Source organism: Methylophaga sp. UBA2012 (assembly GCF_002335235.1).
In the GTDB taxonomy this organism is placed as follows: Bacteria; Pseudomonadota; Gammaproteobacteria; order Nitrosococcales; family Methylophagaceae; genus Methylophaga; species Methylophaga thalassica.
This window is the reverse complement of sequence record NZ_DDCG01000009.1, coordinates 49111-164453: the sequence shown is the minus strand read 5'-3', so window position 1 is coordinate 164453 and position 115343 is coordinate 49111. Positions and strand designations below refer to the sequence as shown.

General features: G+C 42.6%; 103 protein-coding genes and 1 riboswitch. Of the genes, 39 read left to right on the top strand and 64 right to left on the bottom strand.

All coding sequences use genetic code 11. From position 1 onward, the window contains the following. The first annotated feature begins 3 nt into the window (after positions 1-3). The 4 genes from B2248_RS07690 to B2248_RS07675 are packed head-to-tail and all read left to right on the top strand — an operon-like array spanning position 4 to position 3950. On the top strand, positions 4-537 hold the full coding sequence (locus B2248_RS07690) for a hypothetical protein (RefSeq protein WP_237701193.1): 534 nt from the start codon (positions 4-6) through the stop codon (positions 535-537). An 18-nt stretch (positions 538-555) separates the two neighbouring features. Continuing rightward, the gene (locus tag B2248_RS07685) at positions 556-1131 is read left to right on the top strand and encodes a LemA family protein (RefSeq protein WP_273180459.1); all 576 of its coding nucleotides are present in this window, start codon (positions 556-558) and stop codon (positions 1129-1131) included. Then, positions 1132-2043: a hypothetical protein gene (locus B2248_RS07680; protein ID WP_007145044.1), complete on the top strand. Its 912-nt coding sequence runs from the start codon at positions 1132-1134 to the stop codon at positions 2041-2043. It abuts the gene before it with no gap. After that, entirely contained in the window at positions 2040-3950 is a 1911-nt protein-coding gene (locus B2248_RS07675) for an ATP-dependent DNA helicase (protein ID WP_273180456.1), read from the top strand. The genes B2248_RS07680 and B2248_RS07675 overlap by 4 nt, the downstream gene beginning before the upstream one ends. A gap of 6 nt (positions 3951-3956) precedes the next feature. On the opposite strand, the gene B2248_RS07670 is transcribed toward B2248_RS07675, so the two are convergent. Then, entirely contained in the window at positions 3957-4328 is a 372-nt protein-coding gene (locus B2248_RS07670; RefSeq protein WP_272941592.1) for a DUF2237 family protein, read from the bottom strand. A 17-nt stretch (positions 4329-4345) separates the two neighbouring features. Beyond that, positions 4346-4729 carry a 4a-hydroxytetrahydrobiopterin dehydratase gene (locus B2248_RS07665; protein WP_007145047.1) on the bottom strand — a complete coding sequence of 128 codons (384 nt, stop codon included), beginning with the start codon at positions 4727-4729 and terminating at the stop codon, positions 4346-4348. A 135-nt stretch (positions 4730-4864) separates the two neighbouring features. On the opposite strand from B2248_RS07665, the gene B2248_RS07660 reads away from it, so the two are divergent. After that, a complete protein-coding gene (locus B2248_RS07660; RefSeq protein ID WP_273180455.1) occupies positions 4865-5683 on the top strand; it encodes a DUF5677 domain-containing protein in 819 nt (272 codons plus the stop codon). Between the two features lie 111 nt (positions 5684-5794). Here B2248_RS07660 and B2248_RS07655 read toward each other — a convergent pair whose 3' ends face one another. The 8 genes from B2248_RS07655 to B2248_RS07620 all read right to left on the bottom strand — a co-directional run bounded on the left by B2248_RS07655 (position 5795) and on the right by B2248_RS07620 (position 18060). After that, entirely contained in the window at positions 5795-6112 is a 318-nt protein-coding gene (locus tag B2248_RS07655; protein WP_273180453.1) for a hypothetical protein, read from the bottom strand. Between the two features lie 499 nt (positions 6113-6611). Then, positions 6612-7679 (bottom strand): calcium/sodium antiporter, encoded by a 1068-nt coding sequence (locus B2248_RS07650; RefSeq protein WP_273180452.1) that lies wholly within the window; start codon positions 7677-7679, stop codon positions 6612-6614. 11 nt (positions 7680-7690) lie between these two features. Next, positions 7691-10207, bottom strand: a complete 2517-nt coding sequence (secD, locus tag B2248_RS07645; RefSeq protein WP_273180450.1) for a protein translocase subunit SecD — start codon at positions 10205-10207, stop codon at positions 7691-7693. A 64-nt stretch (positions 10208-10271) separates the two neighbouring features. After that, a complete protein-coding gene (locus B2248_RS07640) occupies positions 10272-10592 on the bottom strand; it encodes a hypothetical protein (RefSeq protein ID WP_273180448.1) in 321 nt (106 codons plus the stop codon). 445 nt (positions 10593-11037) lie between these two features. Then, the gene (locus B2248_RS07635; protein ID WP_273180447.1) at positions 11038-11886 is read right to left on the bottom strand and encodes a hypothetical protein; all 849 of its coding nucleotides are present in this window, start codon (positions 11884-11886) and stop codon (positions 11038-11040) included. Between the two features lies 1 nt (position 11887). Further along, positions 11888-15337 carry a DEAD/DEAH box helicase family protein gene (locus B2248_RS07630; protein ID WP_273180445.1) on the bottom strand — a complete coding sequence of 1150 codons (3450 nt, stop codon included), beginning with the start codon at positions 15335-15337 and terminating at the stop codon, positions 11888-11890. A 30-nt stretch (positions 15338-15367) separates the two neighbouring features. Then, the gene (locus B2248_RS07625) at positions 15368-16573 is read right to left on the bottom strand and encodes a restriction endonuclease subunit S (protein ID WP_273180443.1); all 1206 of its coding nucleotides are present in this window, start codon (positions 16571-16573) and stop codon (positions 15368-15370) included. 5 nt (positions 16574-16578) lie between these two features. After that, positions 16579-18060: a type I restriction-modification system subunit M gene (locus tag B2248_RS07620; protein ID WP_273180441.1), complete on the bottom strand. Its 1482-nt coding sequence runs from the start codon at positions 18058-18060 to the stop codon at positions 16579-16581. A gap of 206 nt (positions 18061-18266) precedes the next feature. Between B2248_RS07620 and hflK the strand changes: the two genes are divergently transcribed. Together hflK and hflC are read left to right on the top strand one after the other, a co-directional pair. Beyond that, on the top strand, positions 18267-19319 hold the full coding sequence (gene hflK, locus B2248_RS07615; protein WP_273180438.1) for an FtsH protease activity modulator HflK: 1053 nt from the start codon (positions 18267-18269) through the stop codon (positions 19317-19319). Further along, on the top strand, positions 19316-20257 hold the full coding sequence (gene hflC / locus B2248_RS07610) for a protease modulator HflC (RefSeq protein ID WP_273180436.1): 942 nt from the start codon (positions 19316-19318) through the stop codon (positions 20255-20257). The genes hflK and hflC overlap by 4 nt, the downstream gene beginning before the upstream one ends. A gap of 73 nt (positions 20258-20330) precedes the next feature. Here hflC and B2248_RS07605 read toward each other — a convergent pair whose 3' ends face one another. Continuing rightward, a complete protein-coding gene (locus B2248_RS07605; RefSeq protein WP_273180435.1) occupies positions 20331-21812 on the bottom strand; it encodes a phospholipase D family protein in 1482 nt (493 codons plus the stop codon). 291 nt (positions 21813-22103) lie between these two features. Here B2248_RS07605 and B2248_RS07600 point away from each other — a divergent pair, with 291 nt between their 5' ends. The 6 genes from B2248_RS07600 to B2248_RS07575 are packed head-to-tail and all read left to right on the top strand — an operon-like array spanning position 22104 to position 25321. Then, on the top strand, positions 22104-22580 hold the full coding sequence (locus B2248_RS07600; protein WP_273180433.1) for a YHS domain-containing (seleno)protein: 477 nt from the start codon (positions 22104-22106) through the stop codon (positions 22578-22580). Positions 22581-22639: 59 nt separating this feature from the next. Then, positions 22640-22957, top strand: coding sequence for a thioredoxin family protein (locus tag B2248_RS07595; protein ID WP_007145062.1), 318 nt, complete (start codon positions 22640-22642; stop codon positions 22955-22957). Positions 22958-22979: 22 nt separating this feature from the next. Then, a complete protein-coding gene (locus B2248_RS07590) occupies positions 22980-23255 on the top strand; it encodes a DUF2282 domain-containing protein (RefSeq protein ID WP_273180431.1) in 276 nt (91 codons plus the stop codon). Between the two features lie 29 nt (positions 23256-23284). After that, positions 23285-24127 (top strand): DUF692 domain-containing protein, encoded by an 843-nt coding sequence (locus B2248_RS07585; RefSeq protein ID WP_273180429.1) that lies wholly within the window; start codon positions 23285-23287, stop codon positions 24125-24127. Next, positions 24120-24869, top strand: a complete 750-nt coding sequence (locus tag B2248_RS07580) for a DNA-binding domain-containing protein (RefSeq protein ID WP_273180428.1) — start codon at positions 24120-24122, stop codon at positions 24867-24869. The genes B2248_RS07585 and B2248_RS07580 overlap by 8 nt, the downstream gene beginning before the upstream one ends. Further along, entirely contained in the window at positions 24866-25321 is a 456-nt protein-coding gene (locus B2248_RS07575; RefSeq protein WP_273180427.1) for a DoxX family protein, read from the top strand. Before B2248_RS07580 ends, B2248_RS07575 begins: the two co-directional genes overlap by 4 nt. Positions 25322-25371: 50 nt before the next feature. Here the strand turns inward: B2248_RS07575 and B2248_RS07570 are convergent, their stop codons facing one another. Next, positions 25372-26271: a LysR family transcriptional regulator gene (locus tag B2248_RS07570; RefSeq protein ID WP_273180426.1), complete on the bottom strand. Its 900-nt coding sequence runs from the start codon at positions 26269-26271 to the stop codon at positions 25372-25374. A 124-nt stretch (positions 26272-26395) separates the two neighbouring features. Between B2248_RS07570 and B2248_RS07565 the strand changes: the two genes are divergently transcribed. Genes B2248_RS07565 through B2248_RS07550 form a run of 4 tightly spaced genes read left to right on the top strand, consistent with a single transcriptional unit; the run spans position 26396 to position 28706 of the window. Further along, positions 26396-26941 carry a carboxymuconolactone decarboxylase family protein gene (locus tag B2248_RS07565; protein ID WP_273180424.1) on the top strand — a complete coding sequence of 182 codons (546 nt, stop codon included), beginning with the start codon at positions 26396-26398 and terminating at the stop codon, positions 26939-26941. A 51-nt stretch (positions 26942-26992) separates the two neighbouring features. After that, positions 26993-27553 carry a pyridoxamine 5'-phosphate oxidase family protein gene (locus B2248_RS07560; protein ID WP_273180422.1) on the top strand — a complete coding sequence of 187 codons (561 nt, stop codon included), beginning with the start codon at positions 26993-26995 and terminating at the stop codon, positions 27551-27553. A gap of 55 nt (positions 27554-27608) precedes the next feature. Further along, entirely contained in the window at positions 27609-28214 is a 606-nt protein-coding gene (locus B2248_RS07555) for a glutathione S-transferase family protein (RefSeq protein ID WP_273180420.1), read from the top strand. Positions 28215-28232: 18 nt separating this feature from the next. Further along, positions 28233-28706: a nuclear transport factor 2 family protein gene (locus tag B2248_RS07550; protein WP_273180419.1), complete on the top strand. Its 474-nt coding sequence runs from the start codon at positions 28233-28235 to the stop codon at positions 28704-28706. A 36-nt stretch (positions 28707-28742) separates the two neighbouring features. On the opposite strand, the gene B2248_RS07545 is transcribed toward B2248_RS07550, so the two are convergent. Beyond that, positions 28743-29210, bottom strand: coding sequence for a protein tyrosine phosphatase family protein (locus B2248_RS07545; protein ID WP_273180417.1), 468 nt, complete (start codon positions 29208-29210; stop codon positions 28743-28745). 154 nt (positions 29211-29364) lie between these two features. On the opposite strand from B2248_RS07545, the gene B2248_RS07540 reads away from it, so the two are divergent. Further along, on the top strand, positions 29365-30366 hold the full coding sequence (locus B2248_RS07540) for an amidohydrolase family protein (RefSeq protein ID WP_273180415.1): 1002 nt from the start codon (positions 29365-29367) through the stop codon (positions 30364-30366). Here the strand turns inward: B2248_RS07540 and B2248_RS07535 are convergent. From B2248_RS07535 to B2248_RS07525, 3 genes are read right to left on the bottom strand one after another with little or no spacing between them, the layout of a single operon-like run. After that, complete coding sequence (locus B2248_RS07535; protein WP_273180412.1) at positions 30363-30905, bottom strand: DUF3750 domain-containing protein; 543 nt, start codon at positions 30903-30905, stop codon at positions 30363-30365. The two genes, B2248_RS07540 and B2248_RS07535, sit on opposite strands and share 4 nt — an antisense overlap. 9 nt (positions 30906-30914) lie before the next feature. Next, positions 30915-32288 carry an ATP-binding protein gene (locus B2248_RS07530; protein ID WP_273180410.1) on the bottom strand — a complete coding sequence of 458 codons (1374 nt, stop codon included), beginning with the start codon at positions 32286-32288 and terminating at the stop codon, positions 30915-30917. Continuing rightward, positions 32288-32950, bottom strand: coding sequence for a response regulator (locus B2248_RS07525; protein ID WP_007145076.1), 663 nt, complete (start codon positions 32948-32950; stop codon positions 32288-32290). Before B2248_RS07525 ends, B2248_RS07530 begins: the two co-directional genes overlap by 1 nt. A gap of 187 nt (positions 32951-33137) precedes the next feature. Here B2248_RS07525 and B2248_RS07520 point away from each other — a divergent pair, with 187 nt between their 5' ends. The 3 genes from B2248_RS07520 to B2248_RS07510 are packed head-to-tail and all read left to right on the top strand — an operon-like array spanning position 33138 to position 38890. Next, a complete protein-coding gene (locus tag B2248_RS07520) occupies positions 33138-34304 on the top strand; it encodes an efflux RND transporter periplasmic adaptor subunit (protein WP_273180408.1) in 1167 nt (388 codons plus the stop codon). Positions 34305-34310: 6 nt separating this feature from the next. After that, positions 34311-37481 carry an efflux RND transporter permease subunit gene (locus tag B2248_RS07515; RefSeq protein ID WP_273180406.1) on the top strand — a complete coding sequence of 1057 codons (3171 nt, stop codon included), beginning with the start codon at positions 34311-34313 and terminating at the stop codon, positions 37479-37481. Further along, a complete protein-coding gene (locus B2248_RS07510; RefSeq protein ID WP_273180403.1) occupies positions 37478-38890 on the top strand; it encodes an efflux transporter outer membrane subunit in 1413 nt (470 codons plus the stop codon). Before B2248_RS07515 ends, B2248_RS07510 begins: the two co-directional genes overlap by 4 nt. A gap of 46 nt (positions 38891-38936) precedes the next feature. Here B2248_RS07510 and B2248_RS07505 read toward each other — a convergent pair whose 3' ends face one another. From B2248_RS07505 to B2248_RS07495, 3 genes are read right to left on the bottom strand one after another with little or no spacing between them, the layout of a single operon-like run. Next, positions 38937-39182 carry a cysteine-rich CWC family protein gene (locus B2248_RS07505; RefSeq protein ID WP_273180402.1) on the bottom strand — a complete coding sequence of 82 codons (246 nt, stop codon included), beginning with the start codon at positions 39180-39182 and terminating at the stop codon, positions 38937-38939. After that, positions 39172-41259: an EAL domain-containing protein gene (locus B2248_RS07500; RefSeq protein ID WP_273180401.1), complete on the bottom strand. Its 2088-nt coding sequence runs from the start codon at positions 41257-41259 to the stop codon at positions 39172-39174. Before B2248_RS07500 ends, B2248_RS07505 begins: the two co-directional genes overlap by 11 nt. Positions 41260-41301: 42 nt before the next feature. Then, the gene (locus B2248_RS07495) at positions 41302-42222 is read right to left on the bottom strand and encodes a GGDEF domain-containing response regulator (RefSeq protein ID WP_273180400.1); all 921 of its coding nucleotides are present in this window, start codon (positions 42220-42222) and stop codon (positions 41302-41304) included. Between the two features lie 191 nt (positions 42223-42413). Here B2248_RS07495 and B2248_RS07490 point away from each other — a divergent pair, with 191 nt between their 5' ends. Both B2248_RS07490 and B2248_RS07485 read left to right on the top strand, forming a co-directional pair. Then, positions 42414-43718, top strand: a complete 1305-nt coding sequence (locus B2248_RS07490; protein WP_273180399.1) for an ABC transporter substrate-binding protein — start codon at positions 42414-42416, stop codon at positions 43716-43718. Continuing rightward, positions 43715-46450: an ATP-binding protein gene (locus tag B2248_RS07485; protein WP_273180397.1), complete on the top strand. Its 2736-nt coding sequence runs from the start codon at positions 43715-43717 to the stop codon at positions 46448-46450. Before B2248_RS07490 ends, B2248_RS07485 begins: the two co-directional genes overlap by 4 nt. Here the strand turns inward: B2248_RS07485 and B2248_RS07480 are convergent. The 13 genes from B2248_RS07480 to B2248_RS07420 all read right to left on the bottom strand — a co-directional run bounded on the left by B2248_RS07480 (position 46447) and on the right by B2248_RS07420 (position 65442). After that, positions 46447-48216 (bottom strand): ATP-binding response regulator, encoded by a 1770-nt coding sequence (locus B2248_RS07480; protein WP_273180395.1) that lies wholly within the window; start codon positions 48214-48216, stop codon positions 46447-46449. The two genes, B2248_RS07485 and B2248_RS07480, sit on opposite strands and share 4 nt — an antisense overlap. Further along, the gene (locus tag B2248_RS07475; RefSeq protein WP_273180394.1) at positions 48216-48833 is read right to left on the bottom strand and encodes a response regulator transcription factor; all 618 of its coding nucleotides are present in this window, start codon (positions 48831-48833) and stop codon (positions 48216-48218) included. The genes B2248_RS07480 and B2248_RS07475 overlap by 1 nt, the downstream gene beginning before the upstream one ends. Positions 48834-48954: 121 nt before the next feature. Continuing rightward, entirely contained in the window at positions 48955-52293 is a 3339-nt protein-coding gene (locus tag B2248_RS07470; protein WP_273180392.1) for a beta strand repeat-containing protein, read from the bottom strand. An 18-nt stretch (positions 52294-52311) separates the two neighbouring features. Then, positions 52312-52393: riboswitch (cyclic di-GMP riboswitch) on the bottom strand. 129 nt (positions 52394-52522) lie between these two features. Next, positions 52523-52819 carry a hypothetical protein gene (locus B2248_RS07465; protein ID WP_273180390.1) on the bottom strand — a complete coding sequence of 99 codons (297 nt, stop codon included), beginning with the start codon at positions 52817-52819 and terminating at the stop codon, positions 52523-52525. Between the two features lie 77 nt (positions 52820-52896). Further along, entirely contained in the window at positions 52897-54051 is a 1155-nt protein-coding gene (locus B2248_RS07460) for a cysteine desulfurase family protein (protein WP_273180388.1), read from the bottom strand. A gap of 238 nt (positions 54052-54289) precedes the next feature. Then, positions 54290-55711, bottom strand: a complete 1422-nt coding sequence (locus tag B2248_RS07455) for an efflux transporter outer membrane subunit (RefSeq protein ID WP_273180387.1) — start codon at positions 55709-55711, stop codon at positions 54290-54292. 12 nt (positions 55712-55723) lie between these two features. Further along, positions 55724-58909, bottom strand: a complete 3186-nt coding sequence (locus B2248_RS07450; RefSeq protein WP_273180385.1) for an efflux RND transporter permease subunit — start codon at positions 58907-58909, stop codon at positions 55724-55726. A gap of 28 nt (positions 58910-58937) precedes the next feature. Continuing rightward, positions 58938-60095, bottom strand: a complete 1158-nt coding sequence (locus B2248_RS07445; RefSeq protein WP_273180384.1) for an efflux RND transporter periplasmic adaptor subunit — start codon at positions 60093-60095, stop codon at positions 58938-58940. 180 nt (positions 60096-60275) lie between these two features. Next, the gene (locus tag B2248_RS07440; protein ID WP_273180382.1) at positions 60276-60887 is read right to left on the bottom strand and encodes a TetR/AcrR family transcriptional regulator; all 612 of its coding nucleotides are present in this window, start codon (positions 60885-60887) and stop codon (positions 60276-60278) included. Between the two features lie 76 nt (positions 60888-60963). Continuing rightward, a complete protein-coding gene (locus B2248_RS07435; protein ID WP_273180381.1) occupies positions 60964-62994 on the bottom strand; it encodes a molybdopterin-containing oxidoreductase family protein in 2031 nt (676 codons plus the stop codon). 163 nt (positions 62995-63157) lie between these two features. After that, positions 63158-63352 carry a hypothetical protein gene (locus B2248_RS07430; protein ID WP_273180380.1) on the bottom strand — a complete coding sequence of 65 codons (195 nt, stop codon included), beginning with the start codon at positions 63350-63352 and terminating at the stop codon, positions 63158-63160. Positions 63353-63492: 140 nt separating this feature from the next. After that, entirely contained in the window at positions 63493-64524 is a 1032-nt protein-coding gene (locus B2248_RS07425) for an AraC family transcriptional regulator (protein WP_273180379.1), read from the bottom strand. 3 nt (positions 64525-64527) lie between these two features. Beyond that, positions 64528-65442 carry a GGDEF domain-containing protein gene (locus B2248_RS07420; RefSeq protein ID WP_273180378.1) on the bottom strand — a complete coding sequence of 305 codons (915 nt, stop codon included), beginning with the start codon at positions 65440-65442 and terminating at the stop codon, positions 64528-64530. A 371-nt stretch (positions 65443-65813) separates the two neighbouring features. Between B2248_RS07420 and B2248_RS07415 the strand changes: the two genes are divergently transcribed. The 8 genes from B2248_RS07415 (at position 65814) to B2248_RS07380 (ending at position 76439) form a co-directional block, all read left to right on the top strand. Next, positions 65814-68312 (top strand): TonB-dependent receptor, encoded by a 2499-nt coding sequence (locus B2248_RS07415; protein WP_273180377.1) that lies wholly within the window; start codon positions 65814-65816, stop codon positions 68310-68312. Between the two features lie 27 nt (positions 68313-68339). Beyond that, the gene (locus B2248_RS07410) at positions 68340-70262 is read left to right on the top strand and encodes a phytase (RefSeq protein WP_273180376.1); all 1923 of its coding nucleotides are present in this window, start codon (positions 68340-68342) and stop codon (positions 70260-70262) included. A 10-nt stretch (positions 70263-70272) separates the two neighbouring features. Then, a complete protein-coding gene (gene tolQ, locus B2248_RS07405) occupies positions 70273-70974 on the top strand; it encodes a protein TolQ (protein ID WP_273180375.1) in 702 nt (233 codons plus the stop codon). Positions 70975-70981: 7 nt separating this feature from the next. Continuing rightward, a complete protein-coding gene (tolR, locus tag B2248_RS07400; protein ID WP_273180374.1) occupies positions 70982-71431 on the top strand; it encodes a protein TolR in 450 nt (149 codons plus the stop codon). Next, complete coding sequence (locus B2248_RS07395; protein WP_273180373.1) at positions 71424-72251, top strand: energy transducer TonB; 828 nt, start codon at positions 71424-71426, stop codon at positions 72249-72251. Before tolR ends, B2248_RS07395 begins: the two co-directional genes overlap by 8 nt. 16 nt (positions 72252-72267) lie before the next feature. Next, positions 72268-74244 carry a PhoX family protein gene (locus tag B2248_RS07390; protein WP_273180371.1) on the top strand — a complete coding sequence of 659 codons (1977 nt, stop codon included), beginning with the start codon at positions 72268-72270 and terminating at the stop codon, positions 74242-74244. Positions 74245-74453: 209 nt separating this feature from the next. Further along, positions 74454-75500 (top strand): NAD(P)-dependent alcohol dehydrogenase, encoded by a 1047-nt coding sequence (locus B2248_RS07385; protein ID WP_273180370.1) that lies wholly within the window; start codon positions 74454-74456, stop codon positions 75498-75500. Between the two features lie 54 nt (positions 75501-75554). Next, entirely contained in the window at positions 75555-76439 is an 885-nt protein-coding gene (locus B2248_RS07380; protein ID WP_273180369.1) for an AraC family transcriptional regulator, read from the top strand. Between the two features lie 300 nt (positions 76440-76739). Here the strand turns inward: B2248_RS07380 and B2248_RS07375 are convergent, their stop codons facing one another. From B2248_RS07375 to B2248_RS07365, 3 genes are all read right to left on the bottom strand, one after another. After that, entirely contained in the window at positions 76740-77927 is a 1188-nt protein-coding gene (locus B2248_RS07375; protein WP_273180367.1) for a YbfB/YjiJ family MFS transporter, read from the bottom strand. Positions 77928-78063: 136 nt separating this feature from the next. Then, the gene (locus B2248_RS07370) at positions 78064-78570 is read right to left on the bottom strand and encodes an SRPBCC family protein (RefSeq protein WP_273180365.1); all 507 of its coding nucleotides are present in this window, start codon (positions 78568-78570) and stop codon (positions 78064-78066) included. A gap of 90 nt (positions 78571-78660) precedes the next feature. Further along, the gene (locus B2248_RS07365) at positions 78661-80844 is read right to left on the bottom strand and encodes a CHASE domain-containing protein (RefSeq protein ID WP_273180363.1); all 2184 of its coding nucleotides are present in this window, start codon (positions 80842-80844) and stop codon (positions 78661-78663) included. Between the two features lie 90 nt (positions 80845-80934). On the opposite strand from B2248_RS07365, the gene B2248_RS07360 reads away from it, so the two are divergent. Further along, positions 80935-81540: a response regulator transcription factor gene (locus tag B2248_RS07360; protein WP_273180361.1), complete on the top strand. Its 606-nt coding sequence runs from the start codon at positions 80935-80937 to the stop codon at positions 81538-81540. A 31-nt stretch (positions 81541-81571) separates the two neighbouring features. Here the strand turns inward: B2248_RS07360 and B2248_RS07355 are convergent, their stop codons facing one another. The 11 genes from B2248_RS07355 to B2248_RS07305 form a co-directional block, all read right to left on the bottom strand. Continuing rightward, entirely contained in the window at positions 81572-81760 is a 189-nt protein-coding gene (locus B2248_RS07355; RefSeq protein ID WP_273180360.1) for a hypothetical protein, read from the bottom strand. A 17-nt stretch (positions 81761-81777) separates the two neighbouring features. Further along, entirely contained in the window at positions 81778-83193 is a 1416-nt protein-coding gene (gene ccoN, locus B2248_RS07350; RefSeq protein WP_273180359.1) for a cytochrome-c oxidase, cbb3-type subunit I, read from the bottom strand. A gap of 27 nt (positions 83194-83220) precedes the next feature. Beyond that, positions 83221-83742: a DUF934 domain-containing protein gene (locus B2248_RS07345; RefSeq protein WP_273180358.1), complete on the bottom strand. Its 522-nt coding sequence runs from the start codon at positions 83740-83742 to the stop codon at positions 83221-83223. Further along, positions 83742-85406, bottom strand: coding sequence for a nitrite/sulfite reductase (locus tag B2248_RS07340; RefSeq protein WP_273180357.1), 1665 nt, complete (start codon positions 85404-85406; stop codon positions 83742-83744). Before B2248_RS07340 ends, B2248_RS07345 begins: the two co-directional genes overlap by 1 nt. Before the next feature lie 29 nt (positions 85407-85435). Further along, on the bottom strand, positions 85436-86854 hold the full coding sequence (ccoG, locus tag B2248_RS07335) for a cytochrome c oxidase accessory protein CcoG (RefSeq protein WP_273180355.1): 1419 nt from the start codon (positions 86852-86854) through the stop codon (positions 85436-85438). A gap of 50 nt (positions 86855-86904) precedes the next feature. Beyond that, on the bottom strand, positions 86905-88296 hold the full coding sequence (locus B2248_RS07330; protein WP_286722618.1) for a PLP-dependent aminotransferase family protein: 1392 nt from the start codon (positions 88294-88296) through the stop codon (positions 86905-86907). 194 nt (positions 88297-88490) lie between these two features. Beyond that, positions 88491-88793 (bottom strand): DUF1840 domain-containing protein, encoded by a 303-nt coding sequence (locus B2248_RS07325; protein ID WP_273180352.1) that lies wholly within the window; start codon positions 88791-88793, stop codon positions 88491-88493. A gap of 104 nt (positions 88794-88897) precedes the next feature. After that, positions 88898-91126, bottom strand: coding sequence for an EAL domain-containing protein (locus B2248_RS07320; protein ID WP_273180351.1), 2229 nt, complete (start codon positions 91124-91126; stop codon positions 88898-88900). Further along, positions 91123-91461 carry a hypothetical protein gene (locus B2248_RS07315; RefSeq protein WP_273180350.1) on the bottom strand — a complete coding sequence of 113 codons (339 nt, stop codon included), beginning with the start codon at positions 91459-91461 and terminating at the stop codon, positions 91123-91125. The genes B2248_RS07320 and B2248_RS07315 overlap by 4 nt, the downstream gene beginning before the upstream one ends. Before the next feature lie 401 nt (positions 91462-91862). Continuing rightward, the gene (trkA, locus tag B2248_RS07310; protein WP_273180349.1) at positions 91863-93239 is read right to left on the bottom strand and encodes a Trk system potassium transporter TrkA; all 1377 of its coding nucleotides are present in this window, start codon (positions 93237-93239) and stop codon (positions 91863-91865) included. A gap of 16 nt (positions 93240-93255) precedes the next feature. Further along, complete coding sequence (locus B2248_RS07305) at positions 93256-94701, bottom strand: TrkH family potassium uptake protein (RefSeq protein ID WP_273180348.1); 1446 nt, start codon at positions 94699-94701, stop codon at positions 93256-93258. A gap of 157 nt (positions 94702-94858) precedes the next feature. Between B2248_RS07305 and B2248_RS07300 the strand changes: the two genes are divergently transcribed. The 5 genes from B2248_RS07300 to B2248_RS07280 all read left to right on the top strand — a co-directional run bounded on the left by B2248_RS07300 (position 94859) and on the right by B2248_RS07280 (position 100765). Beyond that, positions 94859-96334 (top strand): sensor histidine kinase, encoded by a 1476-nt coding sequence (locus tag B2248_RS07300; RefSeq protein WP_273180347.1) that lies wholly within the window; start codon positions 94859-94861, stop codon positions 96332-96334. Continuing rightward, positions 96334-97023 carry a response regulator gene (locus tag B2248_RS07295; RefSeq protein WP_273180346.1) on the top strand — a complete coding sequence of 230 codons (690 nt, stop codon included), beginning with the start codon at positions 96334-96336 and terminating at the stop codon, positions 97021-97023. The genes B2248_RS07300 and B2248_RS07295 overlap by 1 nt, the downstream gene beginning before the upstream one ends. Positions 97024-97102: 79 nt before the next feature. Then, positions 97103-98509, top strand: coding sequence for a D-alanyl-D-alanine carboxypeptidase/D-alanyl-D-alanine endopeptidase (gene dacB, locus B2248_RS07290; RefSeq protein ID WP_273180345.1), 1407 nt, complete (start codon positions 97103-97105; stop codon positions 98507-98509). Positions 98510-98590: 81 nt separating this feature from the next. Then, the gene (ettA, locus tag B2248_RS07285; protein ID WP_273180343.1) at positions 98591-100249 is read left to right on the top strand and encodes an energy-dependent translational throttle protein EttA; all 1659 of its coding nucleotides are present in this window, start codon (positions 98591-98593) and stop codon (positions 100247-100249) included. A 135-nt stretch (positions 100250-100384) separates the two neighbouring features. Further along, positions 100385-100765: a hypothetical protein gene (locus B2248_RS07280; protein WP_273180341.1), complete on the top strand. Its 381-nt coding sequence runs from the start codon at positions 100385-100387 to the stop codon at positions 100763-100765. Here B2248_RS07280 and B2248_RS07275 read toward each other — a convergent pair. After that, positions 100762-101067, bottom strand: a complete 306-nt coding sequence (locus B2248_RS07275; protein ID WP_273180339.1) for a hypothetical protein — start codon at positions 101065-101067, stop codon at positions 100762-100764. The two genes, B2248_RS07280 and B2248_RS07275, sit on opposite strands and share 4 nt — an antisense overlap. A 120-nt stretch (positions 101068-101187) precedes the next feature. On the opposite strand from B2248_RS07275, the gene B2248_RS07270 reads away from it, so the two are divergent. Further along, a complete protein-coding gene (locus tag B2248_RS07270; protein WP_007145131.1) occupies positions 101188-101562 on the top strand; it encodes a sirohydrochlorin chelatase in 375 nt (124 codons plus the stop codon). 166 nt (positions 101563-101728) lie between these two features. Continuing rightward, on the top strand, positions 101729-102103 hold the full coding sequence (locus tag B2248_RS07265; RefSeq protein ID WP_007145132.1) for an Hpt domain-containing protein: 375 nt from the start codon (positions 101729-101731) through the stop codon (positions 102101-102103). Here B2248_RS07265 and B2248_RS07260 read toward each other — a convergent pair. The 17 genes from B2248_RS07260 to B2248_RS07180 form a co-directional block, all read right to left on the bottom strand. Then, the gene (locus tag B2248_RS07260) at positions 102100-102879 is read right to left on the bottom strand and encodes a TatD family hydrolase (protein WP_273180337.1); all 780 of its coding nucleotides are present in this window, start codon (positions 102877-102879) and stop codon (positions 102100-102102) included. The two genes, B2248_RS07265 and B2248_RS07260, sit on opposite strands and share 4 nt — an antisense overlap. Positions 102880-102925: 46 nt before the next feature. After that, on the bottom strand, positions 102926-103279 hold the full coding sequence (locus B2248_RS07255) for a PilZ domain-containing protein (protein ID WP_007145134.1): 354 nt from the start codon (positions 103277-103279) through the stop codon (positions 102926-102928). A 12-nt stretch (positions 103280-103291) separates the two neighbouring features. Next, positions 103292-104254: a DNA replication protein gene (locus B2248_RS07250; protein WP_273180336.1), complete on the bottom strand. Its 963-nt coding sequence runs from the start codon at positions 104252-104254 to the stop codon at positions 103292-103294. A gap of 2 nt (positions 104255-104256) precedes the next feature. Beyond that, positions 104257-104886 carry a dTMP kinase gene (tmk, locus tag B2248_RS07245; protein WP_273180334.1) on the bottom strand — a complete coding sequence of 210 codons (630 nt, stop codon included), beginning with the start codon at positions 104884-104886 and terminating at the stop codon, positions 104257-104259. After that, entirely contained in the window at positions 104883-105893 is a 1011-nt protein-coding gene (mltG, locus tag B2248_RS07240) for an endolytic transglycosylase MltG (RefSeq protein ID WP_273180332.1), read from the bottom strand. The genes tmk and mltG overlap by 4 nt, the downstream gene beginning before the upstream one ends. 1 nt (position 105894) lies before the next feature. Next, a complete protein-coding gene (gene pabC, locus B2248_RS07235) occupies positions 105895-106713 on the bottom strand; it encodes an aminodeoxychorismate lyase (RefSeq protein ID WP_273180330.1) in 819 nt (272 codons plus the stop codon). Between the two features lie 13 nt (positions 106714-106726). After that, entirely contained in the window at positions 106727-107968 is a 1242-nt protein-coding gene (fabF, locus tag B2248_RS07230) for a beta-ketoacyl-ACP synthase II (protein WP_273180328.1), read from the bottom strand. A 93-nt stretch (positions 107969-108061) separates the two neighbouring features. Continuing rightward, complete coding sequence (acpP, locus tag B2248_RS07225) at positions 108062-108298, bottom strand: acyl carrier protein (protein WP_007145140.1); 237 nt, start codon at positions 108296-108298, stop codon at positions 108062-108064. Between the two features lie 141 nt (positions 108299-108439). Then, positions 108440-109183 carry a 3-oxoacyl-ACP reductase FabG gene (gene fabG, locus B2248_RS07220; protein ID WP_273180327.1) on the bottom strand — a complete coding sequence of 248 codons (744 nt, stop codon included), beginning with the start codon at positions 109181-109183 and terminating at the stop codon, positions 108440-108442. 1 nt (position 109184) lies between these two features. Beyond that, positions 109185-110120 carry an ACP S-malonyltransferase gene (fabD, locus tag B2248_RS07215; protein ID WP_273180325.1) on the bottom strand — a complete coding sequence of 312 codons (936 nt, stop codon included), beginning with the start codon at positions 110118-110120 and terminating at the stop codon, positions 109185-109187. A gap of 18 nt (positions 110121-110138) precedes the next feature. Next, complete coding sequence (locus B2248_RS07210; protein ID WP_414673468.1) at positions 110139-111095, bottom strand: beta-ketoacyl-ACP synthase III; 957 nt, start codon at positions 111093-111095, stop codon at positions 110139-110141. After that, a complete protein-coding gene (gene plsX / locus B2248_RS07205; protein ID WP_007145144.1) occupies positions 111095-112114 on the bottom strand; it encodes a phosphate acyltransferase PlsX in 1020 nt (339 codons plus the stop codon). The genes B2248_RS07210 and plsX overlap by 1 nt, the downstream gene beginning before the upstream one ends. A 13-nt stretch (positions 112115-112127) precedes the next feature. Beyond that, positions 112128-112307: a 50S ribosomal protein L32 gene (gene rpmF, locus B2248_RS07200; RefSeq protein ID WP_007145145.1), complete on the bottom strand. Its 180-nt coding sequence runs from the start codon at positions 112305-112307 to the stop codon at positions 112128-112130. A gap of 35 nt (positions 112308-112342) precedes the next feature. After that, a complete protein-coding gene (locus B2248_RS07195) occupies positions 112343-112906 on the bottom strand; it encodes a YceD family protein (RefSeq protein ID WP_273180321.1) in 564 nt (187 codons plus the stop codon). A gap of 27 nt (positions 112907-112933) precedes the next feature. Beyond that, positions 112934-114439: an amidophosphoribosyltransferase gene (gene purF, locus B2248_RS07190; protein WP_273180320.1), complete on the bottom strand. Its 1506-nt coding sequence runs from the start codon at positions 114437-114439 to the stop codon at positions 112934-112936. A gap of 19 nt (positions 114440-114458) precedes the next feature. Continuing rightward, positions 114459-114950, bottom strand: coding sequence for a CvpA family protein (locus B2248_RS07185; RefSeq protein WP_007145148.1), 492 nt, complete (start codon positions 114948-114950; stop codon positions 114459-114461). 108 nt (positions 114951-115058) lie between these two features. Continuing rightward, positions 115059-115343 (bottom strand): SPOR domain-containing protein (locus tag B2248_RS07180; RefSeq protein ID WP_286722593.1); only part of this gene is annotated, 285 nt, incomplete at its 5' end.

Below are 115343 nucleotides of genomic sequence, written 5' to 3'. Positions count from 1 at the left end.
TCGGTGGCAAATGAAAAAACATTCAAGGTAGATATGGACCTCTATTCCATTGATAAATTAATGCATGAAACCCGACAGCTCGCGGCCAAATACCGTGAGGCGACCGGAAGTACCTTACCTATTACGGGCGAGATTGCCCGTTTTGATGCTGCTCGAGCACTCAACCTTTCTCTGATTAATGATCCTAACAGTCCGATTGATGCGACGGGTAAAGAGGGTAGTCGTCAGGATAAACGCATTATTATCAAAGGGCGTGCGATTTTTGATAGCAGTAAAGCCAGCCCAAGAATTGGACAATTAAATCCAGAGCAGGATTGGGACCTCGCTGTGTTAGTGCTGTTTGATGAGCACTATGAAGTCGATGAAATCTATGAAGCAAGCCGCGAAGCTATCGCAGAAGCCTTAGATAATAAAAAAGACAGTAACCGAAAAAAACGCGGTGCCATGTCGATTGCACAGTTCAAAATTATCGGTGAACGGGTATGGACACGTGAAAATGGGTCGGAAACCGAAGTATGGGACAACCAGGACGACTAATTATTTGAGGGAAAATGGATGACTATTACCGGATTTATATTTTGGGCAGTTATTGTTGTTCTAATCGTCTATCTCATCATCATTTACAACAATCTAGTCACGTTGAAACACAATGTCAGTAAAGCCTGGTCAAACATTGATGTATTACTAAAACAACGTCACGATGAACTCCCCAAACTGGTTGAAACCTGCCGTCAATATATGCAGTACGAGCAGGACACTTTGGAAAAAGTCATGCAGGCACGTGCTTCAGTCGCCACTGCCCAACAAAATGGTGATATTTTAGCGTTAGGTTCTGCCGAAGGCGCCTTGAGAATGGGGCTTGGTAGTTTATTTGCTGTGGCAGAAGCCTATCCCGAACTGAAGGCAGATCAATCATTCCAGCATTTACAGGCACGGATTACAGGCTTGGAAAACAGCATTGCTGATCGCCGTGAATTTTATAATGAAAGCGTCAATATCAATAATGTCCGTATCGAGCAGTTTCCTGATGTTATCCTGGCGCGCTTTTTTGGTTTTAAATCGTTTACCTTGCTCGAATTTACATCTGAAGAACTTGTCGACCTGGACATCAAGAGCTTGTTTGAACGCTAAATGCAGGATTGGCTGGCCTCACTTTCTATTGAGATAAACAAGCTCACGGTTACTGAGTTTTATATTGCGGCGGCGGTCTTATCAGCGATAGTGATCGTATTGTTTTATCAGATGGTAAAACACTATCAATATGCCAGACTGATCGAAAACGTGCCAACGGCTAAAATCCGCTCAGCACCGCAAGGTTATGTTGAATTAATTGGTACGACTGGTTTGATGGAAGGGCCACCGATTATTTCGCCGATATCTGGGACAAGATGTGTCTGGTTTCGCTATACCATCGAAGAACAAGTCACTGAATATGAAGGAAAAGGGCGTATCAAGTCACGCTGGAAAGTTATCAAAACACACACGAGTGATGATATTTTCCTGTTAGATGACAGCTCGGATCAGTGCGTGATTGATCCGGATGATGCCAATGTCATCACCAAGCGAAAAAAACGCTGGTATAAACGAGATAGCTTTCCTGCTCGTCGCTATACCGAGTGGAGCATTCTGGAAGGGGAATATCTTTATGCGCTGGGCGAGTTTCAAACCGTAGCCAGCATTGAAGATTCGAGTTTAAAAAATATGATGACTTCCACATTAAAAGACTGGAAAAAAGATCCCAATGATCTTTTGCATCGATATGATACAAATCGAGATGGCCAACTTAGCCAGCAAGAATGGGAGCAAGCCAGAAAAGATGCCTATCAGCAGGCCAAAGCAAAAGTTGGTGCAATGGCACATGAAAAACCACTGAGCATACTTAAAGCTTCCACACATAAAGACCAGCCATATATTTTATCCACTGAGCCTGAAGCAAACTTGATAAACCAGCATAAAAGAGTCGCTTATGCCTGTGGACTTAGTTTTTTTGTCGTGGGTATCTGTCTGGTGTGGATGATAAATCAACGAATAGGGATAGCATGATCGAACGCATTGATGAACTATTTGCAGATAATGGTTTGTTATCAAAACACATTTCAGGATACACCAGCAGAACCCAACAGTTGGAGATGGCACGGCAAGTCGGTGATGCGCTAACGCATGGCGATATTCTCATCGCTGAAGCCGGCACCGGCACAGGTAAGACCTTTGCCTACCTTGCACCAGCGATGCTTTCAGGACAGAAAGTGTTTATCTCAACGGGCACAAAAAACTTACAAGACCAATTATTTAACAAAGACTTACCGAAACTTCGTGAAGTACTTTCTGTTCCGTTAAAAACTGCTTTATTAAAAGGTCGAAGTAACTATCTATGCCATCACCGTCTTGGTCTGGCTGAGTCTGAACCCGGTCAGCAATACCATCAACATACCCTGCAAACCTTACGAGAATGGAGCGGTAAAACGACTACTGGGGATTTAAGTGAAACCGATTTATTAGACGAAAACTCCCCGCTATGGCCGAAAGTCACCTCAACTGTTGATAACTGTCTTGGTCAGCAATGCCCACAATACGACGAATGTTTTATTGTTGAAGCCAGACGCAAAGCCCAGGAAGCGGATATAGTAGTCGTTAACCACCACTTACTGATGTCGGATATGGCACTGAAATCGTCGGGGCAGGGCGAGGTCTTACCTGATGCCGATGCATATATTATTGATGAAGCCCATCAACTTCCGGCAATTGCCAGTCAATTCCTCGGACATCGAGTCAGCAGTCATCAAATTCAAGAGTTAAGTCGCGACAGCATTCGTGAAATGGAAGCTGAAGCTACCGATATGAACGATATTCGCATTGCGGCAGAACAACTGGATAATCGCTTACACCAATTTAATCTGTCCCTGGGCGAGCATGAGCAACGTGTTCCCTGGCAGCCTGTGTTAGAGAAGTCTCAAGATATTATAGAAAAGCTTAATATCTTATTGGAATCATTAGAAAAACTGGAAATTCAACTTGATTCTGCAGCCGAGCGGGGCAGAGGCCTGGAACAGTGTCACCAACGTTGTCAGGATTTGATCGAACGTTTGTCTTTATTTCAGCAAAACGAACAAACAGAACTGGTATTGTGGCTTGATAACCGTAGCTCGAGTTTTATTTTGCATGCTACACCACAAGAAGTTAGTCAGTATTTTCAAAGCTGGATAAAAGATAAACCGCAGGCCTGGATATTCACTTCAGCCACACTCACTGTGGCAGGCAAGTTTAATAACTTCACACATCAGTTAGGTTTGGAAGATCCGATAACTGCCAGCTGGCAAAGTCCCTTTGATTATGGCAAACAAAGCTTACTTTATATGCCCACCATTCCGGTTGAGCCTTCACACCCGAACTACAATAGTCATGTTGCTGAAGTGGCGAAATCGGTGATTGAACACAGCCAGGGACGCATCTTTTTATTATTCACCAGCTACAAAGCCATGCATGAAGTTGCTGAGGCCTTGAAAGAATCTGATTATCCGGTGCTGGTACAAGGCTCAGGCGCCAAAACCCAGTTACTAGAAGAATTTCGCAGTCATGGCAATGCTATTTTGCTTGGCACCAATAGCTTCTGGGAAGGCGTGGACGTGCGGGGTGAAGCGCTGTCCTGTGTGTTAATTGATAAAATTCCCTTTGCTTCACCTGGTGATCCCGTGTTGGAAGCCCGTATTAATGACTTAAAAGAGCGGGGCGGTAACCCTTTTCGAACGATCCAAATCCCGGCTGCCGTTATTCAGTTGAAACAAGGGATTGGCCGCCTGATTCGTGATACCCATGATTCCGGGGTATTGGTACTCTGCGATCCCCGCTTTTTAAGTAAACCTTACGGTAAAGTGTTTATGCGTAGTTTACCGCCCATGCCAATAAGCCAGAATATTGAAGATGTAGAAAGGTTTTTTGCCAGCCATACGTAATACGGACTAATTTAGATCTGCCGCATATTCTTTTAATACTTCGAGCGGAATCACTTCAGTCGCGCGTTGGTGCGTGGCAGCCAGATAGATTTTTGGTGCCATATCGTGCTCATAGGCTTCCAACCAGCGTTGTGCACATAAACACCAGCGATCGCCTGGTTTCAAACCAGGAAAACCAAATTCTTTCACCGGCGTGGTTAAATCATTACCACGGAAACGTGAATATTCCAGAAATGCCTGACTAACTTGCACACAAACCGTGTGCTGACCGTAGTCAGCATCACTGGTATTACAACAACCATCACGGTAAAAGCCCGTGAGAGGTTCTTCACTACAACTTTCTAACTTTTCACCAAAGACATTCAAAGACTCATCAATATCCATCTAGCTATCCACTAATCGTATTTAATATATTTAAAGCGAGCATCATCCGGTGTGCCAACTAATGCTCCATCATCCAGGCCAGGCTGCCACATCACCACTTCTTCAAATTTCTTGGCGAGCTCAAAATCTTTATCCGTAATGCCTTTGGCTGCATGGTTGGTTAGTTTGACGATAACAAACGCGTAAGACACCGTTAAATCCGGATGATGAAATGCCGCCTCTGCTAAATGACCGATGGTATTGACCACCATCAAGGTACTTTTCCAGCCACTGGTTTTATATTTGCGACGTATCCAGCCGTTCTCTAAATACCAATGTGGAAGCTCTTGTTTTAAACGTGCTTCAACCTCTTCATCTGTATAGGTTTTTTCTGTACCATCTTCACGCCATCCCATATTATTCTCCTTATCTATGTATCTGTTCACACCAGTTATACAGAAATGAAATCATGAGTCAAAAACAGATCAGGCTTTGTAAGCCAAGCAGGTAAGCGTAAGATAGATAATCACTAAGTAATAAAAGAGGTTTTTATGTCAGAGCAAACAAGTTTTAAGGATACAGGCTTTCTATCAGAGCAATCACGAACAGGAACGCTCAGTGTTGAAATGCACCAGACTCCACAATACCTTGTTTGTGAAGATTTAAGCCAGTTGGGGCAATCGATTTTAAATCACTGCCACATTCACCCTGATGATAAAAATGAAGTCTATCTAAGCCTTTATTTCCAACGTATGCTCTCTCACTTTCAATCTATTCTGCTGATGGCCGAACGGGGCATGATTCATGAAACAGAAATCATGTCGCGTTGTTTACTAGAGGCCTTATTCAATCTCGCGGCATTTTATCGTCATGAAGACTTTCTCGAAGCCATGACTGATGGTGATACTGATCAAAGAAGGGAAGTGCTGACACGCTTTTATCTGAAACAGCTCGAGATTCATGCTTTAACCGAACTTGAGATGAATGATTTGGAACGCATGATAAACAGCGCGGATGAAATTAACCGTGGCGATGTCAGTACTGCTATCAAAGCTGAAATGGCCGGTTTGATGAGTGAATATCGCACAGAATATGCTTTTTTAAGCGAAACCGTTCATTCTCGAATTCACTCTGTCGAACAAGATCTTGAAATGGATGATCATCAGATTATTGTCGGTATTGCCACCCGAGCCGAAGACACCAATCGTTTAGCCAGTTTATTAATGAACGCGGCTGATTATCTGATAGACGGCATTAACATAATGCTTGAACTTCATAAACAGCCAGATCAATCAGCACATTTTGAACAAATCAAAAGACAAGTTCACAAAGTCTGGCAAAACACGACCGTCAAAGTAGCACACCGCTAAAATCGACATATTCAGATTTTAAAATCTGCAGGGTAATTACCCGAAATTACCCGAAACCAACGTCAGATTTTAAATTTTGAACATACAAAGAAGAGGGGGCGATTATGCAAATTAATCGCTCTTTTTTTGGCGACTATGATTTTGTTTTCTTAGCCTCACATTCTCTTCATAAAGTTCATCCGCCAATTTTCTAGTAATACGCGATGCGAGAATTTCTCCACTGGTAAATTTCTCTCCAGAGGGTGACCACAGATAACCATTGCCAAAAGACCAACCCTCAAAACAATTCCGACGGCCGATACTTGGCATCTTGCCACCAAGCAATAAAAGACACTCAATAATTACTTTGGGGGCATGGTTTGTTTTCTCATAATGAGCCACAGTGCCTGGTGATATTTCCAGGTACTCAGCCACTTGTTTCTTTGTCATTCTGGCTGCATATCGAGCCTGTCTGAACGTTATCTTCATCACAAATATCTGTGCTTTTAACCACCAAAAGAGGTTGGTCTTAAGAAGTCTATGTAAATACTCACATCTACTTTAGAAAGCATTATCATCTATTATATTTAACATAATATATATTATACGAACTTAAATAGACGCGAAAACGAGAGCCGAATGACTCGATTTTTAAGTTGTTCAAATCCGCTTCTGGTCTATTCTTATAATATGCGTTATGACAAATCGATCGTTGTCATTGAGGATGTTTCTTGTGGCGTTTTGCAGGTATTCAAAATTTAAAATCTGACTTTTATTTTGGGTAATCACCCTGCAGATTTTTAAATTCAAAAGTGCTTATTCAGCATTTTTTTGGATGCGTGTTTTATTTATTAGATCTCAAATTCTGGTTAATCAGAGATCCAAACCAATCTTTATGGACGATTTTGTATTCTGTAATTTTGTCTCAAACCGGACTTACTAGCGTTGATTATTTTTTCTCCCGCTGCATCAAATCTCTTACTAAAGTAAAACTGACATAAATAAATACAGCTGGAATTAAGCCATAGATTAAAGCCTGTTCTAATGTGGTTGCGAAGTTAGCCTGAGTAACCACTAAAATCATGTACGAAACATAAGATGTATATAAAAGCAGGAATAAAAATCCCTCAAACCGGGTTAATGTGGCACCCACAAAAAATAAAGGTAGACATAAAACTGAAACAGCCAACATGACAGGTATATCTAATGTTGCCAATTGTGGGCCAGCAATTAATGGCTCTGGTGAGATGAGTCCTGCCAGACCAAGCACACAGAGGATATTGAAAATATTACTACCGACAACATTACCAATTGCAATGTCTCGCTCCCCTCGTATTGTTGCCATAACTGAGGTCATAACTTCAGGTAATGATGTGCCCACAGCAACAATGGTTAGTCCGATAACAGCTTCACTAACACCTAATCCTGTAGCAATGCTAATCGCACTTTGTACTAACCAGCGAGCACCTAACACCAGTAATATGAGGCCGATAACGAAATACAATACGCTTTTCCATGTCGGTGTATTCCCGGACAGCAATTCATCGATTTCAGCTATTCCCTCTTCATCGTTTTGCTTTTTGCCTTGGATAAACAGAAAACCGGTGTAAGCAAGTAAAGCTAAAAACAAAATGGCTGATTCCCATCTCTCAAGTAATCCATTCCATACCATGACCGTCGCTATGGCAGACACAGCAATCATAATAGGCACATCCTGTCTTATAAGCTGCTTGGAAACGAGTAATGGGGATATGAGTGCAGCCAGACCAAGAATGAATAGAATGTTAAAAATATTACTTCCAATCACATTCGCAATAGCCAGCTCTGCCTGGCCCGACCAGGCAGATTTAACGCTGACAGCGAGTTCAGGAGCACTCGTTCCAAATGCGACGACGGTTAAGCCAATGACTAATGGTGGCACACCAAAACTACCGGCAAGCTTGGCAGCCCCTTTTACCAGCATATCCGCTCCAAAAATGAGCAGTACTAAACCACTTAACAGCAATAACCAAACCATACTTATCCTCTCTAAGGAATTTGAGCCAACTTCTCACGCATTTCTTCTGTCGTTGGTCTCAGCAGTGCCAGACCTTTTTGGCTTCTGCGTTGACTCAAGAAATACAAAATAGGGGCCGCAATAAATACTGATGAACTTGTACCAATCACTATGCCAAAAAGCATAGGTAAGGCAAAACTTGAAACGGCTGACCCTCCTGCTATTCCCATCGGTAAAAGTGCCAAAAATGTGGTAACAGACGTAAATACGGTCCTGGTTAATGTCGATGAAATACTCTCATTCATCATCTGAATAATCGGTTTATCCGGTGTGGCCCGTATGCTTTCTCGAATACGATCAAACACCACCACTTTATCATTGATGGAATAACCGATAAGGGCTAACAATGCCGCCACTGCTGTCAGATTAAATTCAACACCTGTTAACGCAAAAAAACCAATGGTTTTAGTTAAATCCAACGCAATCGTTAATGTTGCAGCGATAGCAAAATGAGATTCAAACCGCACTGTCAGGTAGATTAACATCCCTACCCCAGCTAACAAGATAGCCAGGATCGTGTTATCGGAGAAATTACCACTGACTTTAGGGCCCACCATATCGACTTTAGGAAAGTCAGCATCAGGCTGAATAGTCAGTACGGCTTCTTTTAAATCATTAACTTGCTGTGATGTGGCACCAGGGTCAGTTGATGTCACAGGCAGCCTGACCAGAAAGTCCCCCGCCTTCCCTGTTTCCTGAATAAGGGCATCTGATAAATGGTGAATTCCCAGCGTATTTCTGATTTGTTCAACAGATAAATCCGTGGCGTGAACCTCAACTAATGTCCCCCCAGTAAAATCAACGCCATATTTCAGACCTGGCTGAAAGAACAACACCACAGCAGCAATAGACAAAATGGCTGACGTTGTCAGGCCTGCATAACGCCCACGCAGAAAATTAATGCCCTTGCCGCTTAATTTATCTAAGAAATTGAAACCGTTGATCTTTAAAGGCTGTTTTTCTTTACCCCGAATAGACCATTCCATCAGTAATCGTGTCACGGCAACGGCAGTAAACATTGAAGTCACCAGGCCGATTCCTATCGTCACAGCAAAGCCCTGAACAGGTCCTGTACCAAACATAAATAACAAACTTACCGCGATAAGCGTCGTTAAATTTGAGTCCAGAATGGTGGTATACGCTCTGTCAAAGCCCTCACGAAGCGCTTTCCAAGCTGCTTTACCTCGCTTTGATTCTTCCCGGATGCGTTCATTAATAAGAATATTGGCATCCACCGCCATGCCAATGGTCAGGATAATACCGGCAATGCCAGGCAGCGTGAGTGTTGCGCCAAGTAAACCGAGTGCACCAAAAATCAGCCCTACGTTAATAGCAAGACCTGTACACGCGATAAGTCCCCATCTGCCATAGATTCCCAGCATGAAAATCACGACCATTGCTGCGCCTAACAGGCCGGTTGTTAGCCCCATTTGTATGGCATCACTGCCAAGATCAGGACCAACGGTTCGCTCTTCAATCACATGTAATGGAACAGGCAAAGCCCCTGCTCTCAATAATAACGCTAAATTATTCGCTTCAGAGGTAGTGAAATTGCCACTAATCTCACCGCTTCCACCCGGTATTTCACTGCGAATAACAGGGGCTGTAATGACTTTCCCATCAAGCACGATAGCGAGTGCCCGACCTATATTGTTATGGGTCATATTGCCAAATAATTTGGCGCCTTCACTATCAAGCTTGAAATTAACTACGGGTTCACCGGTTTTCTGATTAAACCCTACCTGAGCATCGCGTATATGTTTACCTTCCATGGCCACCTGAGTTTCGAGACGGTAGCGGCTATCCGTATCGATATCGGGGTAAGTCACCGTATTTTTTGTTGTATCAGTGGCTGCCCAATGAAACGTCATTTTTGCCGTGGTGCCAAGCAGTTCACGAATCTTAGTAGGATCTGCCACACCCGGCATTTGAACCAGAATATCTTGCTTGCCTTGACGGGTAATACTCGGATCAACCAGTCCCGTCTCATCAAGGCGTTTTCTGACTACCTCAAGACTTTGGTTAACAACATCCGTGACGAGTGATTCAACCCATCGTTGATCTAAGCTTATTTGAATCCCGTCAATTTCTTTTTTGATGTCAAAACGTTTTTTGCCATCTGTTGAATTACGCGCTAACTGACTAGCAAGTTCAATGGATTTATCGATGTCCGCGCTTTTACGAATGGGTATATATAAACCTGACTCAGAAATGACAGGACTCGTGTAGTAAATCCCTTGCTTTTGCAACTCGCTGGTCAGCTCAGACTGCAGCAAGTCATATTGTTTGTTTAATAACTCTTTTGTGTCCGCTTCCAAAAGCAGGTGTGAACCACCCTGTAAATCCAACCCCATAGAAATGGTCGTGTCGGTATACCAGGTGGGAAGTTTTTGAGACAAAGAATAAGGAAGAATGTTAGGTAAACTGCACAGCAGCGCGAACACAATCAACAAACCATAAACAATGGTCCGTGAAGACAATGATTTCATGAAAAACCTCTAACGTTTTCGAAATAAAAAGCCCTAGCCAAAGGGCCGATTTGTATGGACGAAACTAAGCTAGAGGGGGCGCTCTCAAAGGCGGATAGAGGTAATAACGAGAAAAAGGCGTTGCTTCTGTAATGTCTTTAAATACAAAACAGACTGAACCCCAGTTTTTCGGATGTTGATTTTGTGAGTGACAAATAGCCCACAAAGGTAAGTCAATATCAGGAAAAAATGCTTCATCAGACTGATTTTTAATTTCAGCTATTCGAAGAAAGTATCCCTGCGTATTAAATGAATCAAGATGACTGATAAGCCCGTGATTAATCTCATTGCTTGAGTCGCTTTTAGCATAGGAAGCTATTGGCAGAGTCAGCAACAACAACGACAAGAAGCAGATCCCCAAAAGGGATAAGACATAGCGTTGAGAGAGAGATTGTTCGGATTTATACATGACTGGATTAGAGGTACAGGGATATACCGTTAACTGGATGGCGAAATCGTATCACGTTTTTATTCAAGTCTGTTTAATTATTAATAGACACGATTAGTAAGCATCACATCGTGTTATTCAGAATGTTTTTGTGGCGATTTTAGAGAGGTTAAAAATTTAAAAACTGACATTCATTGTGGGTAATGGATCTGCTAATTCACTGTTCACTATTATTCAATATCGACATTTTGGCCGGATTGCTGGTCGCCTAAAAACTAAAGCAAGCTATTGATAATGTATGAATTTTAAATTAAAAGAGGTGTTAATAATAAATATTTTGGCCGCTTTATTGGCCGGATGCTCAAAATAGCCCCAAAATGAATGACTGATTTTTCAATGCTTATTAACTAAGAAATTCCGTGCTTCTTAATGTTTTGAGTTTTGTATAAAAACCAATTTCTTTTAAATATTCTTGCATCCGTTTCGCGTCTATGGGGTCTTTTTCCTGAGCACTTTGGCCATTACAAAATATATAGTCATCTGGATGCCATTCCCAATGGCTGGAGTTGGTAAGGCTTGAAGCAAATTCGTTATCAAAATATTCATAATCTAAATGCTTAGAAAAAAGTCCTTTCTGATGAATTGATTTTTGAGCTTGAAACAACAGCAATGAGATAGATTTAAGCATCATTCTCGTCTTATAGTAATGCGAATAACCCATATAGAGAGGTAAATAACGGCTATATTTCACACCTAATTTTTCACCTTCACCATGAATTATTTCAAGTATTACAGCGACGTGCTCATCTGAACCATGATCGTATGCTGGCACAAATTTGATGCCTTTTTGAGCAACGAAATACGCAATCATAGAAGTATCATTACTGTCCTGATAGTTAACAATGAAGTCATATATCGCTTCAAAGTCATAGCCAGTTTCAAAGACCTGCTGAATTGGTCCCTTGCCGGTTTCTAACCAATCATAATTAATGAAAAAATGTTTTGAGATAGTTTCAAGAAGCTCAGTGTTTAGTTTTTTTACTAAACTATCCAGACTATCAAAGTCACTGAAGTGTAAATTAAATTGGGGAAATATCTGCGGTATCCTGGTGACAGGAATATTATGCTTATCAAAGACTTGAAGCACCCTTCTCGCCGTTGACCTTAGACCGGCTCGTTTTGCAAAGCGTTTATCTTCAATCCATTCTCTAAGTTGATCTAATTGAATGATTTTAAATAAATAATCGAGCATATTAACTGGCAGCGACTAAGGCGTTGTCATTAACACGATCAATTAACTTAATCACTTTACTTGCCGTAGCATCATCAAACACACCAAATAATCCTTGGTCGTGCAGATAGGTAAATGGCGGTTCAAATAATAACGATTTATCAATCACCCCATTTTTATTGAGGTAACTGATGATGTTGTTGATGAACGTGATTTGATCAGCACGTAAATTCCCTGCCTGTATAAAGTCAGCAAAATGGGCTTGTGCAGCGGCCATATCCAAGCCAACGATATTACGAATGAACACGCCTAGTGGTTTATCTCCGTAAGTATCTATGTAGTCTTGTTTTGTACCGAGAGATTCATCTTCAAACAAGATGCTTTCTAAGAGGTGTATTTCCGTTTCGGTAATCGGCTTATTAGTTTTGAGTTTTTGAATCACCAAATGATCACTGTGATTTCTTACATAAGATTCAACACGATCTTTGTAACTTTGTAACGTGACGTAGGTTCCAATGGGCTCATGTATAACAATAGCGCTGTGATCAAGCGTGTCTTCAAATGTAGTCATCACGATTTTCTGTTGGTCTTTATCGAGATACTTCATCAAGTCACGTAAAGCTAAACGAATATGATCTAGGCGATTAACATTGATGTTTTGCCAAAATATATCTGTCTGCAAATCCGTTAATAAGGCTTTTTGTTGAGCTACGGCGGGTATGTTTTGCTTTTTCAATAATGCATTTGCACTGCCAGTAATACGATTAATAAAGCGATCCAGACTATGTGAGCCGGTCAATAATGCTATCTGGAAGTTGAGTAGCAGGATATCGAATCGACGGGCAAATTCATCATCATTTTTTTCAGCCAAGACTAAGTTGGCAAGCTCGGTATTGATATCTAATAAATCGCTTTTAGATAAGTTTTGCCAACGCTTTTCATCACTAAACTCGACCACATAACGGAGTTTCGCTTTAACGACAAAACGGTTTCTGTCTAAGCTTGAAATAGCTTGATGTAATTCTTTGATATAGCTTTCAGCTAATGCCCCCTGCTCTTCAGTACGTGAAATATCATCACGAATAAGCATGGCAACTTCTAATTTCGCTTCAAACACTTGTTGAATCAAACTTTTAACAATCTTGCCCTGCAAACCATCAGGCGTGATGTCAAAATACTCATAGTTTTGGCAATAATCGAAAATATAAAACTCAGTTTTATCTAATCCTGGACCTAATAAATCGGGACATAATCGCGTCCCTCGTCCAATCATTTGCCAAAATTTGGTGGCTGATTTTACGGTTTTAAAAAACACCAGATTAACGACTCGAGGAGCATCAACACCCGTGTCCATCATATCTACGGAAACAGCAATCTGTGGATCGTGCTCTTCATACTCATCAGCGAACGTTTCCAGCAGGCTTTGAGCTTTACTTTCATAGTTATCAATAACACGTAAAAATTTACCCGAATATTCAGGGTAGTTTTTATTAAAACGTTCTTCTATAAATAGTGCATGAGCATGACTTTTTGCAAAAATAATGCTCTTACCTAATGTCTGGTCGCCCTGCACTTTTATGCCTGCGTCCATTACATGGTGTAACACCTTATCCACGGTGTCTGTGTTAAATAACCATTTATTTAATGCTGCACTTTCAATCTCGTCGGGAGCTTCACCTTGGGTCGGGTCACCAAACTTCTCTTCATATTCTGCTTTTTCAGCGGCTGATAATTGATTGTAGTGAACACCTTCACGCATAAATTTTAATGGCACCGACATGGTTTTGGGTGGCACTAAAAACTTATCAGCAACAGCCTGATTCAGTTCATAAGCAAAGGTGGGGTTATTATCTTCAATGCCAAATAAACCATAGGTGTTATGGTCAACTTCGGCTTTTGGTGTCGCGGTTAAACCAATCAATAAGGCATCAAAGTAAGCAAAAATAGACTTGTATTTCTGATACACCGAACGATGAGCTTCATCGACAATAATCAGGTCAAAATGTCCCACACCGTAAAAACGGTTATCCGTATCTCGTAGTCCATCAATTCGATTCATGATGGTGGGATAAGTCGAAAAAACTAAGCGCGTACCGTTATCTTCTTTTTCTTTGGTGAGATCAATAGCGGTTAAATGTGGCAGATGGATATTAAAGGCTTTCTTAGCCTGTGTAACCAGTGCATTGCGATCGGCCAAAAACAAAACCCGTTTGGCCCAGTTACACTTAGTCAACATATCGACGATGGCCGCTGCTGTTCGGGTTTTGCCACTACCTGTTGCCATGACTAACAAGCTTTGTCTTGCCCTGCCCTTGAGTTCACCCTGACTATTCTCTTTTACCGTATTCTCAGCAACACGGGTAATCGCTTCAAGTTGGTAAGGTCGGCCAACAATAGCTTCATTAGGTTTGAATAAACGTAAGTCTTTTCGGGTTTGCCGACGCTCAATTAATAATTGCAGTTCGTCTTTCGTATAAAAGCCTTGAACTTCACGTTCAGGGTAAAAGGTGTCATCCCAAAGATAAGTCTCAAAGCCATTACTATAAAAAATAATGGGGCGTTGCCCTTTCATCTTTTCTAAACAATTCGCATATAACTCAGCTTGATGTTTGCCTTTTCGGGCATCATGCATCGTCTTTTTGGCTTCAACGACAGCCAGCGGTAAACCATCGTCACCCCAAAGCACATAATCTATATAACCCATGCCTGATTTATTGGTGCTGGCAGGCATGCCGGTGACTTCAAATTCCAGATGATAACCATTTTGCAGATTATCCCACCCGGCTTCTTTCAGTGATAAATCAATGTATCGACGACGAGTTTCTGCTTCAGATACCAACAATGGTAAGGCTGTGCTGATATCAACGGATTGTTCGCGTGAGGCTTTGCGTTCAGCTAGTTGCTGTTGTTCTTGCTCAATGGCTTGTTTTATAGCTGGATTATGTTGTGCTTTGTCACGTATTTGTTGTTCATTTTCACGCTTTGACTGATTCTTTGTGTCAACTTCAGCCAGGGTAGTCTCAATGCTGGGTGGTTGAACAGTATCAGCATCCGCTCGGGGAATTAATGCTTCATTAAATATCTGAGTATCAGGGACAGATTTACCATAATAAATAGCTAGATGACGCATAAAGCGAAACAGGTATTTCAGTGAGGCTAAAGCATCCTGTTGACTGACAGACTTGCCGTGTGCAGCGAGATTACCTGTTTTGCGAATCAGATTAAGTTCATTAAATAAGGTATTGTTAAATAAAGATTTAAAACCATGCTCATGCATTAAGGTGCTTAAGTCAGCACGCCAGGGACGGCTTAAAGTGCGTTCATGGTCATACAGCCAATTAATGGCATTTTCTAAGCTGGAACGACAAAAAATAGCTGAGGCTTTGGGGGATGAAAAAGTGAATTGTTCAGCTTCAACCGCATCGGCATATAAAGCCGGAAAATCGCGTTGTAAAAACTGAAAATTACTCACTCACCTAGTCCCTGTTCATGATATCTAAGCCTATGCTGCCTTATTTGCCGTTAATTCGCCAGTAAAAGCACGTTGTAACAAACTGTTAAAGAGTATTTCAGATTTTTCTAAATTTTTCTGCGCTTGTTTTTGTTGTTGTTCAATAGTCTTGATTGCGACAATATATTTATTCTGTGCATGTAAAGTTGGCTTAATCATTTTCAAACCATATATATCTCTATTACTTATGTTTGCTTGTCTGACTCCTCTACTTAATTTTGTAAGTTCCTGTTTTGTCCGAGCGTTAGAAAACATTCCGAATAGAAACTCAGGGTGATAACTGTTATTTATTGAACTAATCTTGGCTACACGTTGATTTAAGAAATACTTCTCATAAGTATCAGAAGCCATTGCAACATTACCATAATCATCCTTGCCCACTGTACCTGTTAATGACATTAATATATCGTTTTTTTTAATAATCCATTTTTCATATTTACTGGTAAAGCTTTCTGGTAAAAAGGAAAAATTAGTGTCATCAAAATAGCCTCTATTGACTGTGCTAATTTTTATGAGTGGAATACCCTCTTCCTTTATGTAGTCTTCACTTTTAAATGCATAGCCGCCTAATATAAAAATATGGTCAGCAAGTGGGTATGTATCACCATCAAAGGGATCACCAAACATATCCAAAAACAGCGATTGGCTAAGTGAAGTGTAATGCTCAACCAGTTGCTGGTCTTTTTGTCTGAGCTTATCCGCCGCATCCAAAATAGCGGCAATCTGCTTTTGTTCTGCCAGAGGAGGCATTGGGATTTGAACTTTACTGAGCGTAGATTTTGAGATCTCTTTGAATGTTGCACCATTCCCTAAATCTTTGAGTTGGGGAATGATGTTTTTTATTGCGTAGTACAAATATTCAACATCTAGGTTTTTATTTGGTATTAATGATTTAAACCCTTGGTTAGTGCACGCTTCAATTGTGGTGATGGCTATGTGGCCAATCGGTGCTCTTGAACTGAGTAATAATGAATTTTTTGGTAACGGCGTTGTTGAGCAACTTTTAAGGCCTAAGGCAGTTATTTTTTCAGGTGCTTCTGAAATATATTTTGATTTTATTCGGCTTAGATCTTTTGGTGTAAACCAATTTATTTCACCATCCCAGTACTCGACTTTATTTCTTGATGGTGTGGAGCCACTGATAATTTCACAACAATCACCTATAGCAACTTTTTTGTATTGATTTGTTGTCAGCACCGAGTTCACCCTAACAACTCCTTCAAGATCTGCAATGCTTGCCCACGCTCGTTATCTAGTTGTTCTATCTCAGCAATAATTTTTGCCGGTGGATCATATTCGACTTGTTCATACACCACTTCTTTATAGCGGTTAATGCTTAAATCCCAATCGTTTTGTTTGATTTCATCAAAGGGCACCATAAAACTCTGGTCGGTGCGTTGACGATTAATTTCTTTATCGCGCTGTTTAAAGCGCTGGACGATATCGTCAATATCGTTATTTTTAATTGGGCTACGTTTGTCATCCAGCGAATAACCATCGGCATGCATGTCATAAAACCAGACATTGTCTGTGCCTCCATTATTGGTTTTGGTAAAGATCACCACCGCAGTACTCACGCCTGCATATGGTTTGAATACGCCACTGGGCATTGAAATGATGGCTTCAAGGCGTTGCTTTTCCACCAGTGTTTGGCGTAATTGTTTGTGGGCATTAGATGAACCAAATAACACACCATCGGGAATAATCACAGCACAGCGACCACCGATTTTGAGCATGCGTAACATCAAGGCAATAAACAGTAGTTCTGTCTTTTTAGTTTTCACGGTTTTGAGTAATGAGCTTTCCACGCCGTCGTAATCTAATGATCCTTTAAAGGGCGGATTCGCCAAAATCAAACTGTATTGATCTCGGCTGGCCGCATTGGCTTCACCTAAAGCATCCTGACCAATAAGATTGGGGCGTTCAACCGCATGGAGCTGCAAGTTCATTGCGGCTATGCGTAGCATGGTGCTATCAAACTCAATACCGGTAAACATGTCGCTATTGAAATGTTCACGGAAAGTTTGGTCATGTAACCAATCAGGATGATGCTGATAGATATATTCGCCTGATGCCACTAAAAAGCCTGCCGTGCCACAGGCGGGATCACAAATCGTGTCTTCACGATTAGGTTCCATCATTTCCACCATCATTTTGATGATATGCCGTGGCGTGCGAAATTGACCATTGGTGCCTGCCGTGGCGATTTTCGATAATAAGTATTCATAGAGATCGCCTTTAGTATCTCGATCGGCCATTTGAATACCATTAATCATTTGTACAACTTGATCCAACACCTTTGGTGTGGGGATCATAAACGTCGCCCCTTTCATATATTGAGCAAATACGCCTGCTTGATCGCCGAGTTGTTTCATATGCTCAAATACCGTTAAACCATCCGCTTCTAGCTGTGGTTGGGTAAATAAGTTGAACATAGTTTGAGGTTCTAGCTCACGAAAGCTATGCCAGCGGAAGCATTGTTGATTCGGACCGTAAAAGGCTTTTTGGCTTCGTTTACCAGCCACGCTGGCTTTCTTTTCTTCCAGTTGTTCAATTTCATCCAGGCGACGAATAAATAAGAGGTAGGTGAATTGCTCGATAACCGTGAGTGGGTTACTTATCCCACCTGTCCAGAATGTTTCCCATATTTTATCGACTTGGCTTTTAATTTCACCGGTGAGCATGTAGCAACTTCTTAGAATGATTTATGAAGGAGAATGATTTTCCATTATTAAACCAGGACTGACAAGAATATCTGGCTTTATTATCAAATCTGCTTGGCCGAATTTTCCCACCACATTTTCCAAACTAGAAATACTTGATTTGAGTAGTTTCCGTACATACCCGCCCCTAAAGAGTAGACTGGCCTTTCAAATAAAGGAGAGAGAAGATGATTCAATCTGTAAAAGACGATGGTCGAGGGCCTTCTGGCCCACCCGACCTGTTTGAATTAATAAAAAAGTTGACTGGTGGTGGCCGCGGCCCTTCGCGTGGCAAGTTAGGTGGCGGGTTTATTGGCGTCCTACTACTTATTCTGCTGGTGTGGGGTGCAATGACTTCTTTCTATACGGTGCAACCAGAACAGCGCGCTGTGGTGAAACGCTTCGGTTCCGTCAAAGGGATTACTGATCCGGGGCTGCATTTCAAAATTCCGTTTGGCATTGATCAAATACAACTGGTCGCCACAGAACGTGTATTAAAACAGGAGTTTGGCTTTCGCACTCGGGGAACCCGTCAGGGAGAAAGCTCCACCTACAGTGCTGCCGAATTTGAAGATGAGTCATTAATGCTCACCGGCGATTTGAATATGATCGATGTTGAATGGGTGGTGCAATACCGTATTGAAGACCCCATCAAGTTTCTCTATCAGATGCGTGAACCTACTCGTACTCTGCGTGATATTTCCGAGTCTGTGATGCGTCGCATCGTCGGTAATATGCTGGGCTCAGAGGTACTGACTATCGGCCGGGTGGAGATTCAACAGAAAGCCGGTGATGAGATTCAGGAGATACTCAACCAATACGATGCTGGCATTCGCATCAGCACCGTTGAAATGCAGGATGTGGTGCCGCCCCCTGCTGTTCAACCCGCTTTCAATGAAGTGAATGAAGCCCGTCAGGAGCGCGAACGTATGATTAATGAGGCACAAAAACGAGTGAATCAGGAGATTCCAAACGCTGAGGGTGCTGCGCTTCGTACCGTCGCTGAGGCTGAAGGTTATGCCACGGAACGGGTGAACCGGGCTGATGGTGAAAGTACACGTTTTAGTGCCGTTCTGCGTGAATACCAACAAGCCCCTACGGTGACGCGTTCACGTCTCTATCTGGAAACGTTGAATGAGATCCTGCCAAATATCGGACAAATTTTGGTGGTACAGGATGGTCAAGTCGGGCCGTTGCCATTGCTCGATGTGAGTCGTAAAACTATTGGAGGTGACAAATGAAAACCTCACTACTTGCCTTCATCGTTGTGTTAGCCGTTATCGTCGGAAACCTTACTCTCTATACTGTAGATGAATCTCAACAAGCCATTGTGGTCCAGTTCGGTGAACCAATTGGCGATGTCATTAATGAGTCGGGGCTGAAGTTCAAACTCCCCTGGCAGAATGTCCGTTATTTCGATAAACGTCTGTTGGTTTGGGATGGTGATGTGACACAGATTCCGACGCTAGGTCGAGAGTTTATTCTTGTGGATACCACAGCACGCTGGAGAATCACTGATCCCCTACTCTTTTTAACCAGTGTTCGCGATGAAGCTGGTGCACGTACTCGACTCGATGACATTATTGATTCAGTGGTGAGAGATATGGTGTCTTCTACCGAACTGGAAGAGATTGTTCGCTCGAAAGACTGGCAAGTGAATGTCGCGGAGTTAGATGATCCCGCCCTGGCTGAACGCAGTGACGTTAATCTGGAGAAACAGCCGAAACTGGGTCGTGAATTACTGGAAGCAGGTATTCTCAAACGGGCTCGGGATTCTATGCCAGCACTGGGGATTGAGCTTGATGATGTGCGTATTAAACGCGTCAATTACATTCAATCAGTTCGTCGTCAGGTAGAAAGCCGAATGATTGCTGAACGTCAGTCTATTGCTGAGCGTTTCCGTTCTGAAGGTCGGGGCCGTAGCCAGGAAATCCTGGGTAATATGGAACGCGATCTACGTCGTATTCGTTCTGAAGCAGCACGTGATGCTGAGAAAATACGCGGTGAGGCAGATGCTGAAGCGACGCGTATTTATGGTGAAGCTTTCGGCGCCGACGCTGAGTTCTATTCCTTCTTCCGTACGCTGGAAAGCTATCGGGCCTTAGGAGCAAATAGTACGCTCATGCTCAATGCTGACTCAGACTTCTTCCGTTATCTGGAAGAGCCACAAGCTCAGTAAAGCTTTGCCTGTCAGAATCGTCACGCCCATCTGGGCGTGACACTCTTTTTGGGTTATCCCATTTTTAGTGTAACTAAAACGTACTGAGTCCTGTGGCTTCCATGGTGCGATATAACAGTTGGGGCCAACGTCTTTCATCCGCATAGTTTTCATAGTCCACGCTGTAATGACGGCCATACAGATTATGCCAGCGTTCATCAAACCAGCTACGACCACGCCGAAAAGGTGCTGCGTTGGCTGGTCCTTTTACAATCACACTGGTTTCAAGATTAAGATTGTGTAAATTGCGTCGGGTGAAATTGGTTGAGCCAAGTAACATGGTTGTTTCACCAGTACCAAGATGCATCAGCCATTTAGCATGACATTGTTCGCCATGGGTATCACACCAACGAACGGTAATACCGGCTTGCGTTAATTCATGGGCCACAGGACGATTAGGAATACCATTTTTTTGTCGCCCGAAGGCATCTTTATTGGGATCCAGCAACACTCTTAACACGATACCTCGCGTTTGTGCAGATTTCAGCGCTTCGACTATATCCCGATCAGATAAGTAGAACATCGCCATATCCAGCTTATCACCCGATTTAGCTTTGTTAATCATGGCTAATGCGGCTTGTTCTACGGCATTCTCGGTGACGACTTGCACACTAAGATTATTGTCTGTGTTTTCAGCCTTTTGTTGAAGTGCCACTTTGGCTAGTGCTTTACCTGACAACGCCAGCACAGCTTTTTCACTCTCCAGTAAATCCCATGCTGCCGGCCCATTAAAACGTAAGGCCACATTGCCGTGGGCGCTGCTGCCATCATGTGGATTGGCCGAGGTCACTAATGCGGTTAATTCTGAGCCATTATCAGCGATAAGCAGCTTGCGATGATTCGCTTTGAAATTCAGTAAGTTGAGATAGCTTCTTACAGAGACTTGTCCTTCACCAAACGGATTGGGTAACCACCCGCCTTCACTATTACCAAACGGCTGAATCAATAAACGCCAAAGACCTGAATAAGCAGGGTTGCTATCACGTAATTGAGTCAAGTCAGTTTGCGTGACGGGTATGCCAGCCGCTTTAAGCTCAGCAAAATGTTTGGAAGGAAGCCCGCCATACAGGCTATTAATGGGATCAGAAATAACGTGTATTTGCAGATCCGGATAACGCTTTTTCTGAGCAATCAACGCGTTGCTGAGTTCATCTGAAAGTGGTCTATGCTGTTCCGAACCCTTGCCCAGATAGTCATTAAATAAAAACATATCAACCAGTACGATATGGCGCGCGTTGGCAATCATCTCAAATACGGTATCGAAAATCTGTTGCTGCGTTTGGCGCTCGCCATCAACGGTGAAGGTCCTGTCAGCCAGAAACTGCACATTCGTGGCTGTGCGTTGGGGGCCGGTGAAATTAACGCCTGCGGGCAAAGGCTTGTTAACGTGATAAATCGCGACACAAACCGTTGTTAGCAAGAGTAAAAAGAATATCCAACGCCGTTTTCCCTTATTCCTTCTCTGCTGTTTCGTACCGAATAAGGCTCTGTGTTGCTGTTTTTTTCTGAATGGCATATTGGATGATCTAAGTAATAATCAATCTCATAAAGTAGCACTATTTATGGATAGTGATAAACCACGTTATCTCGTCTCTCCCCTTTCAAGCTGGCTGACTACTGATTTTTATGCAAAACATTGCAGCTTAATTATTTCAGTTTGCGTAATAGTTTTTTAATCATTCGTCCTATTATTTTATAAATCTGAATGAGAAATAATGTCTCCGCTGATTCGAAAATCATCAGTCACTTAATGTGTAACGAATCGAAACTGTAATTAATACAAACACCTATAACGGAGATGTAAACCATGATAAAGCAATTTTTAATGACGACTACTGCAGCGGTTGCGATCACGCTTTCAGCAGCAACATTGGCAGCAGATATTGATATGAATGCCAATACTAATGACCTGGCTATTCAGGGTTATGACCCAGTGGCGTATTTCACCAAAGCGGCACCCACTAAAGGCTCAAGTGAATATACCGCGACCTATAAAAATGCGATTTATCACTTTAGCAGTGAAAAAAATCGCGATTTATTCCGTGCTGAGCCAGCCAAATATGCCCCACAGTTCGGTGGCTTTTGTGCTTATGGCGTCACCAAAGGCAGAAAGTTTGATACAGACCCAACTGCTTGGCGTGTGGTGGATGGCAAGCTCTATCTGAACCTGAATAAAGATGTGCAAAAACTCTGGGTTGAAGATATTCCTGGCTATATCACCAATGCCAATGACACCTGGCCAACCATCAAAACTTTCAGTGATAAAACACTTGAAACATTTTAGTGCTTTGCCCTGGCTTTACTTGCTCGAGTAAGTCAGGGCTTTCATTAAGGAGTTTAACAATGCGAAGAATTACTACTCATGACGAGCTAGAAGCTGAGGCACAGCGTCATGCCTATTTATTACTGAAAATCTCAGCTTCCTGGTGCAACCCTTGCCAAATTTATAGCCCGATTATTGAGTCAGTTTCAAAGACTCGTAGCGATATTAGTGTGGCTGAAGTGGATGTCGATGATATGCCCGCCATTCGTGAGACCTTTCATGTTCGCTCTGTACCGACACTCATCATGTTTAAAAATGGCAGTGCAGTTGATTCGCTGATTGGCTCACAGGCAGTTGAAAACGTGCATGCCTGGATTGACCACACTATCCAAGCTTAATACTTATATAAGGAATGAAGTGATGAAAAACAACGCAATTATTGCTGCTGCAATTGCAGCGACTGTATCACTGGGCGTAACTGCCCCAATCAATGCCTATGCGGCTAGTAAAGAAAAATGCTACGGCGTGACGAAAGCAGGTCAAAACGACTGTGCCAACTTGGCGGGTACGCACTCATGTGCCGCTCAATCTAAAACGGACAACGATCCAGGTGAATGGAAACTGGTGCCAGCCGGTACTTGTACCGATCTGGGTGGCTTATCCAAAGATGAAGCGAAGAAGCTTCTTACAAACTAATTACCCGTGACGAACCTATGGAGGCTGAGATGATACAAGTCGGTGTAGGATTACGATCCAAACATTATGAAGCCGCCTTAGAACCGGCCTCCATAGACTTCGTTGAAGTGCATGCAGAGAATTTTTTTGCCGATGGTGGTGTATCTCATGCCATATTGGAGCGTATTTCTGAGCGGTATAAGCTGAGTTTTCATGGTACTTCACTGGGGTTGGGTTCATTCACTCCCCCGCCCTTGGCCCATATCCTGAAAATGCGACGGTTGATTGAACGCTATTCACCCCTATTAGTATCGGATCATGCCTGCTTTAGTTGGTCGAGTGACGGTGACAATATCATGCATGCTGGTGACTTATTGCCACTTCGCTTTGATAAGGAAACACTGAGGGCGATGTGTCGTAATATCCGACGCGTGCAGGATGTTTTTGGTCAGCAACTACTTGTTGAAAATATTTCGTCGTATTTACCCATAACGGCCTCTGTCATACCTGAAGCAGAATTTTTTAATTTACTTTGTCAGTCTACAGGCTGTGCTGTGTTGCTGGATGTTCACAATCTTCACGTCAATGCGGTCAATCAACAGTCACAATCACCTTTAGATGATGTTTTACAGTTTATTTCAGAGCTGGACACAGACTTTGTCGGTGAAATTCATTTAGCCGGCATCGCCGAGCCTTCAGCTGAAATGTGGATTGATGATCATAGCGGCCCAGTCAGTGATGATTGCTGGATGGCTTATTCAGCGGCCATTCAACGTTTTGGTCATGTACCTACCTTAGTTGAATGGGATAGCAGATTACCCGAATGGTCCGAACTTATTGGCGAGGCTATGCGGGCTAAGAACTATGCAAATAAGGTGTCTGGCCATGGCTAATTATCAGTCAGATTTATTTCAGGCACTTTGGCTGCAGACAACTTCCCCGTACAGCACAGAGGCAGTTTCTATCTACAGAAATAATCTGTTGATGAATGCCAATAGAGCCTTAGCCATCACTTATCCAACCGTCGTTCAACTGCTGGGTGAGGACGTGTTTAGCTTGTTGATAAGGGACTTTATCCAGCATGAACTATTGACCGAAGGTGACTGGGGCATGTGGGGGGAAACCCTACCAGACTGGTTAGAACAACATCAGGATCTGGACGATTATCCATTCATTAAAGATTGTGCCAGGCTCGACTGGCTTTGCCATAAAGCCGAGCGAGCGTGTGATGTGGTTAATATGAGCGGGTTTGATCTTGCACCAGAAGCTAACTTAGCAAGCCTGAAACTTCAATATTGTGCTCGCGTGGCGCTGCTTGAATCGAATTACCCCGTGGTTGATATCTGGCAGGCACATCAGGCCTCAGATAAACATCAACGCCAATCTTTTTTTCAACAGGCAAAAAACAAACTCTCAGATGGCAGTGGTCAACACGTCCTTGTTTGGCGGCCTCAATGGAAGGCCAATGTCCGTGAGGTGGATGAGGCTGAGATCGATTGGCTCAGACTCACTGTTTCCGGCTGCGGTATTTCTGATGCACTGGACCAGATTAATCCTCAATTTAATTTTGAAACATGGCTACAACAATCCATCAGTGAGGGGCTTATCACTGGCTTTTATCAGGAGAAAACATGATGACTTATCTTAATTTACGCGTCCCGTATAGCGGGCAACTTATAAAGGCGCGATTGGTACTTGAATCACTGACTTTACTCAGTGTCAGGTTTTACCTGTTCTCTGTCTTTTTCTTTGCTGGCTTTAATAAATTAAAAGACTGGGAATCCACCCTGTTTTTATTTGAGTATGAATATAGCGTGCCGTTTTTAAGACATGATATTGCAGCTTATCTTGGCACAGCAGCCGAGATTGCTTTACCAGTGTTGCTGCTAATTGGGTTATTAACTCCGGTAGCCGCTATCGGTTTGTTTATATTTAATTTTGTGGCTGTTATCAGTTTGGCAGAAATGCCTGCGGCGGCTTTTTTATTACATGTTATCTGGGGTGGATTGCTATTTTCTCTATTGCTTTGGGGACCAGGCAAAATAGCGTTGGATAGGTTCGTATTTAATAGTAGAGATACACACTGATCATATCGGCTATCCAGAGCATATCGACTCTGGATAGCTAGTTGTTCCGTTTAATTCAACGACGTTTGTGAACGTAAGTGTTCCACCATCCAGTCAATCAGGCTCCGTGTTCTGGCAGAAGAATAACGGCCTTCTCTGTGCACCACATGCACGGGGACGGGTGGATGTTCGTATTCGCTTAGAATGATTTTTAATGCCCCACTCTCCAGGCTCTCTGCTACCTGATAAGACAGGAAACGTGATATCCCCATATCCGCTAATACAGCTTTTTCTGCCGAGAAGTTATCGCTGACAGCTAAAAATGGGTCAACCCTGACGCTGCTTGCTTTGCCTTTATCCATAAACTTAAGCTCATTACTGGGGCTGAGTCCTCTGGCCAGAATGATTTTGTGATTAGATAAATCTTCTGGTTTTTTCGGGTAGCCATATTCTTTCAAATATGACGTTGACGCACATAAAACCCGACGAATAGCCCCGACTTTAATGGCTTTATACGATGAGTCCTGTAGTTCACCAATTCGTATCGCGACATCGACACCCTCTTCCAGCATATTGACCACACGATCAACGAATAAGGCATCCACCTGCATGTCCGGGTAGTTTTTTAAATAACTAATAAGCCCATCCATCACATAAAGCCGCCCGAATAATACGGAAGCAGTAATTTTGACCAGCCCTTTGGGGATGGCATTTCTGCCTCTGACAGCGTCATCGGCTTCTTCGGATAAGGCGACTATTTGTTTGGCATCTTTGTAATAACGTTGCCCGGCATCAGTGATTTGCAGATGTCGGGTAGTTCGGTGTAACAGCTTTACGCCCAGTCGGGTTTCCAGTTCTGATACGGCCCGGCTGACGGCGGGAGGACTTAGTCTGAGTTTACGGGCGGCACTGGCAAAACCTTCGTTTTCCACCACGGCCACGAACACCGTCATTAAGTGTAATCGGTCCATTTATTATTCCACTTTATGCAATAGTTAATTAATCATTTGTCTGATTATTATATTTCTGATAATAGCCAATAATGTTCTCGCTGGAAACACAACAGCATTAATTACTGACAACAGGAGAACAAACATGAGCAGAATCACTACCGTCACAGACGATATTGCTAATAACGAACAAGCAGAATTATTTGCAGCCATTAAAACAAAATTAGGCATCGTGCCCAATTTCCTTCGGGTGTTTGCCAATTCACCGGATGCACTGAAAGCCTTTCTGGGTTTTCACCATATTGCTGGCAATGGCTCTTTGGATGCCGCCACACGTGAGCGAATTGCATTAACGCTGGCCCAGAAAAATGAATGTAGCTATTGCTTATCAGCGCATACGGCTATCGGACGTAAAACCGGACTCAACAGCGATGAGATAACCGCCAACCGTCAGGGTGACAGCCATGATGCGAAAGCCGCAGTGGCTGTGAAGTTTGCACGCAAACTAGCTGAGCACACAGGTGAGGTGACGACCGCTGAACTACAGGAAATGCGTGATGCAGGGTTTACTGATGCCGACATTGTTGAAGTGATTACCCATACAGGCATTAACTTATTAACGAATATTCTGAGTAAAGCCAGTCGTGTCGAAATTGACTTTCCTAAAGTCGATTTGAATCAGGCGGCGTAGAGCAGAGAGTGTCCGGCCTTCTGGCCGGGCAGTTATTCTGAGGAGCGTAATATGGCCAGAGCATTTACCAAAATCGTTTTCACCGATCCTGTGAAACAGGTGCAGTCTGATATGGGCAGTCGCGCGCTTTATCAGACACTGGAACATGGTGTAACGGATGAAGTATTTATTGATGCCCGAGTAAAACTATTTATCGAACAACAGGATAGCTTCTATATAGCAACCACGAATGAGGATGGTTGGCCGTATATTCAGCACCGCGGCGGGCCAAAAGGTTTTCTGAAAGTGTTGAATGAGACACAAATTGGCTTTGCTGACTTTGCTGGCAACCGGCAATATCTCACGGTGGGTAATATTCTTGGCAATAATAAGGTGTGTTTATTTTTGATGAACTATGCCGAAAAACGCCGGCTGAAACTATGGGGCCGTGCTGAATTGGTTCAGGAACAGGATAATGCCAGTCTGGTTGAACAACTTGAGGTGGCTGAGTTTCGGGCCCCTGTTGAGCGAGGCATTGTTATCACGCTGCAAGCGATGGACTGGAATTGCCCAAAGTATATTACGCCGCGTTATACGCAGGATGAAATAGCGCAGTTTTTAGTTGATGATTAGCGTGTAATTAATTGATAAGGCTATTTTATTTAGCCTTTAAAAGAGCGTCTTGATTATGATTTTATATAACATTCCATTATCGGGTAACTGCCATAAAGTCAGGCTAATGCTTTGCTTTTTAGGCTTGGACTATCAAATATACGATTTAGATTTGGGGACGACTGAACAGTTAAGTGAAGATTTTTTGAAATTAAATCCATTTGGGCAGGCACCTGTGATTAATGATCAAGGTGTGGTGGTTCGTGATAGTCAGGCGATTTTAGTTTATCTGGCTAAAAAGTATGGCGGTGAACAATGGTGGTCTGAGGATCCTATTCTATTAGCCGAGATCACAAGCTGGTTATCTACAGCCGCGAATGAGCTACAAAATGGTCCGGCCAGATTACGTCTGCACCATAAAATGGGCCGACCTATCGACGTTAAACACGCCACTGATACTACAACGAAGTTGTTGAACATCATTGACTGTCATTTAGCCAATAGACAGTGGCTAGTCGCTGACAAGTTAAGCATTGCTGATATTGCTATTTACCCTTATCTGGCCTTGGCTCATGAAGGCCAGGTCAATCTCAGTCACTATCAGAATATCAGTGCTTGGCTGGCACGGTTTGAGTCTTTACCAGACTATGTGTCCATGCCAGGCATCAACCTACAAATCTAATATTGGAGAACAAACACTATGACAACTGACATTAAGCCCCCTCTTCCGCCATTTGATGAAGCCTCGGCGACACAGAAAGTCCGCATGGCTGAAGATGCCTGGAATAGTCGCGACCCAGATCGTGTTGCACAGGTTTACACCGAAGATACGATTTGGCGTAACCGTGCTGAATTTCCACGTGGTCGTGACCAAGTCAGAGACTTTTTGCAGAAAAAATGGGCAAGAGAGCTCGACTATCGTTTAATAAAAGAACTGTGGGCCTTTGAACAAAACCGTATTGCTGTGCGCTTTGCTTATGAATGGCATGATGACAGCGGTAACTGGTTTCGCTCATATGGTAATGAAAACTGGGAATTTAATGAGCAAGGCTTAATGCAGCGTCGCTTTGCCTGCATTAATGATTTGCCCATTACAGAATCCAATCGCTTATTTCATTGGGCATTAGGAAGAAGACCGGATGATCACCCGAGTTTGAGTGATTTAAACCTGTAAACCATGACGGCTCCGGGTCGATGTATCAGCCCGGGGCTATTTTACTGCTTCTAACAGCTTCGCTTCAGATTGCGTGATAAACGCAGACCAGGTTTCATTGGGTTGCCATGATGGCAGCATTGCTTGCTTAGCTTCATGCTCAGGCAGTTGTTCAATGACACGCAGATAAAGATACAAAAATGCGGATGCCCGGTAGTTCAACGCACAGTGAACCCAGATTTTTCTATCCGAAAGTCCGGCCATGACATTAAAGAATTGGATTAAATGGCTCTGCTTAGGGGCATCAAAGGGTACGGGGATATGAACATAGGTCATGCCTAAGCTGGTGACAATATGGCCTTCATCTGCAATAGCTGAACTGGAATCGGGCAGCGCCAGATTGATAATGACTTGATAGCCTTGCTCTGCAATTTGTTCAAACTCATTGACTGCAGGCTGGCCTGAACTGGCAATAGTCGTTGTTACCGCTAAGTAGTTTTTAATATTGGTCTGCACAGCAGTCATACTCCATGTTTTATCGTCAGGGTAAGCCTATCATGGCTTATTATCAGGAAACACTTATCAGTATATCTATGGCATTATGCCTGCCTGAATAGCCATGTGAACTCTCGGCTGAAATGACACTCTGAATACCTTTAATAATAAAAAACACTTAACAATGACGTTAAAAACAGGACTCGCTTTTTCTTTACTGCTGGCCAGTCAGCTTGTGTCAGCTCGTGATTACATCGACGCACATTTACACTACGTCGACTTTTTCCAGGAAACAGATGGCATGCCGGCCTTACTGAAGGCCATGGATGAAAGTGATATTACGCAAGCGGTGATTATGGGGATTCCGGTTGCGAAAACATGGCATGAAAATGAACCCAAAAAACCCCGTTATTATGCCGGTGATGACGCAGCTATTTATTGGTACAGCGCTACCGACTTTGAATTACACGCTGCCATAGAATCACTCAACCCCGAACAACAAAAACGCTTTATTCCCTTTTTGTCTGGTTTTAATCCCGACGATAAAAACTCGGTGAATCATATACGTCGTGCTTTAGAATTAAATCCCGGCTTTTGGCAAGGCATTGGCGAAGTCTTTACCCGCCATGATGATTTAACGGCATTGATTCACGGCAGTGCACCCCGTGCCAATAGTGAAGCGATGATGAAAGTCTATAAGTTGGCTGCTGAGTATGATTTACCGGTGTTATTGCACAGTAATATCACCTCAAAACGTGAGCGTAACCCTTTGTATTTAGAAGAGTTAGAGGAGGCTTTAAAAAAGAATCCTGAAGTGAAGTTTATCTGGGCTCATGCTGGCACCAGTAAAGAGTTACACCGTCATCAGGAGGAGCTGGACTTTATACGCCCCCTTCTGCAAGAGCTATTAGACAAATACGATAATCTGACCATTGATTTGTCATGGACGATGATTGAACCCTATTTATTAAATGAAAAAGGTCAGCCTCGTGCTAAATGGCTGGCGTTGTTGGAACAATACCCAAGCCGCTTTGTGATTGGTAGTGATGTGGTCGGTAGCTTTGATAACCTGGGTAAAATTATGCATGGCTTTGATCCGGTATTGGATGCCTTACCCGCCGATGTGGCTAAAGCCATTGCTCATGATAACTTTTTAGCCTTATTACCTAAAAAGACGGCTGATTAATCTGCGTAACCACTACCGATAGCCCGAAATGGCATTTTTAAGTCCAGCTCTTTGACTTGTAACCCCACCCAGGCTGGGAAGGTATTGCTGTTAGGGCCGGGAAATAAGGTGTAGTCATTAGCCCAAGGATAATGCGATACCGCCGTTTTGATTTTGGGGATCAGCTCGGCGGCTTTCTGCCCATGCAGAGATAAGATTTTTTCCGGTCTGGCGCCATACCAATAGGTGTCAGGTGTGGTGGTTTGATATTCCCGTAATGCTGGTAAACCTCGCTTTACACGCCAGCCAACCACTTCATAGACCGTATAACTTGCTGCATTTTCTGGTTTTATGGCAATCCAGGTATGCACGGCAAACCAGCCGCGCCAGCTAAAGGCATCCGCGGCATAGACTTCAATAATGGCTTGTTTCTGTGTCGCCGGATCGGCTGCAATACCGGCTGATTCACGGCTGGCTGTTCGCCAATCTTTTGTTGTACAGGCGCTTAGTGAAAACACCGAAACCAACAAAATACACATTGCTTTTAAGCTGTTATTCATCATAAATAGCTAGTTGAGTGTTTGCTCTGAGTTGAGCTCATGGCTGGAATATGGCAATGAAATATCGACACGTAATCCTGCTTTTGTATTACTGATGGTCAATTTACCATTCAGGATATCAATGACGGCTTTCGTAATACTTAATCCCAAACCGAAATTACCTTTTTTCTTGTCATGTACAAAGCGGTTGGTCACATTGGGTAATAAGTCGGGATTGATGCCCCCTGCTTCATCGGTGATCTGCCAGGTGACAAAGTCTGGTTGCTCAGTCACCAGAATAGACACCGATTGTTCCGCTGAAGAAAATTGAATGGCATTTTTGATCACGTTTCTAATCGCCACCGCTACTAACTCCTGTGGTAGCAACAAGTCCTGTTCACTATGAATAATTTTGTGAATCTGGATCTGATTTTCTTGAATCATACCCTGCAGTGGCATTAGCGCTTTTGCGGTAATCTCACTCGCCGAACTGCTGACAGTAATGGACGCCATTTGCTCGGCATCCAGTCTTGCCAGCATTAATAACTGATCCAGCAATTCCGTTAGCTGTTTGACGGCCAGGTTCGCTTGCTTGAGATTGTTATCAACGGTTTCACCTTGTTTGAGCATGGCCACTTGAAGCTGTGTAGTAATACCCGCCAGTGGTGTTCTCAGCTCATGAGCTGCATCTGCGGTAAAACGGCGCTCGCTCTCCAGCACCGCTTTGACTCTGGCGAGTAAGGCGTTAAAGCCGGCAATCACACCTTTAACTTCACTCGGCACATCCTCAATTTCTATTGGCGTTAAACTGTTACCCGTGTGTTTATCAAAATGATCCTGTAGCTGTGTCATCGGTTTAAAGACACGCTGGATAATAAAATACAGGGAGATAATTAAGGTCAGAACAGCCAGAATCCAGGGAATAAGTACTCCAATTAATACAATATTGAAGAGCTGACGGCGTTTATCCAGCTTCTCAGCAGTGGTCACTGAAATACCATGTTCGGTCAGTTTGAATACACGCCAGATGGTGCCATTGTCACGAATAAAGCTGTAACCATCTTTCACAGAAGTCAGCACGTCCTGATTACCGTCTTCTGTGCTAATAATTAATTCACCATCGATGCGAGTGACATTACATACAATAACCTCAGTATTATCTTTATTTTGTTCAATCTGTTGTATGAGTTCATTAGTCAGTGACGATGACGGTTTTTCATTTTTCACATCGTATTGGTGCACTATGTGAGACAGCATTTTTGCTGAAGCAGCTAGGCGGTCATCCAAAATCTCTTTCACATCACTTTTGATGGTGTGATACATAAACGGACCTATGGCCAGACATAAAATACCCGTGACCAGTAGTACTGAGATTAATAACTTATTTCTTAAGCTGCCTTTCATTATTTATCAACGGCCAAAAAGTAGCCTAAGCGACGTTCAGTACATATCAGATCGGTACCGAGTTTCTTACGCAGATTGTGTATATGCACGGCGACGGCATTACTTGCCACACCTTCAGCCCAGCCATAAAGTCTGTCCTGAAGTTGGTCTGTATTAACAACTTTACCTGGTTGGTGCATTAAGGCTTCCAGCACAATCAATTCACTTTTGGATAATTTCACCGGCAGACCGTTAGCTTTAACTTCACCCTTAGTGGGGTTATAGCTGATATGGGCAAAGGTGATAACGTTGTCTGCCCGACCAGCGATGCGACGGGTGATGGATTGCAGCCGAGCCACCAACTCATCAAAGTCAAAAGGTTTAGTGAGGTAGTCATCCGCCCCGGCTGATAATCCAGTCACTCTGTCTGGAATGGCGTCACGTGCCGTGAGGATAAGGACTGGAATCAATATCTTATTCTGACGCCAGTTAGTGAGTAATGTCATACCATCGTAATCTGGCAGTGATAGATCAAGAATCACCACATCGTAATCGACATGTTGAATGGCCTGATTGGCGGTATTAGCGTCTGTCACCCAGTCAGTACTGTGACCGAGCGTTTCCAGACCTTGTTTAATACCATCACCGACGATGTCATTGTCTTCAACCAGTAAAATATACATAGATGATTCCCAAGAATTACACACTTATTATGGTTAATAACATTAAGTGAACATTAAGATCAGCCTAATGTAGGGCTAACAATAGCCACTTAGACTTGATGAAAATTACACATCAAGGTGTATATATTCGCCTTTTGTTGCTGAAGCAAACAACCTGATTGAATTTATTTATATAGAGATGTTTATCATGCGAGCCATTCCTTTAACACTGCTTTCTGCTTTTTCCCTGATGCTGGTTGCCTGTTCTGAGCCAGAGAGTCAGGCACCACAACAGCAAGCCAAGCCTGCTGAAGTCGATGTTGCCATTCCGCTTCAACACAAACTGACCGATTGGGATGAGTTTACAGGTCGCTTTGAAGCCATTAGCAACGTCAATTTACGGGCCCGTGTCACTGGCTACCTTATCGAGAAAAAGTTTAAAGATGGTCAGCAAGTTAAAAAAGGTGATGTGTTGTACGTGATTGACCCACGTCCTTTTCGTTATGAGTTAAGGCAAATTCAGGCTCAATATGAGCTCGCTAAAAAGGAATTGGATCGTGCCCATCTATTACGTGAGTCCAATGCAATTTCGCAAGAAGAAGTCGATAGACGTTTCCAGGAGCTTCAGATTACCGAAGCCTCATTAAACAATGCCAAGCTCCAGTTAGGCTTTACTGAAGTGACCTCTCCTATCGACGGTAAAATTAGTGATAGCTATGTTGATGTTGGCAATATGGTCGAAGAAAACCAGACCATTTTGACCCGTATCGTTAGCACCAATCCTATCCACTTCCGTTTCGAAGGTTCACAAGGCGATTTATTGAAATACATCCGTCTTGATCGTGCAGGCCAACGCCCAAGTAGTGATTCCAGCCCTAATCCTATCTATATCAAATTGATGGACGAAGATAAGTTCTACCACGAAGGCACTATGCACTTCGTCGACAATGTGGTCGATAGTGCCACAGGCACTATCCAGGCGACTGCGACGGTAAATAATGATGAAGGGATTATTTATCCCGGACTGTTTGGCCGTGCTCGCTTGCTGGGCCGTGCCAATTACGACGCCGTATTGGTACCTGAAAATGCTATCAATACGGATCAGGATAAAAAGTTTGTTTATCTCATTGATGAGAATAATGCCATCAAACGTCAGTATGTCACTGTCGGTAATTTACTTGAAAATGATCTGATTGTGGTCAGCACAGGTTTAACCGGTAATGAAAAAGTGGTGGTGAATGGCATTCAACGTATACAAGCCAGTGGGCAGGAAGTGACACCGAATGTGGTCGAGCTTGAGTGGAAACCTATCAATGTTTTAGGCAAGCAAGCTTCTGATGAAACAACGAACACGACAAACACTGATAAGGAATAAGCGACTGTGAATTTCCCAAAATTCTTTATTGATAGGCCTATTTTTGCTTCGGTACTCTCCATCATCGTTGTCATTATTGGCTACATGGCTTACCTGAGTTTGCCGATTGAGCAGTACCCACAAGTAGCACCACCGACCATACAAGTCTCCGCCACTTACCCTGGCGCAACAGCCGAAACCGTGGCGGAAACGGTAGCCACGCCGATTGAGCAAGAAGTGAATGGGGTTGAGGGCATGCTTTATATGTACTCTCAATCATCTGCCGATGGCTCGATGACCCTGACAGTTACCTTTGAGCTGGGAACCGATCTGGATACCGCGCAAGTCTTAGTACAAAACCGGGTGGCGATTGCTGAAGCAAAATTACCACAGAGTGTCCGTGCTCTAGGGGTCACCACCAAGAAGAACTCGCCAGATCTGATGATCGTTATCAACCTCTCCTCTCCCGACGGTACCTACGATCAAAACTACCTCGCTAATTATGGTGTATTGAATATTCGTGACCGTATTCGTCGTATTGATGGCGTCGGTGAAGTACCGGTTTATGGCGCCTCAGATTACGCGATGCGTATCTGGTTAAAACCTGACTTACTTCAGTCGTATGATATTGCAGCGGGTGATGTGATATCGGCTATCCGCAGCCAAAACGTTCAGGTTGCCAGCGGTACCTTAAACCGTGCTCCACAACCCGATCAGAACTATTATGAATATATTATTCAGACGCAAGGACGATTAACCACCCCTGAAGAGTTTGGTGAAGTTATTGTCAAAGCCAGTGATGATGGCCGTATCGTTCGGCTGCGTGATGTAGCTCGCATCGAATTAGCGGCACAGGAATACATCACAAAAGGTTATTTAGGTGGTAAACAAGCCGTTGCCTTGCCTATATTCCAACGTCCGGGCACCAATGCGATTGAAACAGCCAATCAGATCAAAGCTGAAATGGAAGATATCGCGGCCGATTTCCCGCCAGGTATGACCTATGAGTTTGCTTATAACCCGACTGACTTTATCGAACAATCGGTAGATGCGGTGAAAATGACGGTGTATGAAGCCGTATTTCTGGTGGTGATTGTTATTCTGGTTTTCTTGCAAACCTGGCGTGCAGCGATTATCCCTATTGTAGCTATCCCGGTATCGCTTATTGGTACCTTTGCAGTGATGTCAGCCATTGGTTTCTCGTTAAACAACCTGACGTTATTCGGCCTGGTCTTAGCCATCGGTATCGTGGTGGATGATGCGATTGTTATTGTTGAAAACATGGAGCGGAATCTTAGAAATGGTCTGTCTCCCCGTGAGTCAGCACGTAAAACCATGGATGAGGTAGGCTCGGCATTAATTGCCATGGGGCTGGTATTAGTTGCGGTGTTCCTGCCTACCCTGTTCCTCGAAGGGATTTCAGGCGAATTTTATCAAGCCTTTGGTATCACCATCGCTGTGGCGACAATGATTTCTGTGGCGGTATCGTTAACCTTATCACCGGCTTTAGCCGCGATTTTGATGAAGTCTCATGACAAGAATAAGCCAGAAAAACCGGTTAAATGGTATCGCTCACCGGTTAAAGCGTTCTTTAATGGTTTCAACCGGGGGATGGAAGGTTTATCTGCTCGCTATGGTTGGTTTGTTGGTAAAACCATCCGTATGGGACTCATTATGTTAGTGATTTATGCGGGCTTGATGACCTTAACCGCATTTCAGTTTAACCGCGTACCTACTGGCTTTATTCCAACGCAGGATCAAGGCTCTTTGATTGTGGCCATTACACTGCCTGATGGCGCTTCCTTTAATGCCACGGATAAAGTGGTTCAGGCTGTTACTGATCAAATGTTGTCAGTGCCAGGTGTCAAAAACGCGGTTGGCTTTACGGGTTTTTCTGGTGCGACCAGAACCATACAATCGAATGCAGCCGTCATATTTACACCTTTAGAGCCGTTTGAAGATCGCATTGCTAAAGGGATTAAATATCAAACCATCCTCAGTGATATGCGGGCTGTTGCTGCTGGCTTCAAAGAAGCCAAAGTAGCGGTATTTGAGCGTCCTCCTGTACCCGGTATTGGTAGTGCGGGTGGTTTCAAAATGATGCTGCAAGACCGTGGTGGTCGTGGCTTAAAAGTTTTAGAGCAGGCCGCTACCGATATGGCAGCCGCTGCGAATAGTCCTGATAGTCCTGCCACCACAGCGGTGTATTCGTTCTTTAATACCAATAATCCTCAAATCTACCTGGATATTGATCGTAATAAAGCCGAACGTCTTAACGTGCCCGTCGCTGACGTATTTGAGGCTTTAGAAGTGTTTATTGGCTCTGTCTATGTTAATGATTTCAATTATTTAGGTAGAACATTTAGAGTAACAGCTCAGGCTGAAGCAGAAGATCGTTTATCGGTAGATGATGCGCTGAGAATCCGGGTCAGAAGCACCAATGGTGATATGGTGCCGTTAGGATCTTTTGCCACAGTACGGGATACGTCTGGCCCTTCGCGTGTGCCACGCTATAACTTATATCCAGCAGCGGGTGTCATGGGCAGTAGTGCTGATGGCTTTAGTAGTGGTCAAACACTTGATGCGATGGAAGACTTAGCCGCCAAAATCCTGCCTGATGGCATTGGTTATGAGTGGACTGAAATAGCTTATCAGGAGAAAGCGACCGGTGACACAGCCGCCCTGGCTTTTCTGCTGGCCGTGGTGTTTGTCTTCTTATTACTGGCAGCACAGTACGAAAGTTGGGCATTACCGTTTTCTATCATCCTGATTGTGCCGATGTGTTTGTTATCCGCTATTACCGGTGTTTATCTGGCAAAAATGGATAACAATATTCTGACGCAGATAGGTTTGGTCGTTCTGGTTGGTTTAGCCTCAAAGAATGCTATTTTAATTGTCGAGTTTGCCAGAGAATTGGAACGTCAAGGGCGGTCTGTCTGGGATGCGGCTGTTGAAGCAGCCAGATTACGTCTGCGTCCAATCCTGATGACCTCATTTGCTTTCATTCTTGGGGTTGTGCCCATGGCCATTGCTCAAGGAGCAGGTGCTGAGATGCGACAAGCATTAGGTATAGCTGTGTTTTCGGGCATGTTGGGTGTAACCTTCTTCGGGCTGATATTTACGCCGGTCTTTTATGTGATTTGTCGACGTGTCGCATTGCACTTCAAACCTGAGAAAACGACAGGAGAAACATCATGAAAAAACTGATGCTCTGTACATTAATTAGCCTGTCCGTTAGCGGCTGTGCTCAATTTCGTGATTATCAGTCCCCCACGGCGGATAGTTCAGTTGAAACCACCCAACTAAGCGATGACAGCTACCAATTTGCTACGGCACAGCAACCAATTGCTGACTGGTGGACTTCCTTTCAGGATCCCCAACTCAGTCAATTGGTTGAAGAAGCTTTATCACATAACCTTGATGTACGTATTGCACTGGCAAACTTGCAAGCTGCTCGGGCTTTATCCAGAGCGGTTGGGTCAGATAGATACCCGACTGTTGACGCAAATGCTGGCTACAGCCGGAATCTGTATTCTGAAGAAGCACAAAACTCAACAACGCGAGCAGCGGATATTTATGAGACCGGATTTGATGCCAATTGGGAATTAGATATTTTCGGTCGTGTCAGTTACGGTATTCAGTCTCAGCTTGCTCAGGAACAAGCTATCGCTGCTGATTTACAACAAATGTATGTCAGTGTCGCTGCAGAAGTCGCCAGACAGTACTTTGTTTTGCGTGGTGCTCAATATCGGCTGGATATTGCTCAGCGCAATGCTGAGAACCAAAAAGAAACCTTTGAATTAACAGAAAAAATACTCAATGCTGGTGGCGCCAGCGCCCTGGACGTCAGTCGGGCCAGAACACAGTTAAGTCTGACTCGTTCAACTATTCCACCGCTGAGAGCGCAGATAGACTCAACTATCAACAGCCTGTCGGTTCTCACAGGGCAAGTGCCAGATGCTCTGCGTAGCAACTTGTCTCAGAGCAAAGCCTTGCCATCTTTACCACTCAGCGTGGCAGTCGGTGATGCTCAACAACTGCTAAACAGACGCCCGGATATTCGTTCAGCAGAGCGTTCACTGGCTGCCAGCGTGGCTGATTACAATCTAAGGGTGGCGGACTTATTTCCCAAGGTAAGTATTCTCGGCTCACTCGGTTTCATTTCGACAAACCTAAGTAGCTTTGGTACATCAGCCCTCGCGGGTTCAATTGGTCCATCAATCAGTTGGCAAGTCTTTGATCGCGATCGTCTCAAAGCATATGTCGACCAGGCTGATGCCCAAACTGATACGGCCTTGGCACGATATGAAAAAACAGTGTTATCGGCGCTTGAAGAAATTCAATCCGCCATGAGTGACTTCTCAAATGAAGAACAACGACGTGCCGAACTGCAACAAGCTGCTGCATCGGCGAAGCAATCTGCCACCATGGCCAGAAATCGTTTTGATAGTGGCTATGATAATTTTCTTGATGTGTTGGATGCTGAGCGCACACTGCTCGAAGCAGAAGATACCCTGGCAAACAGCGAAATTACATCAGTTCTTAATTTAGTGTCTATTTACAAAGCGTTAGGTGGTGGCTGGCAGGTAAAAGCTCAGCAGCCCTAGTATGTGTAGAACGTCGGAAAACGCCGCCCTCTTCCTTTTATTTTATTTAAGTAATCTGAATGGATGGATTCAGGGTGTGTGGTTCTAGTGCTTGCTTTGCAACACACTGCTGACAAACGCAGGCTTTACCTCTGTACTTAGCGGGCACACTATCTAATAGGTTCTGGCTAAATACCCTGTCCGGCTGATGACACCAACAATCAGCCGGATTATCTGCCGCTGATAGATTGCCACATGCATTAGGGCCGCCACATAACGGGCATAAAAGAGAATCAGAGGCTTCAGCTGTCATCTGTCACTAATTTCAACCACTCATCACGTGGCATGGGTTTGTAAAAATAATAGCCCTGAATTAAGTCACACGATTTTGAACGAAGATAGTTTGCTTGTGTGATTGTTTCAACGCCTTCTGCGACAACCTTAAGTTTCATGGCTTTAGCCATTGATATCACCGTATCAACAATCGGGTATTCCCCTTCTTCCGAATTGATTTTATCAACAAATGATTTATCAATTTTTAGTTCATCTATGGGTAATTGACTCAGATAACTTAGGTTAGACTGCCCCGTACCAAAGTCATCGATAGCAATACCAAAACCGGTTGTTTTCAGTGCATGGATAACAGAAGTTAACAGGTTAATATTCTCTGCCATGACCGATTCTGTGATCTCAAATATAATTTGTCGGGGAGAAATATTATGCTGTTTACATATGGCTTCAAAGGTTTCAACCAACTTGGGATCAGCAAGTTGACGAATACTTAAGTTCACGGATATTTTTTTGTCAAAACCAGCGACTTGTTGGCGGAGAGTTTTGATCATCGCACAGACTTGTTTAAGGACATAATACCCAACATCTACTATCACACCTGTGCTTTCCGCTACACCAATAAAGTCTAATAGTCTGAGAGGTTCAGAGTTCAAATTATTCCAGCGTAATAATGCTTCAGCTGAATCTATCTCATCCGATGCATTGATTTTGGGTTGATAGACTACACTGAGCTTAGAGTAATCCAGTCCACTCAACATGGACTGTGCCAGTGCAGCCACTTTTACAGTTCTTCCATAGTTGGTATTTTCTACAAAAATAAGCTCACCGGATTTGCCAGCTTGTTTATAATTTTTTAGTGCATCTTCCAGCATGGGTAATATGGCACCATTTTTTACGATGTCACTTTCAAAGAAAGACATCACTGCACTGATAGATAATTTATGTTTGAGTTGCTGACTAAGTGAGTCTAGCAAGATAGAAAAGGCATCTTGAAAAGCTTCTTTCATACTGGAGTAGTTAATCTTTTCAATAGGTTGGATTGATTTGATAATAAATAAATCACCGCCCACACGATATATTCTTACGGGTAGTACTTGCATCAATTTCTTGAGTTCATTTGCAACCGCTATCAGCAATTGATTGCAATGAGCATGGCCATAAACAGCATTGAGTTCATTAAATCTGTCTATATCTAGCAGACAGCCAATATAACGTGCATTGTTACTTTTCTTACCATAGGTTTTTTCTAAATCAAGTTCCAACGCCTCTCTTGAGTAAACCCCTGTTAGCGAATCATATAATGCGGCTTTTAATAGTCGAGCTTGTGTTAATTTCTTCTCAAATTGATCGCGAATAACGTATAGGAAGTGATAATCCTGTCCGTTTTTATGTAGGGACACCCCAAGTTCGACTTCAATAATTTGACCGTCTTGTTTTTTCAACTCCATTTGTTTGAATATTGGGGTGAAGTCGTTCTGAATCGTTGCTGTTGAAGGTTCTTTGTGATGCGGAAGTTGCTCAGCAGGAATAATATCTCGGATATTTTTATTCGTTAAATCATTACAAGCAAACAAAGCCTGACTATAGTCGTTCGCCAGCTTAATATTGCCTTCAACATCCGTGATGATGATTGCCTCAGTTATCATGCTTAACAGATGTACAAACTGATTTTTTAATTGTTCCAATTGAGATTGTGTTTTTGATTGGATGATAGTAGTGATGTTGCTACGGTTGTTCAGCATTGAGCCAATCTTTTTTTCCAGTAAATGTTTGTTTACCGGTTTACTAATGAAATCGACTGCACCGCTGGATAATGATTTGAGATGATTATCAAATTCACCATGTGCAGTAACGATGATAACGTTGATATGTCGAAGCTGTTCATTGTTACTGAGTTCAGTTAAAACATTGAAACCATCAATATCAGGTAGGCCGATATCTAATAAGATAATATCTGGCATGATATCTTTGGCTGTAGCTATTGCACTTGCACCTGAGTTGGCAACATAGATATCACCTAGATTTTTTAGAACGGTAGATAATTCCAGAATAATAATCGGGTCATCATCAACAATTAAGATTTTCCTTTCCAATCCCATACTGTTTACTCATCCTTAACGTGTCACAGATTAGCCGTATGTTTATTTATTATTGTCAACATCAGAATAAGGGGCCACTTTAAAGTTGTTTCTCCCTTGGTTTTTGACTTCATACAACAGATCATCCGCCTTTTTTATAAATTCATTAATGTTGTGTTTTGCATCTCGCTTATTGATGACCACGCAACCAAAACTCATCGTCACATTGATGGATATACCGTTATAACTGTATTGGGAAGAAGAAATAGCCTGTCTCATTCTGTTCAGAATGATACTTGCTTCAGTTTCAGTCGCCTCACAATAAACTAAGAATTCTTCACCACCAAACCTGGCAGCAGTCTCAAAAGGCCGAATACTGTTACGCATACGATTAGAGACATCGTTTAATACGCGATCACCAATTTGATGACCGTAGGTATCGTTAATGTTTTTAAAGAAATCAATATCCGCAATGATCAGACAATGGCTAACCGGTTTATCCGACCGGGCTAATCTGGCAAGGTGAATTTCACATGCCTTGATAGCAGCTCGTCTGTTTAATAAGCCGGTAAGTTCATCAGTATCTGCCAGTGACAAAAGTTTCTTTTGCATAGCAACAATGCGTGCGCCCACTTTAAGCCTGGCGATAAATACAGCACCATGAATAGGCTTTTCAACAAAATCGTCTGCCCCCACTTCTAATGCTGTTTGTTCAATTTGCCCTAGAGAATTGGAAGTAACCATAATGATATATGGGGTTATCGTTAAATTCAGTGCTCTGATTTTCTGACATAATTCTAGACCATTAACTTCTGGCATCATCCAGTCAACAACAATAATGTCTGGTGTCGTATCTCTTTTGGAGGTAATTTCAAGCGCTTTTGTTGCGTTATTGACTGTGATGGCATTCATCCCTGCCTTTTCCACAAAGCTAATAGTAATCAAGCAGTCAATATCATTATCGTCCACAATTAATACGTGCATGTACCTTTGTTTCCATGGCAGTTACAATTCTTATCAAGTCTCCACTTCTATGTCTTAACTATCAAGCCTTGATGTTCATTTTTTTGTAAATTGGTATAGGATAATGCTCTACCAATATTAATTTCTCATTTGACCGTCGCACGTGTCGATACAATAAAAATAGACGTCTATTAAGACTCAAGGGAAATGCAATGAATAATCCAGAAATCTCCCTCAATCGAATAGAGGAAAACATCTCGGCCGATAGACGTTCTTTTATAAAAAAGTCAGGCTTATTAGCAGGTATGTCGGTTTTATCAAGCAAAGCCCCGTTCGTCTTTGCCAAGACAAAACCAACCTTACGCGTGATGGGTACGCATGTCACTTTACAAGAAGAAATTCGTCAGCAGGCGATGGCCGACCTCGGTATTGATATTGTTTTTGAGCCTGGTGGCGAAGCTGAGCTTATTCAAAAAGCCTCTACACAGCCTGGCTCATTCGACATTTATGAACAATGGACAGATAGTATTCGTCAGCTTTGGCAGGCTTCAGTGATTCAACCTATTGAAACTGAAAGACTAACGTATTGGAATGAAATAAACGCCTTATCAAAAACAGGAAAAATTACGCCTGAAGCAAAGATTAGTCTGGGAGATTCACCCCATAAAATTTTGAACGTACAAGATGATGGCAGTCTGGGACAAACGTTCACCGGCAAGATTAGTTTTGTACCTTATGTTCATAATGTGGATTCATTTGGCTACAACACAAATGAAGTAAAAAAAGGCATTCCTTATGAAACGGAAAGCTGGGCCTGGTTATTAGACGAACAATATCGCGGTAAAGTCGCCATAGTTAACTCTCCTACGATTGGTATATTTGATTTAGCACTGGCGGCAGATAGCAAAGGTTTAATTCATTTCAATGATATGAGCGATATGAGCCAGTCCGAGATTGATGGATTGTTTTCTATTTTGCAGGATTACAAAAAACAACACCATTTCGCAGGTTTCTGGAATTCAGTGCCTCAGTCAATTGACTATATGCGTCACCGACGAGTGCATTTGGAAAGCATGTTCTCTCCTGCTGTTTACGCACTCAATGGTGAAGGTATTCCGATCACTTATGCGGCCCCCAGGGAGGGTTACCGTGCATGGCATGGCGTGATGTGTTTATCCAGTGAGTGTCAAGGCCATGTTAAAGATGCCGCTTATGATTATATGAACTGGTGGCTGAGTGGATGGGCTGGAGCCTATGTTGCTCGACAAGGTTATTACATTTCAACCCCAGAACGCTCAAGGCCATTATTGGATGAAAATGAATGGGGTTATTGGTATGAAGGTAAAGAAACCACTGCCCCTCTGAAAGGTACAGATGGTAGGGTTTCGGTACATGCTGGCGATACCCGTACGGGAGGTTCTTATACCAAAAGGTTAAGCAATATCGCTATCTGGAATACCGTAATGCCAAATTACGATTATTCGCTACAAAAATGGTATGAGTTTTTACTGGCATGAGTAAATGGCATCAATCTACATTCATGAGCCAGCTACCGATACGTAAGCGTGTCTTTATTGGTTTTGCTAGTCTCGCATTGATTTGTTTGTTTATTGTCATTGTCAATTTATTTTCACTGACAAACGTTGAAAAATTATTCAATGACTACACAAAGTCTATTTCTTATACGCGACTGATGTCAGAAGTCGAAGCAGATATTATTGAGCTGAATCGAAAAATATTAGTATTTCGCATCACTGATAATCAGTCATCCATTACAGATATTCAACGGCTATTAAAAAGCTTAAAAACAAGTATCCAGAGTCTTTCTGCTTCATCAGAATCTAGTCAAGACTCAGCATTGATCTATCCAAAATTTATAGCATCACTTGAAAATCTTTATGAGAAAACAGCTAAATTGAATGATGAACGCATGGTATTAAAACAGTTGCATATTCAGTTAGAGCAACAATTCAGTAATGTCTACGACATGCTGGATACCATGACAAAACAACATAAAAAGTCTCAAGAAGTGATTTTATTGTATGACATACGCTCTTCGATCGCTTTTGCTCAAAATCAAACCATTCAGTATTTTCAAAGCCGAACCAATAAAACACGGTTGAATTTCATCGACAGATTTAATCAAACAAAGGTAGATATCGAAGCCTACTCAGAGAGAGCAACAGTCACCGAAAAAGAAAAAAAATTAATCATCAATCTCAATAAACAACTTGATACGATAAAAAATACCTTCTTTCGCACCATTCAGGCAGATCGTAATTTTGTTTTTCTGGTTAATGTTGTCATTGCCGGGGAAGCCTCAGAATTAAAAAGCCTGTCAATGCAATTAAAAGATTATTCACTTGATAGGCAAACGACGCTTTTTAGCAGCACAAATACTAATCTCAAACTGTATAAGTTTATTGCATTCATCGGTTCCTTTTTTCTAATGATTATTGCCATACTGATCTCCAGTAGAGTCAGTCGTGCAATCACTGTCCCTATCTCTAATATCAGCAATACATTTGAAGATATCAGTTCTGGCCGAGAGACATTAGCTATTCCAGGTATTGATCGACAAGATGAAATAGGCAAGCTAGCCCGTTCAGCGACGTTATTTAAACAAAGTGCAGATGAGACAAAACGCCTTTTAAAAGAAACGAAAGAGTTGGCAGAAAAGTTAAGTTTAAGAGAGGTTGAACTTGAATTATCTGCAAAACAGGCGAATTCAGCCGCCGATGCAAAAAGTGCTTTTCTGGCAAATATGAGCCATGAAATAAGAACGCCAATGAACGGCATTCTGGGCATGATTAATCTGCTAAGCGATACAAATCTCACTGAAAAGCAACATCAGTTTGCCCACAATATCAAAACCAGTGCTGAATCACTGATGCGGATAATTAATGATATCTTGGATTATTCAAAAATTGAGTCTGGCAAGCTTTCCATTGAAGAAACGTCATTTAATCTTGAAAAACTGATTTCAGATATTGGCAGAGTAGTTGAACCCAACGCACATAACAAAGGCCTCCAGGTACTCTGCCCTGCAAATGCGATCGAAAATGTCCTGATTATTTCTGATCCTATTCGGCTGAGACAGATCTTGCTCAACCTGCTATCAAATGCCATCAAATTTACCGAACAAGGTTCGGTGGAACTTAATGTCAATATCACAGCAATAGATGACAACACTTTTAGCATTGATTTTTCGGTAAAAGATACAGGTATTGGCATATCTGAAAATGAACTGACAAGTCTGTTTGAGCGATTTAGCCAGATTGACTCAGCTTCAACCAGAAAAGCGGGTGGCACAGGTCTCGGTTTAGCCATTAGTGCTGAACTGGTTAGTATGCTGGGTGGGCAGCTCGCCGTTGAATCTACGGTAGGTGAAGGCAGTCACTTCTATTTCACCATTAATGTAAAAAATGATCTGGTATTACCACCACGTGTACTGCTCTCTAAATTCACACAGTTTTTTGTTTATACCAGCAATGAAAAATTGAGCCTTTATCTGGAAAGCTTATTTTCTAAATGGGGAAGCCCTTTACACAGCACCTCATCATTATTATTGATTGAAACAACGGTACGAGAACAAGACACAGACGTGGTGCTATTAGTAGATAGTGCCATATTAAATCACATCAACGAAAACAAACTCAAACAACTGAAGTCCCAAAATATTAAAATTATTTTGTTAGCATCTCTGGCGGATGACTTGAGTCGCTCATTGATAGGTGATCTGTCAGATAAAACAGTTATCAAACCTATCAGTGCATCAGAGTTATTTAATGCGAGTCGGCTTTTATCAGAACAGTTTATCGGGCAACACGAACTTAATACGAATAATCAGTCTGACACTTCATCACTGCCATCCTTTTCATCAAGTGTCGTTCTTCTGGTCGAAGACGATGAAATTAACCAGATGGTTGCGAGTGGCATCTTAGCAAAATATGGCATTACTGCAGATATTGCTGAAAATGGTGAAGTCGCTTTAAATAAACTACGTGAAAAGCACTACGATATTGTGTTTATGGATTGTATGATGCCAGTCATGGATGGGTTTACTGCTACAAAGCAACTCCGTGAAGGTAAGGTGGGAGATATTAATCACTCCACGCCTGTGATTGCGCTAACAGCCGATGTGATGGAAGGTGTGAGAGAAAAGTGTCTTGCCGCCGGCATGTCTGACTATATAACGAAACCGATTATGCCTGATACCCTGTTAGATATACTCAAAAAATGGCTTTAACGCTGGAGTATCTTTTCCATTAATAAGCGTAACTGAACCGGTTTGATAGGTTTCTGTAATCGTAAAAAGCCATGGTGTTTAATCTCATTAATCACCGCCTCACTGGTATCGCCGGTGATAATAATGGCGGATGTTTTTCCTATAATAGATTCAATATAGGAAACAAAGGCGCAACCGTTGTAATCACCAGGCATTCGGTAATCGACCAGCAGAAAATCGGGTTTTTCACCATCTTTAATGGCTTCAATCGCCGTTGCCGTCGATGTAAAAGCACGACAATCACATCCCCAGCTATTGAGTAACGCGGTCATCGCCTCAACGATACTGAGCTCATTATCAACAATCATGACGTTAAGATTTTCTAGTTTGTTTTGACGTGATGATAATTTAGGTGTTGTTGAACCTTCAGCATTATCTTGTTCATCACTCAAAGGCAGACATAAAATAACTTCCGTACCTTTGTTGACCTGCGAATTAATCTGGATTGGGTGTTCCAGCAGGTTCATAATTCTCCGTACTATCGCCAGGCCCAGACCTAAGCCCTTTTGTCGATTTCTTTCTGGATTATGCAATTGAACAAACTCATCAAAAATATCATTAAGCGATGCTTTAGGAATGCCAATGCCCGTGTCAGCAATGTGTAACTGGATATGCGTTTTATCTTTTTCAGAAAAGAATAGTTCCACTCCCCCCTGCTTTGTATAACGTATGGCATTCACTAGAAGGTTGGTGATGACCCGTTCAAGCAGCAGTGGGTCACTAAATACCGTGTAAGGCGTTTTATCGATATGAAGACTGAGCTGGTATCTGCTCGCATCATGCTGAAATGGCGGTTCTATTTTTTCTAACAAGCTGCTGATATCGAAGCTGACTTTATTGGCATGCACGATATCGGCATCTAGACGGGACATGTCCAATAATACGTCCAATAACTCATTTAGCGACTGAAGGCCCTGTTGAATATTCCCTATATCTTGTTGTTGAGATGGCGATGTCAGTTTTTGGCTGAGAAGCTCTGTAAATAAATTAACCGCGTGTAAAGGTTGACGAAGATCATGACTGGCGGAAGCTAAAAAACGTGATTTATCACGATTGGCTTTGTCAGCGACTTCTTTTTGTTCTTGTAAATCTTTAATAAGATCCAAGTTCTCATATTGTAATTTCAATGACTGGATAATGACTTTGTAAAGATTCAGACAAAAAGCAAATGTGGCGGCCAGATAAACAATAGCACCAAACCCCATCCAGTTATAAAAACGCTCGTCCTGGAGCAGCATAATCAAACTGAGAGGTAACATGGTAGGCAGAGAAAAGGCAGCATAAGCAATAGGTCTGGCAGAGAGCGAAGCCAAGCTGCCTGCCAGCATGCACACTAATGTCAAAATAACAAAGGCGATATTAGAAATTTGTGCTGCATCAAAGAATAAAATGCCTGCACTCCCCCATATGCAACCAGACAGACATGCCAATAGCACTTGGATCTTACCGTAATGAAATATCGTTTCCGTATCTGCGTGGGTCGTATCTAGACTTTTATAATGCCACCACCTCACCATAATCAATAAATACAGCACACTAAACCAGCCAATAGCGCTGAGCGAATAGGCTGTATTTTGCATCACCAATGTCATGGGTATCGCGCCAAGTGCATTACCGATAAGGGTGGCGGGACAATTACGATGAGCAATCAGAATTTTTTCAATATCTATCTTTTGTTGATATCGCCCCAGATCAGTAGACGATTGTTGGTTAGTAAATCGAAACATTAATCCAAACCAAGTTGGTGAGCTTTTTTACCGGCTTCGCTACGGCTTTGTGTACCCAATGCTTGAAAAATGGCACTGACGTGTGATTTCACGGTTGGCATGCTTATCGAGAGCTGTTCAGCAATCGCCTGATTTGAGAATCCCTGTCTCATCAGCCTTAACACTTCAAGCTGACGCTGGGTAAGATTGTGCTGACTCGCCCACTGCTCTGCTTTTGGTTTTAGCTTGTCCATGTCACTGTCTGGAAACACTTTCTGACCCAACATCACTTGCTCGATGGTCTGAAGAATGGTCTCTCCTGATGACGACTTAGGAATAAAACTCATAGCACCGAGGTTAAAGGCAGTATCAATATCTATCGGATCAGATGAAGCTGAAACAATAATAATCGGCACCAGAGATGATGAATCCGATAAAGACTGTAGCAACTGAAAGCCATCCATGATCGGCAAACGTAGATCAATTAAGGCCACGTCATATTGTCCCGAACTTAATTTATCAAAAGCCGCTTTGCCGTTATTGACAGTATCAATGATATCGATGTTATCAGCCTTGCTGAGTAAGGCTGATAAGCCATCTAAAAATAACTGATGGTCATCAACTAGTAATAGTTTCACGTCTGAGCCTGCCTTTTATTATTTTTATAGGTCATTATTCATAAAATTGAAAAATCAGCCTAGTTTAAATGAAAAAAAGCCGTCATTAACGACGGCTTTTTCATCGCGTTTCACATTGACTTTAACGTTGGCTCACACGACGACGTATACCAATGAATCCCATCAGTGCTGGTGCAAACAAGAAAATGGCTGCTGGTACGGGTACCGCACTGACACTTTCAGTAATCACCAGATTGGCAAAGGTATCACCGAAGATCACATCAAAATCAAACCCACTCATCAGCGGCAGAATGATGTTATCAAAACTGCCGACTAAGCTGCTGAAGGTCATGAAATTAAAGATCCCTGTTTTAAGCTCTGAACCGATAAAGTCAAAACTCAACACACCCGCCAGTGTCGCCACGCCATTTACAGCAAATACATCCGTGCTATTACCATCAAACTCGATATTCATTACACCAAATGTACCTTGGGTGTAATTGCCATTCACCGTCAGTTTACCGATAGAGTTACCTGGGGTCAGGCTGGCATAATCGCTATAGCTGGTGCCGTTCACTAACACATTGCTATTAATCACGCCGTGACCGTTCAAGTTACCGCCATTAATGTTGACGTTCTTTTGGTTCATGCTGCCATTTACTGTGGTGCTGCCAGCGGTTTGAATAAACTCACCACTGCCAGACACAATGTGGCCATCCGTCGTAATAAATTGACCAGAGTTGGTGATGATGCCGTTATTTTTCAATGTCCCTTGGTTGGATAAGACACCTGCATTCTCAATCGTTGCTTGGTTGTTGATCTCACCAAAGTTAGTGAAGTTACCGCTACTTTTATTGCTTATCTTTGAGGTATTCGATAGCGAACCAGTGGAGGCATTGGTCAGTTTTCCTTCATTGGAGAGGCTATTTTTATTATACAAAAGCCAGTGATTATTAAACTCACCGGTGTTAGTGATGACACCGTTATTCTCCATGGCCAGAGTATTGAACTCACCGGCATTAGCAAATGTGTTGTTGTTATAAAACTCCCCGGTATTATTAAAAAGCGCACCCGCGTTATTCGTTATGCGACCTGCATTGGTGAGTCTATTATCGCTAATGAATCGACCGCTATTATTGATTTGGCCGGATGAAGCCACATTGAGATCACCTGAGGCTGAGTTAGTCAGCTGACCGCTATTGCTCAGTAAACCCTCTACGTTGAACTCATCGTTATTATTGAGCACGCCGATATTATTGAGTGTTGCACCGACTTTATTTTTTAAGACAGAGGCATTAGTCAGTGTGCCAGCATTCTCAACGGTGCCGCTATTTACAAACACGCCAGTATTAACAATATTGCCTCCAGCTTTGTTTGTGATGGTAGCGGAGTTATTCAGCGTACTGCTGTCATTATTATTTATCACGCCAGTATTGGTAATGGTGTTTTCATTATCCAGCAGCCAATAACTTGTCAGCGTGCCGGCATTGGCAATAGTCCCCGTATTTTGAAGGCCGACAGAGTTAATTGCCCCTTCACTATTCAAGGTGCCATTGTTTAAAAACTCTTCCGTGTTATTGATTGTGCCGTTAACCGCATTATTGATAACACCATAATTTATCAGCCGAGCCTCATTTGACAGCATTCCCCGATTTGTCATCGTGCCCGTACTGGACAGTGTCATCTCAGCCGAACCAGTATTACTGATGTAATTATAGTTAGTTAACTGGCCACTGGTTGAAAACGCACCGGTATTATTTATTTGCCGGTTATTAATCAAGGCGCCATTATTCGCTAAGGTACCTGAGTTATTCAGCGTGCCATCGTTCGTTAAAGTGCCCGAAGCACTGTTGGTGAGTAAGGTTTCATTATCAAGCTGACTGTAATAGCTCATATTAAACTCACCTTCATTGGTGATGTTCGAGGGTGAATTTTTCTGATTGAGTAATTTGCCCTTCAGGTTAAGGGTGCCATCAGATTTATTGATGAGGGTATTAACGTTAGTAAACTCTGCATAGTCATCAATCAAAAACTGGCTGTAATTATTTACTGTGGCGCTGTTAACAAATTTACCCTGATCAATAAATTGGCCGTGATTATTGATATCGCCATAATTTGCCATAGTGGAATATAAAGTGGAGGTAAATGTGCCCTTATTGTTCAGCACACCGCCATTGGCAAATACACCGCTGTTGAGAAATTGCCCGTTTTCGTTGTTATTTAAAGTGCCAGCATTAGCAAATTGACCACTATCTGAGTTAATCAAGCTACCCGCATTGTTGAGTGTGCCGGTTTCGTTATTTCTGATAATGCCGTGATTGGTTAAGGTGCCACCGGCCTGATTGCTGAGTATGCCATTGTTATTCAAACTTGCTGTTGTATGGTTAACAAAACTGGCCATATTAGCGTTGTTGAATCTGCCAGTTTGCTGATTGTTGAAAGTTGCGTGATTATTTACGATACCATTTGCTTGATTATTGAAGGCAGAAGCGTTAGTAAATTGAGCACCACTGTTATTATTAACTACTCCGTTGTTATTGAACGTGGCATCCTTCTCATTAGACATCGTGGCATTGTTGTTGATTGTGCCAGTATTCTCTAGCTTACCCTTTTTATACTCGTTACCAAGGTAAGTATAGCCAGCTCTATTTACGAAATTGCCATCATTTGTAATTAAACCTGTATTCGTAAATTTATAAAATGTGGTGAATGAATGACTGGTGTTATTGTTTAGTTGACCTGAGTTAAGGAATATACCCTCATTTTCTACGCTAGAGTCATTTTGAAAAACACCTTCATTTTTAAAAGATGAACCGATTCTATTATGAAGAAATCTATTATTCTGAAATATGCCTGAGGCTCTGTTTTCAACTTGGCCATAACTGTTATTAAAAAACAATCCCGTATTTTCGTATAGACCAGCGTTTGTAATCTTTCCGTAATTTTTCATCGTAGGCAGCGATGTACCGTTATTTGTTACCACCCCATCTTGGTCAATGAATATATTGCCACTGTTACGATGCTCACCGGTCATTTCCCATCTACCATTGGTAGAGATATAACCGCCACTAGAATTCTCAAGGTAATGAGACTTAAAGACCGAGTTACTGCCATTTTGGATAGCCGCTTTATTCTGAATCTCGCCTCTATAACTATCAAAGGTGGCATTATTCTCGATTAAGTGCTCATTGCTTATCCAACCCCGGTTATCGATTAAGCCATTATTAATTACAGTGCCAGAAGTCATATTGACAAAACTATTACCACCACCCGATTTAAATAGATTGCCACCTGCTGTAATAGTTATTTTACTCGCGTTTTTATATCCATCTAAGCCGATATAACCATCGCTGACGGTGATGGGGGATGTGTTTGTACCATGGAGTCCTGTGACAGCATGCACAACTGACGGTGCCAGTAAAAATGAGCTGCACAGCAACGTAGTAGAGAGCGACAGAAACTGTCGTTGTTTATTTATCATCACTCGGATTCCTTGCGTTTGTGCAACCCAGCCACCTTGTTAAACAACAAGGCCTGTGGCTTTCCGTCCCTGATTCACACCAAGTTTGGCCGATTAAATAACACGCCGATCATAATGAAATGGGGTTGTAGCGACTATCAGCCAAAAGTATGATTTTGTGAGAAAAATAAATAAGCAATAAAAAAAGGGAGTCACTGACTCCCTTCTAAATATGATGTGATAAGAGAAATTAACTTTCTTTCTTATCTTTGCAGGATGGGCGTTTATCGCCCTTATGTTTTTTATGGGCGGCTTTGGCTTCTTCCTTAGTCACCTGACCATCGCCATTAGCATCCATCTTTTCAAATCGTTTTAATGCTGCTGCTGTCGCTTCCTCTTTTGTAATCACACCATCACCATTGGTGTCGATATGAGCGAAATATCCTTTTTTATCATGTTTAGCCATATCGTCAGTTGATGCTGGTTCAGCGAATGTCACTGTGCTCATTGCCATCGCGGCTAATACTGAAAAAAGTGCTGTTTTCATCATTAATCCCTCTTGTATTGGTTGGGATTTTTAGACTACGCCAGAGGAAGTTAAGGATCGGTTATCACTTCAAAAAGTCACACTTTGTTTTGAATACTCGCTTTTATATAGTCGATGGCCTGGCTTATTTGTTGTTCATCTGAAAAACGTCCCAGACTGATGCGTAAGGATGATCCTGCTTCTTCATCCGTCAACCCAATCGCTTTTAATACATGTGAAAGCAAGACCATTTCGCTGTTACAGGCAGAGCCTGTAGAAGCACAGACATTCGGCTGGAGTTTTTCTAATAGCTTATTCGCATCACAACCGATGAATTGCACATTGATATTGCCGGGATGACAATGACTTTGTGTGCCATTTAATTTAAATGGAATATGCGTCGCTTGCAGTTGCTGTAGAAACAAACGTTTCAAATGCGTTAATTGTTCACGGTGAGTTTTTGCTTCTTGTTTTGTGATACGCATCGCTTCAGCAAAACCAACACAGAGAGGCGTGGCCAGGGTGCCTGAACGCATACCAAACTGTTGCCCTCCTCCCTGAATAAATGGTGGTAACTCGGCCTGCAGATCATTTTTGATAAATATCGCGCCAATACCTTTTGGGCCATACACTTTATGTGCAGACAAACTCAGCATATCGACATTCCAGTCTTTCACGTCAATATCCATCGCTTCCGGTGCTTGAGCCGCATCACAATGAAACAGCGCACCTGCCGCATGTGCCATTTCAGCAAAGGTTTTGACATCCTGAATGGTGCCAATCTCATTATTGACCGCCATAATGCAGACCAGCAATGTCTGATCAGACAATAATGATTGATAAGCGTCTACATTAATCAGCCCGGTATTATCGACTGGAATTTCTTTGACTTTGTAACCTAGTTTTGCGGCATAAAAATAGGCGGCATTTTTAATACATTTGTGTTCAATTTCACTGATAAGAATGTCACGACGTTCAGTAGTATTGCCAAATATCACACTGGCAATCGCCTGATTGTTCGACTCAGTCGCACCCGAAGTAAAAATAACCTCTTCACTTGAGGCATTAATGCACTTTTCAATCGTGCTACGCGCAGTCTCAACCGCTGCCGCAGATTGCTGACCAAGCACATGGGCCGTAGAGTGTGGATTGGCAAAAATCTCATGATTGTAGGGTGCCATCGCGCTAACAACGCGAGGCTCTATCGGCGTGGTCGCCTGATAGTCTAGGTAAATTGAACTACCGATTTGCATTGACTGCTCCAAACAAGATCAAACTTACTGTTTGAGGTAAGTTATGACTAGAACATAAGCATGCTATTTATGCTGCCTAGTACATTATCAGAATAAGAATGTGATTAATTATAGGTGTTAAATCCCGAATATAAATACTGAATGTTAAAAATGTTCTGGAATCATTCCATATACTCAGTCATAACACCTATATAGGTTTAGAGCTGACAAAATAGTTATTCATCATATTTAATGACGACTATTTATCAATTCTCCAGCCTTTACCAAGCGATTTATAAATACTGATTAACTTTACTGCAGACTGTGTTTCGCTGACGGCAAGCGAATCTTCCGACTTGAGTCGTGTTCGTTGACTATCCAATACCGGTAAGAAGTCAGTATCCCCTAGCTCAAAACGCTGTGTGGCAATTGACTCGGCCTGCGTTGAGGTCCGTGCGGCATCTTGAAGGCGTTCGCGACGCTGTTCTTCACGGGCAAAATCACTTATGGCGGTTTTTGTTTCTTCAAGTGCCTTCAGCACTGTCAACTGGTAATTAGCCAATGCTGCCTGACTCTTGGCATCATTTTGTTTGATGCGTGCTTGAATACGACCAGTATCAAAAACACCCCAACTTAAACTGGGACCAATGGCACTGGCAATGGCGGAACTGCTACCGAAGGTAGATAAATTCGTCGCGATAAACCCCAGTGAACCGACAATATTTACCGCTGGAAACTGATCCGCTACCGCCAAATTATAGTTTGCTGTGGCGGCTGTCAGTCGCTTCTCAGCAGCTATAATATCGGGGCGTTCTCGAAGCAATTCAGCGGCATTTCCTATATTCACAGCCATCGGCAAACTGGGGATCGGCTTGCTCATAGCAAGTTGCTCGCTTAGGCGCTCAGGATTCTGTCCTGTTAATACCGATAAACGATTAATGGCTGCTGTTGCTGTTGCTTCACGCGACGGAATTTCTGCCAGTGTCAATGATAGCTGTGTTTCAGCTTGTGCAATGTCCAGGCGACTTGCTATACCACCCCGTGTCAGATTTTTTGTCAGCTCAAGCGTATCTTGTTGCACATCAGCATTTCGTTCAGCGATGTTGACTCTGTATTGTGCTCCACGTAATTCAATATAGGTTTTTGCCACTTCGGCCGCTATCGACACTTGCAGACTTTTTAGCTCCTCTTGCAACGCATCACTTTCGGCATCACTGGCTTTAATCCTGTTACTCACACGATCAAACAGATCCAGTTCCCAACTGGCATCAAAGCCAAGACTATAACTATTGTTACTACGTTTTCCAGAAGACGGCGTAGCCGTCTCTTGACTACGCCTTTCACGAGTGTAATCGGCATTCAGATCAGCAGAAGGCAACCTGTCATAGCCCACTTCTGTGGCTATCGCTCGTGCTGCCATTAAATTAGCGTAGCCAATCTTGATATCTAAATTATTTTGTAGCGCTTGCTCAACCAACTCACTTAAAATTGGATCATCGAAATGTTGCCACCACCTCACGATAGGTTTTGCATTCGACAGACGATCATTTCCGTCAGTAATCGATAGCAGATCATTGGCGGCTAAATCTGCTGATACTTGCGGTTTATCATTTTCCCGGAAACTTGCTGAGCATGCTGTCATGCTGATAATTAACAGCATGGTGCTTATATTTTTTAGCATTGTATTTCCCCCCTATTCCTGAGCCACAGACGCAGTTTCGGCCTGTGTCTTTTTGCTCAATTTATCGGCTAATTGACGCATCACCACATAAAACACCGGGGTAAAGATCAGACTGAAAATAGTGACACCGAGCATGCCAAAAAAGACCGATGTTCCTAGTGCATTTCTCAGTTCAGCACCGGCACCGGTAGCCGTCATTAGTGGAACAACGCCTAAAATAAATGCAAATGAGGTCATCAAAATAGGACGTAATCGTTGTTTCGCCGCCATCACCGCCGCTTCTATCGCCGTATTGCCCTCTAGTTCGTGTTGTCGTGAAAACTCAACAATCAGGATGGCATTTTTGGCTGCCAAACCTATCAACACCACTAAGCCAATCTGCGAGAAGATATTGGCATCCATGCCAACCAGCATCAGCCCGCCTAAAGCCGATAGAAGTGTCATTGGCACAATCAACATGACGGCAATGGGTAAAGACCAGCTTTCATACTGTGAAGCCAGGACCAAAAAGGCAAAGATGGCACCCAGCACAAACAACATGACGCCGCCCTTAGCAATTTGCTGTTGATATGACAGATCTGTCCATTCAATGCCAAAGCCTGAAGGCAAGGTATCATCCGCGATTTTCTGCACCAGTTTTAAGCTGTCAGCTGAACTGATCCCCGGTTTTGCCGCACCTATAATTTCCGCGGTGTTAAACAAGTTATAACGCGGTACACGGTCGGGGGCTGTTTGTGGGCGAATAGTACCCAATGTGCCAAGAGATACCATCTGTCCATCCGCTGAACGTGTTTTAAGATTAGCAATTTGTTCAGGATCTAATCGATAGCGACTGTCCGCTTGTGCCCTAACTTGAAATGTTCTCCCCATCAGGTTGAAATCATTGACATAAACACTGCCAAGATAAACTTCCAATGTTTCAAAGACATTAGATATAGGCACATTCAGCATCTCCGCCTGATCTCTATCTAGGTCAAAGAAAAATTCAGGCGCACCAGCACTGTATGGCGAAAAGCCGAATAACATATCAGGGCTGGAATTAATCGCTTTTAGCAGGGCTTTATTCGCATTATTCAGCGCTTCGCTGCCTTGGTCTTCATAATCTTGTAGACGTAATGAGAAACCACCACTTGAACCAATACCTCTTACGGTCGGAGGTGGAATCACCGTAATTTGAGCATCAACAATTTTGTTAAGACGAGCCTGAAGATCCGTCATAATACTATTCAGATCTCGACCTGATTTAAGCCGTTCCTCATAAGGATAAAACTGTGCAAAAACGGTTGATGATGAGCTTTTATTGGTGCCCGTAGGCCCGTCAAAACCGGCGAAGGTATGGGCATATTGTATGCCCGGCACCTTAACAGCTTCTTCAGCTACCCGCAGTGTGACTTCAGTAGTACGCGACAGGGATGAACCCGGTGGCAACTGCACTGGTACGATTAAATACCCTTGATCGGAAGCAGGTACAAAACCTTTGGGAATGATGGCCGCCACATAAAAAGCCGCCACAATTAATCCGGCATAAACCAGCATCACCCACGGACGAAGAGAAATCAGCTTATTGGCCAATGTGGCATAGCTTTCCGACATCCGATCAAAGCCAGAATTAAAGCCATGTATCGATCTAGATAATAAACCTGATTTTGTTGGTTTTTTATCTGGGTTAGTCGCTAATAAGATGCCCGATAAAGCGGGTGTTAACGTCAGTGAATTAAATAATGAAATAAGCGTTGCCACCGCTACAGCAACACCGAACTGTCGATAAAATTGACCGGAGAAACCTTCAATAAGCATGGTCGGTATAAAGACGGATACCAGTACCAGTGAAGTGGCAATCAAGGCTAGAGACACCTCTTTCATGGTGACTCTTGAAGCCTGTTTAGCCGACATACCCTCATGGATACGTCTTTCGACGTTTTCCACCACAATGATGGCATCGTCGACCACGATCCCCACAGCCAGAACGATACCAAACAACGTTAATAGATTAATTGAGTAACCTAATACCGTCAGCGCCAAAAAGGTGCCCACTAAAGAGACTGGAATGGCAACAACGGGAATAATGGTTGCCCGTGGTTTTTGTAAAAACACTAACACCACCAACACAACCAAGATTAAGGCTTCGTAAATGGTATGGACTAAGTTATCAATGGCTTTAACCACAAAGAAATCCGTTGGGTTATAGGTGATGATATATTCCATGCCACTTGGGAAATCTTTTGAAAGATCAGCCATCATGGCTTTGACTTTCTCTGAGGTTTCAATAGCGTTGGTACCAGGTTGTTGTGTCAGCAACATCACCACAATCGGATCGCCATTTAGGAAGGCATTTGTGGTGTATTCCTGAGCGCCAATTTCAATTCTGGCAACATCGTTCAGCTTGACGATTCGTGCATCATCACCGCGTTTAATGATGATATTTTCAAACTGAGAAATTTCTTCTAACCGCCCTTGTAATGTAATAATCGGTTGAAAAGCACGATCAGTATCAACGGGCGGTTGAGCAAGCTGACCACCTGCTACTTGAATGTTTTGCTCACGAATTGCATCAACAACCTCACCTGCTGTCAGGTTCAGATTTGACATGCGATCTGGATCGAGCCAGATACGCATGGTGTAGTCGCGTTGACCCAACATATTAATTGAGCCTACGCCAGGCAAACGGATCAGTCGGTCACGAATATTTTGAAGTGTGTAATTAGACAAAAATAATTGGTCACGGCTCTGATCGGGTGAGCGCATGTGGACGGCCATAAGAAAATCAGGCGAATTCTTACGTACAGATATCCCTGTTCTGCGCACTTCTTCAGGTAAACGTGGCTCTGCTAAGGCAACCCGGTTTTGCACCAAGACTTGTGCCATATCAATGTCGGTACCAATTTCAAAGGTGACGGTCAGATTCATCCGTCCATCATTTGTTGCTTGTGAATACATGTAGAGCATACCGTCTACGCCATTGACCTCTTGTTCAATAGGTGTGGAGACGGTTTTAGCAATCGTTTCTGCACTAGCGCCCGGATAAGTAGCGGTAACAGTAACCGTGGGTGGCACCACTTCCGGAAATAGCGAGATCGGTAAACGCAGCATCGCTACGATACCCATAATTAAAATGGCGACGGACAAAGACACCGCAAAGATGGGTCTATCAACAAAAAAGGCGCCAAAGCTTTTATTGTCGTTATGTTGTTCTGACATAGAGGGATTTCTCTTGAAAAGTCGTTAATTAAGGGTTCAGAGCAAGCTCAGATTGAATAGCTACTTTGCTGCCGACCGCGACGTGATGAAGACCACCACTAATGACTCGCTCATCGCCGTTTAGCCCTTTCCGGATAACACGCAATCCATTCGCTATAGGGCCAACTTCTACGTGTCGACTTTCGACAATATCCTCATCATTGACGACATAGACGACATAATCGGTTTGCTCTAACACCAGGGCTTTTTCAGGAATAAGGATTGTTTGTGGGTTTTCCTGCTTAGCCAGTTCAACTCGTGCAAACAAGCCAGGTGTGAACTTGCCTTGATTATTATCAACGACAGCACGTAATCGAATTGATCCCGTTTGTTGGTCAATGCTATTGGACACAAAATTGATTTTGGCATCATATTTTGTGTCTGTATCGCCTTGAATTGATAACCTGACTGACGATGAATGGACATCATTGAAGCTCTTTGTTTCGTTATTTGTCAGGTTTAGAAAGGTATTCTGGTCAACATCAAAGATCACATAGATCGGATCAAGTGACACGATATTGGTCAGAGGGCTGGCATTTTCATCATCACCTCGAATCAAGTTACCTATATCGACATTATGTTGGTCAATTTTGCCGGTGATTGGGGCGGTAATCTGTGTGAAATCTAAATCCAGCTCAGCTCTGGCTAGGCGTGATTTGGCAGCCGATAATTGTGCTTCTGCCTGTTTTACCCTGGCTTTATCTTCGTCCACACGTTGTTTAGAAACGGCATGTGTTTTGTACAGTTCAATAGAGCGCGTGGAATCCGTTTTAGCCAATGCTAACGTAGCTTCTCGTTCTTCAACGGTGGCTTTTGCAATGGATACTTCGGCTTTAAATGGACGAGGATCAATAGAAAATAACAAATCCCCCTTGTTGACGATATCACCATCTTTGAAGTGGATTTTTTCTAAATAGCCAGAAACACGTGAACGAATATCCACATTGTTTACAGCGACAAATCGCCCTGCATACTGTTGCCATTCAGTAATATTTTCAATGGCAGGATGGCTGACGATTACGGTTGGAAACTGCTGATTTTGTGTGACTTCTTGTTGTTTATCGGCATAGGCAAAGTGATAGGCACTGAATGAACCAAGGCCAATCAAAGCTACCGCTATGCCGATAGAAATAGTATTTCGTTTCATCCTCATCCCTACTCTTTAATAATTGAATCTGTATATGTAATGGTCATCTGTTCTACAAAGTAATTGACTGGTTGGTTTGTAAATTAATTTGAGTTGACCGGTTGGTTTGTTTAAATAACTAAATAAAACCGCAATTAAGCGGTCAATGGATATGGCTATTTGTAACAGTTCGCCAGTGAATTAGTGCATGTCTTTAACATTCAAAATACGAAACACACCGTTTTTTAGATCACGTTTTAATGGATCAAGCGAGTTATGTATTCTCGCCAGAATAACTTGTCCCGTTATATAACAATAAAGCTCAGCAGCTAAGCATTCTATATCAGTAGATTTTGGCAACTGACCTTGCGCTACCATATCGCGAATAGCTGATGCGTAGTAATCTTCATAGCGCTTCAAGATACTATCTACTTTTTCACGTATATCTTGATCCTGCCCTGCCATTTCACTACCCAAGGTGGCGTAAGGGCAACCGCAAACCTGTTGATAGGTTATTGAGATGTCGGACTGTTTTTCAATAATGTGTTCAACGAGTTCTTCAAAACGTTTTATCGGTGGTAATGACTGCGAGAAAATTCTTTCGTAGTCTTGTTTCGAGTTCTCGAAATGATCTTCCATTGACGCCAAAGCTAAGTCAGCTTTCGACTTAAAATAGTGATAAAAGCTGCCTTTTTTTACCTCTGCTGCTTTGCAGATATCATCCACACTGACCGAACCATAACTATTTTTCCATATGAGTTCTGATGCTGTGCTGATTAATTTTTGCTTTGTATCTGTAGCTGGACGTCCCATACAACACCGTTGTTAAATTACGTTTGCATTAAATCAATAGTTGACTGATTAGTCAACTATTGTTGTTTTATATTTTTTAGGAAACTAGCTCCACTTCAATACTATGTACAGCACTGCTTTGGCCAATGTCGGTCTTTGCCCCGTCGTTGAGGATATTAATATTGGCACCTGTTTTTTCTAACGACGGCCAGCGTCCTTTTGGTAATAACGCCACTCCTCGCGGTATCCGGTCACTCGCAACAACGATAACCTCAAGCTCACCATAGTGATTCTTCAGTGTGATTTTTTGCCCTGAAACCAGTTGTCTATCTGCGAGTTCTTGCGGGTGAATGCTGACACTGGCTTTACCTGTTTTCATTGCAATTTTGTCGTCATTGCCATAACTGAAATTCATCAGAAAAGGATCAGCCGGCGATAAAAGGCGTAAATAATGCGTTTTTGGTGGTTGATCAGCGATGGCTACAGGGCTTTTGTTTAAACCAGCTGCCAGCCAGTTATCTGATGCGACGTCAATTTTGCCACTGGCTGTTGGAAAAACACCATCAGAATAATGAATAAGTGGCTGTTCAGACCAAGGCATACTGCCTTTCTTTCTTAGCTCATCGAAACTGACAGGCATGTTAAGTTGTTGAAAGATTTGCTCAATCAAACTTTGGTCTGACTCGAATAGCTCCTCATCGTTAAATCCCATCGCCGCAGCTAATCGACGAAATATTTCCTGATTAGGCAGACTCTCAGCAATAGGTTCGATAACTTTGTTTATGGCCGATACGTCATAGTGAAAGTAAGGTAATAAGACATCATCAAACTCAAGAAATGAGGATGCTGGCAAGATATAGTCAGCAAAGGCAGTCGTGTCGGTATGGAACAGATCAATGGCAACATGAAATAAATCATCACGGCTTAGTGCCTGATGTAACGCCTTTTGCTGAGGATTAGAGGCAGCAATATTATTATTCCAGGAAAACAAAGCCTTGCTCTTGTCTGAATTAGCTAATCTCTCTGCGAGATCCATATGGCTAATCGCTTGTGTAGCCGAAGAGTTCAATGCCGCACCACTGAGCCAATCAAGGTTAATTTGACGAGCCTCAGCCCCGTTAATATACAAAAATCCGCTACCGGGTTTGCCAATATTACCGGTACCGGCAATTAATAAACTGGCAGAACGCATGATATTACCTGCGTGTGTCTGCCGCTGTAATGCTTGTCCCAACCACAACATTGATCGTCCCAAGCCAAACCACTCTGCAGCTGTTTCGATATCAGTTACTGCCACACCGGTAATAGCTGCAGCGACTTCAGGCGTGGTTTTGTCAATTTCATCGATGATTTGATCCCAACCTAGCACCGAATTGGTAATAAATGTCTGGTCCAAATCGTCGTTGCGTGCAAGAACATGCAGTAAGGCAAAAGCGAGCACGGCATCTGCTCCTGGCCTGAGTTGCAGATGTAAATCGGCGAAATCAGCCGTCTCATGGCGAATAGGATCTATGACGATGACTTTGGCATGCTGCTTAACATCAGGTAGCCAGCGTTTATGCACATGCGGCGCACTGGCAGAAGGATTGGCTCCCCAAATGATAAGACAATCGGTATCCTTTGCTGTGCGCGGGTCAAAGCCATTCATTGACTGACCAAACATTAAGCTTAACGTCTCATGTCCGGCTTTGTTACAGACCGTGTCCGGATCAACTTCTGTTGCGCCGATACGGTTAAAAAATCGTAAAGGAAAATTTCCGGCAATAAGAGAGCAAATTCCAGTGTAATGAGTATGTAAAATTGATTGGCCACCGTACTCTTCGATAATAGAGTGAAGCCGCTGCGAAATGTCAGTTAAGGCCTCATCCCAACTCACCTCTTGGTATGAGTGAGTGCCTTTAGCTTCCGTGCGTCGTAATGGATGGCTTAAACGTTTTTTAGGGTCAATCCAGACACCGTTATAGACAAAGGCACATTTAGCACAAAGTGCGCCATGCGTCATTTCATGATCGCTATCGCCTAAAACACGGTTAATTTTGCCGTCAATAACAATGGCTGAAATACCGCAACTGTCATAACAGTCTCGTGGACAGGAGGTCTTGATGGTAGTTTGTTCAGAACGACGCATTTTGTATTTCTCCGATTACCTGATTCAGTAATTAAAGACGTCGTTGTCTGCTTAGTTTAGATAGATATTACAGTAGAAAATGAATCGTTTGTTATCGCACAAAAAAAACTGTTACCGATGAGGAGTGAAATCGGTAACAGTTAGAAGATTCATCATTAGCAATTTATTTTTTTGTTATTTCTTGGTGCTTATTGATATCTGTGTGATGCCTTGTTTGCTCTTGGCTATCAATAAGACTCGTACTGGTAACACTATCTAGTTTTTTTGACTCAAAGCCTTTGTTATCGGCAACGGCAACAGAGGCTGAGCTAGCGATACTTAGGGCACTGATAGAGAGAAAGGTATTTAATCTGTTCATAGGATGACTCCTTAAATTGACTGAGCTAACGCTTAGCTACAGTTCTGTTATAAACCTACGAAACTGAATTCTTGCTGAACGAGATTAAGGGAGGCTTAAGTAATTAAGCCATAAAACAAAATTGTGTTAACCACTTCAAATTATTGTGCAAATAACAGATACGGTGAAATACCGGTCCAACGTTTGAAAGCCCGGCGAAAATTATTCATATCATTAAAGCAGAGATATTCTGCAATTTGCTGACTATTCATTTTTTTGACTTCATACAAATAAATCGCTGTGTGTTTTCTGACTAGATCAATTTGTTGTTGAAAGCTGGTGTGGTGTTTTTTTAATTTACGCTTCATTGAAGCCGGACTGATTCCAAAGGCAAATGACACCTTATCCAGATTGAGCGGTTCATTGATATGTAATTGAATATAGTCATAGAGCTGGTCAAGAAAACTGTACTGACTATATTCCTCTGCTAACTGTTTATGGCTTTCTCTAAGCGCCCCATGAATACCCAGTTTTGAGGCATTAGGCCAGGGCTTATCCAGAAACTGTTTGGATAAACGCAAACGGTTCATCTGCTTATTAAAGCTGATGTTTTGTCCAAAATTTACCCAATACTGCTCAATATAATCTGGCTCAGCATAAGTGAACTCATAATGCCAGGGCACTTTTTCACTGGCTAACCAAGCCACCATAGAAACAAATGCAGTGATATGAGATTCAATAATAAAGGTCTCTTGTTCATGACTTCCTGTGCTGTCTAACCAGAACAAAAATACCTCTTCATCATTTTCATAATGACGAGGGGTATATAAGGGCGACAAAATTGAATGGTAATCACAAAGAATTTCAATGGCCTGACGCAAGTTAGTCACTTGTTGCAAAGCTTGGCTTACCGCGCCATAAAAACCAGGCAATAAGCGCTGACCCAATAAAAAACTGATATCATCAGCATCAATTAATTTTTGACAATTTTTTATTAATGTCAGGTATTGATCTGGACTGATACGCTTTTCTGCCAGTGCAAAGTCGTCTAACTGCAATCGCGCGCCCTTTAATAATTGATATGCCGAAATATCACGCGATAATGCCAACTCTGCTAATAATGCAGGTTGATAATGGCTAGCGATGCAGGGCGTATCAATTTCATACCCTGTTGTTTTAACCAGTTTTGTCATGAGTTAACTAGCCGCGACCACACGCTGCTTATCTTGGCTTAGTTGTAAATTTAAGCGTTTAATCAGCGAGTCAGAGTCATCTGTTTTTGCCATAGTGATAGCACAAGTGGCGCTTAGGTAAACACGCTGATGATGCGCTTTAGTTCGATAAGCAAAACTGGCTACTGCATTTTGAAGATCCAGACTGAGCTGCTTTGCATCTGCTTCATTGGTATTGTGAAGCAAGACAATAAAACGATCTCCGGCCAGGCGGCAGATTAAATCTTCATCACGAAGGTTCAGTAATAATAATTGGCAGACCAGCTGCAATATATGGTCACCCTCTTCCACCCCGTACAAACGATTAATCACATTAAAGTCATCCAAATCAATCGCTATCAGGGCTAAAGGTTGCTGCTGTTTTTTACTTTCATTGAGAGAGAGTTTGAGCTGCTTTTTGAGGTATGCCGCACCACCAATAGGGATAAGCTTGTCAAATAAACGATGCTCACGGAAATAACGTTCACGTTTTACCATTTGGGCACTGATGGCAATTTCTTCCTGATGCCAGTGATAAATGCCAAAGCTTAACAGCACTAAAGCAAGTGGAATCGGCATACTCTCCAACCAGTTATGCCAGATTAATGTCGAAGGCATATGGATAAATTCATCCATGAAATCCATGCTCCACGAGAAAGCGATAGCACATAAACCCAGAGCTAATAGTTGTGTCACCCTTCCCGCCGGTCGGCTACGAAGCAATAATGCCAGCCAGAATAAGGCCAGAATCACCATTCCACCTTCAGACATAACATCAAGCCAATTTATCGCTGATATGGCCTTCACTTCCCCCCATGTTCGCATGATAACGAAACCAGTAATGAAGGCCAGCGCCAGTCCGTAAAAATAGGATGTGTGTAAAAAAGGTCTTTTTTTCATTGGTTTAACCGAACTCTGACTGCAGTAATTAACTGAATGTCGGCGACACTACGCGAAAAAAATGACAGACTTATGACAAAGTTAGCAGTCAAATCAGCTCACAAAAATTGTCTTATTTTTTCATTTTTTTACATTACCCGTTGCACAAAATTCTATTTACATCATTGTTTTTATTTAACTTATCCGTTTACAGGCTTGCAGTATTGAGCATCAGTTTATTTTGCAAATCATAAGTCATATCAGCTCAATATCAAGCAAACGCAAACCATAAGTTATTGATTTTAAATATTTTAAATTTTCACTGTCATCTAACTGTCATTTAGCCTTCATACACTTGCCGCCATCAAACCACTATGACGACAAGGGTAGTTATGAAAACAATAGACAAAACCATTGAACGACCGAGCTTTAAACTCAGCCTGATTGCACTCGGAATTGCCAGCTTTATCAGCAGTGCTCATGCAGAAGAGGATATTAATCTGGAAACAGTCCGTGTCGTAGGGCAAGCAGTACAGATTGATGAAGCGCTCAAAGAGCAACGTAACTCAAACAGCATTGAGAGTGTTGTACATGCTGACGGTATCGGCCAGTTACCCGATGACAATGCAGCAGAAGCATTAGAGCGTCTGCCTGGTGTATCGGTAGAGAATGATCAGGGCGAAGGTCGGTTTGTCACGGTACGCGGACTGGCGCCTGAACTTAATGCTGTCAATATTAATGGTACCAATGTCCCTTCGCCAGAAAGTGGCACACGTGCGGTGGCATTGGATGTATTACCCAGTGAGTTAGTGCAGTCATTATCGGTCGTTAAAACACTGACCCCCGATATGGACGCCAACTCATTGGGTGGCACCATCAATGTAGAGAGTTTATCGGCTTTTGATCATGATGGTTTGTTCTACACCCTGTCTGCTGAAGGCAGTTACGATGACAATATTGATAAAACCAGCCCTAAAGGATCCGGGGCGGTGAGTAATATTTTCAGTATCGGTGATGGTGTTGATAACTTTGGTGTCGCCGCCGCATTGAGCTGGCAAAAACGAAAGTTTGGTTCTGATAATGTGGAAACCGGTGGCAAATGGGAATTCACTGACCAAGCTCGTTTAGAAGAACTTGAACAACGTGATTATGAAATTGAACGTGAGCGCTTAGGTTTAGGCGTTAACTTCGATTACAAAGCTGACATTTACACAAATTATTACTTACGTACCTTATTTAGCCGTTTCACTGATACCGAAACTCGTAACGCAGCGGGTATGGAGTTTGACAGTCCACAGCTACCGAGTGAATCAGGTACCGGCGCGACAGGCTATCGTGAATTAAAAGACCGTAAAGAAACACAAGAGATCCAATCCTATGTATTGGGTGGAGAAAAGATTATTGGCTTGTGGACGATTGATGGTCAGATAGGTTACAGCCGCGCCAGTGAGGATACGCCGGGTCATATTGCTGGTGCTAAGTTTGAGGGTGGCTTTGATAACGTCGGATTTACGGATACCTCAAAACCACGCTTATTTGCAGGTTCTGATTACTACGACCCCAGTAGTTTTTCACTGGATAAAATCGAATGGGAAGAACAAAAAACCACCGATACCGAAAAAAATCTAAAGTTTGATCTTGCCCGTGATTTCACTATTCACAACTATGCCTCACAAGTGAAATTCGGTGGCAAGCTATCACGTCGCGAGAAAGATAATGACACCAATGCCTGGGAGTTTAAAAACTTTGGCTCTAACGATACTGGTTTAGGTGCGTTTGCCGGCAGTAATGTTGATTATTCATTAAATAATTACGGGCCGGGCATCAGTAGCTCCGCTATCAAGAATTTGCTGTCAAAGCTGAATTTTGACAGCAATATTAATACAGAAGAAACACGTATTAATGACTACGTTATGAACGAAGATATTAATGCGGCCTATGTGATGAATACCTTGGATCTGGATAACTGGACTCTCATCGCGGGTATGCGCTATGAGCAAACTGACTTTGAGGCCAAAGGAACCGGTATTCGCGATGATGTATTCCAGGAAATCTCCAGCAAAAATAATTATCACCACTGGTTGCCTGGCCTTCATGCACGTTATTACATCGATGATAAAACCCAAGTAAGAGCTGCGTGGACCAATAGTGTTGTTAGACCCACATTTGAAGCGCTCGCTCCTGGTTTTTCTATTGAAAGTGGTAACAAAGCCAGTTTTGGCGATCCAACGCTAGATCCAATGACAGCTAATAACTTTGATTTAGGCATCGAACATTACATGGGTCGTGCTGGTGCAATCTCTGCCTATGGTTTCTATAAAGATATTTCTGATTTTGTTTATGAAACGGATATAGCAGGCTCAGGTGCATTCCAGAATTTCAAAGAAGCTAAAACATTCAAAAATGGTGATACCGCGAAAGTCTATGGTTTAGAACTGGCTTATAGCCAAAAGTTAAGCTGGCTACCCTCACCATGGGATGGCTTATTAGTGGGCGCTAATTTCACACTCAGTCATTCTGAAGCGGATATCGAAGGTCAGAATACCAAACGCAGCATTGATTTACCCGGTCAATCAAAACGGGTCGGTAATTTCATGCTCGGTTGGGAAAACGAAAAAGTCAGCATGCGTTTATCTGCTAACTACAAATCGTCTTATCTGAAAGAAGTCGCCGCTGTCAGTGATAAAAACCATGACGCGTATGTAGATGATCAGGTGTTCCTTGATTTTAGCAGCAGCTACTTTATCAGCAAAAATGCTCAAATCAGCCTGGAAGCGAAAAATCTGACCGATGAACACTACTACGTTTATACCGGTAGTAAAGCATACAACAATCAATATGAAGAATACGGTCCAAGTATAAAAATTGGATTTACTTTAACTAACTTCTAAAACATATTGATAAATATAGAATATAAAATGAAAAATTTAACATTAAAACCGAAATTATTAGCATCATTAATGATGATGTCTTTACCCCTTTCTGTGCTTGCAGATGACACGCTCAAAGCCATCAATGCAGAAGGTAATTCACATATTGAGTCAGCACAGCTAGTTAGTAAAACCGGTATTCCCAAGGCTGACCGTCTGGTGTCTTACAAACACAAAGGTATTGCGCTTGAAAACAATCAAGGCAAAACACTCAGTTTATTAAAAGGTCACTTTGGCAGCATAGATCATCGACAGTTGAAGCAAGGATTGCTGTTGGCAACCGTAGATCTGGATCGCCAACAAGCCATGCTGACTGTTCTCGATGGCGCTTCTGATAACTGGACAGCAACCACCTATCTGCCTAAACCCGCCTTTAAAATCGAAGGGGTTTGTCTATATCAGGATGAAGCACAAAATGGGTTCTTGTTTCTGGTTGGTGAACAGGGACAAGGAGAGCAATGGTTGGTAGCTGATGCTACCTCCCCCATTGCTCTCCCTCAATTAATTCGCCATCTGAGCACGCCACCTGATAGTGAATACTGCCAGGTAGATGACGCTCAGTCACGACTGTATATCAATGAAGAAAAGGTAGGCATCTGGGCTTATGATGCCCATCCAGAAGCAGAATTGAGCCGTTTCCCAATTGCGATGACCCACCCTTTTGGACAGCTGACAAAAAGTGCTGTTGGCATGGCAATTGTACCCGGTGGCTTGTTAGTTCTCGATGCAAAAGCCAACGTGTTACACACTTATATCGATAACAAAGGAAGTTGGCAACATCAGTCCGAATTTGCTCTGCACAATGTGCTAGAGCCTGAGGGTATCAGTGCAAGAGTGGACGGTGAGCAGTTAGAGATTGCTATCAAACACGATGCTGGAATTGCTTTTTATACCTTACCATGGACGCATACATCGCTGACATCGCCCCCGCCTATCCCGCTGGTTAAACCAGCAATACAAACCGATGCTGTACCAAGCTTAGGCGATGCGGCTGATGATCCAGCTATCTGGGTCAACAAAGCCAACCCTGAACAAAGTCTGATATTAGGTACGGATAAACAAGGCGGTTTAGTTGTTTATGATTTAAAAGGCAAAACCCAGCAATTTTTGCCTGTTGGACGACTGAATAATGTCGATGTCCGTCATGGTTTTCATTTCAATGGTAAACAGATTGATTTAGCGGTTGCCAGCAATCGTGATCATAACTCACTGCATGTGTTTGCCATCGATCCAGCAAGTCGTCTTGTCACTGAAATGGGGGAAGTTAGCACCACGGCACAGGATATTTATGGCCTTTGTATGTATAAAAATAAACAAGGTGATATCTACACCATTGTGAATGATAAAGACGGCCGCTTTTTCCAATATCAGATGCAGGACAAACAAGGCAAGATTGCCGGTGAATTGGTCCGTGAATTTAAAGTTGCCACGCAACCTGAAGGCTGTGTGGCCGATGATAAACATGATCGTTTATTTATTGGTGAAGAAAACAGAGCAGTCTGGACACTTGATGCCCGTGCCGATCAATCTACGGTGATGACTCAGGTCATGCCTGTCGGTGAACATCTGAAAGACGATATCGAAGGGATCAGTTTGTATCAGAACGACAAACAGGATTATCTAGTGATATCCAGTCAGGGCAATGATAGCTATGTTGTGCTTGATGCTCTGCCACCCTTCACTTATCGCGGTGTATTTCGTATTGGCTTTAATACAGCAGCCGGCATTGATGGTGTTTCAGAAACAGATGGTCTGGATGTCAGTAGCGTCAATTTTGGCCAACCATGGCAGCAAGGCATGTTAGTTGTTCAGGATGGACGCAATCGCATGCCATTGGAAAATCAAAACTTCAAATATGTGCCCTGGTCAGAGATTGCTGATCAACTCGGCCTGTCTAAACTGAGCAAATAAGGAGTCAATCATGGAAACTGCAATGCATGAAATGACTATTTGGGGTCTGGTCAGTGATGCCAGCGTTTTAGTAAAAATTGTGATGCTGATTTTAGTACTGGCATCGATGGTGAGCTGGTATCTGATCCTCTGGCGTTCAAATGTATTAAGTCGTCTGGAAAAACAAAATAAGCTGTTTCAACAGCAATTCAGACAAACGGCGGATATGACGTCATTACCTGAAGCAACAACAAAAGCGACTTTACACAAAGCGATTCCAGCCATATTTCAGGCTGGCTGGCAGGAGTATGAGAAATATCAGCATATCACCACTATGCCGCAGGATGAGAAGGTAGAAAATGTAGAACGTGCCATGCTGGTGAATATTGGCGAGCAGGAAGCCGAACTTGAAAAAGGTCTTTCTTACCTGGCTACCATTGGTTCAGTCAGCCCCTACATTGGCTTGTTCGGTACGGTCTGGGGCATTATGAACTCGTTTATTGGCCTGTCCCAGGTTGAACAAGCAACATTAAACACCGTGGCCCCAGGTATTGCTGAAGCCCTGATTGCCACCGCTATCGGCTTATTTGCAGCGATCCCTGCAGTGGTTGCTTATAACCAGCTGAGTAAACGCGCCGGGGCTATCAGTACGCTTTATTATCATTTTGGTAATGAGTTCATCACCCGATTACAGCGAGTGATGCACCGAGCCCCATTGGCAAAGGCTGCGTGAGGTCGTCATGCTAAGAAAACCGGTTGCTAAACATGCCTTGAAGGCAGAAATGAATGTGGTGCCTTATATCGATGTGATGCTGGTGTTGTTAGTGATTTTTATGGTCACAGCTCCGCTACTGGTACAAGGCGTTAAACTTGAATTACCTAAGGTTGCAGCGGAAGCGTTACCCACTGATAGTCAGAAAACGATTCTGACTTTATCGGTGGTTGCTGATGGCAGTTATTACTGGAATGTGGGTTCAGAAGTCGATATTCAATCCCGCTCAGATCAAGCAGTCAGCTTGGATGACATGGTCGAAAAAATAGCGCAGATTAAACAGCAGAATGACAAGCTGCTATTTTTTATCCGTGGTGATAAAGCCACGGATTACGCTTCAGTTGTAAAAGCGATTGCCGCATTACAGCAAGTGGGTATCGATGATGTGGGCCTGATTACGGAGTCGCCCGATGCCTGAGTTAGCTATGCGTGATCCACTTTATCTAAGTAAACCGTTTACTGCCTCTGAGATAAACAAATCTGCATTAATTGAAGTAGGTTTGTTTCATATTGCCATTGCCGCATTATTATTTCACTCATGGACACCGGTGACTCACCATGAACCGGTCGTTAAAACAGTGAATATCCGCATGGTCGAACTTCCTCAGCCGGTAAAAAAAGCCGTGATCGAAGAGGTAAAGCCGGTGGTTATACCTGAACCTGTTATCGAGCCAAAAGTTAAACCTAAACAAAGTATTGTTGAAAATGAACTGGCCTTTAAACGCGTTGAAAACCCCATAGCCAAACCGATAGAAAAACCCGCACCAAAAACACCTGTAAAAAAGAAAATAGAAAAGCAAATAAAACCACTTAAAGACAAGCCGGTTCCGCCTGTCAGCCAACCGACAAAGCAAGGAAAACCTGCAGAAAAGTTGCCTGACAGCCCAGTACTGGCAAGTAGTAATAAGCAAAATGTGCCACAAAAAACACAAAGTAATCTATCCGAGCTAGCAACTGAAACATTTTCTGTGGAACACTATAAACCGATTGAAAAACAGGTACCGGATTATCCCAGAACTGCTTTGCGTAAAGGTCTGGAAGGTGATTGCACTGTTCGATATACCGTAAACAAACAAGGCCGTGTAGAGTCTCCCGAGGTATTGGCTGACTGCCATCCGATGTTTGAACGGCCATCATTAGCTGCTGCCAAAACCTTTCGTTACGCGCCTCGTATGGTTAATGGAAAAGCGGTACCTGTACCGAATGTTCGTAACACCTTTGAATACCGTATTCATTAAAAGAAGATAACTCGCCATGACACAGCCAACACACTCAGATTTTCATCAACGCCTGGCATCTTATGATGATGAGATTATTAACAGCACCGAGCAAAAAAGCCTGGATAAAATGGCGTTATCACGCCGTGATGTTTTAAAAGGCAGTTTAAATGCCGCCGTTATAGGCTTTCTAGGACTGAGCATGGGTAGTCGTTTTGCCTTTGCCGGTGAGAATGTCATCCCCCCTGCCCCTTATATTGGTTTTCAGCCTATTCAGCCACGTACCGATCCCTTATTTGATGAAGTCGTGGTCGCGGATGGCTATCAGGCAAAAGCCTTCTTCTCCTGGGGTGATCCGGTGGAAACAGGAGCAACAAAATGGAAAGCCGATGCCAGTAATACCTGGCAGGAACAGCTGAAACAGGCTGGTGATAACCATGATGGCATGCACTTTTTTGCCTTTCCCGACAACAATAATCGTGGCTTGATGGTGATCAATCATGAATACATTAATCCCACCATCCATACCGATGGATTGATTTATGATGGCAATGGCAAACGTTTGCCCAACGATGTCAAAAAAGAACAAGCGGCTCACGGTGTCAGTGTCATTGAAGTGAAAAAAGACCGTCACGGTGAATGGCAACGCGTTTACCCCTCACTCTATAACCGCCGTATCTCAACATTAACACCGATGCAGGCCAGCGGTCCCTTAGCCGGTCATGACCTATTCAAAACAGTCGCTGATCCTGATGGCAATGAAATTATCGGCACCTTGAATAATTGCTCGAATGGTTTCACTCCGTGGGGTACCTATCTGGCCTGTGAAGAAAATTGGCATAACTATTTCGTCAATCACGACAAAACAGATTACCAATCTCGTGTCTCTCATCACCGTTATGGCATTTCTAATGACAAAAACGACAATTATTATGGCTGGAGCACGATTGATGCGCGTTTTGATGCAACACCGGATACCTCATTGCCCCATCAGGGTTACGTCAATGAGCCTAATCGTTTTGGTTGGGTCGTCGAAATTGATCCTTTTGATCCGCAAAGCAAACCCATTAAACGCACAGCCTTTGGTCGTTTCTGCCGCGAGTGTGTAGCGCCGTCACTGGCTGAAAATGGTCAGTTGGCGTTTTACTCTGGTGACGATACTCGTGGTGAATATGTCTATAAATTTGTACCGTCTCAACGCTTTGATAAAAGCCAGATGGACAATAATAAAGACATATTGGATGAAGGCACATTGTATGTGGGGCGTTTTAACGATGATGGCACGGGTCGTTGGTTACCATTGGTACATGGTAATGAAGGGCTAACAGCAGAAAATGGTTTCCCCAGCCAGGCTGAAGTTTTAGTTAATGCTCGGGCTGCGGCTGATCTATTAGGTGCAACACCCATGGACCGTCCGGAGTGGGCCACAGTGAATCCGCACAATCTGGATGTTTATGTGTCACTGACCAACAACAATAAACGCGGCAAAGAATTTGCCGTTAATGCCGCCAACCCACGTCCTGATAATCGTCATGGTCAGATAATCAAAATCATGGAAGAGCAAGCCAATCCGGCAGCTACCTCATTCAACTGGTCATTATTCGTTATTGCAGGTGAGAAGCAAGACGCCACTGATGCTGAAGGTCACAAAGTAGCCGATCATTTAGTCGGTAATATTCAAGGAGATATTTTCTCCTCACCTGATGGTTTAGGCTTTGATCAGGATGGCCGTTTGTGGATTATGACTGACTATGATGACGATGATCCGTTCATGGCAAACATGGGCTGTAATCAGGTGTTATGTGCCAACCCGCAAACGCAGGAAATCAAACGCTTTTTAGTTGGACCGAGAGGCTGTGAACTGACCGGGATTACCTGGAGTCCTGATTACAAAGCGATGTGGGTGAATATTCAACATCCAGGATTAAGCTACCCGGCTTCTGATGGTAAAACACGCCCACGCTCAACAACGGTGCTGATTACTAAAAATGATGGTGGTGTTATCGGCAGCTAAACGTCCATTTCTGGAACGTTGTGGATGTGACTGAGTCACTATAGATACACAGGTAAGTTACCCCGTGTTTATTACTGGGATGACTAAAACGATAGCATTTAATTTACGTAGAAACACACATAAAGGCTGTAGTATTAGGCAAGTGGTTTCTCATCGTTCCGTCTATAGTATTTTCACCTCTAATTCTTTTATCTAAGGGAGTTACATCTATGAAAACTGTTGGTTACGCAGCTCATTCCTCCGATACCCCGCTCGCCCCATATCACTTTGAACGTAGAGAATTACGCGATAATGATGTAGCAATGGAAATCCTCTATTGCGGTGTGTGTCACTCCGATTTACACGTTGCCAGAAATGATTGGGGTGGGTCTTCATACCCTGTTGTGCCAGGTCATGAAATAGTCGGCCGTGTGACTGCCGTTGGCAGCAATGTCAGCAAATATAACGTCGGTGATCATGTCGCTGTTGGCTGTATGGTCGATAGCTGTCAGGAATGTGATGAATGCCATAACGACCATGAACAATACTGTCGTAATACTTTTACACTGACCTATGGCTCACCTGATCGCATCACCAGCGAGATGACACAAGGTGGTTACTCCAAACACATCGTTGTTCGTGAAGAATTTGTATTACGCCTGCCAGAAAATCTGGATCTGGCTAAAGCCGCGCCATTATTATGTGCCGGTATCACTACTTATTCACCTTTGAGAGAATGGAATGTCGGCCCTGGTAGCCGTGTAGGTGTCGTTGGCATGGGCGGTTTAGGTCATATGGCCATTAAACTCGCTGTTGGTTTAGGTGCTGATGTGACAGTCATCAGTACATCACCGAAAAAAGAAGCCGATGCGCAAGAACTGGGCGCTCATAACTTCTTGGTATCTAAAGATGAAGACGCAATGGCGGCTGCCGCTTCCAGTTTTGATCTGATTATCGATACCGTGCCAGTAAATCATGATCTTAATCCTTACATCCCACTATTAGATAATGATGCCACTCTGGTTATGGTCGGTCAGATTGGTCCTATTGAAGGGCCAAACACAGCGCCGATGGTTTTCGGTCGCCGCCGCATTGCGGGCTCATTAATTGGTGGTATCAAAGAAACTCAGGAAATGCTGGATTTCTGTGGTCGAATGAACATTCTGCCTGAATGTGAAATGATCAAAATGGATGAAATTAATACCGCCTTTGAGCGAATGGAACGTTCTGATGTGCGTTACCGTTTTGTCATCGATATGGCATCATTAACGGCCTAATCCTATACGGGCAGTCAGTTTCTGGCTGCCCTTTTCCTTGTTTAGATAGACCTGATGAATACAAAACCTTTGGCTGAATTACTTAGCCGTTATGCTCCACACGATGGCTTGTTTGATTTACCTATCGCAGGTGTCCGCGTTTTTCGTGTATCTAAAATTGACGAAGTCGCTGTTCGTGGTAATAGCCAGCCCGGTATCTGCATTATTGCTCAAGGCGCTAAACGCGCCATTATCGGAAGTGATGTTTACGAGTATGACGATTCCAGAATGGCTGTTTATTCAACGGAGGTGCCGGTCTCAGCCAAGATTATTCAGGCCAGTGAAGATGAACCCTACTTGTGTTTGATTATCGATATGGATCAGCAAAAGCTGGCCGAAACGGCACTAAAGGTGTTTCCCTACGGTTTGCCTAAAACCGCACACACCAAACCGATTTTTATTGGTCAGGCTAATCCGCATATTATCGAAGCAGCTACCCGTTTAATTGGTTTATCAGCTCAAACAGAAGTATCAACCTTGCTGGTTCCGTTAGTGATGGAAGAAATTTATATCCGCCTGTTACAAAGTCATATCGGCAAACTGGTCGTGCAGATTGCGACTAGAGATTCCCATCTGCAAAAAGTCTCGGCTGCCATTTCCTGGTTGCAGGAAAACTTTACTGAACCGATGAAAGTCGATGAACTGGCTGAACGGGTCAATATGAGCATATCGTCATTCCATCATCACTTTAAAGCAATAACGTCGAAGAGCCCGTTACAGTTTCAGAAAGAGTTACGTCTGTATGAGGCGAAACATCTGATGCTGTCAAAAATGATGGATGTCAGCACTGCCTGTATGCACGTAGGTTATTCCAGCGTGTCACAATTTAGTCGGGAATACAGCCGCTTTTTTGGTCAGCCGCCCAGTAAAGATATTCAACTTCACTCGATGGCTATCTGAAATAACACAAGCTATAGCTGTAGAGTAAAAAGGCGGAAAGCACTCACAAGTGGACGACATAAATTTAGAATAAAAAATTGAATGTACTTTTGTGAGTGCTCTCCATTGCGAGCGATTGAGTTTAGATAAAATTAACTTAACTCACAACATGTGATCCGCTGCTATTTTGAATTAATGCACAAAATAAATTTATCATGGCCCAATCTATCCACATTATTTATCACCCTATTTCTTAGCGACCAAAGACGTCGATAGCAGACTATCGGGCCTGCTACTAAAACATTTCACGACGGTTTTTGATTAATCCAGGTTCACGGTGACAAATTTTTCACGCTTGACGGCAATAAGAAAAACCATTCCAGCCACCATAATCATCGCGGTCAACATCAAATCAAGATTGTAATTACCATTATGGCTGGCCAGATAGCCCGCTGCGGCTGGAGCTATGATTTGGGCGATACCGTAACAAATTGTTAAACGCGCCATGGCTTTTGCCGGGTTTTTTGGAAACTTGTGACCGATAAAGGTCAGCATCAAACTTACAATGCCGGTGAAGGTACAACCAAAGATTGCGGCAGCAATCAGGTTGGCTAGTAATGAATCTGAAAATACCGGGATCAGAATCGCCACCGTCTGTAGAACATAAGTGAGCAATAAGGTATTGATCTCCCCTGCTTTATTGGCGGCTTTATCCCACAAAAAACAGGCAGGTGCCGCTGCAAGTCCTAGCACCACCCAAATCCAGTCACCCTTACCGGCTAACTGCGGCATATTTTCAAGTATAGCGACGATAAAGGTGGCACTGACTACATAACCGACTCCAGCACAGGCATAAGCCAAGATAAGTTTTATCATCCAGCTGCGGGGTGGCTCAGCTAGCGTTTGCGAGGCTTTGTGCTGTGTTGAAAGTGGTGGTGGTATCCATAACCAGGCAGGTATAAAAAATACGATGCCAAACAGTCCCATCAGGATCCATTGACTATCCCAGGCAAAAAAGCGGTTCATCAACACTACGGCTGTTCCCGGTATCGCTATACCGAGGCCAAGCCCCATAAAATGTAATCCAAGTTCTGGTTTTAACTGGTGATGCTTCAGCCAGCTCAATACAAAGCCTGAGGATAATATGACGCCAGCGGTTCCACTCACTCCAGCAATGAACCGTAATACAACCCAGCCATACAACTCGGTAGTCATGCCCATTGCGATGGTGGACAGCACGGCAACTAACAAACAACACTGGTAAAAACGAAACTTAAATGACAGGTTATTGGTGAATGACACCAATAACACCCCCATCAGATAACCAATATAATTGAAGGTGGCCAACCAACCGCTATTGACCAGTGATAAATCTGTCTGCTTAAGCATCAATGGCAGAAATGGTGTGTAGGTAAAACGAGCGATGCCCACTGTCAAAATCACTGCGCAAATACCAGCCGTGATGACTTTTATTCGCTGAACTTGTATCACTGATGGTATCTGCGTCATGTACATTTCATTAAAATGAATAAACAGCGTGCATGGTATCACTTGCTGAGGTCATCATGACTAGCTAGAAAAAATAAAGACGCTGGGATGCAATAGCTTCCCAGAGTCTTAAACAAAGCAAAACGGACTTATGGAATTATTGAGCAAAATCTTTTTGTAATTGGTTTAAGCCACCTTCATAAACGCCTGTTATTGCGTCAATCGCGGCTTGATCATCAGCACCATTCGCATCAAACGATGAACTCCAGCGAACATTCGCTTTACCCTCGCCTGCACTGCTAACAGTAATCGTCGACTCATAGTTTTTGACAGGAAGTGGTGAAGCCATAATCGCATAAGAATAGCTGGTATCAGCATCTGAATAGGCCGTTAGTTTCTCTGTGATAGTTGCGCCATTTCCCAGGCTTAATAGACGTTCAGCACCCGGCTGGTTATTTTGGCCGGTCTTGATTTCACTCATCACCACAACTGGATGCCAGACATCCAGACCATTAAAGTTACCTACCATTTTCCATACTGTGGCAGGATTAGCATTCACGGTAATCTGCTTATCAACCGATAAAGCACCTGCTGCAAGGCTGGATAAACTGGTCAACATGATTGCCGCAGTCAATGCGGTTTTTAAAACTGTGCGTGTAGTCATTCTCTCTTCCTTCTTATATTTTTGAGGAAGTATGATTATTTCAGCCAATACGATTTAACACTATTCTCCTGATGGACTAGTCCGATCGAACTAAGTAACGTTATTTCGTAACCACAGATATAAAGATTCAGGCTTAACAGGTTTGATAAGAACATCAAACATAGTGGCTTGCCTAATGGTTTGTTCCCGTTCCATAGAAGCTGTCACCATCAATGTGGGGATGGTTTGTTTGTAGAAATTGCTTATCAACCGGCTCAACTCAATCCCATTGTCTCCAGCTAAATAATAATCAGCCAAAATGACATCTGGCTTTAGAGGTGATGCCTGTAGATATTTCTGCAGAGTGGCTTTATCTGCAAAGCTCTGACAGTCACAATCCCAGCTTTCCAGCAGCTGTTGCATACCATATCGAGTGTCAGCATCATCCTCAATTAACCAGATAGTGAGGTGCAATGGTTCAAATGACGCAGGTTGCATTACGCTGCTGTTCATAGCAACGGCATTGTCAGCATATGGCACATCAATGTAAAACAGGCTGCCTTTACCTGCTATTGAATCAAAAGCAAAATTTAAATTGAGGCTTTTCGCTGTTTTACTCACAATCGACAAACCCAGTCCTAAGCCTTTATCCACCATTTTACGGGCTTCTTCCTCCCTATAAAAAGCCTGATAAATATGCTGTTGTGCCTGCGGTTTGATGCCAATACCTGAGTCGAGCACACAAATACGGATAAATTGAATATGGCGTCGGCATCCAATAATGACGCGACCTTTGGCTGTATAGCGAATCGCATTACTCAGCAGGTTTCTCAGCATGCGTTCAAGTAAGTTAGCGTCTGTTTTAATGACTGCTGAGCTATAGATATAGTGAAATTCAAGCCCTTTATCTTCTGCCACCACCTCAAATTCAACAAATAACTTATCTAACAGCTTGCTGACAGGAAAAACATCAGTCTGGATAGTGAGTTTACCTGCATCCAACTGACTCAAGTCCAGCAAAGCACCAAACATGGTATTCATATTATCAACAGCAGAATGGATTTTTCCTGACAGTACTTTTTGTTGTTCGCTACTCTGACTTTGAGCTAATAACTCCGTTAGCAATCCGATGGTATGAAGCGGTTGTCTGAGATCATGGCTGGCAGCACGTAATAAGTTGGACTTGGCTTCATTAGCTTCGTCAGCCAATTGTTTTAACTGTTTCTGTATATCCAACTGCTGATGGGTGCCAGCAAGATGGCTGCTCATCTCTGTTAATTGCTGGGTTCTTAATAAAGCCAGAAAGAGATAAACAGACAGTAAACTAGTGATTAATGTGCCGGCAATCAGACCAACATAAGGAATAAGTGACTCTGAAGCCCGGTGTGAACTGACATCAGGAAAAACACTGATAAGCCATTGTTTATCAGCTACTTGCAATGGAAACGTCCAGTGCAAATCTTTACTTTTTCTTAACTGAGTAACACTGGATAATATCGTATTTTTGTTATAAAGCAATTGTTGGCTGTTTGTACTACCATCGTATAAAGCCAAGCCGACATCATCATTATCAAACACATCGCCAAACATCCCTTTAAAGTCATACAAGCCGACCACATAACCTAATAGGTTTTGCTCTTGGTCAAATAAGGGGTGAAATGCCTGAAAGCCATATAAGTGTTGTTGTTGATAAAAAATGGAAACACGATCGGTAATGGCTGTTTTGTGTGTATTGCTTGCTTTACTCATTACATGTTGACGGGTAGCCACTGCAGCTAAATTAAGGCCATATCGCAGATCAGTGCCTAAGGGAGGATAGACTGCCCGCACAGGAAAGTAGACGGTATGTTCATTAACGGGTTTCGGCATGCCATGTCCAGTAACCTCATAAACGTGATAATCGCTTATCCCCTCGGCACGAACGTGTTCCTCAAAAACAGCTAGTGCTTGCTCAGTCACTTTAGGCACCCAGGCTAAACCACGTGTGCCGGCATGGTAATGTGTTTCCGTATCAAATATACGTTCTAGCTGAGCAGTACTGATGTCCCCCTTGGCTTGGTATAAATCAGCGACATTTCCCAGTGAGTCGAGTGAAATATCAATATTGGTTTGGATTTGTTCGATATGAGACCTTACATTTTTTTCTGTTTCCAGAAACAGTCGTTGTTGGGTGATTTTTTGCAGCTCTAGAAAACCGAGCAATGAAAATGACAGACCACATAACATGACCACCACTGCCCAAATTGCAATAGTTCGGGCGCGTTTTGGTAAGAACCACTTTTGATGCGTATTCATGGCAATGTGATTAGGTCATATCAAGGAGACAACAAAATAAGGTCATGCGATACTTTGCCATAGAACAAAAAGGAATGATAAATAAACATCATGAAATTGCTGATTGCTGATGACCATGAGCTTTATCGTGACGCCTTAGTCATGCTGATAACGCAACATTTTTCCGAATATAGCTGTACTGAGGCGACGAGTTTTGATGAGTTGATTCAACGAATACAAACTGAACAAGACTGGTCAGCGTTCATTGTTGATTTACACATGCCCGGCCTGAATTTCGTTGCAGGTATTAAACAGATTAAGACACATTTTCCAGACGTTCCCCTAATTGTCATTACCTCTTCAGATAATCCTGAAGACACTCAGAGCGCGATGGCTGCAGGTGCTTTAGGTTACATCCTTAAATCAATGAAAAATGAGGAAATTATCCAAGCTTTAACCTTGATATTAAACCATGGCATTTCGATTCACCCGGCCATCCCCAGTGAAGCCGTTTCAAACAACACCTTTGACTTTACACCTCGTCAGCAAGAAGTATTTGCCATGATGTCAAAAGGTGCTTCAAATAAACGTATTGCCTTGGATATGGGCTTAAGTGAAAGTACCGTTAAAATTCATGTCCGCGCTATTTTGAATACACTTCAAGTCTCAAACCGAACTGAAGCGGTATTGAAAGCTAAACAATATTTAGATACATAAAAAAAGCCCCACATCCAGTGGGGCTCTTATTTCAGCTGTCGTCATGCATTAAATGATGTCGGTGAGACTCAAGTTCTGCTTTATACCTGGGATGAAAAACCCGGTAATACGTTATGCCTATCGCAATCGCTAATAAAACGCTCATACAGGTTGCCAACCAGTCTGAAGCCGTCATTGCAGCAATATCCATTGCAAAAAATTCACCAATAAACCATTTCATTATTGACTCCTTATCGCTTATGAAGTGGCTGACTGAATAACAGGTTTATTTTGTCTAACCGCTTGACGAATAGTGACCGTCACGTTGAACAGCATAACAACAGCACCAAGGAAAAAGACCAAACCACCCACAGCACGCATGGCGTAATAAGGATGCATCTGTGCGACTGATTCCACAAAGGTATACGCTAAATTGCCGTAATCATCATAAGCACGCCACATCAAACCTTGCATAATGCCTGACACCCACATAGCTGTGATGTAGATAACGGTACCGATGGTCGCCATCCAGAAATGGGTGTTTACCAGTTTGGTTGAATACAAAGGCACTCGCCATAGTTTTTCGACCATATGATAGATAGCACCGATAGATACCATGGCAACCCAACCCAGTGCTCCCGCATGAACGTGCCCAATCGTCCAGTCTGTATAGTGAGATAAGGCATTAACCGTTTTAGACGACATAACTGGGCCTTCAAATGTCGACATGGCATAAAAAGCCAATGACACAATCAGGAACCGTAAAATATAGTCTGTACGCAGTTTGTCCCAGGCACCACTTAAGGTAAACATGCCGTTAATCGCTCCACCCCATGAAGGAATAATCATGGCCAGGGAAATAGCCGCACCCAGTGATCCAGTCCAGTCAGGTAACGCGGTGTATTGAAGATGGTGAGCTCCTAACCAGACGTAACCAAACACCAACGCCCAGAAGTGAATAACCGACAAACGATAAGAATAAATCGGACGATTAGCCTGTTTAGGTACAAAGTAATACATGATGGCAAGAAAGCCTGCTGTCAGGAAAAAGCCAACGGCATTGTGGCCCCACCACCATTGAATCATCGCATCCTGAACACCGGCAAAAATAGAATAGGATTTCCATAGTTCCACTGGAATAGACAGGCTATTGACGACATGTAAATAAATAATCGCAATCATCATCGCCAGATAAAACCAGTTAGCCACATAGATATGTGAGATACGACGAATGGCGATAGTCATAATAAAGTTAAAAGTAAAAGCCAACCAGACAACTGTGATTAATACGTCCAGAGGCCACTCCATCTCAGCATATTCTTTTGACTGGGTATAACCCAATGGCAGCGTGATAAACATGCCGATAATGACAACATTCCAGCCCCAGAAAGTGAACCAGGCCAGTTTATTACTCCATAAAGCGACACTGCATGTGCGTTGAACAACATAATAGGCTGTCGCCATTAATGTGCTGCCGGCAAAAGCAAAAATCACCGTATTGGTATGAACAGGCCGCAGCCGTCCAAAACTCAGGTAAGGATTATCAAAATTTAATACCGGCCAGGCAAGCTCAGAGGCGATCCATACACCTACACCAGTGCCGATCACCAAATAAATGCACGCCATGACCGTAAAAAACTTCACAATATCGTAATTATAGGGTTTTGTTTCCATTTTATACCTCTCTGTGTTTTGCCCTATTCAGCGAATATCCTGGCGTCGTCTAAACAGAGGTTCAGGATTTAATACTGAACCAGCGTACATCGTGCTAATACCAGAAATGCCCTTAATCGCATCAAACACATCTTTATCCTCTCTGACAGCAAAACTATCGAAACCACAACGATGCATATGGCTGAGTTGATCCCGTAATACATCACCTGTCGCTCGCAACTCTCCCTTCCACTTCAGTCGTGTTCGTAACTCTACTGCCTGGCTATAGGCCCGACCATCAGTAAATTTAGGAAAATCGAGTGCGATAAGCTCCAGCTGTTCCAGCCAGGGTGATAAGGTATAAATATCGGCATCATTCTGCAGCCACACGGCTTTTGCTCTGTTAGCTGGCTGATGTTCAACAGACTCGACCCACAGGCTAAACGGTAAGATCAATTTTTCATGCTCGGAATGTTGATCAATATCTTCCAATTCTTTGATCAAAATCCAATTATCATGCTCGATAATCAGAGGCTGCTCGGTATCACGAAGGCAAATAATATTTTTCATTAATTCATCTCCGCTGTTTGGTAAACACGTTCTTTGAAAGGCGGGATTCCAATACGATCAACTGTGTCACTGAAGCTCTCATCCTGCTCTCTGTATTCAAGAAAGACATTGATAAGCGTGTCGATAACATCTGGCACATCATCCGCCAGAAATGATGGCCCAATCACTTTGCCCAAACGTGCATTTTTGCCTTGATCACCGCCGATGGTAATTTGATACCACTCCACACCATTCTTATCGACACCCAAAATGCCAATATTGCCAATATGGTGATGGGCACAGGCGTTCATGCAACCAGAAATATTCAAACTCAGTGAGCCAATATCATGTAGATAATCTAAATCTGAAAAGCGTTGCTGTATTGCCGCAGCAATTGGGATAGATTTTGCGTTTGCCAGCGAGCAGTAATCAGCACCCGGGCAGGTAATCATGTCTGTTAGCAGGCCAATATTAGGTGCAGCGAGATTTTCTGACTGAAGAGCAGTCCATAAAACAAAGAGATCGGCTTTTTTTATTGAAGGTAGTACCAGATTCTGCTCATGGGTGACCCGAATTTCTGCAAAGCCATATTGTTCTGCCATATCAGCAACAGCACGCATTTGATGTGATGTCACGTCGCCTGGCGGTGTTGCAGGGCCAGGTTTGGTCGAAATCACAACTGAAGCATAATCTGAGTGTTTATGTTCATGTGTATTCCGTTTAATCCAATTGGCAAAGGCATTATTTTCACTCAGTAGATATACATATTCTTTGCTATCTGTTGCCTCATAAGAGTCAATACCAAATTGTCTGGCAACACGCTGAAACTCATCTTGCGTTAACTGAGCTGGTCCCCCTTTCAGGTTCTGCCATTCCTTTTCCACTTCAGCGGCAAAAGCTTCTATACCGAGACTCTTCACCAAAATCTTGATGCGGGCTTTATATTTATTATCACGTCGGCCATGACGGTTATACACACGCAGTACGGCTTCCAGATAGGTCAGCATTTCCTGCCATGGCAGATCGGTTTTTAATAACTCACTGATGATCGGTGTACGACCTAGCCCACCACCGGCCATCACTTTAACTTTGATTTGTTCATCATCAGCATCACGATAAAGATATAGACCTATATCATGCGTTCTTACTGCAGCACGGTCTTCGGTTGAGGAAGACACAGCAATTTTAAATTTGCGTGGTAAAAACAGGAATTCAGGATTAATCGTCGACCACTGACGAATAATTTCTGCGTATGGCCTTGGATCAACCACTTCGTCAGCTGAAACACCCGCAAACGCTTCCGTGGTGACATTTCTGACACAGTTGCCTGAAGTCTGAATAGCATGCATTTCGACATCAGCCAGTTTCTGCAGGATATCAGGCACTTGCTCTAGCGTTATCCAGTTGAACTGAATGTTTTGACGTGTAGTGAAATGGCCATACCCCTTATCAAACTGATCGGCAATATCCGCTAGAGTGCGTAGTTGATTTGCAGACAAAGTGCCGTAAGGAATCGCCACACGTAGCATGTAAGCATGCTTTTGTAAGTAGAGACCATTTTGTAATCTCAGTGGCATAAACTCTTCATCAGACAACGCGCCATTGATATATCTATTCACTTGATCACGGAATTGTCTGACACGCTCTAAAACGAGCGCTTTATCATAAGAATCATACTGATACATAACTAACCTTTTGTAATATCTAACCTAAATTAAGGGGCAATAAACACCGCTTTATAACGGTTACTGATGGCTGAACTCCCTTCACTCGTGGCGACAAAGTGAAATTCATGCAAGCCCGATGAGGTCGTATCCGAAGGTAATCTGACTAAGGCTGTGACAGGGACGATTTTACCTGGCTGTATCGTAATGCCCTGCTCTAAACCAACTACGCTGGCTGATGGCAAACCTTCAATGTGATAGTTCACAACGAGTGGCTGATCTGTTTTATTCAGCAGTTTTAAGGTGTATTTATTTTGAATGTCACCATTACTCATTTGTATATACAAAGGTCTTCTTTCGTGAACCACATTAAATTCCGTGGGTTCAAAATGAGTAAATCCATAGCCGACACCAATAATAGAAAATGCCATGATCAAACTGTAAACAATGACTCGAGGACGTTTCCAAAGGCTGACTTTAGGTTGACCTTGGTGAAGCTCTTTATGAGATGCGTAACGAATAAGGCCTCTTGGCTCATTGATTTTATCCATGATGCTGTCACAGGCATCAATACATAAACCACAGGTGATACAGCCTTCTTGCTGACCTTTTCTTATATCAATACCAGTGGGACATACAGCAACACACAATTTACAATCAATACACGAGCCTTTATTAGCCTCTTGCACACCAGAGCGTGATAACTTACCTCTTGGTTCACCGCGAACAGCATCATAAGCTGGTAAAACCGTTTCCTGGTCATACATCACCCCCTGCAGACGTGCATACGGACATAACCAGAAACACACTTGTTCACGCATAAAGCCAGCAAACCAATATGTGAAAAAAGTAAATATGCCCATGGCTACCCAAACTGGTGTGGCTGCCTGAAGAGAGAAAATATCGCCCCATAACTGATAGGCATCGGTAAACCAGGCTGAAAATGAGATGCCAGTAAGGATGGCAATCACTAACCACACAATATGTTTGCCGAGCTTTCGAATAGCTTTATTTGCCGTCAAGGGAGCGGCATTAAATTTACGCTGTTTCTGTGGCGTATTGCCTTCAAACTGGCTTTCGATAAAGGTAAATACATCAGTCCATACGGTCTGGAAACAGAAATAACCACAAAAGACACGACCGGCAATACTGGTGGCAGCAGCCAATAAGATGGCGAAGAACAATAACGTCAAAGACAGTACCCAGATATCCTGCGGGTATAAAGTCAAACCAAATAAGTGAAATTGTTGTTTAGGAATATCAAGTAAAACAGCTTGATGCCCATCCCAACGCAAGTAAGGGCCGAGAAAGTAGATTAGCCAGACAGACATGCCAAAGTTTTTTAATGTCCTGAATCGGCCTTTCATTCGCTTGGCAATGACATTCTCACCCTCACCGGTATGTACTTCCCAGTCGGATAAGGCATCATAAACTTCAACCTTAATGGGTATTTCTGATAGTTTGCTCATCACAGGAACTCCTCTGTGGCTAAATGCTGAAAACGAGTATGTTTTTTTAGTTATACGATGGTTTTTGAACGAATTAATCCTGGCCGGTATAAATCCGACAACAGCGTTAACCCTTGATTTAATGACTCATAGTCACTGCTGGCCCCGAGTGATATTCGAACGGCCTGACTACGACTTCGGAACATGACAAATGCCGTTGAAGGCACAATAGAAACCCCTATCCTGCTTGCTTGTTCGGCAAAATCTAATGCTTTGTATCCATGTGGCATTCTCAACCAAAGATGCGGTGAGGCGGGATGAGAGGCAATATCACTTTGCTGAAAAATTGACTGAGCTAATGACTGTCTTCTGATATTTTCAGTCTTAATCGCCTGAGTGATCTCATCAATTTTGTGATGCCTGATCCAGTGTGAAACAACGGCCGTCATCAATGGTGGTGCCATTAAATGACTGATTCGCATTTCTTCCGTCAGCCCCAATGCATCATTAATATTGGGTGAGGCGACATAAGCAACACGTAAAGATGGGCTGAGACATTTTGAGATTGTGGCGATATGCCAGGTGCGATCACTTGCCATGTTGTAGAGTGACGGCAGTTTTTCATCGATAAACTGGTAATAGGGATCATCTTCAATAATGGTCAGATCATATTGATTTGCTAAGAAAATTAACGACTCTCTACGCTGTACAGACAAGGTCGCTGTTGTGGGATTATCAATATTGGGGATGACATACAAAACATCGATTGTTTGTTTCGCACATTGTAGTTGTAGCTGTTCTGGAATGATTCCCTGCTCATCCATACTGATACCGACAACGTCCAGTTGTAACTGCTCGGCCATCGCTCTCAATCCGGGATAGGAAAACTCTGGAGCAGCTATGGTTTTGGCGCCTTTACGTTTGAGATAACTCAACAAACAAAACAAAGCGCTGTGAGCACCACTTGAAATCAAGAGTTGATCGCTATTTAAACCTGTAAGTTTCGATGATAGCCATTGCTGACCTGCTTCACGATCATCCGGATGACCGGCTGTTTCCTGATAGCAAAGGTGATGTGATGCAGAAATACCGGATTGACTAAGCTCGCTGATAGCTTCGGAAATTTTTTTCTCAAGATTCAGTCCGCTCGGAATGGGCGGGTTGTTCATGCTTAAATCCAGCGGTTTGCCTTCAATAAGCTGAGATGAGTTGTAATGAGAGAACGTGGTTTGAGCGATAAAGCAGCCATTTCCCCTCTGTGTTTCAACCAGACCTCTTCTGGCGGCCTCATTAATCGCTCTTGTGACCGTCGTCAAATCGACAGAGAGTGCATCAGCGATTAGTCTCTGTGCAGGCAAACGATCACCGGGTTTCAATAAGCGGTTTTTTATATCCGCTTCAATAGCATCCACGATACCGATGTATTTAACCCGGGCATTTGTATCAATTCTTGGTGACCACATAGACATCATCTACTCCACTGCCATTTGCCGTACAATTTGGAGTAGATGCTATGCTTCACTATCTTTGTATGCAATAAAAACATACAAAATAAGTTATTGTATGGATTGTTATTTTTTTAATTACATACAATCAGGTCTTTTTGATGGCATTTGAATGTTGTGCTTGCGCAAAAAAGCGTGTTTAACGCTTACACTCATTCCCACATCACATCAGCGTTGGCATTAACTGCTGCTTGTAGAAGCTCAATCAACGGCAAAGCGCGTTTTGTAATGGGTATATGAGAGTTCTCTTCATCATCACTATCATCGTCTTGCCCATCCCTCGCTTTGGCTTCGGTGACGGCATGTTCTAAACGCTGTAGATAATCTGATACATCGTCAGCGACAATAGCCCCTGGAACCGTACCGCTATGCCCCATAAGTTTCAGTAAATGAATGGCAACATCGCCAAACATGGTGATATCGGCATACGGTTTAGTTTTAAATGTGACAATCATGAGATCTCCCGTCGTCTGTTGCACAATAAGCAACATGTTACGTTGAATTAAGCGGTGATGTATAAAAGATTATGAAGCGGGTGTAAGCGTATCAGCCAGCCACTTTATTCATAAATATAACGAATTTCATTTGCAGGCAAAGGGGCACAGAAATAATAGCCTTGCAGCACCACTTCATAGTCATTATCTTTAAAGAAGGCAAGTTGCTCTTCGGTTTCGACGCCTTCTACAACGACTTCTAATTTGAGTTGTTTTGCCATCGCAATGATCGCGGTGACGATGGCAGCATCATTGTCATCGTTCACGAGATCATCAATAAACGATTTATCAATTTTTAACGCATGGATAGGAAATTTTTTGATGTAACTGAGTGATGAGTAACCGGTACCGAAATCATCAATGAATATTTTTACACCAATATTTTTAAGTTTTTCTAATATGGCGAAACTCTCATTTAGATGGTGCATCATCAGGTTTTCTGTAATTTCGACTTCAAGGTATTCAGCCGGTAACTGATAACGGTCTAGAGAGGCTTCGATAAGTTCAAAAAGTTTATTTGGTTTCCCTGTATGTAAAAACTGTCTGGCAGATAAATTCACTGAGATGTGTGCAGGAAAGCCTGAATCCAACCACTGTTTGGCTTGTTCGCAGGCTTTATCAATCACCCACTCACCTATAGAGACGATCAGACCGCTTTTCTCAGCAATAGGAATAAATATTGACGGAGAAATATCTCCATGTTCAACACTATGCCAGCGAAGCAATGCTTCAAATCCCACCGTATCACCAGTGACAATGTCTATTTTTGGTTGGTAATAGAGTTCTAGTTCATTATCAACAATGGCACGACGAAGACGGTTTTCTAACTCAAAATGATTTTGTACAGAGCTATTCATATCATCGCTAAAGAAATGATATTGGTTTTTACCGAGTGCTTTAGCATGACGAAGTGCGTTATCCGCATCTGATAAGGCCTGATCAACACTCTCTATACCATCATTAAAAAAGGCGATACCGATACTGATAGATACATATACTTCGTGCTCACCGATAATGAAAGGCGCGTGAAAACTGCTGATAATATTTTCTGCAATATTCGCTGCATCAACAGGCTCGTTAATGTAGGTCATCAGCACGACAAACTCATCACCGGCAAAGCGTGTTAGAGTGTCATTTTTACTCAAACTTTCAGGTAATCGTTTAGCCACTGCTGATAAAAGCTCATCACCTACCAAGTGTCCTAGTGAGTCGTTGACTCTTTTAAAGTCATCTAAATCAATAAATAACAGTGCTTGAGAGAGTTTTTTCTGAGCAGCGAGCTTGACAGCTTGCTGAAGCCTATCTGTTAATAATGATCGATTGGGTAAGCCAGTTAACGCATCAAAATAAGCTAAATAATCTAAATCGTGTCTTGCCTTTTCAACTTGCTCAAGTTTTTGTGCGTTATCCAGTGCTAGAGACAAAGTATGAGCAAAACTTAAGGCAAATAATTCATCATTTTTATCAAATTGCTGACCTGATAGCTTTTCGCTTAGCAGAATATAACCAAAGGTATGAGCGTCACGTCTAATAGGCACAAGTAAAACTGAAGAGAGATTATGCTGCCCTTCTTGGCATTCGGCACATAATTCATTCAGTAGTTGCGGTTTATTTGGCAGGATATTTTTGTGTAGTGACAAGCATTGATGAAATATGGATAACTGTTCAGCAGTAAAACCAATACCTGTTGTGTCAGTAATTGAATAATTGTTATCTATAAGCTGAACTGATGCAGAATGGCATTGAACAATTTTTGCTAGCGCTTTGATACCTTGGAATTTCACTTCTGGCTCAGCAGAAATTGTCGCTAGACAAGCTAATAAGTCACGAGAACGATGATGAAGTTCTTCCAGACGGTTTGACCATGAAAGCAACTGTTCATGCTCTTCTTCAATCTGTTCAAGTGAAGTATGAGATTCTTTGAGGAGATGCTGTTTTCTATTGACGATTCGTTCAAATATTCCTGAACGAGTGATAACGCCAGTAAAACGATCATCTTCAATAACCGGTAATAAATCCTGACCATTGATATCTAACATGGCCAGACTTTGTTCTATTGGTGTTTCAGGCGTGACAAAAATATTAGATGATCTGTTACACAAATCAGCGAATATCCAGTCAGGATGTTTTGATACTTCCTGAAGTGTCACCAGGCCACAAAACTTGCCGCTATGAGGAGATTCACTAAAAACGGCGAAGATCGTATTCTTATCAATCTTTCTTGGTCGCTCTTCATCCAGTACGTACTGAATCGAATCCGTTTGTAAACAATCCCTTGCAAATAGCGTATTCATTTTATTCTTGATAAATGCACATCAATACTAAGTTCGATATGTAGTACTTCGTCTGAACCTAGCAGTGATTTTGTATGAGTCAGAACAAAATCCATTAATTGCTCTTTACTGATTCTCCTTAATAAGGACTGACGAATCAAGATATCACCGATGACATCATCATCCACTTCGATATGTTCGTAAGGAGTTTTTACCAGCAGATCCAAAGCCCGTTTCATTGCAATACAACCTATTGGTGCATCTTTGCCCATAACAAGCATATCTTTCAGGGGAGGCATTTTATATTCACTGATTCTAGCTGAGATATAGGAACCTGACTCTGAGCTTAATGACATCCTTTTCCTCTTCTTTATAAGGTTAATGATTGATGAAACTTATTTATCGAGACTTGGAACTCGGACCTATTAAAAACAGATTTATTTATTAATTGCAAATAATCGTAAAAGCAAAAATATGCATAATGCATACGCATTTCAAATCGAAATTTTTAAATTTTGATTTAAGCTATTGAAAATAATTCGATAGTCAGTGATTTTATTGCGCTGTCATAAAACGACTGCGTTTTAAGAAGACGGTAAATCATCATAATATAAACCTTACATTGCAACTGCTAACCGCCGCGCTATCTCTCAACTGTAATACATTAAAATTCTACCGTTAAAAAAAGAATAACAGACCTAGGAATTTTTCCTTTGATCGTAGAATACGTGAAACAGTTGGCACAAATTCAGGCTGACTACATTAAGTAATTAAAATCGACCTGGAATAACTTCTCAACGGCCATGATATCGCGCTGGTTTGATATAAAGATGATCAAGTGATCATCTGGTGCAATCACTAATGACTTATCTGAGAACAATACTTCACCTTCACGCAAAATTGCTGCCACAGAAGCACTGGGTGGCAGTTTGATTTGCTCGATATGCCGGCCAACCACTTTTGATGTATTAAAATCACCATGAGCGATGACCTCTATAGCTTCAGCGGCCCCCTGTCTAAGTGAGTGCACTGTCACCACATCACCTTTACGAATATGTGTTAGCAGACTACCAATTGTGATTTGTGCCGGCGAAATAGCCAAATCAATACTGGTGCCGCTGACAAGCTCGACATGACTCGCCTTGCCGATGATCGAAATGACTTTCCGCGCTCCCATGCGTTTGGCAAGCATGGCAGAAAGAATATTTACTTCATCATCATTTGTGACGGCACAAAATACATCTATCTTGCTGATATTCTCTTCTTTTAATAAGTTGGCATCGCCCGCATCACCGTGCAAAACAACCGTCTTTTTCAAATCCTCAGCGATAAAACGTGCACGCTTGGCGTCAGACTCAACAATTTTTATTTTGTGATTAGATTCAATTCGTTTGGCAAGTTGACGACCGATATTACCGCCACCGGCGATCAGGATACGTTCATAGGTTTTGTATGCATGACGAAATACTTTAACCAGTTTAGAAATATGATGAGTCAGTGCTAAAAAGAAAATCTCATCACCGGGCTGTAGTGCCACTTTGCCTGTAGCTTGAATAACTTCGTTATTTCTGAAAATAGCAGCAACTCGCATTTTTATATCCGGCAAAATATCAAGTAACTTGCTGATGGGCTGGCCCGCCATCGGGCTTTCATCACTGACTTCTACCGCAACGAGTTGCGCCTTGCCATCAAAAAATTCCACTACCTGTAATACTTCAGGTTGATCAATTAAGCGTTGAAGATAAGCGGTAACTAATTGTTCCGGACTGATAATGACGTCAATAGCGAATGCTTCAGGTGAAAATAAGGCAGGATATTCAACATAATCAGAAGCACGAATTCGTGCCAGTTTTTTGGGGGTTTTAAATAAAGCACTGGCCACCTGACAAGCGACCATATTAATTTCGTCATTCTGCGTGACGGCGATTAACATGTCGGCATCTTCAATGCCTGCTGTTACTAATGTTTCCGGAGATGAGGCATGTCCATTAACCGCACGGATGTCCAGGCGATCCTGAATACGTTCGAGTAAGTAACTGTCAGTATCAACGACAGTGACATCATTACCTTCATTAACCAGACTCTCAGCCGTTGAGCTACCAACCTGGCCCGCACCCAAAATAATAATTTTCATCGTTTTTCCTCTGCTTTTAATGACGCCAATAAGCGGGAATAAATAAAATCAGCAAGGTAAAGATTTCCAATCGACCTGCTAACATTCCGAAGACCCCAAGCCACTTCACCACGTCATTCACACTGACAAAGTTAACGGCCACCTCGCCCAGCCCTGGTCCCAATAGATTAATGGTGGCGACCACGGCCCCAAATGCACTTTCCAAGTCTAATCCTGCCGCCATCATCGCGACGGTCAGGAATAGCGATGTGACGATATACAACACATAAAAGCCCCAGACTGAATACAACACTTCTTCTGAGACGGCTCTTTCACCTTGTTTCACAACGACAACGGCGCGGGGGTGGGCCAGATGAAATAACTGTCTTAAGCCCAGCTTGGCTAATAACATTACCCGCATCACTTTTACGCCCCCCGCTGTCGAACCGGCACAGCCACCAGTAAATGACAAAATCACCATGATCAACGGAATATGCAATGGCCAGCTGGCAAAGGTAGCGGTACCAAATCCGGTACTGGTCAGTACCGAGGCAACCTGGAAAGCCGCATAACGCAGAGACTCTGTAACAGAGCCATAAGCATTTGACAGGTAAAGACTTGCTGCAACAAATAAGCTGGCAAATAAAAACACTAAACCATAGGTTCTGACTTCAGGATCTTTAGCATAAGGAGAAAGCAGTTTCTTTCTGAAAACAATGAAATGCACAGCAAAGTTAACGCCACCTGCCAGCATAAAAACAATCGCGATCAGTTCAATAAGTGGGCTGTTATAAAAACCAAGGCTGTCATCATGGGTTGAGAAACCACCGGTTGCTACAGTAGTGAAAGCATGGCCAACCGCATCAAAAACAGTCATGCCAGCTAAGTAATAAGCAACACCACACAGGCTTGTCAGAATCAGGTAAATAATCCATAAAGAACGTGCTGTTTCAGCAATTCTGGGGGTGAGCTTTTCATCCTTTGCAACCCCAGATGTTTCAGCTCGATAAAGCTGCATGCCACCGACACCGAGTAACGGCATAATCGCTACCGCAAGTACGATAATCCCCATACCACCAAGCCATTGTATTTGCTGTCTGTGATACAAAATTGACTGCGGTAATTGATCCAGGCCAGTAATAACCGTTGCCCCGGTTGTGGTAAAGCCGGATATTGATTCAAATACGGCATCGGTCAAATCCAGATGCAAACCAAAAAGAAACGGTAAGGCACCGACCAATCCTAATAAAATCCAAAACAACGTCACCACAAGAAAACCATCTCTAACCGAAAGCTCTTGTCGCTGATTTCGGTTCAGCTGCCACAATACCAGTCCGATAACGATGACAGATAACATGGATAGCAAGAAGACATTCAGTTCGCCATCCTGATAATAGAGCGATACTATGATGGATGGCACGAAGTTCAGACTATAAAACATCAATAAGATACCAAATAGTCTTAGAATGGCTCGCCAATGCATAGATTAACTATCCTCAATTTGTATGACTAACTGTGAAAAGAAACGACAGCAATGAAAAATAAACATTACTTAAGCGCTTCTGAACTGCATTATGCCTTGCAGTATTAATCACATTGTAAAAATAATATAAAAATCACCTAAACAATCGATAGATAACGTGTTCAATATAACTAAAACGACTTCTCTGCTGACAGGATATTGGCTTGCTACATTAACTGTTATCGGTATTAGTCTTATCACCGAGTTGTTGACGCCTTGGTTACCTCATACCAGCTTATTACTGCTGTTTATGGCTGGCATTGTATTTATTTCTGCCAAAACAGCATTGGGGCCGGCCATCTTTGCCAGTGCACTGAGTTTTACCGTGTTCAACTTCTTTTTTACCGAACCATTTTTTACGCTTGATATCACTCACCGCCATGATTTTGCGACCTTACTTTTATTTATCTCTGTCAGTTTGATTACCGGAAATTTGGCCTCGAAAATGCGTCTGGCAATTACAGATTCAAAGCAGGCGTTTGATCGTCAGCATCGTTTTTTTTCTTTTAGTCAGAAAATGACATCTGCCGCCACAAGTCAGGAGGTGATGAGCAGGTTGAAACATGCCATTGTTCAAACAACATCCACACCTTTTTGTTTTATTAACAGACATCAACAACAGTTCATCTGCACCCCATCGACATTATCAGTACCCGATGATGCAATACTCGAGAGCATCTGGCGGCATGAGAATACGTATTTGCAGCAGATAAAAGGTCAGTTTTTCAGTTTAAGATCGGCCGATAAAACACTGGCACTTATCTATGTGACCAAACAATTATCTGAATCGCAATCTGCTGCCCTCCATACCTTTTCCAATCTGGCGGCATTGGCCTTAGAGCGAACTTTACTGGCTGAAGATTTAGAAAAAACCCGGCTGATATCTGAAACAGAACAATTACGCTCTGCACTATTGTCTTCCGTTTCGCATGACCTTAGGACTCCGCTTTCCTCCATCATTGGCTCAGCTTCAAGCTTACTTGAATATCAAGAAAAACTGTCTCAACAGGATCAACGGCAACTGCTGACCACCATTCTTGATGAGTCACAACGACTGGATCGACATATTCAGAACTTATTAGATATGACACGATTTGGCCAGGGCAAAGTCACATTAAAACGTGACTGGGTCGATATTAAAGACATCACCGCAGGTGCTTTATATCGGCTTCGTGATGAATTGGATAAGCGACATATTGAAATCGATATCCAGGACAATATGCCAATCATCTGGGTACATGGTCTGCTCATTGAACAAGCACTAGTGAATATTCTCGATAATGCGGCGAGAGTAACGCCGATCGGGGGACAAATCCATTTAGCAGCCAGACTAACAACAAGCTGCATTGAAATCGATATTTCTGATAACGGTCCGGGTATTGCCGATCAAGAAAAAGAAAAAATCTTTGATATGTTTTACAGCGTAGCCCATGGTGATTCCCAAACCAAAACAGGCACAGGATTGGGTTTGGCTATATCGAAAGGGATGATTGCCGCACATGGCGGTAATATTAACGTGTTAGATAATCCATCTGGTGGCACAATCATGCATGTCACCCTGCCCAAACATCCTGTCGTCTATGGCCCGGAATAATGAACATCGCAGCCAAAACTATTCTTATCATTGAAGATGAAGCCCAGATCAGACAGTTCCTCAGAATCAGTCTGGAAGCACAATCACACACAGTTGTTATAGCAACAAATGCTTCAGAAGGACTTGAGTTAGCAAGCAAGCAGCCTGTTGACCTCATCATTCTCGACTTAGGTTTGCCAGACAGAGATGGTCAACAAGTCATCAAAGAACTGAGAAAGCGTTCTCAAATCCCTATCATCGTTTTATCAGTCAGAGCCAGCGAAGATGAAAAAGTCAGGGCACTTGATGCGGGTGCCAATGATTACGTTACCAAACCTTTTGGTATCAGTGAATTAATGGCAAGGGTTCGCGCACTGATTCGGATTAATGATAATCAACCCAGCACTCAAGCCAGAATACAGTTTGATAATTTAACAATTGATACTCAAAGCCATGAAGTCTGGTTAGACAATGAAGCTATCCATTTGTCTCGTAAGGAGTTTGAACTGTTGTATCAGCTCACAGTAACGCCGGGACGGATTCTTACGCATCAGCAATTACTTAAAATTATTTGGGGAGAGCACTTTGTCAGTGAAACGCATTATCTGCGAATTCTGGTGGGTCATCTTCGCCAAAAACTGAATGATGATCCTATGCAGCCCCGTTTTATTATTACCGTGCAAGGGATTGGTTATCGATTCAAATACTAAACTATTTATTCCCTTCCCCACTTGAATATCTGCACCGACAGCGCTCACAATGCGTCATTCACTCTATCAGGATATCTGCATGCTCAAACGTCTAGTCACATTACCTGCCTTGCTTGTGTTGTTCAGCAGCTTTAGCCTGTCTGCAGCGACGCTAACGGTTGATGGCTTAGCCAATAAAAACACACCTAAAGCGACCGATGTTGCCTTTCAGCTAATTGATATGAAGACAGGGAAAACACTGGTAGCTCAACGCGCTGATCAATTACAGCCTCCCGCCAGTTTGCAGAAATTAGTGACCGCATTAGCAGCAAAACTGTACCTTAAAGATGACTTTCGTTTTGTTACACGTCTTGAACGTCATAAGGATGATGTGATTGTTCGGTTTAGTGGCGATCCTGACTTCAGTTCTGATGATTTAGATGCCTTATTTCAATCACTTCGCTCCAGCCAATCCGTTATCAAAGGCAATATTTATATCAATGGATCGATATTTGATGATTATGAGCGTGCTATCGGATTGCCCTGGGACAATCTGGGTGTTTGTTACAGCGCCCCCTCAAGCAGTATTTCTATGGATAAAAACTGTGCTACTGGCAATTTATACATCAAACCAGGTGCCAGCAAACCCTCGGTTTTATTGTCAGCAAAAAAACCGATTCATATCGATACCTCCACATTACAAATCATCAAAACCAAACCGACCAGCGATGACTATTGTCAGATGAAGTTATTAGCTGACAATAAAAATCACTATCAGATTGGTGGCTGTATCCATGAGTCTTCCCTGCCGGTTAAATTAAAATTCGCCCTGCAAAACACCACCGCTTATGCAAAAGCTAATATTGAAGATGCATTAAAAAAAGCCGGTATTCAGTTTAAAGGGAAGATAGTCAGGGATGACAATAAAACCGGAAACGTGATTACCGAACATCAATCAGCGCCGTTAGACACTCTGGTCAGGGATATGCTTAAACATTCCGATAATCTTATTGCTGACAATATCTTAAAAACCATAGGTCATGTGTTTTATAAACAGGCAGGCAGCTATGAAAATGGCATCTCAGCGTTACAACATATCCTCAAACAACAAGCGAATATCGATTTAAGTCATGCGATGTTAGTCGATGGTTCAGGTTTATCCAGAAATAACAGACTGTCCGTAGAACAATTGATACAAGTCGTGTCGTATATTTTCAAACATCCCGAATTAGGCTTAATAAATGACCTTCCTGTATCCGGTGAAAGTGGTACGCTGGCGTTTCGCAGCAGTGTTAATAAACCACCATTAAAAGGTCAGATACAAGCAAAAACCGGCACACTGTATGGCACGTACAATCTGGCAGGAAAGATTCGTACAAAGAGTAATCATGATTTATTGTTTGTACAGATTGTCACCAATTTTCATCCTGCCGATGAAAAACAGTCTCGTTGGCCAGTAATGAAATTTGAAAAGTCGCTATATGAGTCGATTTATCAACGTTTCTAATGGAGTCACCTCTCGCAATTTAAGGCCGAAATAGGTAGAATTTTCGGCTTCTTATCACGTCAAATTCTTGGAAAGTTAACCATGGCTCAGTACGTATATAGTATGAATCGGGTGGGCAAAATTGTTCCGCCAAAACGAGAAATACTGAAAGATATTTCTTTATCCTTTTTCCCTGGTGCAAAAATTGGGGTGCTTGGTCTTAATGGCTCGGGTAAATCAAGTTTACTCCGGATTATGGCTGGCATCGATCAAGACTATATTGGTGAAGCACGACCAATGCCGGAACTGAATATCGGCTACTTACCTCAAGAACCAGAGCTTGATGATAGTAAAACTGTTCGTGAGGTCGTTGAAGAAGCGGTCTCTGACGTCAAAGGCGCACTGGATGAACTTGATGCTATTTATGCTGCTTATGCCGATCCAGATGCTGACTTTGATGCGCTAGCCAAAAAACAAGCAGAACTTGAAAATCTGATTCAGGCAAAAGACGGTCATAATCTTGAAAATGCTCTAGAGCGTGCCGCTGATGCCTTACGTCTTCCAGCATGGGAGACGCCTGTGTCAGTCTTATCTGGCGGTGAACGTCGCCGAGTGGCATTGTGCCGTTTATTACTCGATCATCCTGATATGCTCCTGCTTGATGAGCCTACCAACCATTTAGATGCAGAATCTATTGCCTGGATTGAACGCTTCTTACAAGAATATCCAGGTACTGTTGTTGCTATCACCCATGATCGCTACTTCCTTGATAATGCGGCTGGCTGGATTCTGGAACTGGATCGTGGTCGTGGCATTCCTTACGAGGGTAACTATTCTTCCTGGCTTGAACAGAAAGATCAGCGTTTGCAGCAAGAAGCAAAAGAAGAAGCTTCCCATCAAAAAGCGATTAAAGCGGAGCTGGAGTGGGTCAAACAAGGTGCTAAAGGTCGTCAGACTAAATCTAAAGCCCGTTTGAAATCATTTGAAGAAATGAATTCGCGTGAATTCCAAAAACGTAATGAAACACAGGAAATCTATATTCCACCTGGTCCACGTCTCGGCGATAAAGTTATCGAACTGAAAAATGTCACGAAGTCGTATGGCGAGAAATTGTTATTTGAAGACCTGAGCTTATCCATTCCTGCAGGTGCTATCGTCGGTATTATCGGCCCTAATGGTGCGGGTAAGTCGACCTTATTCCGTATGATTTCAGGTGAAGAACAGCCTGATTCTGGAGAGATAGAAATCGGCAGCACTGTTGAGTTGGCTTATGTGAATCAGTCACGTGAGCTGGATGGTAAAAAAACAGTATTTGAAGAAATTTCTGATGGTGCTGACATTATCACTGTCGGCAATTATCAAACTCCATCACGTGCTTATTGTGGCCGTTTTAACTTTAAGGGCTCTGATCAGCAAAAATTTGTTAAAGACTTATCGGGCGGTGAACGTAACCGATTGCATATGGCAAAACTGCTCAAGTCTGGTGGCAATGTGTTATTACTCGACGAACCGACCAACGATCTTGATGTGGAAACCTTACGGGCACTTGAAGAAGCCATTCTGGCCTTCCCTGGCTCTGCGGTGGTGATATCGCATGATCGCTGGTTCCTGGATCGCATCTGCACCCATATCATTGCCTATGAAGGTGATTCATCTGTCGTCTTCTTTGAAGGTAACTACAGTGAATATGCGGAAGACTACGCAAAACGTTTTGGTAAAGATCATCAACCAGAACGTATCAAATATCGTCGGATAGGTTAAAAAATAAACTGCCCGTGTCTACGTAATGCACGGGCAGTATTCTGGCTATTGAATTATAAAATGACAGAATCTTTTTTCATGATGCGTATGTCTAAGTGATGAGATGATAAGTAACATAACTGTGATACCCACGCTATGAAAAAAGCCCAAATAGCCCGCTTAAAATTGCGCTGTCCAATCACGCTGGGTCGCCAGCATGAAATCAATATACCCTCAGGCTGGTTCGATCTTGTCTTCACCATGTGTGCGGCTATTGAAGATGAAGCACAAGCTATCAATAAAAAACATCGTCAACGTATGTTCTTACCGAGAATCGTTTTTATTGAAGAACATCAGGGAAGAATCATTTGTGACGTGATTAATGGCACCAAAGATATTAGTGAGATTATTAAACAGGCACAAATGCGCTCTGCAAAATCCTGCATGAGCTGTGGTGACGAAGGTAGTCAGTTCCGCTTAGGCAGAAATCTTGTCACCCGCTGCCATAAGCATCGTTCAAGTGAAATGCACTATTAATGATCTTTATGTTGTAAGCAATTATCATAAACCGCTTGTTCTACCTGCTCTTCTGTTTGTGACTCAGGAAACGTAAATGCGAGGTTTATCGCCAAATCAATCACTTTGAAAAACTCTGTATGCATAAACTCTGGAGGTGTCGCTTGTTGCATCTCCCCCATGGTTTTGCCCTCTAAACGTTGTGCAAAATAATCTCCAGTTAAACTCGAAATCTGCAAGCATTGTTTATCAGGCTCGTCTTCAGCTACAACAACTGCAGAATATAAAACTAGCAATAATAATGTCTTGATATAGTGTTTCATCACACCCTCTCTGTACGAACAACATGAGTACTAGGACTTCTAAGTAACGAATTAATTTCTTCACAGAAATTTTTAACCCGCTTATTGATAATATGTTCGAATTAAATATCAGGAAATAAAATGAAAGCATTACTAATCATTGCTCACGGCAGCCGCAGGCATCAATCAAATGATGAAGTGACAAATATTGCTAAGCAAATCAGAACATGTGAAGAGCATGATTTTGATATCGTAGAATCTGCCTTTCTTGAGTTAGCGGAGACCTTAATTCCAACTGGTATAGAGCGCTGTATAAAATCCGGTGCAAAAGAAATTATCGTAGTGCCCTATTTTCTGAATTCTGGTACTCATGTGACTAAAGACATTCCTGAAATAATCTCTGCTCAGAAGTCACTTTATCCGGACATCAACATTACACTGACTCGGCATCTAGGTGCTTCACCTGTCATGCTCGACTTAATCTTGCAGACAGCATCAGATACCGTGATAAATTAAGATGTCAGCCAAGTTCATCCAATATAGTACTTTTGCAGCGCCGTTAATAATGCATCGTAATGCGGGCTACGCTAAATAACCTAAGATGGTATATTAATATCATCAAAGGATATCTGTTTTAACCATAATAAATCATCTAAACAAGCTCAAAATAAAAGGGATGACAATGGAGAGAGAGCGGTTTAACACAGTATGGGATCGTGATGGAAGTCTGAAACGACTACTAGGGGATGAAGCACTTCTGCAAAAAATGTTAGTCATGTTCCAGCAAAGTAACACGCAAACTCTAAGCGATATTTCGCTCGCTATAGAAAAAGATGACTATCAAGCTGTTAAAGGCCTTGCTCATAAATTGAAAGGAAGTGCATCCGCTATCGGCGCTCCCAGAGTTGTCGAAGATTGCGTGATCATTGAAAGTGCAGCTGAGCATGAGAATAACGAGACTATCAGACAGACTTTCACACAGTTGCAGCACGATATAAATGGAATACTGGCGGTTATCGACAGTTACCTAAAGACGACTCCATCATCCCCCACCTAAACAGAGGCTATTGCTGAAGGGAAAAGCTGCTTAAAATTACGACTTGTTACTTGCGCAATGTTCTCAACACTATCACCTCTCAGTTCGGCGAGAAACTCAGCGACATGTTTTACAAAAACAGGTTTATTAGTTTTGCCACGATGAGGAACAGGTGCCAGATATGGTGCATCTGTTTCAATTAAAATTCTGTCTAAAGGTAATTTTTTGGCAACTTCTTGCAGGTCCTTTGCACTTTTAAACGTTACAATGCCCGACAAAGAGATATAGAAACCAATATCTAAAGCGCGTTGAGCCGTTTCCCAATTTTCAGTGAAACAATGGATGATGCCACCGGCATCACGGGCATTTTCATTTTCGAGAATCGTCATCGTATCTTCACGCGCTTCACGTGTATGAATGATTAACGGTTTTTGGGTTTGTTTCGCCGCTTCGATATGAACTCTGAATCGATCGCGCTGCCATTCCAGCTCACCTTCACTTCTAAAGTAATCTAAACCCGTCTCGCCAATGGCAATCACTTTGGGGTGATTGGCTTCAGCAATTAAAGCATCGACGCTATATTGCTCATCAGCCTCAACATTTGGGTGAATGCCTACACTAGCACTGACATTAGAGAAATTTTCAGCAATATGTTTAACATCAAGGGAGCTTTTTTTGTCTATGGCAATGCACAGAATATGATCAATACCTTGACTCTCTGCTTCACTGACTATGGCATCAATGCCACCCTCTTCGTCTGCCAATAAGTTAAGGTGACAATGTGAATCAATATACATAAAACAATAACAACTTAAATAAGGAAAGGAATCGGATAAAAGCCAGTTACATAGTGTAAGTGGCTTTATCAGACTTAAGTTTATCTACTAAATAATTCTCAATTTTGCCTCTAACAACAGAAGCACTTCCATCAATATCACTGAAATGCACACCAATACCTGCAGCTTGGTTTCCTTGGGCTCCCCGCGGAGTAATCCAGACAATCGTGCCAGCAACAGGTAATTTTTCTCCTTCATCCATCAGTGATAACAGGATAAACACCTCTTCTCCCAACTGATAACTCTTTGTTGTCGGGATAAATAGCCCACCATTTTTCACATAGGGCATGTAAGAATGGTAAAGCATATTTTGATCGGTAATTTTTAGTGACAAAATGCCTTTTCTTGGATTAGAAGCCATCGTATTACCTGTTTATTGCTGATGTTGTTGAATCTGACTAGCATGCTGCATAATCGTCACCATCAAATCTTCCATCAGTAAGGTTTTATTTAGATTATTCTGTGAAGATAGTAACTTCATTGTATGGATGATGCAATCTGAAATCCCCCAGTAATGCTTGATTAATGCAGGATCAGGCATTTCCTGTTTATCCAATAGTGATACTAGCTTGGTTTGTATCATTGCCTGTTGCTGATGTAATACAGACATCAGGTCAAAAGACTGCCACTGAGCAGAGAGTTGCACTGGATTAGCCTTGCATCGCATTAATGCTGCCATGCCACTAAATACACTCTTGCTCTGTTCAATCCCTTCTTCACCAATTGTAAGCGCGGCCAAAGGCGCTCCATGTGCCAGATTGAGCAATGTAGTTAAATCTTGTTCAGATAAGTCACTGTGTTGTTTGAGCCAGTCTATAGCGATACTACGATCAGGCGTTGATACAGAAATTGTCTGGCATCGACTTTTAATCGTAATGGGTAACTTTCGCATCGATGCAGCAACCAGAATCAGTGTGGTGTTTTCTTGGGGCTCTTCAAGTAGCTTTAACAGACTGTTAAAAGCATTTGTATTCATCTGGTCAGCATTTTTGATAATGACTGTTTTTGCCGACGAAATTTTTGGCATCAACGATTGAACATCTTTCAACTGACGGATTTGATCTACTTTAATTTGTTTACCTGCTTCTTCAGGTGCAACAACGCTATGATCCGGATGACTTTCTGCTGCATATAGTTGGCAGCTATGACACATACCACAGCTATCAAAGTCCTCAGTAACGCTTAAACACAAAAGACTTTTTGTCAGCTCACTAGCAAGTAAATCGTTATCTAGTCCGTGTATGCCATGAATAAGAATGGCATGTGGAATACGTTTCGCCTGATAAAGTGAAACAATATGCTGCCAAGGTGTTTGATGCCAGGGATAGAGTGACATGGTCATACTGATTGAAGTAGCTTGTTTAATGATATAGACACTTGCTGCTGAATATTATCAATAGACTGACTGGCATCAATAATTTGAATTCGCTCTGGTTCATTCACCGCTCTATCCAGATAGCATTGACGAATTTTCTCAAAAAAGTCTGTCTTTTCTTGTTCAAAACGGTCTTTTTCTAAAAGGCGTTGATTAACCCGCTGCTGACCAATCTGAACAGGTAAATCAAATAACAAGGTTAAATCTGTTTTTAGCCCATCCAAGGTCCAATCAGACAAAGACGATATACGTTGTTCATGAATACCTCGCCCACCTCCCTGATAAGCAAAAGTCGCATCAACAAAACGGTCACAGACAACCCACTTTCCAGCCGCCAGAGCAGGTAAAATTACCTGCTTGATATGTTCAGCTCGTGCAGCGAACATGAGTAATAATTCTGTATCGTCACTCATGCCGTCTTTTCTTGGTCGCAACAATAATTCACGAATTTCTTCGCCTAAGGGCGTACCACCGGGCTCACGTGTAACGATAACTGATTTATTGAAATTCTCAAGGTAGCTTTTGATGAACTGGATTTGTGTAGATTTCCCTGCACCTTCGATACCTTCAACGCTAATAAATTTACCTGTCATTTTTTTAATTGATACTTTCTTACGGCTTTATTGTGATCGGCCAGATTAGATGAAAAAATATGTCTACCCTCTGTCCCTGTCGCCACGAAATACAAACTATCTCCACTTGCAGGATGGAGGGCGGCATTAATAGATTCCCTACTCGGTAAACAGATAGGCGTGGGTGGTAAACCACTGCGTGTATAAGTGTTATAGGGCGTATCTGTTGTCAGATCTTTTTTACGCAGATTACCATCGAAATTTTTTCTGATACCGTAAATCACCGTTGGGTCAGTTTGCAAACGCATCCCTTTTTGTAAACGACGGACAAACACTCCGGCAATTTCAGGTCGCTCATCTGCTACAGCGGTTTCTTTTTCAATAATAGATGCCATGATTAAGGCTTCGTATGGTGATGTATAGGGTAAGTCTTTTGCACGATATTCCCATGCATTCTCCAACACCTCATGCATTTGTTTGTTCGCACGTGCTAAAAATTCAATATCTGTTGTATCTGTTGGAAAATGATACGTTTCAGGTAGAAACCAACCTTCACCGTTTTGATCAGCTTGTCCTAACGCTGCCATCACAGCGGCCACATCCGGATTTTCTAAGGTATGTTTTATTTTAACGTTAGCTGAGACCATATCCACCAGGGATTGTGCTGTCATACCTTCTACAATGGTCATTGAGTTCATAATGACCTTGCCTGACACTAATCTGTTAAGTACATCCGGTAAGGTATCGTCAGGTAAAAGTTGATATTCGCCTGCCTTGATTCTGCTTGCTGACTCGTTAGCCCGTCCATATAACTGCAGATAGATGGGAGAGATTGAGGTGATATTACGCTCATACAACTCCTCACTGATTCGTTTCAGATTACTGCCTGGTGTAACAATAAACTGAACGGGTTCCGAGATATTCAACGGTGTCGTCATGAAGCGATTATATTGAATAACAATATAGGTACATATGCCAGCGGCGATAAGCGCTGGAAGTAGTGTTTTGAGTAACAAATTATTTTTCATGTCAGCTTTCAGCAGTATCCAATGCCTTTTGAATTCTTTTTGTTATATCCCCATGGGGCCATTGTTTATTCGTACCATGCAGAGCAGTCACTGGCCATACCCTGATAAGACTATTCGTGACAAACACTTCATCCGCTTGATAGAGATCATCCAATGTTAATGTGACTATCTCATGAGGTATATCTAAAGTACAGGCTAGTGCCAATATGCGCTCACGCATGACGCCTTCGATACCACAGCTATTCAGATTTGGAGTGAATAAACAGCTATCACTGACCATGAATACATTGCTCATTGTTCCTTCAATAAGTTCATCGTCATAGTTCAGCATTAATCCTTCAGCAATATCTGCTGAATCCCATTCATTTCTAGCAATCACCTGCTCCAAACGGTTTAAATGTTTGATTCCCGCTAATAATGGATTTTTTGCCAAACGCGTCGAACACAGTTGGACAGTAATACCTGATTGATGATTGAGCGGATAATCAGGCAAAGGGTGAAAAGAGATGATGCGTTGAGGTGTTGAGTCTTTAGGTGGTTTATACCCTCGTCCGCCAGAGCCTCGAGTGAGGATAATTTTAATAACACCTTCACCGGATATTTGATTGCAAACAATAAGCAACTCTCGCTCTAATGCTGCTATATCATTAAAGTCTATCTGCAGACGTTTACAACCTCGCAACAACCGCTCTGTATGTTCTTTGAGGTATTCTAGCCTACCATTTCGAAATGGTATCGTTTCGAACAGACCGTCGCCATACTGAAGGCCACGGTCTGCTACTGATAGCATTGTTTCCGGTTGACCATTTATCAGAATCACCGGCTTACTCAGCTTAACTTAACTTTTTAAATATAACAGTACCGTTAGTGCCGCCAAATCCAAATGAATTTGACATTGCCACGTCAATTTTCATTTGTCTTGCCGTATTGGGTACATAATCAAGATCACATGTTTCATCCTGATTATCGAGATTGATAGTAGGTGGTGCAATCTGATCTCGGATAGATAAGAGGCTGAACACAGCTTCTACACCGCCTGCTGCACCAAGCAAATGGCCAATCATTGATTTGGTCGAGCTGATCGCAACATTATTAGCAGCATCACCCATCGCTTTTTTGATGGCTTGGGTTTCAGCAGCATCGCCTGCTGGTGTTGATGTACCGTGCGCATTAATATAGTCGACTTCATCCGCATTAATGCCTGCGTCTTTCATCGCGTTTACCATACAACGAGCCGCACCTTCACCGCCTTCAGATGGCGATGTCATGTGATAAGCATCGCTACTCATGCCTGAGCCAACTAACTCAGCATAAATTGTGGCGCCACGTTTTACGGCATGTTCATATTCTTCCAGCACAATCACGCCAGCACCATCACCAAGAACAAAACCGTCACGGTCTTTATCCCAAGGACGACTAGCAGCAGCAGGGTCATCATTGCGTGTAGATAAAGCGCGTGCAGCAGCAAATCCACCTAGCCCTGTTTTAGATGTAGCCATTTCAGCACCACCGGCAATCATGACATCCGCATCACCGTATTGAATCATACGACCAGCCGCTGAAATGCAGTGTGTTCCTGTTGAACACGCTGTCACGATGGCTGTATTAGGACCTTTCATACCGTACATGATCGATAAATTACCTGAAATCATATTGATAATGTTACTCGGTACGAAAAATGGGGAAATCTTGCGAGGTCCACCACTTAAATAACTGTCATAACCAGACTCAATGCCGGGTAAACCGCCGATACCTGAACCAATGGCTACACCAATTCGTTCAGCATTCTCATCAGTCACCACTAAACCAGAATCTTCAATCGCTTCTTTAGCTGCGGCAATACCATAATGGATAAAGGTATCCATTTTTTTAGCATCTTTTTTTGGAATTACGGTTGTGACATCAAAGTTTTTGACACTTGCACCGAAGCGAACACTAAATTCTGAGACATCAAACAAGGTCAGCGGTGCAACACCACTTTTACCTGCAACAATATTTTCCCAGCTTTCTTTTACCGTTAGTCCAACTGGAGTAACAGCACCAAGGCCAGTAACGACAACGCGTCTTTTAGACATCAGGTTTTCCCCTCAAACCTACAGGTATACATGACATAGCCGCCTAGCATGCTTTCACACACTAGACGGCTATCATAAGCGCTTTTGATTATATTAAGACTGATGTGCGTTAATATAAGAAACAGCTTCTTTAACTGTAGTGATTTTCTCAGCTTCTTCGTCTGGGATTTCACATTCGAAAGCTTCTTCCAAAGCCATAACCAACTCTACTGTATCCAGAGAGTCTGCGCCCAGGTCGTCGATAAATGAAGCATCCGCAGTTACTTCATCAGCGTTGACACCTAATTGTTCAACAACAATTTCTTTTACGCGAGCTTCGATATCACTCATAACTAATATTTCCTTTGGTGGTTAATACATCAAACAATGTGCAGGCATTTTATAGTGCCTGCACCATTGAGACAAGCTAAATGGCGATCACCTTGCTTGACTCAAAAATAAAATTCTTAATTAATAATCACTTAGCGATTATTAACTCATATACATGCCACCGTTGACATGTAATGTTTCTCCCGTTACATAACCGGCATTCATACTCGCCAGATAGCTCACTGCAGCAGCAATCTCTTCTGGTGCACCCAAACGTTTTACAGGCACTTGTTCAAGCAGTGCCGTTTTATGTGCTTCTGGTAAAGAACTGGTCATATCCGTATCAATAAAGCCTGGTGCGACTGTGTTGACAGTGATACCTCGAGTACCCACTTCACGAGCCAAAGACTTACTAAAACCAATGACCCCAGCTTTTGCTGCAGCGTAGTTAGTTTGTCCAGCATTACCCATTGCACCAACGACTGAGGTAATGGTAATGATTCGTCCCCAACGAGCTTTAGTCATCGCTCTAAGGCAACGTTTACTCAGCTTAAATATTGGTGTCAGATTGGTGTTGATAATGTCATCCCACTCTTCATCTTTCATACGCATTAATAAATTATCACGCGTAATACCAGCATTATTCACCAGAATTTCTGGTGCGCCAAATTCGTTTTCTATGGTAGTGACCACATTATCAATGGCATCGGCATCAGTAACATTAAGAACGATACCACGCCCATTAATGTTCGCCTCTTTAAGAAAATCAGTGATTGTTGCAGCACCGCTTTCAGAGGTTGCTGTACCAATCACTGTAGCGCCTTGCTCACCTAAACTAAGTGCAATAGCTTTACCAATACCACGTGTCGCTCCAGTCACCAGAGCAATTTTTCCATCTAAGCTCATTCTATTCTCCTAATGCTTGCTGAGTTTTTTCAAGCGTCGCTATATCAAATAAAGGTAATGCGGTAAGAGACTTATCAATACGTTTAGTCAAACCAGCTAAAACTTTACCTGGTCCACATTCCACAATGTGATCTACATTTTGCGCGGCAAGCCACTGAATAGTTTCGACCCAGCGAACCGGGCTATATAATTGTTGCGCCAGCAATGATTTAATAGCATCTACATCGACAGCAGATGTCACACTCGCATTATGAATAACGGGTGTTGTTGGCATCCGGATGTCTATTTCATTGAGTTTATTAGCTAATTGCTCTGCGGCTGGCTGCATAAGTGCACAATGTGATGGCACGCTTACTGGCAATATCAGAGCACGTTTAGCACCTTTATTAGATGCTATTTCAGTCGCCTTTTTAACCGCTTCGGCAGACCCTGCGATAACGACCTGTCCAGGCGAATTAAAATTTACTGCCTCTACAACGCCGGCGGCTGATGCTTCATTACACACCTCGCGTACCACATCATCATCCAACCCCAGTATAGCGGCCATCGCCCCTTCGCCAGCAGGCACAGCTTGTTGCATATATTGGCCACGTAATTCAACCAGCTTGACTGCATCAGTAAAATCGATTGCATCGGCGGCCACAAGCGCCGTATATTCACCGAGACTATGACCAGCGAAATACGCCGGTTTTATATCTGAAACTGATTGCCAGACACGCCACATAGCAATACCAGCAGTCAACATTATTGGCTGAGTACGATCAGTTTGATTTAAGAGTTCTTCAGGACCATTAGAGACCAAGTTCCAGACGTCATAAGCTAAGACATCTGAAGCTTCTTGGAATGTTTGTTTTACGAGGCTGTATTCTGCTGCGATCTCAGCGAGCATACCTACAGATTGAGATCCCTGACCGGGAAAGACAAAAGCTGATTTCATTCATTACCCCTGAATATATCAGTACTGAATAAGCGCTGAACCCCATGTAAATCCGCCACCAAAGGCTTCAAACAATAAAGTTTCACCACGTTTTATACGACCGTCACGAACAGCAACGTCGAGGGCTAAGGGAATAGATGCCGCTGAGGTATTGCCATGTTTATCAACAGTGACAACCACTCTATCCATCGACATCTGTAACTTTCTTGCTGTAGCAGCAATAATACGAATGTTAGCCTGATGAGGAATAAGCCAGTCAACAGCAGTTTTATCCAGCTGATTGGCTTCCAATGTTTCATCAACAATGCTGCTAAGGGTTTTTACTGCAACCTTAAAGACTTCATTACCTTGCATATCGATATAAGCAGAATCATCAGTAGCATCCGAACCTGGGCCTGCTGGCACCTGTAATAAACTGCTGAAACTGCCATCGGAGTGAATATGCGTAGAAATAATGCCAGGTTGTTGTGATGCCTGAAGAACGACTGCTCCAGCACCATCCCCAAATAATACACAAGTATTTCTATCTGACCAGTCAATAATACGCGAGATGGTTTCTGCACCGACCACTAGAACATTTTTCACACCACCTGCTTTAATGAATTTATCAGCAATGGTCAGTGCATATACAAATCCAGTACAAACAGCTTGTACATCAAATGCCGGACAACCAGCGATATCAAGTTTCGCTTGTAATAATGAGGCTGTACTTGGAAATATTTGGGTAGGTGTGGTGGTCGCAACGATAATGAGATCAATCTCATTATTCGTGATTCCGGCAGCTTCAATGGCTTTAACAGAGGCTTGGTATGCAAGATCTGTTGTGGTTTCGTTCTCGGCAGCAATATGACGTTCTTTTATTCCCGTCCGATCAGTAATCCATTGGTCACTGGTTTCGACCATAGACTCAAGATCATGATTGCTGAGTACTTTTTCTGGCAAATAACTGCCAGTACCCGCGATACGAGAATACATCACAATACTTGTCCTTCCAGCAACACTTCCAGGTGTTTAGTTATATTTTTTGGTACATCCTTAGCGGCTTCGATAATCGCAATATTGATAGCGTTAGCGAAAGCAAACTCATCGGCACCACCGTGACTTTTAATCACGATACCTTGCAAACCAATCAGGTTTGCACCGTTATAGGCACGGGGATCTAACTCATTACGGAAATGTTTTAAGACAGGTGAAGCAATTAAACCTGCTAATTTAGTGAGCCAATTACGCGAAAATGATTGCCGTAAATAATGACGAATCATATGAACGACGCCTTCGCTGGTTTTTAGAGCAACGTTACCGACAAAACCGTCACAAACAAGCACATCGGCTTCACCATGGTATAAACCATCACCTTCGACATAACCGATGTAATTAAGATCAGTCTGCTCTAACAGGCGTGATGCTTCTTTTACCCGTTCATTACCTTTTATCTCTTCAGAACCGATATTGAGTAAACCAACTTTAGGTTTGTCTTTACCATCCACAAGTTCAGCGAGAACAGAGCCCATTAAGGCAAACTGGACTAAATGTGCAGCACTCGAATCAACATTTGCCCCCAAGTCCAGCACATAGGTATGTCCTTTCATTGTTGGTAAAGCTGAAACGATAGCCGGTCTTTCGATACCTGGTAATGTTTTTAGTACAAATCTGGCTGTTGCCATCAATGCACCAGTATTACCTGCACTTACGCAAGCGGCTGCTCGCCCCTCTTTAACTAAGTTAATCGCTACACGCATAGAAGAATCTTTCTTCCCGCGTAATGCTTGCGATGGTGACTCATCCATCTCTACTTGCTGTGAAGCATGATGAACAATTAAGCGGGGTTCGTTATCTACATTATTTTTTTGAAGGTGAGAATGAATTGTTTGTTCATCACCGACAAGAATTAATGTGACATCCGGATGTTTTTTTAATGCTGATATGGCAGCGGGGATCACGACTTGAGGTCCGTGATCCCCGCCCATTGCATCAATTGATATCGTCAGGCTCAATTGTTTTTATGCCTTATTCGCTTTTATCCGCAACAACTTTACGACCACGGTAATAGCCATCAGCTGACACATGATGACGACGGTGTAATTCACCAGAAGTTGAATCAACAGATAATGTTGTTTCGGTTAAGGCATCATGTGAACGACGCATTCCACGACGTGATGCACTTTTTTTGTTTTGTTGAACAGCCATGACTAAAAACTCCTAAGCCTTTTAAAAATTCAAAATTATTTTTTTGATTTCAATGCAGATAATACTGCGAACGGAGATGCCTGTTTTTCAGGTTTCTCCCCTACCTCTTCGTCCCCAGATTGCCATACCTCTTTCGGCAAACAATCAAAATCATGTTTAGGCACTAGGGGAAGTGCCAAAATTAACTCATCTTCCACAACATCAGCAGGGTTCACAAACTCCGATTCATCAATTATCCAAGGCTCGTATTGCTCAGATAATTTACTGACTAAGCGTTCATGTTTTACCAAACCCAACAATGTTTCTATTGTTATTGGGTAAAGCAGCTCTCCCATACAACGCTCACATGTCATCGACAACTCTGTGACAAACTGACCCTGCATATAGGGAGTCCCGATTTGATCAATATCAAATCGCATCTTGACCTTAACCGTACCCGCATCATTGAAGAGAGAGGGTTTCAAACGTGACAAAGATGTCAGTTCAATTTCCCCTTCAAGCTCTCGCCCATTATGAGCAAAACGAAACGGATCTATTTCTTTTGGCAATTGCTGGTGCATAATCGACGGGATTATATAAGAAATATCGAAAAACAGCAAAGTGGATACGTATATGGCTTCATAATCTTAATTGTTATGTAGCTCAATTACAGCATTATTTTTATCAGATGTCTGTTTACTGAGGTCATTTCGCATCGCATCGATGTAATATAGATAATTGGCATCAATATCTCCCGTGATGTACTCCCCATCAAAACAAGAGGTATCAAAGCGTTCAACATCGCTCTTTTTATTAATAGCTGAGACCAGATCTGGCAGATCCTGATAAACAAGCCAATCTACGCCAAGTTCCTTGGAAATTTCTTCGACACTTCTGTCATGTGCCACAAACTCATTTGCAGATGGCATATCGATACCATAGACATTCGGGAAACGAACCGGTGGGGCTGCTGAAGCCAGATAGACTTTATTAGCGCCCGCATCTCTTGCCATCTGAACAATTTGCTGTGATGTTGTGCCACGAACAATAGAGTCATCGACTAACAGTACATTTTTCCCTCTAAACTCCAAATCAATCGCATTTAATTTTTGACGGACAGATTTTTTACGCATGGTTTGACCAGGCATAATAAACGTTCTGCCTATATAGCGATTTTTGATAAAACCTTCTCTATACACCACGCCTAGATCGTATGATAACTGCAATGCAGCGCTACGGCTTGTATCTGGAATCGGGATAACCACATCAATATCATGATCCGGAAACTCACGTTTAATTTTATGGGCCAGTTTTGTCCCCATACGCATCCGACTTTTGTGAACAGAGATGCCGTCCATCATAGAATCAGGTCTGGCAAAATAAACATATTCAAAAATACATGGCGACTTGATGGGATTATCAGCACACTGTTGAGAATAAAAGTTGCCTTTTGTATCAATAAAAACACATTCACCTGGCTCAATATCACGAACTAATTCATAGTCCAGGATGTCAACAGCGACACTCTCAGAAGCCACAACATATTCAGTCCCCTGCGCTGTTTCACGTTTGCCAATGACAGCTGGGCGAATACCGTATGGATCACGAAAAGCCATGACACCAACACCAGAAATCATCGCAACAGCGGCATAAGCGCCTTTACAACGACGATGCACTTGAGCAACGGCTTTGAAAATGTCTTCAGGCAGTGGTGTCAGCTTAGAACTATTTTGTAATTCATGAGCCAGCACATTGAGTAGCACTTCAGAATCAGAATCAGTGTTGAGATGACGACGGTCCGTCTGGAACAATTCGTCTTTCAATACTTTTGTATTGGTTAGATTGCCATTATGTGCCAGAGCAATACCAAAGGGTGAGTTCACATAAAATGGTTGTGACTCAGCTGAGGTTGAACAACCTGCAGTGGGATAGCGAATATGACCAATCCCCATCTTGCCTTTAAGACGAATCATATGACGGGTGTGGAAAACATCTTTAACGAGTCCATTATCCTTACGTAGGAAAAACTTGCCATCATCGTCGCAAGTCATAATTCCAGCAGCATCCTGTCCTCGATGTTGCAGTACGGTCAATCCATCATATAAGGCCTGGTTAACCTCAGAATGACCCACAATACCAATAATTCCGCACATAGTTTGCCCTGTCAGGAAGTTAATTGTAGTTGATATGTTGAGCGATATCTGCTGGTAACAGATCACGCACCCAAACCGCTAGTTTGATGAAATGCTCTAGCAAGATAGAGTTTTGCCACCAACTGTCTGCTGGCATTGGTGTCGCACCAGCAGCTAGAACCAAGATAGTGACAATGGCGACACCTCGTATCAAACCAAAGATAATACCCAAAGCACGGTCAGTACCGGTAAGCCCGGTTTTTTCAACAACTTGAGATATTAGGTGATTGACCATAGCGCCAAGAATCAATGTCACTGCAAATAAGACAAAAAAAGCCAGAAATAATCGTATGGATGGAGTCGATATATAGTCAGCTAATAAGGTAGACAGATTCGAGTAAAAAAGTATGGCTACCCAGAAAGCTAAAATCCAACTAGCTAATGAAAGCACTTCTTTCATAAAGCCCCGGACGATACTGATAGCGGCCGACAAAAAAATCAGACCTATTATCAGATAGTCAACCCAAACCATAGTTACCCCGCAACGAGCTGCGATCTAAACCGTGAATTTTAACAGATTAACCAACAACAACCCAGTATTTTTACAGTTATATTTCATTGTCTGTTTTAGACACAAAGATTAAGGTTGATATTGCAAAATTTGCGTAGATAACTTGAGTTTCTCGCTGAGCATTTTTGCTGTTTTTTCTAATTTATCGCGATCTGCCACAGGCTGTAGACGAACACGGTAAATCGGGTTTTTATCCGTTTTCACAATTTCAATTAATGGATTGTATCCCATGGACTCCAGTTCTTTTGATAGTGCATCTGCATTATCACGTACGCCAAAGCTGGCTAATTGTAAAACCCATAAAATCTCATTTTTTTGTTCTGCAGCCTTTTCTGGAGCTGGAGCTGGAGCTGG

Bases quoted from the DNA above. Each gene is read 5' to 3' on its own strand.
- trkA (WP_273180349.1), bottom strand. From the start codon at position 93,239: ATGAAAATTATTATTTTGGGTGCGGGCCAGGTTGGTAGCTCAACGGCT.
- B2248_RS07525 (WP_007145076.1), bottom strand. From the start codon at position 32,950: ATGTATATTTTACTGGTTGAAGACAATGACATCGTCGGTGATGGTATT.
- B2248_RS07360 (WP_273180361.1), top strand. From the start codon at position 80,935: ATGAAATTGCTGATTGCTGATGACCATGAGCTTTATCGTGACGCCTTA.
- B2248_RS07555 (WP_273180420.1), top strand. From the start codon at position 27,609: ATGATTTTATATAACATTCCATTATCGGGTAACTGCCATAAAGTCAGG.
- fabG (WP_273180327.1), bottom strand. From the start codon at position 109,183: ATGAGCTTAGATGGAAAAATTGCTCTGGTGACTGGAGCGACACGTGGT.
- B2248_RS07355 (WP_273180360.1), bottom strand. From the start codon at position 81,760: ATGAAATGGTTTATTGGTGAATTTTTTGCAATGGATATTGCTGCAATG.
- mltG (WP_273180332.1), bottom strand. From the start codon at position 105,893: ATGAAAAATAATTTGTTACTCAAAACACTACTTCCAGCGCTTATCGCC.
- B2248_RS07660 (WP_273180455.1), top strand. From the start codon at position 4,865: ATGTCAGAGCAAACAAGTTTTAAGGATACAGGCTTTCTATCAGAGCAA.
- B2248_RS07370 (WP_273180365.1), bottom strand. From the start codon at position 78,570: ATGACTACACGCACAGTTTTAAAAACCGCATTGACTGCGGCAATCATG.
- B2248_RS07275 (WP_273180339.1), bottom strand. From the start codon at position 101,067: ATGAAACACTATATCAAGACATTATTATTGCTAGTTTTATATTCTGCA.
- purF (WP_273180320.1), bottom strand. From the start codon at position 114,439: ATGTGCGGAATTATTGGTATTGTGGGTCATTCTGAGGTTAACCAGGCC.
- B2248_RS07495 (WP_273180400.1), bottom strand. From the start codon at position 42,222: ATGCACGTATTAATTGTGGACGATAATGATATTGACTGCTTGATTACT.
- B2248_RS07250 (WP_273180336.1), bottom strand. From the start codon at position 104,254: ATGTCACTCTATCCCTGGCATCAAACACCTTGGCAGCATATTGTTTCA.
- B2248_RS07185 (WP_007145148.1), bottom strand. From the start codon at position 114,950: ATGGTTTGGGTTGACTATCTGATAATAGGTCTGATTTTTTTGTCGGCC.
- B2248_RS07685 (WP_273180459.1), top strand. From the start codon at position 556: ATGACTATTACCGGATTTATATTTTGGGCAGTTATTGTTGTTCTAATC.
- tolR (WP_273180374.1), top strand. From the start codon at position 70,982: ATGCTAAGAAAACCGGTTGCTAAACATGCCTTGAAGGCAGAAATGAAT.
- ettA (WP_273180343.1), top strand. From the start codon at position 98,591: ATGGCTCAGTACGTATATAGTATGAATCGGGTGGGCAAAATTGTTCCG.
- rpmF (WP_007145145.1), bottom strand. From the start codon at position 112,307: ATGGCTGTTCAACAAAACAAAAAAAGTGCATCACGTCGTGGAATGCGT.
- B2248_RS07330 (WP_286722618.1), bottom strand. From the start codon at position 88,296: ATGTGGTCACCAAGAATTGATACAAATGCCCGGGTTAAATACATCGGT.
- B2248_RS07385 (WP_273180370.1), top strand. From the start codon at position 74,454: ATGAAAACTGTTGGTTACGCAGCTCATTCCTCCGATACCCCGCTCGCC.
- B2248_RS07480 (WP_273180395.1), bottom strand. From the start codon at position 48,216: ATGTTTCGATTTACTAACCAACAATCGTCTACTGATCTGGGGCGATAT.
- B2248_RS07500 (WP_273180401.1), bottom strand. From the start codon at position 41,259: ATGGGATTGGAAAGGAAAATCTTAATTGTTGATGATGACCCGATTATT.
- B2248_RS07460 (WP_273180388.1), bottom strand. From the start codon at position 54,051: ATGCAAATCGGTAGTTCAATTTACCTAGACTATCAGGCGACCACGCCG.
- B2248_RS07295 (WP_273180346.1), top strand. From the start codon at position 96,334: ATGAACATCGCAGCCAAAACTATTCTTATCATTGAAGATGAAGCCCAG.
- B2248_RS07420 (WP_273180378.1), bottom strand. From the start codon at position 65,442: ATGAAAAAAAGACCTTTTTTACACACATCCTATTTTTACGGACTGGCG.
- B2248_RS07580 (WP_273180428.1), top strand. From the start codon at position 24,120: ATGGCTAATTATCAGTCAGATTTATTTCAGGCACTTTGGCTGCAGACA.
- B2248_RS07665 (WP_007145047.1), bottom strand. From the start codon at position 4,729: ATGGGATGGCGTGAAGATGGTACAGAAAAAACCTATACAGATGAAGAG.
- B2248_RS07320 (WP_273180351.1), bottom strand. From the start codon at position 91,126: ATGAATACGCTATTTGCAAGGGATTGTTTACAAACGGATTCGATTCAG.
- B2248_RS07210 (WP_414673468.1), bottom strand. From the start codon at position 111,095: ATGTATTCTCGTATCGCGGGTACTGGCAGTTATTTGCCAGAAAAAGTA.
- B2248_RS07305 (WP_273180348.1), bottom strand. From the start codon at position 94,701: ATGCATTGGCGAGCCATTCTAAGACTATTTGGTATCTTATTGATGTTT.
- B2248_RS07260 (WP_273180337.1), bottom strand. From the start codon at position 102,879: ATGTATATTGATTCACATTGTCACCTTAACTTATTGGCAGACGAAGAG.
- B2248_RS07550 (WP_273180419.1), top strand. From the start codon at position 28,233: ATGACAACTGACATTAAGCCCCCTCTTCCGCCATTTGATGAAGCCTCG.
- B2248_RS07655 (WP_273180453.1), bottom strand. From the start codon at position 6,112: ATGACAAAGAAACAAGTGGCTGAGTACCTGGAAATATCACCAGGCACT.
- tmk (WP_273180334.1), bottom strand. From the start codon at position 104,886: ATGACAGGTAAATTTATTAGCGTTGAAGGTATCGAAGGTGCAGGGAAA.
- B2248_RS07605 (WP_273180435.1), bottom strand. From the start codon at position 21,812: ATGCCATTCAGAAAAAAACAGCAACACAGAGCCTTATTCGGTACGAAA.
- B2248_RS07540 (WP_273180415.1), top strand. From the start codon at position 29,365: ATGACGTTAAAAACAGGACTCGCTTTTTCTTTACTGCTGGCCAGTCAG.
- B2248_RS07620 (WP_273180441.1), bottom strand. From the start codon at position 18,060: ATGCTCACCGGTGAAATTAAAAGCCAAGTCGATAAAATATGGGAAACA.
- B2248_RS07415 (WP_273180377.1), top strand. From the start codon at position 65,814: ATGAAAACAATAGACAAAACCATTGAACGACCGAGCTTTAAACTCAGC.
- B2248_RS07635 (WP_273180447.1), bottom strand. From the start codon at position 11,886: ATGCTCGATTATTTATTTAAAATCATTCAATTAGATCAACTTAGAGAA.
- B2248_RS07490 (WP_273180399.1), top strand. From the start codon at position 42,414: ATGAATAATCCAGAAATCTCCCTCAATCGAATAGAGGAAAACATCTCG.
- B2248_RS07465 (WP_273180390.1), bottom strand. From the start codon at position 52,819: ATGAAAACAGCACTTTTTTCAGTATTAGCCGCGATGGCAATGAGCACA.
- B2248_RS07680 (WP_007145044.1), top strand. From the start codon at position 1,132: ATGCAGGATTGGCTGGCCTCACTTTCTATTGAGATAAACAAGCTCACG.
- B2248_RS07440 (WP_273180382.1), bottom strand. From the start codon at position 60,887: ATGGGACGTCCAGCTACAGATACAAAGCAAAAATTAATCAGCACAGCA.
- tolQ (WP_273180375.1), top strand. From the start codon at position 70,273: ATGGAAACTGCAATGCATGAAATGACTATTTGGGGTCTGGTCAGTGAT.
- B2248_RS07595 (WP_007145062.1), top strand. From the start codon at position 22,640: ATGCGAAGAATTACTACTCATGACGAGCTAGAAGCTGAGGCACAGCGT.
- B2248_RS07470 (WP_273180392.1), bottom strand. From the start codon at position 52,293: ATGATAAATAAACAACGACAGTTTCTGTCGCTCTCTACTACGTTGCTG.
- B2248_RS07650 (WP_273180452.1), bottom strand. From the start codon at position 7,679: ATGGTTTGGTTATTGCTGTTAAGTGGTTTAGTACTGCTCATTTTTGGA.
- B2248_RS07485 (WP_273180397.1), top strand. From the start codon at position 43,715: ATGAGTAAATGGCATCAATCTACATTCATGAGCCAGCTACCGATACGT.
- B2248_RS07340 (WP_273180357.1), bottom strand. From the start codon at position 85,406: ATGTATCAGTATGATTCTTATGATAAAGCGCTCGTTTTAGAGCGTGTC.
- B2248_RS07315 (WP_273180350.1), bottom strand. From the start codon at position 91,461: ATGTCATTAAGCTCAGAGTCAGGTTCCTATATCTCAGCTAGAATCAGT.
- B2248_RS07265 (WP_007145132.1), top strand. From the start codon at position 101,729: ATGGAGAGAGAGCGGTTTAACACAGTATGGGATCGTGATGGAAGTCTG.
- B2248_RS07535 (WP_273180412.1), bottom strand. From the start codon at position 30,905: ATGAATAACAGCTTAAAAGCAATGTGTATTTTGTTGGTTTCGGTGTTT.
- B2248_RS07390 (WP_273180371.1), top strand. From the start codon at position 72,268: ATGACACAGCCAACACACTCAGATTTTCATCAACGCCTGGCATCTTAT.
- B2248_RS07585 (WP_273180429.1), top strand. From the start codon at position 23,285: ATGATACAAGTCGGTGTAGGATTACGATCCAAACATTATGAAGCCGCC.
- B2248_RS07345 (WP_273180358.1), bottom strand. From the start codon at position 83,742: ATGAAAAATATTATTTGCCTTCGTGATACCGAGCAGCCTCTGATTATC.
- B2248_RS07325 (WP_273180352.1), bottom strand. From the start codon at position 88,793: ATGATTGTCACATTTAAAACTAAACCGTATGCCGATATCACCATGTTT.
- B2248_RS07375 (WP_273180367.1), bottom strand. From the start codon at position 77,927: ATGACGCAGATACCATCAGTGATACAAGTTCAGCGAATAAAAGTCATC.
- ccoG (WP_273180355.1), bottom strand. From the start codon at position 86,854: ATGAGCAAACTATCAGAAATACCCATTAAGGTTGAAGTTTATGATGCC.
- B2248_RS07455 (WP_273180387.1), bottom strand. From the start codon at position 55,711: ATGCTAAAAAATATAAGCACCATGCTGTTAATTATCAGCATGACAGCA.
- B2248_RS07445 (WP_273180384.1), bottom strand. From the start codon at position 60,095: ATGAAACGAAATACTATTTCTATCGGCATAGCGGTAGCTTTGATTGGC.
- ccoN (WP_273180359.1), bottom strand. From the start codon at position 83,193: ATGGAAACAAAACCCTATAATTACGATATTGTGAAGTTTTTTACGGTC.
- fabF (WP_273180328.1), bottom strand. From the start codon at position 107,968: ATGTCTAAAAGACGCGTTGTCGTTACTGGCCTTGGTGCTGTTACTCCA.
- B2248_RS07565 (WP_273180424.1), top strand. From the start codon at position 26,396: ATGAGCAGAATCACTACCGTCACAGACGATATTGCTAATAACGAACAA.
- B2248_RS07410 (WP_273180376.1), top strand. From the start codon at position 68,340: ATGAAAAATTTAACATTAAAACCGAAATTATTAGCATCATTAATGATG.
- B2248_RS07395 (WP_273180373.1), top strand. From the start codon at position 71,424: ATGCCTGAGTTAGCTATGCGTGATCCACTTTATCTAAGTAAACCGTTT.
- B2248_RS07575 (WP_273180427.1), top strand. From the start codon at position 24,866: ATGATGACTTATCTTAATTTACGCGTCCCGTATAGCGGGCAACTTATA.
- B2248_RS07520 (WP_273180408.1), top strand. From the start codon at position 33,138: ATGCGAGCCATTCCTTTAACACTGCTTTCTGCTTTTTCCCTGATGCTG.
- B2248_RS07505 (WP_273180402.1), bottom strand. From the start codon at position 39,182: ATGACAGCTGAAGCCTCTGATTCTCTTTTATGCCCGTTATGTGGCGGC.
- B2248_RS07430 (WP_273180380.1), bottom strand. From the start codon at position 63,352: ATGAACAGATTAAATACCTTTCTCTCTATCAGTGCCCTAAGTATCGCT.
- B2248_RS07435 (WP_273180381.1), bottom strand. From the start codon at position 62,994: ATGCGTCGTTCTGAACAAACTACCATCAAGACCTCCTGTCCACGAGAC.
- B2248_RS07255 (WP_007145134.1), bottom strand. From the start codon at position 103,279: ATGGCTTCTAATCCAAGAAAAGGCATTTTGTCACTAAAAATTACCGAT.
- B2248_RS07560 (WP_273180422.1), top strand. From the start codon at position 26,993: ATGGCCAGAGCATTTACCAAAATCGTTTTCACCGATCCTGTGAAACAG.
- dacB (WP_273180345.1), top strand. From the start codon at position 97,103: ATGCTCAAACGTCTAGTCACATTACCTGCCTTGCTTGTGTTGTTCAGC.
- B2248_RS07450 (WP_273180385.1), bottom strand. From the start codon at position 58,909: ATGTCAGAACAACATAACGACAATAAAAGCTTTGGCGCCTTTTTTGTT.
- fabD (WP_273180325.1), bottom strand. From the start codon at position 110,120: ATGAAATCAGCTTTTGTCTTTCCCGGTCAGGGATCTCAATCTGTAGGT.
- B2248_RS07380 (WP_273180369.1), top strand. From the start codon at position 75,555: ATGAATACAAAACCTTTGGCTGAATTACTTAGCCGTTATGCTCCACAC.
- hflK (WP_273180438.1), top strand. From the start codon at position 18,267: ATGATTCAATCTGTAAAAGACGATGGTCGAGGGCCTTCTGGCCCACCC.
- B2248_RS07280 (WP_273180341.1), top strand. From the start codon at position 100,385: ATGAAAAAAGCCCAAATAGCCCGCTTAAAATTGCGCTGTCCAATCACG.
- B2248_RS07530 (WP_273180410.1), bottom strand. From the start codon at position 32,288: ATGAAAGGCAGCTTAAGAAATAAGTTATTAATCTCAGTACTACTGGTC.
- B2248_RS07510 (WP_273180403.1), top strand. From the start codon at position 37,478: ATGAAAAAACTGATGCTCTGTACATTAATTAGCCTGTCCGTTAGCGGC.
- hflC (WP_273180436.1), top strand. From the start codon at position 19,316: ATGAAAACCTCACTACTTGCCTTCATCGTTGTGTTAGCCGTTATCGTC.
- secD (WP_273180450.1), bottom strand. From the start codon at position 10,207: ATGAAATCATTGTCTTCACGGACCATTGTTTATGGTTTGTTGATTGTG.
- B2248_RS07570 (WP_273180426.1), bottom strand. From the start codon at position 26,271: ATGGACCGATTACACTTAATGACGGTGTTCGTGGCCGTGGTGGAAAAC.
- B2248_RS07365 (WP_273180363.1), bottom strand. From the start codon at position 80,844: ATGAATACGCATCAAAAGTGGTTCTTACCAAAACGCGCCCGAACTATT.
- B2248_RS07590 (WP_273180431.1), top strand. From the start codon at position 22,980: ATGAAAAACAACGCAATTATTGCTGCTGCAATTGCAGCGACTGTATCA.
- B2248_RS07270 (WP_007145131.1), top strand. From the start codon at position 101,188: ATGAAAGCATTACTAATCATTGCTCACGGCAGCCGCAGGCATCAATCA.
- B2248_RS07425 (WP_273180379.1), bottom strand. From the start codon at position 64,524: ATGACAAAACTGGTTAAAACAACAGGGTATGAAATTGATACGCCCTGC.
- acpP (WP_007145140.1), bottom strand. From the start codon at position 108,298: ATGAGTGATATCGAAGCTCGCGTAAAAGAAATTGTTGTTGAACAATTA.
- B2248_RS07675 (WP_273180456.1), top strand. From the start codon at position 2,040: ATGATCGAACGCATTGATGAACTATTTGCAGATAATGGTTTGTTATCA.
- B2248_RS07600 (WP_273180433.1), top strand. From the start codon at position 22,104: ATGATAAAGCAATTTTTAATGACGACTACTGCAGCGGTTGCGATCACG.
- B2248_RS07545 (WP_273180417.1), bottom strand. From the start codon at position 29,210: ATGACTGCTGTGCAGACCAATATTAAAAACTACTTAGCGGTAACAACG.